The sequence below is a fragment of the Blastococcus sp. VKM Ac-2987 genome (assembly GCF_026967805.1).
Lineage (GTDB): Bacteria > Actinomycetota > Actinomycetes > Mycobacteriales > Geodermatophilaceae > Blastococcus.
In genome coordinates this window covers 999,046-1,111,508 of sequence record NZ_JAPVBG010000002.1, presented here as the reverse complement: position 1 = coordinate 1,111,508, position 112,463 = coordinate 999,046, and the positions used below count along the sequence as shown (strand labels likewise).

Below are 112,463 nucleotides of genomic sequence, written 5' to 3'. Positions count from 1 at the left end.
CGCGCAGCACCGCGCTGCCGACGGTGCCGCAGCCGAGCAGCGCCACCTTGAGGGGTCGGTTCACGAGGTCGCTCCCGCGGGGTGCTCGGGCGCCGGCTGGTCGATGGCCGGCGAGGGGGCGGGGCGGTCGGCGAGGACCGCGTCGAGGGCGAACACGTCGGACAGTGTCTGACGTCGCACGATCTCGGTGGCGGCGCCGTCCCGGACGGCCACCACCGGCGGCTTGAGCAGGTAGTTGTAGTTGCTCGCCATCGACCAGCAGTACGCCCCGGTGGCGGCGACGGCGAGCAGGTCCCCGGGCACGACGTCGGAGGGCAGCCACAGGTCGCGCACCAGGATGTCGCCGCTCTCGCAGTGCTTGCCCACCACCCGGCACAGCGCCGGCGGGGCGTCGGAGGTGCGGTTGGCGAGCACGCAGGTGTAGGCGGCGTCGTAGAGCGAGGTGCGGATGTTGTCGCTCATCCCGCCGTCGACGGAGACGTAGTTGCGCACCAGCGGGGTGCCCGGTGCACCGCTGGCCCCCAGCCGCACCGGCTTGATGGTGCCGATCTCGTACAGCGTCACCGTGCCCGGCCCCGCGATGGCCCGGCCCGGCTCCACGGCCAGGCGCGGCACCGGCAGCCCGAGCTCGGCGCACTCCGCGGCGACGACGCTGCGCAGCCGGTCCGCGACGTCGGCCGGGCTGACGGGGTCGTCGTCGGGGATGTAGGCGATGCCGAAGCCACCGCCGAGGTTCAGCTCGCCGAGCACCTCGCCGGTGGCGTCGCGGACGGCGCCGAGCAGGCCCACGACGCGGTGCGCGGCGGCCTCGAAGCCGGCGGTGTCGAAGATCTGCGAGCCGATGTGGCTGTGCAGGCCGGCCAGGTGCAGGGCGGGCTCGGCCACGACCCGCCGAGCGGCCTCCAGCGCGTCGCCGGTGGCGAGCGAGAAGCCGAACTTCTGGTCCTCGTGCGCAGTGGCGATGAACTCGTGGGTGTGCGCCTCGATGCCGACGGTGCTGCGGATGAGCACGGCCACCGGGTCCCCGCCCGAGGCGACCCGGGCGGCGGCGAGCGGGACCAGCCGGTCGATCTCGTCGAAGGAGTCGAGCACCACGTGCCCGATCCGGGAGTCGACGGCCAGCTGCAGCTCCACCAGCGACTTGTTGTTGCCGTGCAGCGCGATCCGCCCGGCGGGGAACCCGGCGGCCAGCGCGACGGCGAGCTCGTTGCCGCTGCAGGCGTCCAGGTGCAGCCCGTCCTCGGCGATCCAGCGGGCCACCTGGCCGCAGAGGAACGCCTTGGAGGCGTAGTGCACGTCGGCGTCGGCGAAGGCCGTCGCGAAGTCGGCGGCGCGGCCGCGGAAGTCCGCCTCGTCGAGCACGAACAGGGGTGTGCCGTGCTCGCGGGCCAGGTCGGTGACGGCGCGGCCGGCCAGGTGCAGCTCGCCGTCGACCCGCTCGGCCGAGCGCGGCCAGACCTGGGGGTCGAGGACGCCCAGCTCGGCCGGCGGGGCGCCGGCGGCCGAGGGCGGTGAGATGTTGCCGTGCAGCGGCCCCGCGGGGTGCGCCCTCACAACTGCTCCCCGGCCGCTCGCGCGGACACCCGGCCGGTCCCCGGGCCTGCGGGACGGGCGGTCACATCCGCTCCGGCGCGCTCACACCGAGCACGGCCAGGCCGTTGCGCAGCACCACCGCGGTCGCGGCGCACAGCCACAGCCGGGCGGTGGTCAGCGCGGTGGCCTCCTCGTCGCCGCGGGGCAGGACGCGGCACGAGTCGTAGAAGCGGTGGTACGTGCCGGCCAGCTCCTCGAGGTAGCGGGCCACCCGGTGCGGCGCGCGCAGCTCGGCGGCGGCGGTGAGGACGCGCGGGAACTCCCCGAGGGCGCGCAGCAGGTCGTTCTCCCGGTCGTGCGCCAGCAGGGCGACGTCGACGTCGCCGGCCGCACCGAGGGCGAGCCCGAGGTCGGTGGCGTTGCGCAGCACCGAGGAGATGCGCGCGTGCGCGTACTGGACGTAGAAGACCGGGTTGTCGTTGCTCTGCCGACTCCACAGGTCGATGTCGATGTCGATCTGCTGGTCGACCGAGGCGCGGGCGAGCGCGTACCGGGCGGCGTCGGCGCCGATGGCCTCGACGAGGTCCTCGAGGTTGACCACGGTGCCCGCCCGCTTGCTCATCCGGACCGGCTCGCCGTCGCGCAGCAGGTTCACCAGCTGGCCCAGCAGGATCTCGAGGTGGACGGCGGGGTCGTCCCCGGCCGCGGCCGCCAGCGCCTTGTACCGGCCGACGTACCCCGAGTGGTCCGCGCCGAGCATGATCACGACCTTGTCGAAGCCTCGCTCGCGCTTGTCCAGGTAGTAGGCGCAGTCGGCGGCGAAGTAGGTCGGCTCGCCGTCGGCCTTCACCAGGACGCGGTCCTTATCGTCGCCGAAGGTCGTCGTCCGCAGCCACACCGCGCCGTCGGAGTCGTAGACGTGGCCCTGCTCGCGCAGCCGGGCCACCGCCTTCTCCAGGGCACCGGCCCGGTGCAGCGACGTCTCGGAGAACCAGACGTCGAAGTGGACGCCGAACGCCTCCATCGTGGCGCGGATCTCGGCCACCATGAGCTCCACGCCCCGGGCGCGGAAGACCGCCAGCTGCTCGGCCTCCGGACGGTCGAGGACCCTGGGCTCCGCTGCGACGACCTGCGCGGCGATGTCGCCGATGTAGCTGCCCGCGTAGCCGTCCTCGGGCACCGCCCGGCCGTTCGCCGCGGCGAGCAGGCTCCGGGCGAAGCGGTCGATCTGTGCCCCGGCGTCGTTCAGGTAGTACTCGCGGGTCACCGCCGCGCCGCTGGCCTGGATGAGCCGGGCGATGGCGTCGCCCACGGCCGCCCACCGCGTGCCCCCGATGTGCACCGGACCGGTCGGGTTGGCCGAGACGAACTCCAGGTTGAGCCGCTGGCCGGCCAGGGTGGCGGTGCGGCCGTAGGCCTCCCCCGCCGTCACCGCGTCGACGGCGATCCTGCCCAGCGCGCCCTGGGCCAGGGTGATGTTGAGGAAGCCCGGGCCGGCGACGTCGACGGTGGCGATGCCGCCGTGCCCGCGCAGCTCCGCGGCCAGCAGCTCGGCCACCTCGCGCGGCTGCCGGCCGGCCGGCTTCGCCAGGCGCAGGGCGACGTTCGTCGCGTAGTCGCCGTGCTCGGGGTTCTTCGGCCGCTCGACGACGACGGCGGCGGGCGCCTCGACGGGCAGCGCGCCTCGCTCGACGACCGCGCCCACGGCGGTACGAACGACGTCCTGCAGCTGCTCCGGTGTCACCGGGCGAGCGTACTGATGCCCCACCGGGGCACTGCGGCTCCACCCACCGGGGCCGGTCCGCCTCCTCCGGCGGGCCCCGCCGCACCGCCCGGCTCACAGCCCGCGCACAGGTCGCCGACCTAGACTCGCGCCCGGCAGAGGGCCGCCCGGGCCCGGCCGCAGCGGCGCGCACGCGCCCCGTACCGAGGAGAGGCCTTGGCCAAGGACCGCACGCCCGACAAGAGCCGAGCCACCGGCGGTGGGGCCACCCGGTCCGGCGGGCGCGGCGCGGGTGGGCGTACCCGGCCACCCACGCAGGTGGTGGCCCAGCAGCGGCCCTGGGGCCTGATCGCCGCCGCCGTGGCCGTCGTGGTGTTCGCCGCGGCCGTCATCACCTACGCCGTGGTGCAGGTGAACGAGGCCGACGCCCTGCGGGTCGACTCCATCGACGAGATCGCCGGCGCGGAGGTCTTCGAGTACGAGGGCGGGCTGCACGACGACAACGCCATCGAGTACGAGCAGTCCCCGCCGGTGGGCGGGCCGCACGCCAACCTCTGGGCCGACTGCACGGGCACGGTCTACGACGTCGACATCCGGCACGAGAACGCGGTGCACAGCCTCGAGCACGGCGCGGTCTGGATCACCTACGACCCGGCCGAGGTGGCCGACGACGAGATCGCCACCCTCGCCGAGCTGGTCGACGGCGAGTCCTACCGGATGATGTCGCCCTACGAGGGCCTGGACTCCCCGATCAGCCTGCAGTCCTGGGGCCACCAGCTGAAGGTCGACAGCGCCGACGACGTGCGCATCAAGCAGTTCGCCGACCTGATGACCGCCAAGGCCGGTGAGTTCCCCGAGCCGGGCGCCACCTGCGAGAGCCCGACCTTCCTCGCCGACCCGCTGCTCGCCGAGGGCGCGTCCGCGCCCTGACGCCGCGCCGCCGTCCCCTCTCCCACGACCGCACCGCGGAGGCAGCTCACGTGACCCGCTCCACCGGTTCACCGCGCGGCAGCGCGCTGCGCACCGCCCTGCTCGCCGTCATCGCCGTCGCGCTGGTGGCGCTCGGCGGCGGGCTGGCCGTCGCCCTCGGCGTCGGCCGCGACGGCACGCCGACGCCGACGGCCGGCTCGGTGGACGCGGGCTTCGCCAGGGACATGTCCCGCCACCACCTGCAGGGCGTGGAGATGGCCAACCTCGTCGCCGAGCGCAGCGACGACCCGGAGGTCGAGCAGCTGGCCTTCGACATCTCCGCCACCCAGACCAACCAGGCCGGGCGCATGCAGGGCTGGCTGGCGCTCTGGGGCGTGCCGCTGACCGGCGGCGACACGATGGCCTGGATGGGCGAGGACGCGCACAGCGGGCACGACATGGACATGGGCGGCACGGGCGCGCTCATGCCGGGCATGGCCACCGAGGACGAGCTGGCCGAGCTACGGGGCCTGTCGGGCACCGCGTTCGACGTCGAGTTCCTCCGGCTGATGATCCGGCACCACCAGGGCGGCTTCGACATGGCCCGCTACGCCGCCGAGAACGCCGAGGTGGGAGCCGTGCAGGACCTCGCCCGGTCGATCGAGCAGTCCCAGGGCGTGGAGACGACGACGATGACCCGGATGCTCACCGCCCGGGGCGGGACGCCGCTGCCCGAGCCGTGATCGGCGGCCCGGGAGCCGCTTCCCGCGCCCGCGTGGTGGGCTGGTAACTTCTCTCCTGCCCCACCACCGAGCCCCCGTAGCTCAGGGGATAGAGCACCGCCCTCCGGAGGCGGGTGCGCAGGTTCGAATCCTGCCGGGGGCACCCACACGCCGGCTCCCGGTCCCCCGCAGGGACCGGCCGCCGGCCGCCCGTCCGGGCGATCGACCGCGCGGTTGACCGTGCCCCGAGTTCTGGCACCCTTCCTCCCACGGCCCGCAGACGGCCGGTGGCCGAGCTGTCCGCCGGCTCGGCGGACCAGGACGCAGGAGGTCGGATGAGCACGTCACCGGGGCGCGCCACCGCGCAGGAGCACGCGGAGAGCCGACGCGGCGGGTTCAGCTCGCGGCGCGTGTTCATCCTGGCCGCGATCGGGTCGGCGGTCGGGCTCGGCAACATCTGGCGGTTCCCCTACGTCGCCTACGAGAACGGCGGCGGCGCCTTCCTGCTGCCCTACCTGGTCGCGCTGCTGACCGCCGGCATCCCCTTCCTGCTGCTCGACTACGCCCTCGGCCACCGCCACCGCGGCTCCGCGCCGCTGTCCTTCGCCCGGCTGCGCCGCGGCACCGAGGGGCTCGGCTGGTGGCAGGTGGGCATCTGCTTCGTCATCGCCGTCTACTACGCCGCGGTCATCGCGTGGGCGCTGCGCTACACCTTCTTCTCGCTCGACCTGGCCTGGGGCGCCGACCCCGAGGCCTTCTTCTTCGGCGAGTTCCTCCAGGCCGGGGACGTCGCGGTCACCGCCGACGTGGTGCCCGGGGTGCTCCTCCCCCTCGCGCTGGTCTGGCTGGCCGTCCTCGTGATCATGGCGCTCGGCGTCCAGCGCGGGATCGGGGTGACCTCGCTGGTCTTCATCCCGGTGCTGGTGCTCGCCTTCGCCGCCCTCGTCGTGCAGGCGCTGCTGCTGCCCGGCGCAGGGGCGGGCCTGGACGCGCTGTTCGCGCCGGACTGGTCGGCGCTCGCCTCGGCCTCGGTCTGGGGTGCGGCGTTCGGCCAGATCTTCTTCTCGCTGTCGGTCGGCTTCGGCATCATGATCACGTACGCCTCGTACGTCCGACGTCGCGAGGACATGGTCGGCTCCGGTCTCGTGGTCGGGTTCTCCAACTCCGGATTCGAGCTGCTCGCCGGCATCGGGGTGTTCGCCGCCCTGGGCTTCATGGCCCAGGCCAACGGGGTCGCGGTCGGCGAGGTCGCCGACGGTGGGATCGGCCTGGCCTTCATCGCCTTCCCGGCGATCATCAGCGAGGCCCCGGCCGGCGCCCTCATCGGCGTCCTGTTCTTCGGGTCGCTCGTCGTCGCCGGCATCACCTCGCTGATCAGCGTGATCGAGGTCGTGATCTCCGCGGTCCGCGACAAGCTCGACACCGGCCGGCTCACCGCGACCCTCGCGGTCGGCGTCCCCGCCGCGGTGCTGAGCCTGGTGCTCTTCAGCACGACGAGCGGCATCTACGTGCTCGACGTCGTCGACCACTTCGTCAACCAGTACGGCATCCTCGTCGTGGCGCTGGTCAGCATGCTGGTCGTCGCCTGGGTGGTCCGGGCCCTGCCCGTCCTCGGCGAGCACCTCAACGTCCACGGCCGCCCCCGGGTCGGCACCGGCTGGCGCCTGCTGACCAGCGTCGTCGCCCCGGCGGGCCTGGCCGTGGTGCTCGTGCTGGCGCTGCAGGCCGACCTCACCGCGCCCTACGGGGACTACCCGGCCTGGCTCCTGCTGTCCCTGGGCTGGCTGCTGGTCGTGGTGCTGCCGCTCCTCGGCTTCGTCCTCGCCCGGCTGCCGTGGCGTGCCGGTACCCACCTGGACGGACCGCCACCCGGCTCCGATCCGGCGCCGCCGCTGCAGGCGCCACCCCCGACGGCCCCGACCACCCGGGACCGCACGGCGACCGGGCAGGACGAGGGAGGACCCCGATGAGCACGGCGGCGATCGTGATGATGGTGGTGGCGATGGTCGTGATCTGGGGCGGCCTGGCCCTGGCCGTCGCCAGCCTGCTGCGCCACGGCGCCGTCGAGGACCGCACCGAGGACGTGCGCCGGGACCTCTGACCCGGCGCCGCCCCCGGGGCGGTGCTCCCCCTCGCGGCGGGCTGCACTACGGTCCGCGCCCATGGAGACCAGCGGCATCCGCACGGCACCGGTGGGCGATCTCGAGATCGCCTACGAGACCTTCGGCGACGCGGGGAACCCGCCCGTCCTGCTCGTCATGGGGCTGGCCACGCAGATGATCGGCTGGCCCGACGAGTTCTGCAGCGGGCTCGCCGACCGCGGGCACTTCGTCGTCCGCTTCGACAACCGCGACATCGGGCTCTCCACCCACGTCCACGACCGCGGCGCCCCCGACGTCATGGCGATCCTCGGTGGTGACCGCTCGTCGGTCGCGTACGGGCTGCCCGACCTGGCCGAGGACACCGTCGGCCTGCTCGACGCCCTGGGGCTGGACAGCGTCCACGTGGTCGGCGCCTCCATGGGCGGGATGATCGCGCAGCTGGTCGCCCTCGCCCACCCGGAGCGGGTGCGCAGCCTCACCTCGATCATGTCCACCACGGGCGCCCCGGGCGTCGGTGCGCCGAACGAGGCCGCGATGGGTGTGCTGCTCGCGGCCCCGGCGGGCGACCGGGACGGGGCCGTCCAGCGCGTCGTCGACACCTACCGGGTGATCGGCTCCCCCGGCTTCGAGTTCGACGAGGCGGCCGTCCGCGACCGGGCCGGGCTCTCCTTCGACCGCGCGTACGACCCCGCCGGGGTGGCCCGCCAGCTCGCGGCGATCATGACCACCCACGACCGCACCGCCGACCTGGGGGCGGTCGCCGTCCCCACCCTGGTGATCCACGGCGCGCAGGACAGCCTGGTGGACGTGAGCGGCGGCCGGGCCACCGCCGCGGCGATCCCCGGGGCGGAGCTGCTGGTCGTCGACGGCATGGGCCACGACCTGCCCCGCGAGGTCTGGCCGCAGCTCAACGACCGGATCAGCGCGCTGATCGAGGGCGTCGAGCGCTCAGCGTGACCGCCGCCCCGGCGCCCCTTCCCCGGGGGCGCCGGCGCTCGTAGCGTCCGCTGCCGTGCACTGGCTCACCATCGAGGTCCTCGACGGCGGCACGCCCGCCGCGGAGTGGCTGCGCGCCTGGCACGACCTGGTCGTCGAGACGGCGGTGACCGCGGGCGCCCGCTTCTGGGACGAGCACGAGCACCGGTGGGGCGTCGTCTGCGAGTTCGTGTTCGACGAGGAGAGCCGGCGGGACGCCTTCCGCGACTCCCCCGCCGTCCGCGCGGCGCTCGACGCCGCCCCCGACCCGGTCAGCGGCGTGCTCGTGTACCCGCACCGCGGCGGCGGCAGCGGCTGCCGCCAGCCACGTCGTCCGCGGCCGCTGAGCGGCGGTGGCGCGGCGGCGCTGCCGGAGCCGGACCCGGACGCCGGCCTGGTGCGGCCGTGCACCGCCCGCACCGACCGCGCCGCCGCCGGGCCGCCGTTCAGCTGGTGAGCATCCCGCCCTCGACCGGGATGGTGGTGCCGGTGACGTACCCGCCGGCGTCGCTGACCAGGAAGACCAGGGCCGCGGCGAGCTCCTCGGGCTCGCCCTTGCGCCCGACGAGCACCCGGGACAGCTGCGACTCCAGGTAGCCCTCGGGGTACTGGTCGGTCATCTCCGAGGTGAAGAAGCCCGGCGCCAGGGCGTTGACCCGGATGCCCTTGCGGCCGGTCCACTGCTGGGCCAGGTCGCGGGTCAGCCCGATGAGCCCGGCCTTGCTGGCGGCGTAGGCCGCCTGCGGCAGGCCGGCGGTGGTCAGGCCCAGGATGCTCGAGATGTTGACGATCGAGCTGCCCGGCTGCATCACCCGACCGCACGCCTGGGCCATCCAGTAGCAGCCGTTGAGGTTGACGTCGATGACCTGCCGGAACTGCTCGGGGGTCTCCCGCGTCGCGGGCATGGCGGTGCCCACCCCGGCGTTGTTCACCAGGACGTCGACCTTGCCGAACTCGGCCATGGCGGCGTCGACGAGCGCCTGGCAGTCCTCCGGCCGGGAGACGTCGGTGGCCACGCTGATGGCGCGCCGGCCGGCCGCCTCCACCGCGCGCTGGGTGTCGGCCAGCCGGTCGGCCCGGCGGGCACCGAGGACGACGTCGCAGCCGGCCTCCGCCAGCGTCCGGGCGAAGACCGCACCCAGCCCGGAGGACGCACCGGTCACGATGGCGACGCGGTCGTCGAGGCGGAACAGGTCGAGGATCGTGCGGTCGGGCATGAGCGGGGGTCTCCCTCGGACGACGGCGGGCGGTCGTCGTCACCGTATCCGTCCTGTGCGGTAGATCACCGGGTGAGCCGGGTAGGGGCCTGTTCGTCCACCCACCGGGCACAGGGGAGAACCGACCGTGACCAACCTCGCGCAGAACCTGCTCGACTCCGCCGCCGGCGGAGCCGACCGGCCCGCCTTGCGGATGGACGACGCCGGGCTGACCTACGGCGAGTTCCGCGCCGCCGCCCTCCGCGTGGCCGCCTCGCTGCAGGAGCGCGGGGTGCAACCCGGTGACCGGGTCGGCCTCGTGCTGCCGAACGTGCTCGCCTTCCCCGTCGTCTTCTACGGGGCCCTGCTCGCCGGCGCCGCCGTCGTGCCGATGAACCCGCTGCTCAAGGCGCGCGAGGTGCAGTACTTCCTCGAGGACTCCGGCGCGCGGCTGGTCGTCACCCTGGAGACCACCGCCGCGCCGGTGCGCGAGGCGGCCGACGTCGTCGGCGCCGAGGCCGTCGTGGTGGGGCCCGCCTCCCCGGCCGAGCTGATGGCCGACCAGCCGCTGGACGGGGCGGTGGAGCGGTCCGACGACGACCTCGCGGTCATCCTCTACACCTCGGGCACGACCGGGCAGCCGAAGGGCGCGGAGCTCACCCACGCCAACCTGGGCCGCAACGCGCTGACCACCGCGGAGACCCTCGCGGAGAACACCCCCGACGACGTCATCATGGGCTGCCTGCCCCTGTTCCACGTCTTCGGTCTCACCTGCGGGCTCAACACCGCGGTGCTGCGGGGCTCGCTGCTCACGCTCATCCCGCGCTTCGACGGCGCCAAGGCGCTCCAGGTGATCGCCCGCGACCGGGTCACGATCTTCGAGGGCGTCCCGACGATGTTCGCGGCGATGCTGCACTCCCCCGACGCCGGGCAGCACGACGTCTCCAGCCTGCGGCTGTGCGTCTCCGGCGGCTCCGCCATGCCGGTGGAGATCATGCGTGCGTTCGAGGAGCAGTTCGGCTGCATCGTGCTCGAGGGGTACGGCCTGAGCGAGACCTCGCCGGTCGCCTCCTTCAACCACCCGCACGCCGAGCGCAAGCCCGGCTCGATCGGGACCCCGATCCGCGGCGTGGAGATGCGCCTGGTCGACGACGACGGCAACGAGGTCGCCGCCGGCGAGGTCGGCGAGATCGCCATCCGCGGCGAGAACGTGATGCGCGGCTACTGGGCGCGGCCCGAGGAGACGGAGAAGTCCATCCCGGACGGCTGGTTCCGCACCGGCGACCTCGCCCGCACCGACGACGACGGCTACTTCTTCATCGTCGACCGGAAGAAGGAGATGATCATCCGCGGCGGCTACAACGTCTACCCGCGGGAGATCGAGGAGGCGCTCTACGAGCACCCGGCGGTGGCCGAGGTCGCCGTGGTCGGCATCTCCCACCCGGAGCTGGGCGAGGAGGTCGCCGCAGCGGTCGCGCTGAAGCCCGGGGCGAGCGCCGAGGCCGACGAGCTGCGCGAGTTCGTCAAGGCCCGGGTGGCCGCCTACAAGTACCCGCGGCACCTCTGGCTGGTGGACACCCTGCCCAAGGGGCCGACCGGCAAGATCCTGCGCCGCGCCGTGGAGGTTCCGCAGGAGGTGGGCACCCGATGAGCCAGCCACCGGCCCCCCGCACGCCCCCGCCGTCGCCGCCGCTGTGGCGGCAGGCCTTCGACGCCGCCGAACGCGCCGTCGCCCCCCGAGCCGAGGACGTGGTGCGCAGCGAGTACTTCGCATTGGCCACCGCGCTGCTGCGCCGCGCGCAGAACGTCGCCGGCGGATCGGTGCAGGGCCTCAGCGCCCGCGCCTGGCACCTGCTGAACCTGCCCGCCGGCAGCGACATCAGCCGGCTGCGCGCGCAGATCGGCTCGCTCGACCGCGAGGTCCGGCGGCTGACCATCCAGCTGGAGCAGGAGCGGCGACGCAGCTCCCCGTCCCGCCCCGGTGCTCCCCGACCGACGAACGCCCAGACCACGGAGGACAGCGATGCCGACGGTGCCCAGCCCCCAGACGGTGCTCGACCGCGTCCGGCGCGACGTCGAGCGCAACACCCTCCGCGCACGTAACGGGATCAAGCTCGTCGCCGGCGTCGACCGGCCCGGCGTCGGGCAGACCCCCAAGGACGTCGTCTGGCAGCGGGGTCGCACCCAGCTGTGGCACTACCGCAACGACCCCGACACCCACGGGGGCGTGCGCTACGGCCCACCCCTGCTGATCGTCTTCAGCCTGGTGAGCAAGAGCTACATCCTCGACCTGACACCGGGCAACAGCTTCGTGGAGCAACTGCTGAAGGCCGGCTTCGACGTGTACATGCTCGACTGGGGCGAGCCCGACGAGCGCGACGCCGGGAACGGGCTGGAGGACTACGCCGACGACTACATCCCCGCCGGCATCGACCGCGTCCTCGATCTCTCCGGCGCCGACGAGGTCAACCTGTTCGGCTACTGCTTCGGCGGGGACCTCGCCCTGCTCTACGCCGCGCACCACCCCGACGCGCCGCTGCGCAGCCTCACCGTGCTGGCGACGCCGGTCGACTTCCGGCACATGGGCCCGCTCGCCGACATCTTCGCAGTCGGCGGGATGGACGTCGGCTCCGTCCTCGACGCGGACGGCAACGTGCCACCCTCGGTCGTCGTCCAGGGGTTCCGAGCGCTGACCCCGACCGCGGAGGTGACCCGGTACGTCACCCTGTGGGAGCGGCTCTGGAACGACGACTACGTCGCCTCCTACCAGGCCATGACCGGGTGGTCGGACGACCACGTCCCCTTCCCCGGCGCCGCCGCGCGGCAGACGGCCGAGATGCTGGTGCGGAACAACGGCATGGTGAACGACCGGCTCTCCGTGGGCGGGGACCCGGTGCACCTGTCCGACATCCAGGTGCCCTTCCTGACCGTGCGGGCCAACCGCGACCACATCGTGCCGCCGGAAGCGACCGCGGCCCTGATCGACCTGGTCGGGTCCCCCGACAAGCACGAGCTCTGCCTGGACGCCGGCCACATGGGGCTGGTCGTCGGGCGCACCGCGGCGAAGACCACGGTGCCCACGATCATCGACTTCGTCCGGCGGCGCAGCGACCCGCTGGATGCCGACGACACGCTGCAGGAGGCCTGACGTGACGGTGGTGGAACTGGGACCCGAGCGCTGCGATGCGCTGCTGCGGTTCTTCGGCGACCTGCCCGAGGGGGATCTGACCTTCATCAAGGAGGAGGTCACCGATCCGGACACCGTCCGCTCGTGGGCGACCGGCGAAGCCGCCGGCGGCCGCTGGGTGGCGGTCGACACCGGGGGGGACGGCACGGACGAGGTGACCGGCTACGTCGCCGTCCGGCCGCTCCCCGGCTGGTCGGACCACGTCGGCGAGGTCCGCCTGGTCGTCGCGCCGTCCCGCCGCGGCACCGGACTAGGCCGCGCACTGGCGCGGCAGGCCCTGGTCGGCGCCGTCTCCTCGGGGCTGTCGAAGCTCGTCGTCGAGGTGGTCGCCGAGCAGGGGTCGGCGCTGGCGCTCTTCAGCGACCTCGGCTTCAGCGGCGAGGCCCTGCTCCGCGACCACATCCGCGACCGCAACGGCGAGCTGCGCGACCTGATGGTGCTGGCGCACCACGTCTCCGACACGTGGGCGGGCATGGACACCGTCGGCATCGCCGACGAGCTGGGGGCGCCGGCCGGCTGAGCGACCCGGCGCGGCCCGCGCCCTCGGCTCACCGCTCGGTGACTCGCCCGCCGTCGACCTCGAGCCGCCGGTCGGTGGCCACCACCTCGAGCATCCGGCGGTCGTGGGTGACCAGCAGGAGGGTGCCGGAGTAGCCGGCCAGGGCCTGCTCCAGCTGCTCGATGGCCGGCAGGTCCAGGTGGTTGGTCGGCTCGTCGAGGACCAGCACGTTGATCCCGCGGGCCTGGAGCAGCGCCAGCGCCGCGCGGGTGCGCTCCCCCGGCGACAGGGTGAGGGCCGGGCGCAGCACGTGCTCGGCGGTGAGCCCGAACTTGGCCAGCAGCGTGCGCACCTCCGCCGTCGGCCGGTCGGGCACCTCGGCGCCGAACGCGTCGAGCAGCTGCTCGGTGCCGAGGAACCGCCCACGGGCCTGGTCGATCTCGCCGATCCGCACCGACGGGCCGAGCGAGGCAGCGCCCTCGTCGAGCGGCACCCGGCCGAGCAGCGCGGCGAGCAGGGTCGACTTGCCGGAACCGTTGGCGCCGGTGATCGCCACCCGGTCACCCCAGTCCACCTGCAGGTCGACCGGGCCGAGGGTGAAGCCGCCCCGGCGGACGACGGCGCCCCGCAGCGTCGCCACCACGGCACCGGCGCGCGGCGCGGCGGCGATCTCCATCCGGAGCTCCCACTCCTTGCGGGGCTCGTCCACCACGTCCAGCCGCTCGATCATCCGCTCGGTCTGCTTCGCCTTCGCCGCCTGCTTCTCCGCCGAGGCGCGGTTGTGGGCCTTGATGAACTTGTCGGGGTCCTTCTGCTTCTTGACCGCGTCGCGCACCCCCTTGGCCATCCAGTTCCGCTGCATCCGGGCGCGCGCCTCCAGCCCCGCCTTGGTGTCGGCGAACTCCTCGTACTCCTCGCGCGCGTGCCGGCGGGCCACCTCGCGCTCCACCAGGTACGCCTCGTAGCCGCCGTCGTGCACCCGCACCAGCTGCTGGGCGAGGTCGAGCTCGACGATCCGGGTGGCGGTGCGGGACAGGAACTCGCGGTCGTGGCTGACCACGACGACGCCGGCCCGGGCGCCGGCCACGAACCGCTCCAGCTGGTCCAGCCCCGCGAGGTCGAGGTCGTTGGTCGGCTCGTCGAGCAGCAGGACGTCGTAGCGCGAGAGCAGCAGCGCGGCCAGCCCCACGCGAGCGGCCTGCCCACCGGAGAGCCCGGTCATCAGCGCGTCCAGCGCCACACCGGGCGCGACCTGTGCGACCACCTCCGCCGCCCGCTCGTCCAGGTCGGCACCCCCGAGGGCGAGCCACCGCTCGAGCGCGTCGCCGTAGCCGTCGTCGGCCCCCGCTTCCCCGGCGGTCAGCGCCTCCGTGGCCGCGTCCAGCGCCGCCTGGGCGGCCGCGACCCCGGTGCGCCGGGCGAGCGCGGCGAGGACCGTCTCCCCCTCCCGCCGCTCGTGCTCCTGCGGGAGGTAGCCGAGGGTGGCCGTCGGCGGGCTGAGGGCGATGCTGCCGGCCTCGGCGGGGAGGTCCCCGGCCAGCGTGCGCAGCAGCGTCGACTTGCCCGCCCCGTTCACCCCCACCAGGCCGACGACATCGCCCGGGGCGACGACGAGATCCAGGTCGGAGAACAGCACGCGGGCGCCGTGACCGGCCGCCAGTCCGCGGGCGACGAGGGTGGCGCTCACCCCTACAGCCTGCCAAGCCTCCCCGGCCGACCGACAGCGGATTCCGCCGCGGCGCGCCGGGGCGGGCCGATTCAGCCCTCCGCGACGTCCTCGTCGACGTCGAAGGCGTCCTCGTCGTAGCCGCTGTCGGCGTCCTGCCCCGGTCCGGAGCTCCGGCGGACCAGCCACGGCTGCAGGTTCTCGTAGCCGCGCACCGACACCCGGCGCAGCGGCCGGACGCGGTAGCCGGGCAGCCCGCGGAGCCGGTCGGCCAGCTCGCCGTCGACCAGCAGCGCGCCCGGGCGGGCCAGCGAGGTGAGCCGGCTGGCCAGGTTCACGACCGGCGAGTAGACGTCGCCGAGGCGGGTGAGCACCGCGCCGTAGGCCGCTCCCACCCGCAGCTGCGGCCGGTCGGCGGCGTCCCAGGCGTGCGGGAGGTCGAGCCCGATCTCCGCTGCCCCGGTGGCCGACGCGGCGGTGAACAGCACGCCGTCCCCCACCGTCTTCACCACCCGGCCGGAGTGCCGGGCGATCACCTCGGCAGCGATGCTCTCGAAGTCCTCGACCATCGCGCCCAGCTCGCGGCCGCCCATGCCGCGGCTCCGCGAGGTGTAGCCCACCAGGTCGGCGAACCCGACCGCGAGCTCGCGCCGGTCACCGGGGCCGGTGGCGGCGAGCAGCCGGTCGACGTTCGCCGCCAGGTGCCGGCGCCAGACGTAGTCCTGCACCTCGCGCAGCCGGGGCAGCAGCGCCTGGGCCGCGGCGACCGCCCGCTCCGTGGTGACCGACGGCCCCTCGTCCTCCGGCGCACCGCGGAGCAGGGCGTCGGCGAGCATGTCGGTCTGCCAGTCGGCCAGCCGGGACAGCGACTGACCCATCGCCCGCGCGATGGAGGCCTCGCTGTCGGGGCCCACGAACCCGGAGTCGATGAGCGTGGAGAGGACGCCGAGGGCGGCGATGTCGGCGTCGGCGAAGGCGGGGTCGTCGTCGGCTGCGTCGGGGAAGCCGAGCGATCGCCAGAGCCGCTGCGTCCGCTCCGGCGGCATGCCGGCCAGCCGGCCCACCTGCAGCCGGGTGTAGCGGCGGGGGCCGCCGAGCAGCAGCCGCTCCAGCGCCTCGCCGGGGCCGGGGGCCGTCTCGTCGCCGCCGTGGTCCATGCCGGTCGCGGACCTCAGCCGGTGGTGCGGACGACGTCGAGCACGCCGGACCCCGACCCGTCGGTTCCGACGAGGGCCGTGGACCGGGCGCTCGCGGGCTCGCTCACGGGGCGCACTCTATGGGACCGCGGCCGGCCGTGTGCCCGGGGTCACGCGCCCGGGCGGCCGCCCGGCCGGCGCTCCGGCGGCGGTTCTGCCGGGTTGCCGGGGAGTGACGCCGTGGTGGCCACCGGACGACACCCGGCGCGGGGCTCCCGCGGGAAGGCGCGCGTGCGCTTGGATGGTCCGGTCACCGGCACGGACGACGGGAGAGGGCCATTTCCACCGGCACCACCGCGCGGGTCGACCCGGTACGGGTCGAGATCAGCGGTCTCAGCAAGTCCTTCCGGAACGTCCGGGCCGTCACCGACCTGGGCTTCACCGTCGAGCCGGGGACGGTCACCGGCTTCCTCGGCCCCAACGGGGCGGGCAAGACCACCACCCTGCGCATGGTGCTGGGCCTGATGAAGCCCGACGCCGGCACCGCCACCTTCAACGGCACGCCGTACGCGTCGCTGCCGCAGCCCCTGCGCACCGTCGGTGCCGTGCTGGAGACGGCGTTCCACCCCGCCCGCAGCGGCCGCAACCACCTCCGCGTGTACTGCCGTGCCGCCGGGCTGCCCCTGCAGCGGGCCGACGAGGTGCTCGTGCAGGTCGGGCTCGCCGACGCCGGACGACGGCGCGCGGGCGGCTACTCGCTGGGCATGCGCCAGCGGCTCGGGCTCGCGACGGCGCTGCTCGGCGACCCCTCCGTGCTCGTGCTCGACGAGCCGGCCAACGGGCTGGACCCCGAGGGCATCCAGTGGCTGCGCGGTTTCCTCCGCCACCTCGCCCACGACCAGGGCCGGACGGTGCTGGTGTCCAGCCACCTGCTGTCCGAGGTCGAGCAGACCGTCGACCGCGTCGTCATCGTGGGCGCCGGGCACCTGGTGCGCGAGGGGTCGATGGCGCAGCTGCGCGCCGGGGCCGACGGCGCCGGGACGGTGCTCGTGCGCAGCCCGCAGGCCGACCGGCTGGCGGAGGCGCTCCGGGCCGACGGCACGGGGGTCACCCGGGACGGCGACGCGCTCACCGTCACCGGACGGACGACCGCCGAGATCGGCAGCCGGGCCTTCGCCGCGGGCGTGGAGGTGCACGAGCTGCGGTCGCGCACCAGCGGCCTCGAGGAGATCTACTTCCAGCTCACCGCCGGCCGGGAGCAGTTCAGCGCCCCGTCCGCCGACGTGCCGTCCCCGGAGGCCACGCGATGACGCACCTGATCCGCGCGGAGTGGACCAAGCTCTTCACCACGAGGGTCTGGCTCGGCCTGCTGCTCGGCGCCTGCGTCATGGTGATCGGGTTCGCCGTCCTGCTCACCGCGTTCGCCGGCAACCCCGAGTCGGGCATCCCGGCCGTGGGCACCCCGGTCTACGAAGAGCTGGCGATGGCCAACGCGGTGAACGTCAACGTGCTGTTCCTCATCCTGGGCATCATCGGGATGACCCAGGAGTACCGGCACCGGACCGCCACCCCCACCTTCCTGACCGCGCCGCGGCGCGGCCGGGTCGTGATCGCCAAGCTGGTCGCCTACGCGCTGGCCGCGACGCTGTTCGCGCTGGTCGTGCTGGCGGTCAACTACGCGGCGGTCGCCGTGCACGCCGGGGTGCGCGGTGCCGCCCCCGCGCTCGACGCCGACAACCTCGGGACGCTGGGCAGCTCGGGGCTGGCCCTGGTCATCTACGCGGTGATCGGCGTCGGTCTCGGCGCGCTGCTGCGCAACCAGGTCGGCGCCATCGTCGGTGGCCTGGTCTACCTGTTCGTGATCGAGCCGATCATCCGCTCGATCCCCGCCACCTCCGGCGCCTACAAGTGGATGCCGGGAGGAGCGCTCGAAGCGCTCACCGCCACGTTCCAGGGCCCCGACCTGCTGGACGCGTGGCAGGGAGGTGTCCTGCTGCTCGGATACGGTCTGGTGGCCGCCGTGCTCGGCACCTTCCTGGCCGTGCGCCGCGACATCGTCTGAGGCGCCGGCGGGTACCGCAGGACCCTCGCCCCACCAGACCACGTGCCGGGGCGGGCCCGAACGGAGAACGGAGAACGCGTGACGACTCGCATGACCGTCCAGCGGCTGGGCCGCCTGATCGTCGACGGGGACGAGGACGGTGTCCGCTCGGCCGTCTCCGAAGCACCGCGCCTGCTCGCCGGCGCCGTCGAGCGGGCCGGCGAGGGCGGCTGGACCCCGCTGCACCTCGCGGTGGCCTGCGACCGGGTCGGCGTCGTCCGCGCCCTGGTCGACGCCGGTGCCGACCTCACCGCCCGCACCGAGCAGCACCGCACACCGCTGCACGTGGCGCTGGAGCAGGCCCCCGACCTCGTGCCGGTGCTGGTCGAGCTGGGCGCGGTCGTCGACGCGCCCAGCGCGGCCTACCTCGACGACGTCGACCGGCTGACCGCCGAGCTCGACGGCGGGGCGGCCCTCACCGACCCGACCACCGGGGTGGACCTGCTCGCGTGGGCCGCCTTCGGCGGGGCGGCCGCCGCCGCCCGGCTGCTGCTCGCCCGTGGGGCCGACGCCGACGGCGGGGCGCTGCACGCCGCGACCGCGGGCGGCAGCGCGGAGCTCGTCCGGCTGCTGCTGGACGCGGGCGCCGCCGTCGACCGCCGCGATCCCGACACCGGGCGCACCCCGCTGCACGTCGCGGTGGCGGCCGGCGCGACCGGCGACGCACCGGAGATCGTGCGTGCGCTGCTGGACGCGGGGGCCGACGTGGACGCCACCACCCACGACGGTGCGAGCGCCCTCGACATCAGCCGCGTGGCCGCTGCCCGGCACCGGCGGGCCGACGAGGACCAGGCCAGCGGCAACGACGCCCTGGTCGAGCTGCTCCTCGCCCACGGCGCGAGCCACTGACCACCACACCGGACGGGCACGCGGTTCCCGCTCCACGCCGGGTCAGCGGCCCGGCACGGGCGTAGACTCGATACCCGGTCCAGCGACGCCCCTCAGCCGCAGCCCCCAGACGAAGAAGGCACTCGACCCCGTGTCAAGCGTGAACTCATCCCGCCCGTCGTCCACCTCGTCCCCGGTCGCCGGTTTCGGCACCAACGAGTGGCTGGTCGAGGAGATGTACCAGCAGTTCCTCGCCGACCCGTCCAGCGTCGATCAGGCGTGGCACGAGTTCTTCGCCGACTACCGGCCGGGTACGCCCGCCGGTGGCGACCGGGAGCCGGCGTCGGGCGGCGACGGAGCCCCCGAGAAGGCCGACGCGGAGCAGCCCGCCCCCGAGCAGGCAGCTCCGAAGCAGGCCGCTCCCAAGCAGGCCGCTCCCAAGCAGGCCGACGCGGAGCAGGCGCCCGCCGCCCCGAAGAAGCCCGACGTCCAGAGCCCGGCCGCCGGGTCCCAGCCGACGGGGAGCTCGCCCGTGCAGAAGACCAGCCAGCCCGCCGCCGAGAGCGCCCCCGCCGCCAAGGCCGCGCCCAAGCTCCCGGTCGCCGGCGGCGCGCAGTCCCCGCTGCGCGGCGCGGCCGCGGCGGTGGTCAAGAACATGAACGCGTCGCTCACCGTGCCGACGGCGACCAGCGTGCGCGCGGTGCCGGCGAAGCTGCTGGCCGACAACCGCATCGTCATCAACAACCACCTCAAGCGCGCCCGCGGCGGGAAGATCTCCTTCACCCACCTGATCGGCTACGCGCTGGTCCGGGCGCTCGACGCGTTCCCGAACATGAACAGCGCCTTCGCCGAGGTCGACGGCAAGCCGGTGCACGTCCAGCCCGAGCACGTGAACTTCGGCCTGGCCATCGACCTGCCCAAGCCCGACGGTTCGCGGTCGCTGGTGGTCGCCTCGATCAAGGCCGCCGAGGAGATGGACTTCGCCCAGTTCTGGGCCGCCTACGAGGACATCATCCGCCGGGCGCGGAACAACAAGCTGACGATGGAGGACTTCTCCGGCACCACGATCAGCCTGACCAACCCCGGCACGATCGGCACCAACCACTCGGTGCCCCGGCTGACCGCCGGTCAGGGCGCCATCATCGGCGTGGGTGCCATGGAGTACCCGGCCGAGTTCCAGGGGATGAGCCCCGATGTGCTCACCGAGATGGGCGTCTCGAAGATCATCACGCTCACCTCGACCTACGACCACCGGATCATCCAGGGCGCCGAGTCCGGCGACTTCCTGCGCACGCTGCACTCGCTCCTGCTGGGCGAGGACGGCTTCTACGACGACGTCTTCCGCTCGCTCCGGATCCCCTACGAGCCGGTGCGCTGGATGGCGGACGCGCGGGTCACCCGCGAGGGGCAGATCGACAAGCAGGCCCGGGTCATCGAGGTCATCGAGGCCTACCGGCGCAACGGCCACCTGATGGCCGACACCGACCCGCTCGAGTTCAAGGTCCGCACCCACCCCGACCTGGACATCCTCCAGCACGGCCTGACCCTGTGGGACCTCGACCGGGCGTTCCCGGTCGGCGGGTTCGCCGGTGAGCGCCTCATGGCGCTGCGGGACATCCTCGGCGTGCTGCGCAACTCCTACTGCCGCACGGTCGGCGTGGAGTACATGCACATCACCGATCCCGAGGAGCGCGAGTGGCTCCAGCAGCGGATCGAGGTCAAGCACGAGCAGCCCGACCGCGAGAAGCAGAAGCACGTCCTCGGCCGGCTCAACGCCGCCGAGGCGTTCGAGACGTTCCTGCAGACGAAGTACGTCGGGCAGAAGCGGTTCAGCCTGGAGGGCGGGGAGTCGGTCATCCCGATCCTCGACGAGGTGCTCATCGCCGGCACCGACCACGGGCTCGACGAGGTCGCGATCGGCATGGCCCACCGCGGCCGGCTCAACATCCTGGCCAACGTCCTCGGCAAGAGCTACGCCAAGATCTTCGGCGAGTTCGAGGGCAACATCGACCCGGGCACGGTCCAGGGCTCCGGCGACGTGAAGTACCACCTCGGAGCCACCGGGACGTTCCGCAACCCGTTCCACACCGACGCCGAGATCGCCGTCTCCCTGGCCAGCAACCCGAGCCACCTGGAGACGGTGAACCCCGTCCTCGAGGGCATCGTCCGCGCCAAGCAGGACATGATCGACAAGGGCGAGCAGGGCTTCACGGTCCTCCCCGTCCTGCTGCACGGCGACTCCGCCTTCGCCGGCCAGGGCGTCGTCCAGGAGACGCTGAACCTCTCCCAGCTGCGGGGCTACCGCACCGGCGGCACCGTGCACGTGGTCATCAACAACCAGGTCGGGTTCACCACCAGCCCCGGCTCGGCGCGCTCGACCCTCTACTCGACCGACGTCGCGCGGATGGTCAACGCCCCGATCTTCCACGTGAACGGCGACGACCCGGAGGCCTGCGTGCGGGTCGCCCGGCTCGCCGTCGAGTACCGGCAGCAGTTCAGGAAGGACGTCGTCATCGACCTCGTCTGCTACCGCCGTCGCGGGCACAACGAGGGCGACGACCCGTCGATGACCCAGCCCCAGATGTACGACATCATCGACCGCAAGCGCTCCGTCCGGAAGCTGTACACCGAGGCGCTGGTCGGCCGCGGCGACATCACGCTCGAGGAGGCCGAGGAGGCCCTCAAGGACTACCGCGGCCAGCTGGAGCGCGCCTTCGCCGAGACCCACGACGCGCAGGACTCCTCCAAGCCCGCGCCGGTGATGGACCCGGACACGGCGCAGTCCACCGTGCAGACGGCGACCACGCAGGAGGTCCTCAAGGCCATCGGCGACGCGCACGTCTCCTTCCCGCCGGACTTCACCCCGCACCCCAAGCTGCAGAAGATGCTGGAGAAGCGGGCCGCGATGGTCAGCGAGGGCGGCGTCGACTGGGCCATGGGCGAGCTGCTGGCCTTCGGGTCGCTGCTCATGGAGGGCGTGCCGGTCCGCCTGGCCGGCCAGGACTCCCGCCGCGGCACCTTCGTGCAGCGCCACTCGGTGCTCATCGACCGGGAGAACGGCTCGGAGTACACGCCGCTGGCCAGCCTGACCGAGGACCAGGCGAAGTTCTTCGTCTACGACTCGCTGCTGTCCGAGTACGCCGCGCTGGGCTTCGAGTACGGCTACTCGGTGGCCAACCCCAAGGCCCTGGTGCTGTGGGAGGCCCAGTTCGGTGACTTCGTCGACGGCGCCCAGATGGTCATCGACGAGTTCATCAGCTCCGGCGAGGCGAAGTGGGGTCAGCGCTCCGGCGTCGTCCTGCTGCTGCCGCACGGCATGGAGGGGCAGGGCCCCGACCACTCCAGCGGCCGGATCGAGCGGTTCCTGCAGCTGTCGGCGGAGAACAACATGACCGTCGCCAACTGCACGACCCCCGGCAACTACTTCCACCTGCTCCGCCGCCAGGCGCTCTCCGACGTGCACCGGCCGCTGGTCGTCTTCACGCCGAAGTCGCTGCTGCGGGCGAAGGCGGCGGTCAGCCCGGTCGCCGACTTCACCGAGCAGAACTTCCGCCCGGTGCTGCCCGACACCGGGGTCGGCGGCGAGCCGCTGGACGCCGGCGCCGTGAAGCGCGTCCTGCTCTGCAGCGGCAAGGTCGCCTACGACCTGATGGCGCAGCGGGAGTCCGAGGGCACCGCCGACATCGCCATCGTGCGGGTCGAGCAGCTGTACCCGCTGCCGGCCGAGCAGATCCGCGCCGAGCTCGAGCGGTACGCCAACGCCACCGACGTGGTGTGGGTGCAGGAGGAGCCGGCGAACATGGGCGCCTGGCAGTTCATGGCGGTCAACCTGCCCGAGGAGCTGCCGGAGGGCCGGAAGCTGCGGCGGGTCAGCCGTCGCGCCTCGGCCAGCCCGGCCGTCGGCTCGGCGAAGGTGCACGAGGTCGAGCAGCGCAAGCTGGTCGCCGAGGCCTTCGGGGACTGACCCGACCGCCCGTCCCGTCCACGTCGCCCGGTCCCCGATCACCTCGGGGACCGGGCGTCGTAGGTTCTGCGGCATGTACTTCACCGACCGGGGCCTGGAAGAGCTCGTCGAACGGCGGGGCGGGGAGCAGGTCACCCTCGCCTGGCTGGCCGACCAGATGCAGGCGTTCGTCGACCAGCACCCCGACTTCGAGGTGCCCGTCGAGCGGCTGGCCACCTGGCTGGCCCGCGGCGGCACGGACGACGACGAGCTCGACGACTGACCGGTCCGGCGTGCCCGCACCCACCGGAGGCGACCTGCCGCTGTCGCGGGTGCGCGTCCGGGCCGACGTCACCGATCCCGGCGCCTGGTTCTGGGGGCTGCCGGGCGTCGCGCAGCTGCGCGCGGCCGGGATGGAGCTCGCCCCGGTGACGGTGGTCGTCGGGGAGAACGGCAGTGGCAAGTCCACGCTCGTCGAGGCGGTCGCGCACGCCTGGAGCGCCTCGCTGACCGCCGCGGTGAAGCACTGGGGCCCGCTGCCCTCCGCCGAGGACGCCGACCTGTGGCGGGACCTGGAGCTCGCCGGCGAACGACCCCGGCCGCAGGGCGGCGTCTGGCTGCGCGGCGAGGCCATGCACGATGTCTTCACCGGCATCGACAGCGCCGCCTCCGAGCTGCGCGCGTTCGACGGCGTCCCGCTCAACGCTCGCTCCCACGGCGAGGGCTTTCTCGCACTGCTGGAGTCGCGGACCACGGAGCGCGGGCTGTGGGTGCTCGACGAGCCGGAGTCGGCGCTGTCGTTCCGGTCGTCGCTGCGGCTGATGGCGCTGCTGCACGGCGTCGCCGCGACGGGGTCGCAGGTCCTGCTGGCCACCCACTCCCCCGTGCTCGCCGCGCTCCCGGGGGCCCGCGTCTACGAGCTGGACGGGGCGGGCTTCACCGCGCGCCCGTGGGCCGAGCTGGACCTGGTGCAGGACTGGCAGAGCTTCTTCGACGCGCCCGAGCGGTTGCTGCGCCACCTGCTCGACGGCTGAACGACGAGGACACGCCGCGCCGCCTGCCCGGGCGGGCCAGGGCGCGGCGGCACGCTGGGCTCATGCTCGGTCACTCTCATGCGCTCTCCGGCCTCGCCGCAGGTGCAGCGACCCTGCCGTGGGCCCCGGTGCAGGGAGCGGTCGGCCAGGCGGCCTGGGTGGCCGCCGTCGGCGGGTTCGCGATGCTCCCCGACCTCGACCACCGCAACTCCACCGTGTCGGACATGTGGGGCCCGGTCACCGACGTGCCCGCGGGCGCGATCGGGGCGCTGTCCGGCGGGCACCGCTGGGGCACCCACGACGCGGTCCTCGCCCCGCTCGCCTTCGGGGCCCTGGCCGTGGCGGCCGCGACCGCGTTCTGGTCCAGCCTGCTGCTGCTCGCCCTGGCCATCGGGCTCGCGCTGCGCGCCCTCCACTTCGTCATCCCGGGCCGCACCGAGACGACGATCCTGGGCAACCTGGTGCTCTCGTGGGGCGGCGCCTGGCTGCTGCTGGACCACGCCACCACCCCGTCGTGGCTGCCCTGGGCGGTGGCCGCGGGCGTGCTGACCCACATCGCCGGCGACGCGATCACCACCGCGGGGGTGCCGGTGCCGCTGCTCTGGCTGGTCAGGCGCAAGCGGCTGGCCCTCTCGCCGATCCGCACCGGGGCCACCGTGGAGAAGGCGGCGCTGGTGCCGCTGTTCGTCGTCGCCACCGTCGTGTTCGCCTACACCAACACGGAGCTGCACTCGGCCGTCGACCCGCTGGTGGACCGGCTGCTCAGCTCGGGCTGAGCCGGCCCGCCGTCACGGGCGGGGATCGGTCCGCGTCCAGCCGCGGTCGTCCCGGCGGGCGCCCTGGGCCGCCCGGCAGCGGCGGCAGACCTCCTGCACCTCCTCGGCGTGCCGGCCGGACTCCGGCTGGACGTCGGGCCAGCCGACGTGCGGGAAACGGGTCAGCCGGGAGCGGTGCAGCGACAGCCCGCAGGCGGTCTCGTTGCGCCCGCGCTCCCACGCGTGCACCTCCCCGGCGGGGTACCGGACCCCGTCGTCGGGGTCGACCCACTGACCCGTGGCGGCGACCGCCGCCCTGCTGGCTCCCATGCGCCGCTGGGTACCGCGATGCGGCGTCGGGACAAACCGGTCGCCTCGACCGGCCGGGCACCGCAGACTCGATCCGTGGAGAGACTGTCGGACAAGCTGCTGAACTGGGCGAGCATCCTCGACGACGCGACCCTGGCCCAGGCCGAGCGCACCGCCTCCCTCGACATCGTGGACCCGCACGTGGCCCTCATGCCCGACGCACACCTGGGCAAGGGCGCCACCGTCGGTTCCGTGCTGCCGACCCGGGCCGCCATCATCCCGGCGGCGGTCGGCGTCGACATCGGCTGCGGGATGATCGCCGTCCGCACACCGTGGCCGGTGGACGAGGTGCGAGCGCGGGGCCCGCTGGCGCCGCTGCGCGGCGACATCGAGCGGGCGGTGCCCCTGTCGGCCGGCCGGTACAACAAGAAGCTCACCGAGTCGGCCCGGCGCCGGGTCGCCGAGCTGGAGGCGACGGCCGACGAGCTCGGCGACCGGGTGCTGCACTCGGTGACGACGACGGCGCCGAACTGGGCGATGCAGCTGGGCAGCCTCGGCTCGGGGAACCACTTCATCGAGGTGACCGCCGACGAGCAGGACCGCGTCTGGCTGTTCCTGCACTCCGGCAGCCGCGGCGTGGGCAACCGGATCGCCCAGAAGCACATCGCGATCGCGCAGGACCGGGCCCGCCGGGACAGCCTCGACCTGCCCGACCGCGACCTCGCCTGGCTCGACGAGGGCACCCCGGAGTTCGACCGGTACATCGCCGAGCTGCGGTGGGCGCAGCACTTCGCGCTGCTCAACCGCGAGGAGATGATGGACCGGGTCGCCGGCTGCCTGGCCCGGCACCTGCGCGCCGACGAGACGCCGGAGCTCGAGCGCGTCAACTGCCACCACAACTTCACCCAGCACGAGGAGCACTTCGGCGAGCAGCTGTGGGTGTCCCGGAAGGGCGCCATCCAGGCGAAGGAGGGGCAGGCCGGGCTGATCCCCGGCTCGATGGGGACGGCGAGCTACGTGGTCAGCGGGCTCGGCAACCCGGAGTCGCTGGAGTCGTCGCCGCACGGCGCGGGGCGGGTGTTCTCGCGCACGAAGGCCCGCAGGACGTTCACCCGCGCCCAGCTGGAGGAGTCCATGACGGGCATCGAGTGGCGGCACAGCGACGCCTTCCTCGACGAGATCCCCGCGGCCTACAAGGACGTCGACCAGGTGATGGCCGACGCCGCCGACCTCGTGGAGATCCGGCACACGCTGCGCCAGCTGGTCAACGTGAAGGGCGACTGACCCGCTACGGTTCCGATCTCGTGACCGCCGTCTCATCGAGCGCCCGGCTGACCCGGGGCACCCACCTGGGCTACGCCCTGGGCTCGATCGGGACGGCGGCGTTCGGGACGGTGCCCGGGCTGCTGCTCCTGTACTACCTGACCGACGTCCTCGGCGTCGCCGCCGGGATCGCCGGCCTGGTGGTGTTCCTCCCCAAGGCGTGGGACGTCTGGCTCAACCCGTGGATCGGCAGCCGGTCGGACCGCACCGCGAGCCGCTGGGGCCCCCGCCGGCCCTGGATGCTCGCGGGCGGCCTGACCCTCCCGCCGCTGTTCGTGCTGGTGTTCGCCGGGCCGTCCGCGCCCCCGGCGCTCGCGGCGGCATGGGTTGCGGCCGCCTTCCTGCTGGCCGCCACCGCCTACGGCTGCTTCCAGGTGCCCTACGTCGCCCAGCCGGCGGAGATCACCGACGATCCGGACGAGCGGTCGACGCTCATGTCGTGGCGGGTCGCCGCGCTGGCGCTGGGCATCCTGCTGGCGGGGGCCGGCGCACCGGCCGTCGTCGACCTCGCCGGCGGCGGGCGCGGCGGCTACCTGGCCATGGCGGTGTTCGTGGCCGTGCTCCTGGCGGTCGGGATGCTGGGCGCCGTCGCCGGCACCCGGCGGGCGCCGACCCTGACGCGGGCGCGCAGCGAGGGCCGGCTGGGCGCCACCCTGGCGCTCGCCTGGCGGTCCCGCCCGTTCCGGGTGCTGCTCACCGGCTTCGTCGTCCAGGCCCTGGGCATCGGCGTGATGCTCGCCGGGGTGCCGTACTTCTCCGAGCAGGTGCTCGGCGACCCGGCGGCCGGGACGCTGCTGTTCGCCGCGCTCGTGGGGCCGGCGATCCTCGTCATGCCCGTCTGGCTGCGGGTCGGCCGCCGGCTGGGCAAGCGGAGGGGGCTGCTCCTGGCCTCGGCGCTGTTCGGCGCCGGCGCCGCGGTGCTCGCGGTGGTCCCCGAGGGCGGCACCGCCGTGGCGCTGCCGCTCGTGGTCCTCGTCGGGGTGGGCTACGCCGGCATGCAGATGTTCCCGCTGGCGATGCTGCCCGACGTGATCGCCGCCGACGAGGCCGCGTCGGGCGACCGCCGGGCCGGGGTGTTCACCGGCGTCTGGACGGCGGCGGAGACCCTCGGCCTGGCCGTCGGGCCGGGCCTGCTCGGCGCCCTGCTGGCCCTGGCCGGCTACGTCTCCACGACCGGCGACGAGGTCGTCGTCCAGTCCGGCGCGGCCGTGCTCGCGGTGCGCCTCGGGTTCACCGTCGTCCCGGCCCTCGTCGTGCTGGCCAGCATCCCCGTGCTCGCCCGGTACCGGCTCGCTCCCACACCCGCCCAGGAGGTCCCCGCGTGAACCCGCAGGACGTGCTCGCCGAACTGACCGCGCTGCAGGCCGGCGACGTGCCCACCCACGGCGGTGCGACGATGGCCTACGTCTACGACTCGGGGCGCCCGGACGTCGACGAGCTCGCCGCCGCCGCCCAGGTGGCGTTCCAGTGGACGAACGCGCTGGACCCGACCGCGTTCCCCAGCGTTGCCCGGATCGAGAACGACCTCGTCGGCGCCGCCCTGGGCCTGCTCGGCGGCGGGCCGGACGCCGTCGGGACGCTCACCAGCGGTGGCACCGAGAGCTGCCAGCTCGCCGTCCTCGCCGCCCGCGAGCACTGGCGGGCGGCCGGCGGCACCGGGCGGCCGGTGCTGCTGCTGCCGGTGACCGCGCACCCGGCCTTCCGCAAGGCGGCGCACCTGTTCGACGTCGAGGTGCGGGACGTGCCGGTCGACCCGGTCACCTGCCGGGCCGATCCCGCGGCGGTGGTGCGGCTGCTGGACGAGCGGACGGTACTGGTGGTGGTCAGCGCGCCGTCCTACCCCCACGGCGTGCTCGACCCGGTGGGCGAGATCGCCGGCCTGGCGGCCGCGGCCGGCGTGCCGTGCCACGTCGACGCCTGCATCGGTGGCTGGGTGCTGCCCTTCCTCGACGACGTCCCCGAGCCGTTCGACCTCTCGGTCCCGGGCGTCACCTCGCTGTCGGTGGACCTGCACAAGTACGGCTACGCGCCGAAGGGCGTCTCGGTGCTGCTCACCGCCACCCCGGAGCTGCGGCACGCGCACTGGTTCAGCACCGCCGGGTGGCCGGGCTACCCGGTGGTCAACCCGACGCTGGCCGGGACCCGCCCGGCCGGCGCCATGGCCGCCGCGTGGGCGGTGCACCGGTGGCTGGGCACCGAGGGCTACCGCGAGCTCGCCGGGCGGGCCCGGGACGCCACCGTGCGGCTCGCGGAGGGGATCGCCGGGATCGACGGGCTGCGGGTCGTCGGCCGCCCGGTGGCGACTCTCGTCGCGGTCGCGCAGGACGGGCCGGACGCCGTCGACGTGCTGAACCTCGCCGACGAGATGACCGCCCGGGGCTGGCTGATCCAGCCGCAGCCGCCGTTCGCCCAGGACCGCGGGGACCTGCCCGCCACGGTGCACCTGACCGTCACGGCCGCGACCGCCGGCCGGGTGGACGCGCTGCTGGCCGATCTCCGCGACGCCGCCCGGGCGGCCGCCGCGCTCCCCCGCCCGGTCCCCGACGCGGAGCTGGTCGCCGCGGCCGCCACCATCGACCCGTCGGCGCTGACCGTCGCCGAGGTCGAGGCGCTGCTGGAGCTCGCCGGGGTCTCCGGCAGATCGCTCCCCGCGCGCATGGCGCCGGTGCACGCGCTGGTCGCCGCGCTGCCCCGGCCCGTCGCCGAACGACTGCTCGCCGGAGTCCTCGGCCGGGTCTACCGGCCCACCGTCGCGGCGGCGCCGGTCAGCGGGTGACGCCCTCCCGGCGGGCGCAGGCCCCCACCGCCTCGGCGACCGCGGTCGCGACCCGGCGGTCCAGCGGGCTGGGGACGATGTAGTCGGCCCGCAGGTCGCTCCCGACGACGTCGGCGATCGCGGTGGCGGCCGCGATCTTCATCTCCTCGGTGATGCCGGTGGCCCCGGCGTCTATGGCGCCGCGGAAGACGCCCGGGAAGGCGAGCACGTTGTTGATCTGGTTGGGCAGGTCGCTGCGCCCGGTGGCGACGACGGCGGCGTACCTCGCCGCCATCTGCGGGTCGACCTCGGGGATCGGGTTGGCCAGCGAGAAGACGATGCAGTTCGGGGCCATCGACGCGATCGCCGCCTCGGGCACCGAGCCGCCGGAGACACCGAGGTAGACGTCGGCCCCCTCGAGCGCCGAGACCATGGAGCCGGCGAAGCCGGACCGGTTGGTGTTCTCGACCAGCCACCGCTTCGTGCCGGTCAGCCCCTCCCGGCCGGCGTGCAGGACCCCCCGGGAGTCGGCGACGGCGATGTCGCGGACGCCGGCCTCGAGCAGGATCTTGGTGCAGGCCACCCCGGCCGCGCCCGCGCCGCTGACCACGACCCGCAGGTCGCCCAGCTCGCGGCCGACCACCTTCGCGGCGTTGCGCAGCGCGGCGAGCACGACGATCGCCGTCCCGTGCTGGTCGTCGTGCATGACCGGGATGTCCAGCCGCTCGCGCAGCCGGGCCTCGATCTCGAAGCAGCGCGGGGCGCTGATGTCCTCGAGGTTGATGCCGCCGAAGGACGGGGCGATCGCGGCGACGGTGTCGACGATCTCGTCGACGTCGGTCGTGGACAGCACGATCGGCACCGAGGAGAGGCCGGCGAACTCGCTGAACAGGCAGGCCTTGCCCTCCATGACCGGCAGCGCGGCGGCGGGCCCGATGTCGCCGAGCCCCAGCACGGCCGTGCCGTCGGAGACGACGGCCACGACGCGGGGCGCCCAGGTGAACCGGCGGGCGAGCTCGGGCTCGGCGGCGATGGCGCTCGACACCCGCGCGACGCCGGGGGTGTAGGTGAGCGCGAGGTCGGCGATGGAGGTGATCGAGCGGTTGGGGGCCACGGAGAGCTTGCCGCCCTCGTGCACCGCGAACGCCGGGTCGGCCGCGAAGCGGTCGGTGCTGACGGGGCCCTCGGGCGCCGGATTTCCGCTCATGGGCACAGGAGCGTAATCCCGGGCGCGGAGTCCCGGGCGCGGACCGCGTTGTCGCTACGGTGCCGTCGTGGAGATCCGCGAGCTCGCCGTGCCCGACAGCTACGTGCTCGACCTGGTGCCGCACGGCGACACGCGTGGCCGTTTCACCGAGTGGTACCGGGCCGACGTGCTGTCCCAGGCAGTGGGACACCCGCTCCCCCTCGCCCAGGGCAACCACAGCGTCTCCTCGCGGGGCGCCCTCCGCGGGGTCCACTTCGCGCTCGTGCCCCCCGGCCAGGCCAAGTACGTCTACTGCCCGGCGGGGCGGGTGCTCGACGTCGTCGTCGACGTGCGGGTCGACTCCCCCACGTTCGGTGTGCACGACACGGTGCTGCTCGACAGCGAGCAGCCGCGCGCGGTCTACCTCGCCGAGGGGCTCGGCCACGCCTTCGTCGCGCTGGCGGACCGCAGCTCGGTCACCTACCTGGTCTCCTCGGGCTACGACCCCGGGCGGGAGTTCGGCGTCTCGCCCCTGGACCCCGACCTGGCCCTGCCCTGGCCGTCGGACGTCGAGCTCGAGCTGTCGGCCAAGGACCGCGGTGCGCCCACCCTGGCCGAGGCCCGCGACCAGGGGCTGCTGCCGACCATGGCCGAGTGCGCCGCGCGGTACGCCCAGCTACGCCAGGTCTGACGGCAGGTCCGGCGGCGGGGCGTCCGGGAGCCGGCCGGGGCGCGGCCAGAGCCGGCCGACCACCCGGCCCACGACGACGGCGACGCCGAAGGAGCGGCTGTCGTCGGTGGCGAGGGCGTTGTCGCCCTCCACCCAGTGCCCGCCCTCGACGGCGCGGCGCACCCGCTTGACCACCAGCAGCTCCGGCCGCGCCGGGAAGCGGGCCAGCACGACGTCGCCGGGCCGGACCTGGCCGCCCGGGCGCAGCCGACGGGCGAGCAGCCGCTGCCCGGACCGCACGGTCGGGGCCATCGAGGGCCCGGTGACCCGCACCAGCGTCCACGCGGCCGGCAGCGGCTGCACCGCGCCGTCCCCGCGCTCTCCCGCGCTGTCGTCGTCGATCACCGCGAGTAGGGTCGCAGAGGACACAACCCCACGACATCCGGAGGCACTTCCATGCGTCTCACCCGCATGTTCTCCGCCGTGGAGGCCACGGCTCACTGCGACCTCCCCTGCGGCGTCTACGACCCGGCCCAGGCCCGCATCGAGGCGGAGTCGGTCAAGGCCATCCAGGAGAAGTACCAGGGCAACGAGGACCCGGTCTTCCGCACCCGCGCCATCCTGATCAAGGAGCAGCGGGCGGAGCTCGTCAAGCACCACCTGTGGGTGCTGTGGACCGACTACTTCAAGCCCCCGCACTTCGAGAAGTACCCGCAGCTGCACGAGCTGTTCAACAAGGCCACCAAGCAGGCCGGCGCCGCCGGCGGCAAGGGCAGCATGGACCCCGCCGAGGGCCAGAAGCTGCTCGACTACATCGCCGAGATCGACAAGATCTTCTGGGAGACCAAGGCAGCTGCCTGACCGAGGTCCCACCCCGTCGCTGCCGGGCCGCCCCCAGGGGCGGCCCGGCATCGGCATCTCCTGCGCTGCCCGCCCCCGGGCGCGCCCGCGCCTAGGGTCTGCCCATGACTGCTTCGGAGGACTTCGTGATCGACGTCGGGGACCTCCTGCAGAAGGTGGAGGACGCACCGCCGATCGAGGCGGTGGAGGCCGTGGCCGATGCCCTCGGGGCCATGGTCGAGGCCCGCAGCGTCACCCTGCTGATCGCCGACTTCACCGGCCGGGCCGTCGTGCGCCTCACCTCCGCCGCGCTGGTCGAGGGAGCCCGGGCGCAGGGGGCCGAGCAGGCCGAGACGATCCCGCTGGCCGGCACCGTCTACGAGCAGGTCCTGCGGACGCAGGAGGCCGACGTCCGGGACGTCGACGACGGGGCGGTGGTGGTCGTCCCGGTCACCGACCGGGGTGACGCGATCGGCGTCATCGAGCTCGACCTGTCGCGGCGCCCCTCCGCCAGGGAGCTCGCGGACGTCCGGACCGCGGCGCACGCCCTGGCCTACGTCGTCATCGCGGCGCGCCGGCACACCGACGTGTTCGAGTGGGGCCAGCGCTCGACCGAGTTCGCGCTGGCTGCGGAGATCCAGCGCCGGCTGCTGCCGGCGACCTACACGTGCGAGGCCGGTCAGTTCACCCTCGCCGGCTGGCTGGAGCCGGCCAGCTCGGTGGGCGGGGACACCTTCGACTACACGCTGGACCGCGACTGCCTCCAGCTCTCGATCACCGACGCGGTCGGCCACCAGGTGGCCGCAGCGCTCATCGCCACCCTGCTGGTCGGCGCCCTGCGCAACGGGCGGCGCCGCGGCATGGATCTGGCCGAACAGGCCGCCTACGCCAACGACGCCCTGCTGGAGAACGCCGACCTCGGTCAGTTCGTCACCGGCCAGCTGGTGCGGGTGGACCTGCGCGACGGCACCGCGTCGGTGGTCAACGCGGGGCACGTGCTGCCGCTGCGGCTGCGCGACGGGAAGGTGGAGGAGATCGAGCTGCGGGTCGACCCGCCCTTCGGCGTCGTGCCCGGCAAGTCCTTCGACGTGCAGCCGTTCCCGCTCGAGCCCGGCGACCGGATCGTGCTCCTGACCGACGGCATGCAGGAGCGCAACGCGGTCAACCTCGACGTGGCCCGGGCCCTCGCCGACACCGCCGACCTGCACCCCCGGGAGGTCGTGCACGCCCTCGGCCGGGCGGTGCTCGACGAGACCGGGGCCGACCTCCGCGACGACGCCACGATGATCTGCCTCGACTGGTACGGCGGGCCCCCGCGGGCGCGCGCCACCGAAGAGGGAGCCGACCCGGAGATCGCCTCCGGACCGGCCTGACCCGGCCGACCTCCGGACCCACCCGGGACGGGGCCGGTACGGTCTGCAGACGATGCGCATCGACCCGGCCGGGTGGCCCTTCATCACCGGACCGCTGGCCCCTGCCGCCCTGCTCGCCGCCGGAGGCCGGGCCACCGGCCGACGCTGGCCACGCCTGGCCGCGTGGCCCTTCCTCGGGCTCTCGGCCTACATGGCGCTGTTCTTTCGCGACCCCGACCGTCGCTGCGACAGCACCCCCGCCGCGGCCGACGAGGTCCTCTCCCCGGCCGACGGGGTGGTGATGGTCGCCGGCGAGCCGCAGGAGGGCGTCGCCCCCGACGGCGAGTGGCAGCAGATCAGCGTCTTCCTCTCGGTGGTCGACGTGCACGTGAACCGCTCCCCGTACCGCGGCGAGGTCGTGGAGAGCTCCTACCGCAAGGGCAGCTTCCTGGCTGCCTACCGCAGAGAATCGGCGCACCGGAACGAGCGCAGCGAGATCTGGCTGCGCGACGGGGACCGCACCGTCGTCTTCCGGCAGATCGTCGGCGTGCTGGCCCGCCGGATCGTCACCCGCACCGGACCGGGGCAGCACCTGGCCACCGGCGAGCGGATGGGCCTGATGAAGTTCGGCTCGCGCATGGACGTGTTCGTGCCGCCCGAGTGCGAGATCACCGTGACGAAGGGGCAGCGCGTGCGGGGCGGCGAGTCCGTCATCGCCCGCTGGCCTGCGACCCGCTGAGGGGCAGCCGTGCCCAGTTCCGCATCCGGCCACCGGACCCCGCAGACCCGTCGCACGGCCACCGTCGAGTTCGTGCGCGGCTCGGTGCGGGGCAGCCGGCGGCGCGCGCTCGCCACCCTGCCCAGCCTGTTCACGCTGGCCAACATGTTCTGCGGGTTCCTCGCCATCCTGGTGTCGATCCGGGGTCAGTACACCCTGGCCGCGGTGCTGATCGGGCTGTCGGTGCTGTTCGACATCGTCGACGGCGCCGTCGCCCGGCTGGTCGGGGCCGTGACGCCCTTCGGCCTGCAGTTCGACTCGCTGGCCGACCTCGTCTCCTTCGGGCTGGCGCCGGCGCTGCTGGCCTTCACGCTGTTCTCCGAGGGGCGGGACGAGTGGGACCCGTCGGGCTGGGTGGTCTGCTTCCTGTGGGTGGCCTGCGCCGCGATCCGCCTGGCCCGCTTCAACACCACCATCGACCCGACGGCGGACAAGCGGTACTTCATCGGCATGCCCAGCCCCGGTGCCGCCGGCGTCGTGCTGGCCTCGGTGTTCGCCTTCGGCGACGACATGCAGGGCCGCGACCGCCTCTGGGTGCTGCTGGTCGTGGCGGTCCCGGCGGTGCTGATGGTGACCAACATCCGGTTCCGGTCGTTCCGTTCGCTGGTCAGCCCGAAGAGCGGCCGGCCGTACGGGCTGGTGGCCGCCGCCGTGCTGCTGGTCGTCGGCCTGGCGCTGTGGCCCGTGGTGACCGGCTGCGTGCTCGCCTACGGCTACCTGCTGGCACCGGTGCTCGTCCCGGTGCTCTCCCCGCTGGAGAGGCTGGTGCCGGCACGGCTCAAGGAGGTCCTGTCATGAGCGGACAGGGACGTGAGCATCGCAGGGAGCGCCAGCGACCGAGGGGCGGAGCGTCCCGCGGCAGCGAATCGGAGCCGTCGTGAGCGTGCGGCCGATCCGCCCGGACGACGTCCCCGCGGTGGTCGGGCTGGTGCGCGAGCTGGCGGACTACGAGCAGGCGCTGGACGAGGTCCGGCTCACCGAGGAGCAGCTCACCGCCTGCCTGTTCGGGAACTCCCCCGCCCTGCACGGCCACGTCGCCGAGGTCGGGGGCCGCGTCGTGGGCATGGCGCTGTGGTTCCTCAACTTCTCGACCTGGCGCGGCACCCACGGCGTCCACCTCGAGGACCTCTACGTCCAGCCGCAGCACCGCGGCACCGGCCTCGGCCGGGAGCTGCTCCGCACGCTCGCGCAGGTCTGCACCGACCGCGGCTACTCGCGGCTGGAGTGGTCGGTGCTGGACTGGAACACCCCGTCGATCGACTTCTACCGGGCCGCCGGCGCCGTGCCCATGGACGGGTGGACCGTGTTCCGACTCACCGACGACGCGCTCGCGTCCTTCGCCGCCGCCCGCCGCGGCTGACCGACCAGCGCTAGCGTTCGACCCGTGACCACCGAGCGCGGACCGATCGAGTGCTGGCTGACCGACATGGACGGCGTCCTCGTCCACGAGGGCCAGGCCCTCCCGGGGGCGAAGGACTTCCTCGACCGCCTGGTCGAGCGGCGACGCCGGTTCCTCGTCCTGACCAACAACTCCATCTTCACGCCGCGCGACCTCGCGGCCCGGCTCAGCCGCACCGGGCTGCTCGTGCCCGAGGCGGCGATCTGGACCTCCGCCCTGGCGACGGCGGACTTCCTCACCACCCAGCTGCCCGGTGGCTCGGCCTACGTCATCGGCGAGGCCGGGCTGACCACGGCGCTCTACGAGGCGGGCTACACCCTCACCGACACCGATCCCGACTACGTCGTGCTGGGCGAGACGCGCACCTACTCGTTCGAGGCCATCACGCGGGCGATCCGGCTGGTGGGCGACGGCGCCCGCTTCATCGCCACCAACCCGGACGTCACCGGCCCCTCCCCCGAGGGCCCGCTGCCGGCCACCGGCTCGGTGGCCGCGATGATCACCGCCGCCACCGGCGCCAAGCCCTACTTCGTCGGCAAGCCCAACCCGATGATGTTCCGCAGCGCCATGAACCGGATCGAGGCGCACTCGGAGTCCACGATGATGGTCGGCGACCGCATGGACACCGACGTCGTCGCCGGCATCGAGGCCGGCCTGGAGACCGTGCTGGTGCTGTCCGGGTCGACGGCGGCCGCCGACGTCGCCCGCTTCCCCTTCCGGCCCAGCCGGGTGTGCGACTCCATCGCCGACGTCATCGACCTCATCTGACCGAGGCAAAGGAAGCTATGCCTACGGATGTGGCGCCTTTCCCGTATGCATAGCTTCCTATGCCCGGGAGAGGCCGTGGCCGATCAGCGGTCGAGGTAGGCCAGGCGGGACTCGGGGGTGGCCAGCAGGTAGAGCACGGTGACCACCAGCGCCAGGACCGGCAGGCCGAGCAGCGGCTGCTGGGCCGGGAAGGCGAGGGTGAAGCCGGTCAGCCCGAGGAACAGCTGCAGCGCGATCACCGGGCCGCGGGCCCAGCCGGCCACCCGCCACAGCCCGCGCGCGGCGGCCCCGAGGACGCCGGCGGCCAGCGCGGCCAGCACCACCTCGGCCAGGGCCCGGGGCACGCTGTCGGGCTCGCCGGTCAGCGTGAGGAACAGCAGCACCAGCGCGCCGAGGCCCAACAGCGACGCCTCGAGCCCGACCGCCAGCGCTGCCCGGCGCAGGGACGGGGGCGCCTCGGGGTGCGCCGTCGCGGGGCGGGCGGCCGGCTGCGCCGCCGTAGGGCCGAACAGCCGGTCGGCCAGGCGACGGGGCGGCTGGGCGGGCGTGCCGCGGTCCTCGGTCACGACGGCGAGACTACGCGGCGCACCGCGGCACCCGGGCCGTCGACCGGCGCCGTCCGGCGGCTCCGTCCGTCCGGGCCCGCACCCTGGATAGCCTGGCGGGATGCGCGCGCTCGTGGTCGTCAACCCGGCGGCGACCACCACCACCGCGAAGATGCGGAACGTGCTGGTGGGCGCCCTCGCCAGCGAGCTCAAGGTCGACGTCGCCGAGACCGGCCACCGCGGCCACGGGCTCGAGCTGGCCGCCCAGGCGGTCGCCGAGGGGATCGACGTGGTCGTCGCCCTCGGGGGCGACGGCACGGTGAACGAGGTGGTCAACGGCCTGCTGACCGACGGGCCCGGAGCGGGCGTGCCCACCCTGGCGGTCGTCCCGGGTGGCTCGACCAACGTGTTCTCCCGGGCGCTGGGCCGCTCCCGCGACCCGGTGGAGGCGACCGCGGAGATCCTGGCTTCGCTACGGGCGGGCCGCACCCGATCGGTGTCGCTGGGCACCGCGTGCGCCACCGGGACCAGCACCGCGGCGGTGACCGGGGTGGCGCCGGTGGCGGCCGAGGCGGTCGCCCGCGCCGACGCCGCCGCCGAGGAGCCCGCGTGGACCGATCCCCGCTGGTTCGTCTTCGCCGCCGGCTTCGGCTTCGACGCGGAGGTCATCGCCCGGGTGGAGGCACGCCGCGCCCGGGGCCGCCGGTCGACCGGCGCGCTCTACGTCCGGGAGGCCACCACCGCCTTCCTCTTCGGCCGGGACCGCCGGCGCCCGGCCCTGACCCTGCGGGTGCCCGGGGAGGCGCCCCTCGAGGAGCTCTTCCTCTGCCTGGTGTCCAACGTCAGTCCCTGGACCTACCTGGGGGCCAGGCCGGTGAACCCCACCCCCGAGGCGTCCTTCGAGACCGGGCTCGACGTCTTCGCCCTCGGCCGCACGGGCACCACCCGCATGCTGCGCGCCCTGCGGCAGACGATGCGGCCCGAGCCGGACCTGCGCGGGCGCGGGCTGCACCGGTGGCACGACCTCGAGGAGCTCACGATCACGGCCGTGCGCCCCCAGGGCTGGCAGGTCGACGGCGACCACCTGGGCACCGCCACGGGGGTGCGGATCCGGAACGTCCCCGACGCGCTGCGCGTCATCGCCTGACGCACCTCCCGGGGGCTTCCCGGCAGGACCGGACGCTCCTCCGGGTGGCGGGCCTAGCACGACCGTGGTGAGGTTGCTCACGCGGGGGTCAGCGCTGACCGCGTTTCCCTTGACAGGCGTCCGGCACGTGAAAACATCGCTGCTGGAACGCAACCTGCCGGTAACAATCGCAGGCAGTCGCTGCCGCCATGGCGCTGGGTAACCGGTGTCGGCCCGGCGATGGCAGACCGAGCTATGCGACTGACGCACCCGACCGTAGACGACATCGAGGAGTACAACGCCATGGACTGGCGCCACCGCGCGCTCTGCCGGGACGAGGATCCGGAGCTGTTCTTCCCGATCGGGACGACAGGTCCGGCCGTGGTCCAGATCGAGCAGGCCAAGGCCGTGTGCCAGCGCTGCCCGGTGGTCTCGTCGTGCCTGGACTGGGCCCTCCGCTCGGGCCAGGACTCCGGCGTCTGGGGTGGGCTCTCCGAGGACGAGCGGCGCGCGCTGAAGCGGCGTCAGGCTCGCACCCGGGTCCACACCGCCTGAGCAGGAGCACCACGACGGCTGCCGGCTCCCCCGGCGGCCCACCGCACACGCACCGACCGCCACGAGGCCGGTCCGGGTCCTCCCGGACCGGCCTCGGCGCGTCCGGGGGCCGAGCTCAGCGCCGTGGCCAGCCGTCCCCCGGCAGGTGCAGCACCACCTCGGTCCCGGCCCGCCCCTCCGGCACCCCCATCGTCAGGCTGCCGCCGAGCTCGCTGGTCACCAGGGTCCGCACGATCTGCAGGCCCAGCCCGTCGCTCGTCGCCGGGTCGAACCCCGGCGGCAGGCCCTGGCCGTCGTCCCGGACCCGGACGACCAGGTCCTCGCCGTCCCGCTCGGCGACCAGCTCGATGACGCCGGGCTCACCCTCGCGGAACGCGTGCTCCGCGGCGTTGTGCAGCAGCTCGGTCACCGCCAGGACCAGCGGGGTCGCGGCCACCGCCGGCAGCTCGCCGAAGGAGCCGGTCCGGCGGGTCCGGGCCGCCGGCCCCACCGACGTCAGGTCGCCCAGCATCGGCAGCACCTGGTCCAGGACGTCGTCCACGTCGACGACGTCCTCCCGGCTGCCGGCCAGCGTCTCGTGGACGACGGCGATCGAGGCCACCCGCCGCACCGACTCCTCGAGCGCCGCTCGGGCCGCCGGTTCGGTCATCCGGCGGGCCTGCAGGCGCAGCAGCGCGGCCACTGTCTGCAGGTTGTTCTTCACCCGGTGGTGGATCTCCCGGATGGTCGCGTCCTTGGTGAGCAGCGCCCGGTCCCGCCGCCGGACGTCGGTCACGTCGCGCACCAGGACGAGCGCACCGGGGGCGGCGCCGGGCGCCTGCAGGGGCAGGGCGCGCAGCAGCAGGGTCGCGCTGGCCGCCTCGACGTCCATCGGATCGGGATAGCGCCCCGCGACCGCCGCCGTGATGCCCGCCGCAGCCGCCTCCCCCGCCACCCGGTCGGTCACCACCCGGCAGGTCACGTCCGCGAGCGTCGCCCCCGCGAGGTCGCCGGCGACCCCGATCCGCCGGTAGGCCGACAGCGCGTTGGGGCTGGCGTAGCTGACCCGCCCGGCCCCGTCCAGGCGCGCCAGCCCGTCACCCACCCGCGGGCTCATCTCCGCGTCCGCGAGCGTCCCCGGCGGGAAGGTGCCGGCCGAGATCATGAGGCAGAGGTCGGCGGCGATGTCGAGGTAGGTCAGCTCCAGGGTCGACGGCGACCGGGTGACGGCGAGATTGGTGTCCTTGGCCAGGACGGCGATGCCCACGCCCTCGTGCCGGACCGGGATCACCTCGCGGCGGCGTGGCGTGTGCCCCGTCCAGTCCGGCTCCCCGTCGGTGACGGGCCGGCCGTCGCGCAGGGCCACGGCGAACGGCCGGGCCTCCTCCGGGCCGACCTCGGCGCCGACCATGTCCTCCGGCCGGCTGGTCGGTGCCGTGAGCGGCCGCACCTGCGCCACGCACCACCAGGAGCCCGAGGGCAGCGGCACCCACAGCGTCAGATCGGCGAACGCGAGGTCGGCCAGCAGCTGCCAGTCGGCCACCAGGCGCCGGGCGTGGTCGATCTGCGCGGGGCTGGACGCCGTCCCGCGGGTGAGGCGCTCGGAGAGGCTGCTCATGGTGCGCCGAGCCTAGGACCCGGTCCCTCCTACGCTTCGACCGTGGTGTCCCTCCCCGCCCTGACCATCGACCGCGCCGGCCCCGGCGACCACGACCGCATCGCCCGGCTCACCGTCGACGTCTACGTGGGTGGGGGCCTCGCCTCCGCCGGGTACGCCGCCGAGCTGGCCGACGTCGCCGGCCGGGCACGCCTGGCCGGGCTGCTCGTGGCCCGCGACGGGACCGGCGGGATCGTCGGCAGCGTCGCCTTCGTGCCGGGGGCGGGTTCGGCGAGGTCCTGGAGTCGGCCGAGGAGGCCGGCTTCCGCATGCTCGTGGTGGATCCGGCGGCGCAGGGTCGCGGCGTCGGCGCGGCGCTGGTGTCGGCATGCCTGGAGCGCGCCCGGCGGGCGGGCAAGCGGCGCGTGGTCATCTCCACCGGCACCCGCATGACGGCGGCGCACCGGCTGTACGAGCGGCTGGGCTTCACCCGGCTGCCCGAGCGGGACTGGAGCCCCGTGCCGGGGATCGACCTGCTCGTCTACACCCGCGACGTCTGAGCGGCGCCGGTCCACCCCGGCCGAGGCGGGAGGGGCTCAGGAGACGGCGTCGGAGACGACGGCGATCAGGTCGCCCTCCTGGAGGACCTCGCCCTCCACCACGTGCAGCTCCCGCACCGTCCCCGCGCGCTCGGTGAGCACCGGGATCTCCATCTTCATCGACTCGAGGATGACCAGCGTGTCACCGGCGGACACCTGCACCCCCGGCGCGACCAGCACCTTCCAGACGCTGGAGACCATCTCCGCGTGGATCTCCTCGACCGTCACCGGCACCTCCCGCGATCACCGTCCGTGAGACCTCATCCAAGCACGCGAGCAGCACTTCAGGTCTGCGGGAGCGACCGCCCCTCGGCGAGTCGGCCCACCACGGCGCAGACCTCGGAGCCGTCGTGCGGCACGCCGGTCGCGGGCAGCCCGGTCAGCGCCAGGCGGGCGGCGTCGGCGGCCGTCGCGACATCGGGCCCCCCGGCGCTCACCGTGGCGAGCAGCGCGTCGTACCAGCCGTCGAGCCGGTCGCCCGGGTCGTACCCGGACACCGCCACCAGGTCGATGCCAGCCTCGGCCCCCGGCCGGCGTCCGGAGCCGGGCAGCCGGCCGCTGATCCGGCCCGCGGTGCCCGGGGGCAGCGTGGCCCGCAGCTGGACGACCACCGCGGCTCGGGCGTCCGCACGGGCCGCCGGACCCGTCCCGGAGGCCCGCGGCCCGACGGCGCTGCGGAGGGCCAGCTCGACGGCGTCCACGCCGTGCGACCGCTCCAGCACCGCCATGTCGAGGGAGAACCCGGCCGCCACCTCGGCCAGCTCGCCGTCCGGGGAGATGCCCACGGTCACCAGGCCGCGCCAGCCGATGTCGGCCAGCCGGTGCGCCGCCGGCGGCAGGTCCCCGGGCGCGGCCGGCGTCCAGGACACCCGGGCGATGCCGGCCGCGCGGTCGCGGGCCACCGGCGTGGTGAAGCGCAGCCCCTCGGCGGTCACCCAGGCCAGGAAGCCCCGCTCGCTGGCCGGCTCGACGCCGTCGCCGCCCAGCCGCTCCAGCACCTCGGGGGCCGGGCCCGCCCAGCGCAGTCCCGCGGCGATGACCGCGCTCGCCAGTCGCGCGTTCCCGGCCAGCGCGGGCGGCACGGGCAGCACCGTGTCGGCCCCGCTGCGCCGGGCCGCCTCCACGATCCGGTCGACCGCGAGGTAGGACTCCACGGCCGGGGCGGGGCCCAGCAGGACCGCGTCGTCGGCCAGGCGGACGTGCCGCGCGGAGCGCTCGGTCTCGCTGTGCACGGCGACGGCCTTGAGACCGAGCCGCTGGCACGCGCTCACCGTGGCGCAGCCCGCCGGGCCACGTCCCGCGACCAGCACGGTCTCGATCCCCAGCTGCGGCACTGCTGCTCCTCCTGCGTCGCCCGGGTCGGCGCACCGCCGGGTGCCTCCGTGAGAGGCTTGTCAGGTCAGCTTGGCGGGTCCGTCGGCGTCGTGCACCCTACGTGGGCCGCGCCGGGGCCCCGCGGGATCCACGGGCCGAGGGGCCCACCGGGAAGTGTGAGAGGAGGGCAGCGATGTCCAAGCGTGGACGCAAGCGTCGCTCCCGCAAGGGGAACAAGGCCAACCACGGCAAGCGGCCCAACGCGTGACGGCAGGCCCCTCCGCGCGCGGTGGGGTCACGCACGAGAGGCCCAGAACCCGTCGGGTTCTGGGCCTCTGGCGTTCCGGGCCTACGCGGTGGGGCGCTCCCCCGACCGCTCGATCGTCAGCCGCTCGACGCTGACCTGCGTGCCGTCCTCCTCGAAGGAGACGCTGGTCAGCTGCATCTTGATGCGCTCGCGGAGACCCGACGGCGGCTTGTCGCCCCCGCAGCGCCGGCGCACCAGCGCCTTGAACTCCTGCTCGATGCCGAACTCGCGCAAGCAGGAGGAGCAGTCCTCGAGGTGCTCGGCGATGAGCGCGCGCCGCTCGTCCCCGGTCTCGTGGTCGAGGAACTCGAAGACGTGCGACAGGACGTCGTCGCAGGAGTGGATCTCGATCGGCTCGCCGGCCGGGTCGACGTCGTCGCTCATCAGTGGGTCGCCCCCTCACCGGCTCCGGCGCGGACGAAGCCGCGCTCGCGGGCGTAGTCGGCCAGCAGCTTCTGCAGCCCCCGGCGTCCGCGGTGCAGCCGGGACATCACCGTGCCGATGGGCGTGCCCATGATCTCGGCGATCTCCTTGTAGGCGAAGCCCTCGACGTCGGCCAGGTAGACCGCGAGCCGGAAGTCCTCCGGCAGCTGCTGCAGGGCGTCCTTGATGTCGGAGTCCGGCAGGTGGTCCAGCGCCTCGATCTCGGCCGACCGCAGGCCCGAGGAGCTGTGCTCCTCGGCCGCGTACAGCTGCCAGTCCTGCACCTGCTCGGTGGGGTACTGCTGCGGCTGCCGCTGCTTCTTGCGGTAGCTGTTGATGTAGGTGTTGGTCAGGATCCGGTACAGCCAGGCCTTGAGGTTGGTGCCCTCGGCGAACTGGTGGAACGCGGAGTAGGCCTTCACGAAGGTCTCCTGCACCAGGTCCTCGGCGTCGGCGGGGTTGCGGGTCATCCGCAGGGCCGCCGGGTAGAGCTGGTCCAGGAAGGGGAGCGCGTCGCGCTCGAACCGGGCGTCCCGCTCGGCGCGGGTCTCGGCGAGCTCGGTGCGGCTGCCGCCCTCGCGCGCCTCAGGCACCTCCACCGGGGCCGCCTCGGGCAGCTGACCGGCGTTGTCGACCGCGGGATCCTCAGGCACCGACCGTCCTCTCTGCGGCCCCCGGACGCGGGGCGCCACGTCGTTCGATCCTAGCCGCGCGGCGTCCGGACGGCCCGGGGGACGTCGGTGCGCGGCCCGTGTGCGGGCGGTCGAGACGGTGCTGCTCACGGCCGGTGCAACGGCACCGGCGCCCGCGGCCATTCCCGGTCGGGCGGTGATCGCTAGGCTGCGGCGCCGTGGCGGCAACCCCGGCGGTGCGGGTCCTGGAGCAGGCGGGGGTGGCGCACACGCTGCACCCCTACGAGCCCGAGCACGCCGCCGACCAGGGGCACGGGGAGGCCGCCGTCGCCGCGCTGGGGGCCGATCCCGGCCAGGTGTTCAAGACCCTGGTGACCCGCGTGGACGGCCGGCTCACCGTCGCGGTGGTGCCGGTCAGCGGGACGCTCGACCTCAAGGCGCTGGCCACGGCCGCCGGTGGCCGCAAGGCGGCGATGGCCGAGCCCGCCGACGCCGAGCGCGCGACCGGCTACGTCCTCGGCGGGATCAGCCCGCTCGGCCAGCGGAAGGCCCTGCCGACCGTGGTCGACGCCTCGGCCCTGGAGTTCCCCACCGTGCTGGTGAGCGCCGGGAAGCGCGGGCTGCAGCTGGAGCTGCCGCCCGGTGAGCTGGTGCGGCTCACCCGGGCCCGGACGGCACCGATCGGCCGCTGAGCTCAGGGCGCCCCGTACGGGGTCAGCAGCTGGTCGACCGGCGCGAAGTCGTCGGTCAGCACGCCGGCGCCGCCGACGAACCGGTCCAGCTCGTCGCCCTCGGCCACCCGCCACTCCAGGTCCCGGTCGGCCATCGCGGTGGCGATCTCCGCGGCCGGGAGGGGCTGCTGCGACGCGACGGCGACCAGGTTCCCGCCGTCCTCCCCCGCCAGCACGGGGCCGCGGGCGAGCAGCAGCACATGGCCGAACACCGACCGCATCGTGGCCAGCTCGGCGCGGACGAAGGACAGCGGCGGATGGTCGATGAGGTTCACCGCGTACACGCCGTCGTCGGCGAGCGCGCGGTCGACCAGCTCCAGCGCCTCGCGGGTGGTCAGCTGCCACGGCACCGAGAGCCCGCCGAAGGCGTCGCCGACGACGAGGTCGCGCTCCCCCACCGGCTCCTCGGCCAGCCCGACCCGGCCGTCGGCCACCCGCACCCGCAGGTCCGGGGAGGTCTCCAGACCCAGCTGCTCGCGGTCCATGCTCACCACGCCGGGGTCGACCTCCACCACCCGGCTCTCCGTACCCGGGCGCACCTCCGCGAGGTAGCGCGGCACGGTGAGACCACCGCCTCCGAGGTGCAGCGCGGAGATCGGCTCCGCGGCGGGGAAGACCGCGTCGGTCACCGCCGCGATCGCCCGCACGTACTGGAACTCCAGGTGGGTGGGGTCGACGAGGTCGACGTAGGAGTGCCGGAGGGTGTCGAGCAGCAGCACCCGGCCGGACTCCCGCTCGGGGTCGGCCACCACGCGCGCGCAGTGGTAGGCCGTCTCCTCCTCGCACGGGGTGGGTGCGACGGCGGCCAGCCCGCCGCCGACGACCGCCAGCACGAGCAGCCCGGCGGGCACCGGACGGGCACCGGGCCCCCGCCGGAGCAGCACGGCCACCGCCAGGCCGGTGAGGATTGTGGCCGCGCCGGTGGCGACCAGGATGACGCTGCTGGGCAGGACCGCCACCAGCACGAAGCCGGTGGCGAAGGTCGCCGCGATGCCGCCGATCGTGCCGATGCCGGAGAGCCGGCCGACCACCGCGCCGGTCTCGTCGAGGCTGGCCAGCTGGAGCTTCACCACCATCGGCGGCACCGCTGACAGCAGCGCCGCCGGCACCACGACGGCCACGGCCGCCAGCAGGAGCACGCCGCCGGCGTCGGCGCCGGTGAGCAGCGCCCCGGTGAACCGGACCAGCGGCAGCACGGCGACGACCAGCGCGCCCCCGGCGACGAGCAGCGGGGCCAGCAGCCGGCGGGGGTCGGTGCGGTCGGCGGTCGCGCCGCCGACCCACGCGCCGAGGGCGATGGCGGCCAGCGCGAAGCCGATCACCGCGGTGCTGGTCTGCACGGTGACGCCGACGTAGGGCGCGATCAGCCGGAGCCCGACGATCTCCAGCACCAGCACCGCGCCGGAGCTCAGGAAGGTCAGCCCCGCGGCGATCCAGGGCGGCAGCGCGCCGCTCGGAGGCGGCGCCGTCGGGGGTGCGGCCGCGGCCGGTGCCTCGTCCGGTGCCACGTCAGAAGAGCGCGGGCTGGTCGGCGGGGGACGCGACGGAGTCCGCCCGGGCGAGCAGCTCGGGCCCGTTGTTCCGCACGTTGCCCACCGCGGCCCCGACCGGCCGCAGCTCCAGGCCGGCGACCACCTCCGGCGGCGTCGGCTCCGCCAGCTCCGCGACGTCCTCGCGGGACGGGTCGAGCCACCCGGCCCAGCGGTCGCGCGGCAGCACCAGGGGCATCCGGTCGTGGATCTCCGCCAGGGCGCCGGTAGCCGGCGCGGTGACGACGGTGCAGGTGTAGAGCCGGTCCTCGCCGCTCCCCCAGACCTCCCACAGGCCGGCCAGGGCGAGCACCGACCCGTCCTCCGGGGTGACGTAGTAGGGCTGCTTGGCCGGCGAGTCCAGCCGCTTCGCCCACTCGTACCAGCCGTCGGCCGGTACCAGGCAGCGCCGCGACCTTGCAGCGGCGCGGAAGGCGGGCTTCTCGGTCAGCGACTCCACCCGGGCGTTGAGCAGCCGGTTGCCGACGGACGCGTCCTTCGCCCAGGACGGGACGAGCCCCCACCGGACGGCCCGCACCTCCCGGTGGCCGCCACCCGTGGGACGGCCCTCGGCGTCCCGCTCCTTGGCGTGCCGCACGACGTAGACGTCCTTGGTCGGGGCGACGTTGTAGTCGGCGGGCAGCGCCGGCTGCCCCTCGGCCGGCACCGCCTCGAACTCGACCGCGAGGTCGTCGGGGCTGCGGCTGGCGGCGTAGCGACCGCACACGGGCGCCTCCTCCGGGACGGTTCGGGCTGACGGTCCGAACTCTAGGTGGCGCCGACGACACCGGGTGGCGCGTGCGTGCACCGGGCCACCAGGGGTAGGCCCCTGGTGGGAACAGCCGACGAGAGACGAGGATCACCGCGTGACCGCTACGCAGAACCCACCGACCGATCACCCCAAGACGGCCAGCGACAGCGCCGACCGGCGCTACGCCACGGTCAACCCCTTCACCGGGGAGACGGAGAAGGAGTTCCCCTTCACCGAGACCTCCGAGATCGACGGGATCGTCGGGCGGGCGCACTCCGCGTACCAGGAGTGGCGCAACCGCCCGGTCGAGGACCGCGCCGCCGTCGTCCGGCGCGCCGCCGAGCTCATGGACGAGCGCCGGGACGACCTGGCGAAGCTCATCACCACCGAGATGGGCAAGCGCAAGGAGGAGGCCACCGGCGAGCTCTTCCTCTGCTCGATGATCCTGAAGTACTACGCCGACAACGGCCCCGGTTTCCTGGAGCCCACGTCCATCACCCCGCTGATGGGCAAGGGCGAGGCGGTCGTGGAGACCCAGCCGATCGGCGCCCTGCTGGCCATCGAGCCGTGGAACTACCCCTTCTACCAGGTGGTCCGCGTGGTCGGCCCCAACCTGGTGCTGGGCAACACCGTCATCCTGAAGCACTCCGAGATCACCCCGCAGTGCGCGGTCGCGATCGAGCAGCTCTTCGCCGACGCGGGTGCGCCCGAGGGCGTCTTCACCAACACCTTCCTGCGGATCTCCGACGTCGAGCAGGTCATCGCCGACCCCCGCATCCAGGGAGTCACCCTGACCGGCAGCGAGCGGGCCGGCAGCGCGGTCGCCGCCCTGGCCGGGAAGCACCTCAAGAAGTCGGTGCTCGAGCTCGGCGGCAGCGACCCGTTCATCGTGCTCGACGCCGAGGACATGGCGGCCACCGTCAAGGCCGCGACCATGGGCCGGATGCAGAACACCGGCCAGGCCTGCACCGCCTCCAAGCGGCTGATCGTCACCGAGGAGCTCTACGAGCCCTTCGTCGAGGGCCTCAAGCAGGCCTTCTCGACGTTCGCCCCGGGCGACCCGGCCGACGCCTCGACGTCGCTGGCCCCGCTGTCGTCGGAGAAGGCCGCCCAGGACCTGCACGCGCAGATCCAGGACGCGATCGACAAGGGCGCCACCGTCGTCGCCGGCGGGAAGCGCCCCGACCACCCGGGCGCGTTCGTCGAGGCCACCGTCCTCACCGACGTCACCCCGGAGATGCGGGCCTTCCGCGAGGAGCTGTTCGGCCCGGCGGCCGTCGTCTACAAGGTGAAGGACGCCGACGAGGCGGTCGCGCTGGCCAACGACAGCGCCTTCGGCCTCGGCGCCACCGTCATGAGCAGCGACCTCGACCGCGCGCGGTCGGTGGCCGACCGGCTCGAGGCTGGCATGGTGTGGATCAACCAGCCCACCGGCTCCTCCCCCGAGCTGCCCTTCGGCGGCGTGAAGCGCTCCGGCTACGGCCGCGAGCTCTCCGAGCTGGCCATGTTCGAGTTCGCCAACCGGCGGCTGATGCGCACGGTGCCGGTGAAGAAGGCCGAGAAGCCGCAGGCCGGCTGATCGGGTGCGCGGGTGGTGCGGTGCGGGCGACCGGGCAGACTGGTGAGGTGAGCGAGCTTGCGAGCTCACCCGAAGGCTGAGCACAGCGCTGTCACGTGACCGACGAGCGCCAGCGAGGAGGTCACGTGACAGACGTCTGGTCCGCGCCGCACCACCCGGCTCCCGTCGAGGCCGTCGTCACCCTGCCCGGGTCGAAGTCGCTGACCGCCCGGGCACTGGTGCTGGCGGCCCTGGCCGACGGGCCGAGCCGGCTGGTGCGCCCCCTGCGGGCGCGCGACACCGACCTCATGGCTGCCGGGCTGCGCGCCCTCGGCGTCCGCGTCGAGGACGACGGCCCCGACCTGCGGGTCTCCCCCGGCCCGCTCCGCGGCCCGGCCACGGTCGACGCCGGCCTGGCCGGGACCGTGCTGCGCTTCCTGCCGCCGGTGGCCGCGCTCGCCGACGGCGAGGTGACCGTCGACGGCGATCCCCGCCTGCGCGAACGTCCCAACGCCGGGCTGATCGCCGCCCTGCGCGCCCTCGGGGTCGAGGTCGACGACGGCGGCCGCGGGCGGGCGCCGTTCACCGTGCGCGGCACCGGCCGGGTGCGCGGCGGGGCGGTGACGGTCGATGCGAGCGAGTCCTCGCAGATCGTCTCCGGGCTGCTGCTGGCCGCCGCCCGCTTCGACGAGGGCGTCGAGCTGGTCCTGACCGGCGGGGTGCCGTCGATGCCGCACGTCGACATGACGGTCACGACCCTGCGCGAGCACGGCGTGGACGTCGTCGCGACCGACCGGGGGTGGCGGGTCTCCCCCGGCCCGATCGCCCCGCTCGACCGCGTGGTGGAGCCCGACCTCTCCAACGCGGCGCCCTTCCTCGCGGCGGCGCTGGTCACCGGTGGCCGGGTGACGGTGCGGGACTGGCCGGACGCCACCACCCAGCCCGGTGCGCAGCTGGACCGGCTGCTGCCGGAGATGGGCGCGGCCGTCTCGCGCACCCCCGACGGCGGCCTGCAGGTCACCGGCACCGGCGCGATCGGTCCCCTGGTCGCCGACCTCGGCGAGGTCGGCGAGCTCACGCCGGTCCTGGCCGCGCTGTGCGCGCTCGCCGACGGCCCCTCCCGGCTGACCGGGATCGCCCACCTCCGCGGTCACGAGACCGACCGGCTGCAGGCCCTCGACGAGGTGCTCACCGCCGTCGGCGCCCGGGTGCGCCAGCTGCCCGACGGGCTGGAGATCGAGCCCGGCCCCCGGCGGCCGGCGCTGCTGGACTCCTACGCCGACCACCGCATGGTCATGGCCGCTGCGGTCCTCGGGCTGGCGGTCGACGGCGTGCGCGTCGCCGACCCCGGCGCGGTCACCAAGACGCTGCCCGACTTCCGGGAGCGCTGGGCCGGGATGCTGGACGCGCATTCGACGCCGGGGCTGGCATCGCCCCTGGCTGGGCGCACCGCCCGCGTGCGGGGGACGGCGACCGAGGAGCGGGACGAGGGCGGCGCCGGGCGAGGGAGGACGCGCTGAGCGGCAACCAGCGCGGGGCCCGGCGGATGGACGAGGACGACGTCCGGGTCCGGCCGAGCCGCCGCGGCTCCCGCCCCCGGACCCGCACCCGCCCCACCCACGCCGACGCCGTCCCCGGACTGGTGATCGCCGTCGACCGCGGGCGGATGACCGTCCGGGTCGAGGGGCCCGGCGGCGAGGCCGTCGACGTGACCGCCATGCGCGCGCGGGAGCTCGGGCGGCACGGCGTCGTCGTCGGCGACCGGGTGCGGGTGGTGGGCGACACCAGCGGGCGCACGGACACCCTCGCCCGGATCGTGGTCATCGAGGAGCGGGCGACGTCGCTGCGCCGCACCGCCGACGACACCGACCCCACCGAGCGGGTCGTCGTGGCCAACGCCGACCTGCTCGTCGTCGTCACCTCGGTCACCGACCCCGAGCCCGCGTACGGCTTCCTCGACCGCTGCCTGGTCGCCGCCTACGCCGGCGGCCTCGAGCCGCTGCTGTGCCTCACCAAGACCGACCTCGCGTCGGCGAAGCAGCTGCTGGACCGCTACGCCGGGCTGAGCCTGGACGCGGTGCCGATGTCCCGGGAGCTCCCGCTGGAGGACCTCGTCGGCCGGCTCCGCGACCGGATGAGCGTCTTCGTCGGCCAGTCCGGCGTCGGGAAGTCCACGCTGGTCAACCGGCTGGTGCCCGACGCGCTCCGGGCGACCGGTGACGTCAGCAAGATCGGCAAGGGCCGGCACACCTCGTCGTCGGCCGTGCTGTTCGACCTGCCCGGCGGCGGCACCGTCATCGACACCCCCGGCATCCGGTCGTTCGGCCTGGCCCACGTCACCGCGGACGACGTCCTCTCCGCCTTCGAGGACATCGCCGAGGCCGCCACCGACTGCCCGCCCGGGTGCGGGCACACCGCCGAGGACCCCGACTGCGCGCTCGACGCCTGGGCCGCGGCCGGCCCGCCGCGCCGGCAGGAGCAGCTGACCGCCCTGCGGGTCCTGCTCGGCGCGGTCGGCCAGGTCGGCCCCGGCTACTGAACGCCCGGCCGCGCCGGGTACGGGCTCCAGCCGCGGCGGCGGAGGCGCTCCCGGCGGGGCTCGACGAACAGGTCGTCGGCCATCGGCCCGTCCACCGCCTCGATCCGCAGGTCGTGACCCCGTCCCGCGACCTCTCCCCCGATCGCCTCGGTCAGCACGCAGACGCCCGTCTGCACGTCCAGCCGCACCCGGAAGGCGTCGGGGTAGGTCGCGAGGACGTGCTGCGGGTGGTCGCGGTACTCGTCCAGGTCCACGTCGCGCGAGCGGAGCAACGGACAGCAGCCACAGCGCGGCTCGTAGGCGTCCGTCGGCAGGACGACCGCCTCCCACGCCGGACGTCCACCGTGCTCGACCTCCGCCATGGAGTCCACCTCGAGTGCGGCCACCAGCACCTCGGTGTCCGGATCGCGGCCGTCGGCGAGCTCCGCCGGGTCGAGCATCGCCACCCAGTGGTAGTCCTGGTGCATCGGGTCGTCGAGGGAGTGGTCCCACGCCTCGCGCCGCTCCGCCACCAGCCCGTCCGGCCGCAGCCGGGGCTGCGGCTCCGCGTCCCGCGCCGGCTCCCGGACCACCTGCAGCAGCGCCCCGTCGACCGTCTCGACGCGCAGCGCGTCCGGACGACGCAGCCACGCCCGGACGGCACCGGGCTTCCACGGGTCCTGCGGCCATCTGACGGAGAACCGCAGCGTCGTCCACCGCCACGGCGAGGAGCGCGCGAGGGCGGCGAAGGCATCGGCCGACGGGGTGAGCACCCGGCCAGTCTGCGTCGCCGGCGGGCCGCTGACGAGCGACTTGTCGACACCACCACCTGTCGGCCCGTCGTGCTGTCGACCGCCCGGGACACCGCAGGCCGACGACCGGCGGGCCCGCGGCCTCAGACCTCCACGTAGCCGCCGCTGCGCCAGTACACGCCGGCGTCCCGGCTGAGCAGACCCTCGTCGACCAGGTAGCGGCGCAGCGCCGCTACGTCGGGGTGCCAGACGGCGAGCAGCGCGTTGACCTCGCGCTCCGGGTAGCGCACCCCGGGCTCGAAGACCCGCACCAGGTGGTCGAGGACCACCAGCCGCTTGCCGCGCTGGGCGGGGATCGAGACCAGCCGGCCGTCCCGGACGAAGGCGGACAGGACGGCATCGGCCGCCGGGTCGTCCGACAGCGGCTCCGGAGCCGGCGCCGCCTCCGCTGCCGCACGGGCGGCCGCGCCGAACCGTTCGGTGTGCAGCGACAGGGCGTGGCCGTCGCGGCCGACCAGCCCCGCCCGGGCCAGGCGCCGGGCCGCGAGCGCGACCTCCTTGAGCCCCAGCCCGGCGGTCTCGGCGACCTCCTCGATCGTGCCGGCACCGAGCGCGAGGGCCGCGACCACCTTCAGCCGTACCGGGTCTGCGAGCAGCCCCGCGATCGTCGCCGCGTCCACGCCCCGACGGTAATCGGTGCATCGGCGGCGGACGCCCGGGTACGGAGCCGGGCATGGTGAGCCCCATCGACATCCAGAAGGCCCTGTCCGGCATCGACTACCCGGCCGGCAAGGACGACATCGTCAGGCACGCCGAGTCGCACGGCGGCGACAAGGAGGTCGTCGACGCCCTGAAGAAGATCGAGGACCGCGAGTACGAGGGCCCGAGCGGGGTCAGTTCCGCCGTCTTCGACTGACCGCCCGCTAGGTTGGGTGCCCATGACGTCGGGTCGGGGCTACTCAGAGGACATGCGGCTGGCACACGTGCTGGCCGACCAGGCCGACTCGATCAGCATGGAGCGCTTCAAGGCGCAGGACCTGACGGTCGAGACCAAGCCGGACCTGACCCCGGTCACCGACGCCGACCGGGCGGTCGAGGAGATGCTGCGCATCACGCTGAGCCGGGCCCGCACCCGGGACGCCGTGCTGGGCGAGGAGTTCGGCACGACCGGCCACGGGTCCCGCCGCTGGGTGCTCGACCCGATCGACGGCACGAAGAACTTCGTCCGCGGCGTGCCGGTGTGGGCCACGCTCATCGCCCTGTTCGACGGCGACGAGCCGGTGGTCGGCCTCGTCTCGGCACCGGCGCTGAACCGGCGCTGGTGGGCGGCCAAGGACGTCGGTGCGTGGACCGGTCGCCGGCTCGAGTCGGCGACCCGCTGCCGCGTGTCCGAGGTCGCGCAGCTCGGTGACGCCAGCCTCAGCTACTCCAGCCTGTCGGGCTGGGAGGAGCGGGGCGGGCTCGACGGGTTCCTCGGCCTCACCCGCTCGGTGTGGCGCACCCGCGCCTACGGCGACTTCTGGAGCTACGTGCTCCTGGCCGAGGGCGCGGTGGACATCGCCTGCGAGCCCGAGGTCTCGATCTGGGACCTCGCCGCCCTGGACGTGATCGTGCGGGAAGCCGGCGGCCGGTTCACCGACGTCACCGGCGCCCCCGGGCCGGCCGGGGGCAGCGCCCTGGCCACCAACGGCAAGCTGCACGACGCCGCCCTCGAGCGGCTGCGGACCGGAGGCCGGCCCGCCCCCGCCTGAGGTCGGGGTCAGGTCCGCTCGGGGCTGTCCCCGTACGCGTAGGAGCTGTCGGTGTACCGGCCGCCCACGGCCACGCCGGGAGGGGCGATCCGGTCCAGCCGGGCCAGCTCCTCCGCGGTCAGCTCCACGGCCGCCGCCCCGGCGTTCTCCTCCAGGTAGCTGCGCCGCTTGGTGCCCGGGATCGGGACGACGTCGTCGCCCTGGGCGAGGACCCACGCGAGCGCCAGCTGCCCGGGCGGCACGCCCTTGCCGACGGCGAGGTCGCGGACGGCGTCGACGAGCCGGAGGTTGGCCGCGAACGCCTCCCCGGTGAAGCGCGGGTGGCCGCGGCGCCAGTCGTCGTCGCCGAAGTCGGCCGGGCTGGTGATCGCCCCGGTCAGGAAGCCACGGCCGAGCGGGCTGAACGGCACGATGCCGATGCCGTGCTCCCGGGCGACGGCGAGGACGGTGTCGCCCCCATCCCCGGCCACCTCGATGTCCCTGGTCCACAGCGACCACTCGCTCTGCAGGGCGGCGATCGGGTGCACCGCCACGGCCCGGCGGATCGAGGCGGCGCTGGCCTCCGAGAGCCCCAGGTGGCGCACCTTGCCCTGGGCGACCAGCTCCGCCATGGCGCCGACGGTGTCCTCGATCGGTACCCGGGGATCGACCCGGTGCTGGTAGTACAGGTCGATGGTCTCGACGCCCAGCCGGCGCAGGCTCGCCTCGGCGCAGGCGCGCACGTTCTCCGGCCGGCCGTCGATCGTCATGCCCCCGTCCGCGGTGCGGGCGAGGGAGAACTTGGTGGCCAGCTGGACCTCGTCCCGGCGGCCGGCGATCGCCTGGCCGACGAGCTCCTCGTTGTGCCCGCTGCCGTAGACGTCGGAGGTGTCGAGGAACGTGATGCCCAGGTCCAGCGCCCGGTGGACGGTGGCGAGGGACTCCGACCGGTCGGCCGGCCCGTACATCTGGCTCATGCCCATGCAGCCGAGCCCGAGGGCGGAGACCACCAGCCCCTCGCGGCCGAGCGTGCGGGTACCGACGGGCGCGGGGAGCGAGGCAGCCATGCCCCGCATCCTCGTCCGCCTCCCCTCGGGCCCGCCACCGCCGGTTTCCGCAGGTGACCGCGGGGTAGCCGCTCGGGGGCACCGACCGAACCGGAGGACCCGATGAGCTCGAGCCGCAACCGTCCCGGCCTGCGCCGCACCGCCCGCGTCCTGGGGCTGGCCAGCACCGGCCTCGGGGTCGCCATGCTCCGGGACCCGAGGGGCGTCGCCCGGCTCGCCGGCGTCGACGACTCGGCGACCGCGCTGTCGGTGATCCCGCTGGTCGGCGCACGCGAGCTGGTGCACGCCCTGCCGCTGCTGGCCGGGCGCCCCGGCTGGGCCTGGACCCGGGTGGCCGGTGACGCCGTCGACCTCTCCGCCATGGGCCTCGCCCTCTCCTCCCGGGGCGGGGAACGCGGGCGCCGGCTGCGCAACGCCACCGCCGCCGTCGCGGGCCTGGCCGCCCTGGACCTGCTCACCGCCGTGCGGTCCCGCCGCGCCGGCAGCCGCGGGCCCGCCCGGGACCTGCTGCCCTCCTCGGCCCCCTGGAAGGGCGCCGTCGACGTCTCGTCGGCGACCACCGTGGGCAAGGACCCGCAGGAGGTCTACGACCACTGGCGCGACTTCTCCCGGCTGCCCGAGTTCATGGCCCACGTGCGCGAGGTGCGCACCCGCGACGGCGGCACCCGCTCGCACTGGGTCGCCGAGGCCCCGGGCCGGCGGACCGTCGAGTGGGACGCCGAGGTGGTCGAGGACTCCCCCGGCGAGCGCATCCGGTGGCGGTCGCTGCCCGGCGCCGGCATCGAGAACGCGGGCTCCGTGGAGTTCCGCCCGGCGCCCGGGAACCGGGGCACCGAGGTGCGGGTGCGGCTGGCCTACGCCCAGCCCGGTGGCCGCCTCGGCAAGGTCGTCGCCGGCATGTTCGGCGAGTCGCCGGAGCAGCAGGTGCGCGACGACCTGACCCGCTTCAAGCAGGTGCTCGAGACCGGGCAGGTCGTCCGCTCCGAGGCCACCCCCGAGGGCCTGCGGGCCGGCCGGCTGGCCGCCCAGCGACCCGCGGCTGCCCGCTCCTGATCCACCCCGTCTCCGGAAGGACACCCCCGTGCGCGCCACCCAGTGGATGGGCAAGAAGCACATCGAGGTCAACGAGGTCCCCGACCCGCAGATCCTGAACGACCGCGACGCCATCGTGAAGGTCACCTCGACCGCGATCTGCGGCTCCGACCTGCACCTCTACGACGGCTTCATCCCGACGATGCGCTCCGGCGACATCCTCGGCCACGAGTTCATGGGCGAGGTGGTCGAGGTCGGTCGCGGCGTGGGCAACCTGCGCGTCGGCGACCGGGTCGTCGTCCCCTTCCCGATCGCCTGCGGCAGCTGCAACTCCTGCCGCCAGGGGCTGTTCTCCGTCTGCGAGAACTCCAACCCGAACGCCCGCATCGCCGAGAAGGTCATGGGCCACTCCCCCTGCGGGATCTTCGGCTACTCGCACATGATGGGCGGCTACCCCGGCGGTCAGGCCGAGTACGCCCGGGTGCCGTTCGCCGACGTCGGCCCGCTCGTGGTCGACGACGACCTCACCGACGAGCAGCTGCTCTTCCTCACCGACGTCTTCCCGACCGGCTACATGGGCGCCGACAACTGCGACATCTCCCCCGGTGACGTGGTCGCCGTCTGGGGCGCCGGCGCGGTCGGGCAGTTCGCCGTCGCCAGCGCCAAGCTGCTCGGCGCCGAGCGGGTCGTCGCCATCGACCGGTTCGACTACCGGCTGGACAAGGCGCGCGAGGCCGGGGCCACCGACGTCCTGAACTACGAGGACGTCGACGTCCTCGACGCCCTGCAGGAGCTGACCGCCGGGCGCGGACCCGACGCCGCCATCGACTGCGTCGGCATGGAGGCCCACCACCCGAGCACCGCCATCCACGCCTACGACCGGGCCAAGCAGGCCGCCATGCTGGAGACCGAGCGGCCGCACGCCCTGCGCGAGGCGATCCTCGCGGTGAAGAACGGCGGCACCGTCTCGATCGTCGGCGTCTACGGCGGGCTGATGGACAAGTTCCCGATCGGCTCGCTGATGAACCGGTCGCTGACGGTGAAGACCGGCCAGGCCCACGTCCAGCGGTACCTGAAGCCGCTGTACGAGCGGATCCGCAACGGCGAGATCGACCCCAGCTTCGTCGTCTCGCACACGCTGCCGCTGGAGCAGGCCCCGCAGGCCTACCGGATGTTCCGCGACAAGGAGGACCGCAGCAACAAGGTCGTCCTCAAGCCCTGAGCCCACGCGCAGCCACGGCCGAGGAGGACACCCCCCGTGCAGTACGCCGAGTCCGTCGTCGACCTGGTCGGCGACACCCCGCTGGTGAAGCTCTCGTCGGTGACCCGCCACCTGGGCCCCGACGCACCGCTGGTGCTGGCCAAGGTCGAGTACCTCAACCCCGGCGGGTCGGTGAAGGACCGGATCGCCGTCCGCATGGTCGACGCCGCGGAGGCCAGCGGTGAGCTGGAGCCGGGCGGCACGATCGTCGAGCCGACCAGCGGCAACACCGGCATCGGCCTGGCGCTGGTCGCCCAGCAGCGCGGCTACCGGTGCATCTTCGTCTGCCCGGACAAGGTCGGGCAGGAGAAGGTCAACGTGCTCAAGGCCTACGGCGCCGAGGTGGTCGTCTGCCCCACGGCGGTCGACCCGGCGGACCCGCGGTCCTACTACTCCGTGTCCGACCGGCTCAGCCGCGAGACGCCCGGCGCGTGGAAGCCCGACCAGTACTCGAACCCGAACAACCCGCGCTCGCACTACGAGACGACCGGGCCGGAGATCTGGGCGCAGACCGAGGGCCGGATCACCCACTTCGTCACCGGCGCCGGCACCGGCGGGACGATCAGCGGCGTCGGCCGCTACCTCAAGGAGGCCTCCGGCGGCCGGGTGCAGGTCATCGGCGCCGACCCCGAGGGCTCGGTGTACTCCGGCGGTACCGGCCGCCCCTACCTGGTCGAGGGCGTGGGCGAGGACTTCTGGCCCACCACCTACGACCGGGACGTCGCCGACGAGATCGTCGCCGTCTCCGACGGCGACTCCTTCGCCATGACCCGCCGGCTGGCCCGTGAGGAAGGGCTGCTGGTCGGGGGCTCCTGCGGCATGGCGGTGGTGGCGGCGCTGCGCGTGGCCGAGCGCCTGTCGAAGGACGACGTCCTCGTGGTGCTGCTGCCCGACGGCGGCCGCGGCTACCTGAACAAGATCTTCAACGATGCGTGGATGGCCGACTACGGCTTCCTCGAGGCGTCCGGCGGCGAGACCGTCGGCGAGCTGCTGCACGCCAAGTCCGGCGCGACGCCGACGCTGGTGCACGCCCACCCGAACGAGACCGTGCGGGAGGCGATCGACATCCTGCGCGAGTACGGCGTCAGCCAGCTGCCGGTCGTCCGGGCCGAGCCACCCGTCACCGCCGGCGAGGTCGTCGGCTCGGTCGACGAGAAGACGCTGCTCGACGCGCTCTTCGCCGGCCGCGCCACGCTCGCCGACCGGGTGGAGAAGCACATGTCGCCGCCGCTGCCGATCGTCGGCTCCGGCGAGGCGGTCAGCGCGGCGGTGGCCCAGCTGGGCGCGGCCGACGCGCTCCTCGTGCACGTCGACGGCAAGCCCGCGGGCGTGGTCACCCGGCAGGACGTGCTGGGCCACCTGACGGGGGTGACCCGGTGACCGGCTTCAACACCCGCGCCATCCACGCCGGGCAGGAGCCCGACCCGGCCACGGGCGCGGTCATCCCCCCGCTGCACCTGACCACCACCTACAAACAGGACGGCGTCGGCGGGCTGCGCGGTGGCTACGAGTACAGCCGCAGCGGCAACCCGACCCGCGACGCGCTGCACGAGGCGCTGGCCGCGCTGGAGGAGGGCACGACGGCGCTCGCGTTCGCTTCCGGGCTCGCCGCGGAGGACACCCTCTTGCGCACCGCCTGCCGGTCCGGCGACCACATCGTGCTGGGCGGGGACGCCTACGGCGGGACGTTCCGGCTGATCTCCCGCGTGCTGTCGGAGTGGGGCCTGGAGCACACGCCGGTCGACCTCGACGACGCCGATGCCCTGCGCGCCGCGATCCGCCCCACGACGCGGGTCGTCTGGTGCGAGACGCCCAGCAACCCCCTGCTCAACATCACCGACATCGAGCGCACGGCGGCCGTCGCCCACGAGGCCGGTGCGCTGCTCGTCGTCGACAACACCTTCGCCTCGCCCTACCTGCAGCGGCCGCTCACCCTGGGCGCGGACGTCGTCGTGCACTCGACGACGAAGTACCTGGGTGGGCACTCCGACGTCGTGGGGGGCGCCCTCGTCACGCGGGACGCCACCCTCGGCGAGCAGCTGGCGTACAACCACAATGCGATGGGCGCGGTCGCGGGGCCGTTCGACTCCTGGCTCGTGCTGCGCAGCCTCAAGACGCTCGGTATCCGGGTGGACCGGCACTGCGCCAACGCGGCGCGGATCGCGGAGTTCCTGGTCGGCCGTTCCGACGTCGCTTCCGTGCTCTACCCGGGGCTGGCCGACCACCCGGGCCACGAGACGGCGGCCCGGCAGATGTCGGGGTTCGGCGGCATGATCTCGTTCCGGCTCCGGGACGGCGAGGACGCGGCGCTGGCGGTCTGCGAGCGGACCCGGTTGTTCACGCTGGCCGAGTCGCTCGGCGGCGTCGAGTCGCTGATCGAGCACCCGCACCGGATGACCCACGCCAGCGCCGCCGGCTCCCCGCTGGAGGTGCCGGCGGACCTGGTGCGGCTGTCGGTCGGCATCGAGGACGTCGACGACCTCCTGGCCGACCTCGAGCAGGCCCTCGGCTGACCCTCAGGCGCCGGGGACGGTGGGCCCGACGATGAACAGCGGGCGGAAGTGCTCGACCACGGGGAACGGCTCGTAGAAGGAGTGCAGCAGGCGCCGCCACTCCTGGTACCCCGGCGAGCCGCGGAAGCCCTCGGTGTGGTCCTCGAGGCTGTTCCACTCGACGAGCAGGAGGAAGACGTTCTCCCGCTCCACGCACCGGGACAGCAGCAGCCGCCGGAAGCCCGGCGACGCGGAGATGATCGGGGAAGCGGACCGGAACGCCGCCTCGAACTCGGCCTCGCGGCCAGGTGCCACGGACAGCTCCGCGTGCTCGAGGATCACGCCCTGCACCGTACGGCCCGCCGGTGGGCTGCCGCGGCGGCTCCTAGCGCGGCGCGGTGAGGATGCGCGGGCCGTCCGCGGTCACCGCGACCGTGTGCTCGACGTGCGCGGCGCGGCTGCCGTCGGCGCTGCGCAGGGTCCAGCCGTCGGCGTCCACCGTGTAGTCGTCGGAACCGCCGGCGAGGAACCAGGGCTCGATCGCGATGACCAGCCCCGCGCGCAGCGGCACGCCGCGCCCGGCCCGGCCCTCGTTGGGGACCGACGGCGCCTCGTGCATGGTGCGCCCCACCCCGTGGCCGCCCTGGTCGGTGTTGATGCCGCACCCGCCGGCCCGGCCGACCGCACCGATCGCCGCGGAGATGTCACCCACGCGGTTGCCGACGACGGCCGCCGCGATGCCCGCCGCCAGCGCCCGCTCGGTGGTCGCCACGAGGGCGAGGTCCTCGGGCCGCGGCGTGCCCACCGGGAAGGTGATCGCCGCGTCGCCGACCCACCCGTCGAGCACCGCGCCCGCGTCCACGCTCAGCAGGTCGCCGTCCTCGAGGACCTCGGGCGTCGGGATGCCGTGCAGCGCGACGTCGTTGACCGACAGACACACCACGCCGGGGAACGGCGGGGTGGTGGCGAGGGGCGCGTAGCCGAGGAACGGCGAGGTCGCGCCGGCGTCGGCCAGCACGTCGCGGGCCACCGCGTCGAGCTGGGTGAGCCGGACGCCCGGGGCCGCGACGGCCCGGACGGCGGCGTGCATCTGGGCCACCACGGCACCTGCGGCCCGCATCGCATCGATCTCACCGGGGGTGCGCAGTTCGATCACGTCGTCGTCCTTCCGGTATTGGTATCCCGGTATTAGTATCACGGTCATGGTGCGCCCCCCGCTGACCCCCGCCGAGCGCGACCGCGGCCGCCGGCTGGGCGCGCTGCTCCGCTCCGCCCGCGGCGACCGCAGCCCGGCGGAGGTCTCGGTGGCGTCCGGGGTGAGCCTGGAGGTGCTGCGCAAGATCGAGTCCGGCCGGGTGCCGACGCCGACGTTCTTCACCGTCGCCGCCCTCGCCCGCGCCCTGGACCTGCCCCTCGACGAGCTGGCCGGCGCGCTGGACGGGACCGGCACCGCGCTGTCCGCCTGACCCGCTCCGGGTGGACACGCCTGCGCAGCGACCGCTCAGCGGCCGAGCTGCCGGGTGAACCACTCGCGCGCGAGGTCGTTGCCGGCCGCGCCGCGCTCCCGGGCCCGCGTGACCGCGCCGGCGAGCTCGCCGCCGAGGCAGCGCGCCAGGGCGGCGTCCAGCGCCTCCGACGTCACCTCGTCCGCGGAGAGGACCAGCGGCCACTCCAGGGCCTGCGCCTGGGAGGTGACCTTCGCCCCGCCCTCGACGGCGTCGCAGGCGATCACCGGGCGGCCGTGCTTGAGCCCGAGGACCATCCCGTGCAGCCGCATGCTGACGACGACGTCGCACCGGCGCAGGAGGGCCTCGACCTGCGCCGGGCGACGGGGATGCGGCTTGTCGAACAGGTCGGTGTCGATCGGGAACCAGGGCAGGGCCCGCGCGGCCAGCCACTCCTCGATCACGCCGCGGACCCGGTCGGCCCGGCTGCGGTCGCCGTACTCGCCCTGCACGGGCGCGAAGGCCACGGCCAGGACCGGGGCCTCGGGTACCGGCCCCTCGATCGCCGGATCCGGCCGGCTGACGCCGGGGGCGTCCCGCTCCCACAGGGCGTCGAACATCGTCCGGGCGACGTCGTCGACGACGGAGACGTTGACCGCCCAGCGCTGCGCGCCGGCGAACGCGGTGGTCAGCTCCCGCAGCGGGGCGAGATCGCCGACCGGCCCGGTCGTGAAGACCAGGTGCGTGTAGTCGGCGGGATCGGCGTCGCGCCAGTGCACGCCCCGCTCCAGGTAGGGCGCCCACGCGACGTCGTGGTCGATGCCCAGGTCGGTGAGCCAGCCGGCCACGGCGTCGGCCCCCAGCTCGTCGCCGACGGTGGCGATCACCTCGTCGAAGCTGAACCACCCGGCCACGAGAACGCGCATGGCCTCCACCTTCGCAGCCGGGTCGGCGGGCGGCCCGCCCGGGGAACGAGATCACCGTCTCACCGGTTGACGGCGGTAGCCGCCCGCGAACCAGGAGGAACCCAGCCGTGAGCACACCCGACGACCGTGACCTGACCGCGCTCGAGGCCGAGCGCGCCCGCATCCGGGATGCCCACCTGCGCCCCGCCGGGCAACGGCCGGCGTCGACCGCCCGAGGGCTGCACCACACCGCCCTGATCAGCAGCGACGTCGAGCGGACGGTGCGCTTCTACCAGGACGTGCTCGGTTTCCCGCTGACCGAGCTGATCGAGAACCGCGACTATCCCGGGTCCTCGCACTTCTTCTTCGACATCGGCAACGGCAACCTGCTGGCCTTCTTCGACTTCCCCGGTCTGGACGTCGGCCCCTACGCCGAGGTGCTCGGCGGGCTGCACCACATGGCGATCAGCGTCGACCCGCAGCGGTGGGAGCAGCTGGTGCAGCGGCTCGCCGAGGCCGGCGTCGGGCACGAGGTGCACAGCGGCGTCTCGGTCTACTTCCGCGACCCCGACGGCGCCCGCATCGAGCTCATCGCCGACCCGCTCGGCGAGATGTACGGCTCGAAGGTCCTGTGAGAGGGCCGGTGGGGCGGCTCGGCCACCCCACCGGCCACGGGCTCAGCGGTCGGTGTCGGCGACGAGGTCCGCGTAGTCGGGGTGGCGGTCGATCCAGCCGGCCACGAACGAGCAGCGCGGCACGACGGAGCCGCCGCGCGACCGCACCTCGTCGAGGGCGGCACGCACGAGCGTGCTGCCGAGACCGGACTGGCCGGCGTCGGGGTCGACCTCGGTGTGGGTGAACACCAGGGTCTCGCCGCGACGCTCGTAGGCGGCCACCCCCAGCACGCGGTCGCCGTCGCGGATCTCGAAGCGGTCGGACTCGGGGACGTCGGTGACGGTGTTCTCCATGACAGCGGTCAACCGGCCGCGGGGGCCGGCTGTTCCGCGACGAGCTGGAGCGCCTGCGTCGGGCACTGCCGCACCGCCTCCTCGGCGTCGCGCACGTCGCCGCCCTCCGGGTGGGGGCGCAGCACGATCACCGTGCCCTCGTCCCCCACCTCGAACAGGTCGGGTGCCAGCGCCTCGCAGGCCCCGGCCCCCACGCACCGCTCGAGGTCGGCCTCCAGCCGGCTCACCGGGCGTCCGTCAGCCGGGCCGGGAGCCGCTTGAGCCCGTTGACGAAGGACGACCGCAGCCGGGCCGGCGGGCCGGTGACCTCCAGGTCGGGCAACTGCTCGAACACCTTGGCGAAGGTCACCGCCAGCTCCCGGCGGGCCAGGTGCGCGCCCAGGCAGAAGTGCGGCCCCTTCGACCCGAAGCCGACGTGCGGGTTGGGGTCGCGCGCCAGGTCGAACCGGTGCGGCTCGGCGAACACCTCCGGGTCGCGGTTGGCGGCGGCGTAGAAGAGCAGGAACTTGTCGCCCTCGGCGAACCGGTAGCCGTTCACCTCGCCGTCCCGGGTGGCGGTGCGACGCATCCAGGTGACCGGGCTGGTCCACCGGACGATCTCCTCGACCGCCGTCCGGGTGAGGCTTGGGTCGGCCATCCACCGGGCCCGCTGGTCGGGGTGCTCCTGCAGTGCCAGCAGCCCCTGCGAGATGGCGTTGCGGGTGGTCTCGTTGCCGGCCACCAGCAGCAAGATGAAGAACGACGCGATCTCCTGGTGGCTGAGCCGCTCGCCGTCGACGTCGGTGGTCACCAGCGCCGTGGTGAGGTCGTCGGTGGGCTCCCGCACCCGCTCGGCGGCGAGCCGCTCCATGAGCGCGGCCAGCTCGATCCCGGCCATGAGCACGCCGGTGAGCGGGTCCTCCTCGTTCTCCACGAGCTCCGGGTCGCCGCCGGCGAGGATCACGTTGGACTTGGCCAGCACCATGGCCCGGTCCTCCTCCGGTACGCCCATCATGTCGCAGATGACCCGCAGCGGGATCGGCGCGGCGAGGTCGGCGACGACGTCGAACGTGCCGTCCCCCTCGGCCGCCTTCCGGCGCACCCCGGCGAGGACGTCGTCGACGATCCCGGCCACCGAGTCCACGACCCGCTCGAGCATCCGCGGGGTGAAGGTCTTCGCCACGATCCGGCGGATCTTGGCGTGCCGCGGATCGTCCATGCTGATCAGCGAGCCGTAGAACTCGTTGAGGTCGGCCGGGATGTCCTGGATGGAGACCGCGCCCTCGCCGGAGCAGAAGACGGCCGGCCGGCAGCTGATCGCCTCCAGGTCGGCGTAGCGGGTCACGGCGTGGTACCCCGGGCCGACCTGCAGGTTCGGGATCTCCGGCTCGGCGAAGAAGGCGAACGGGCGCTCCCGGCGCAGCCGGTCGAAGACAGCGTGCCGCTCGGCCGGAGGGCGCTCCCAGAAGTCCCGGTCGGACAGGTCGATGCCGAGATCGGCGGCGCCCACCTTGCGCGACGGCGGAACGGTCCCTGGCACGGCGTCGACGGACACGAGCGGTCCTCCCTGAGCGGCGATCGTGCTCCGCACGTTAGAAAGAATCACGGTGACACACAACACACCGCGGCCGGGCCGCGCGGGCAGATGCACGAAGGCCCGGTCACATCCGTGACCGGGCCTTCGTCGTGGTAGCGGGGACAGGATTCGAACCTGCGACCTCTGGGTTATGAGCCCAGCGAGCTACCGAGCTGCTCCACCCCGCGTCGGTAGATCCCACTGTACACCCTCGTCGGGGGGCGCGTCCGCCGGCCCCGTGGTCGGGCGACCACGGGGCCGTTCGGCGCTAGGACGGGTGCGACCTGCGGGCCGGCACGGCGGCCGTCACCCCGTCGGGAGCGGCCCCGTCCGCCGTCGGAGCGACGATGGGGGCCGGTTCGCCACCCCTCTCCCGCCGCGGGACCCGCGGTTCCTGCCCGAGCGCCTTGACCAGCGAGACCAGCACCAGCAGCAGCACGATCGCGAATGGGAAGGCGGCGATGATGGAGGCCGTCTGCACCCCACCCAGTCCACCGCTGACCAGCAGCGCAGCGGCGGAGGCCGAGATCACCAGGCCCCAGATCACGCTCACGACCCGCGCCGGGTCCTGCCCGCCGCGGCTGCTGAGCGACCCGAGCACGAAGGTGGCGGAGTCGGCACTGGTCACGAAGAAGGTGACGATGAGGATCATCGCCCCGATCCCGGCCACCAGCCCCCCGGGCAACGTGTCGAGCAGCCCGAACAGCTGCGACTCGGTCGGTTGGCCGGCCAGCTCGGCGCCGTCCTGCTCGGCCAGGATCCCGGCGCCCCCGAAGACCGAGAACCACAGGCCGCTGACCAGCGTCGGCACCGCCAGCACGCCGACGACGAACTCGCGGACGGTGCGGCCGCGGGAGATGCGCGCGATGAAGGTCGCCACGAACGGCGACCAGGAGATCCACCACGCCCAGTAGAAGATCGTCCAGCTGTTGATCCACTCCGACCGCTGGGGATCGAACGGGCCGGTCTGCAGGCTCATCGTGGGGAGCTCGGCGAGGTAGCTGCCGAGGGTCGTGGTGAAGGCGCCCACCAGCCGCCCGGAGGACGCGGTGAGGAGGACGAAGGCGAACAGCGCCACGGCGAGGACGACGTTCGCGCTCGACAGCCACTTGATCCCGCGGTTGATCCCGGAGAGGGCGGAGATCAGGAACAGGACGGTGACCACCGCGATGATGGCGAGCTGCACGCCGGAACCGATCGCGATCCCGTCGGCGAGCGACGCGAGCCCGCCGTTGATCTGCGCGGCTCCCAGGCCGAGCGAGGTCGCGACGCCGAAGACGGTGGCGACCACGGCGATCGTGTCCACCGCAGCGCCCAGCGGACCGTCGACACGGTCGCCGAGGAGCGGTCGCAGCGCACCGCTGATGGTGGCCTTCCAGCCACGGCGGAACCGCGCGTAGGCCAGCGCCAGGGCCAGCACGGCGTAGATGCCCCAGGGGTGCAGGCCCCAGTGGAAGAACGAGTACCGCAGCGCGTCGCGGGCTGCCTCCGTGGTCCCCGGCTCCGCGGTCGGCGGGGTGAGGAAGTGCGACACCGGCTCGGCGACGCCCCAGAACACCAGGCCGATGCCCATCCCGGCGCTGAAGAGCATCGCGAACCAGGCGCGGGTGCTGTACTCGGGCCGGTCGTCGTCGGCACCCAGCCGCACCCGCCCCCACGGCGAGACCGCCACGGCGATCACCGCGACCAGCACGATCGTCGCCGTCAGCAGGTAGAACCAGCCGAACCGGTCGACGACGAAGGTCCGCGCCGAGCCGGTCGCGGAGTCGAGGGCCTCCGGCCACACCGCTCCCCACACCACGACGGGGAGCACGATGGCCAGCGAGGCCCAGAAGACGGCGGATGTTCTTCGCACGAGCGGGGGGGTCCTTCGGTAGGGGATGGCGGGCGGGCGGTCACCTCGCTCCGCAGCAGCGGTGGCGACGACCTCCCAGACTCCAGGAGCATGCGGCATCCCGCACCTCCCGGCGCGTGAGAAGGCCCACGCTCGTCCCGCCCCGGCCACGGCGACCGCCTCGATCGTCGCCGGCGTGGGCCGCTCCGTGCCGGCCGGCGGCCGCCACGTGCTCCGCGTCGCGCCGGCGGCGCGGGTGTGGCGCCGGGCGGTCGGCACGGGCCCGTGTGAACAGAGGGACACCGGTCGCCACACCGGCCGCGGACACGGTGCGCGCCTTCGGCGCCCGTGCCACCGACCCACCTAGAGTCCGGCTCGTGGCGGGGGACGGAACGGCGGGCCGGTTCGTCGGCGACCCGCAGCCGGTCGAGATCCACCACCGCGGGATCTGGTACTCCGGCGAACTGCTCGGCTGGCGGCACACCCCCGAGGGTCGCGTCTGCGCTCGCGTCCGGTGCACGATCGACGGGCTGCGGCACTCGACGTGGAAGGACCTCGCCGAGCTGCGCCTGCCCGACCCGGCGCACCCGCCGCGGCGCGAACCCTTCCCTGCGGCGCTCGCCCGCCCGATGGAGGCCCGGGCCCCGCTGGCGGAGGCGGACCGCACCCGCCCGCACACGCTGCTGGCCGCGCTGACCAGCCGCCCGCGGCCGCCCGCGCACGCGGTGACGCCCCCCGCCGCGGAGCGGCCCACCCCACCGGCGGGGCGGACGCACCCGGCCGGGGCACCCGCGCGGCCGCGCCCGACGCCGTACCGGCGGACTCCCCGGCAAGCCGACGACGCCCGTACCGCCGACGAGCGGCTCAGCACGGTCTGAGCGATCCCCGAGGGCGGGACCCGGTCCAAGCGGGTGGGCGCAGCGCTCCGACCAGGACCTTCCCACTCGACCGGCCGGGTTCCGCGCGCAGCCGGCGCTGGACCCGGTCGCACCCGTCTCGCTAGGTTCCGCTGATGGAGCTCCCCGCAGGTCTGTCCGCCCGCACGGTCGAGACCGAGCGGCTGTCCGTCCACGTGTACGAGAGCGGTCCCTCCGACGGCGTCCCGGTGGTGCTGCTGCACGGCAACCTGTCGACCGGCCGCTTCTACGACGAGCTGATGCTCGCGGCGCCCGGCCGGTACCGCCTGATCGCGCCGGACATGCGCGGTTTCGGGCGCACCGAACGGGTGCCGCTGGACGCCACGCGTGGCCTGCGGGACTGGGCGGACGACACGGAAGCGCTGCTGCGGGCCCTGGGCATCACCCGGCCCGTGCACGTGGCCGGCTGGTCGACCGGCGGCGCCGCGGTCGCCACGCTCGCCCAGCAGCGACCGGTGGCGAGCCTGACGCTCATCGACCCCGTCGCCCCGCACGGCTTCGGGGGCGTCCGGGACGACGGCACGCCCTGCTTCCCGGACTTCGCAGGCAGCGGCGGGGGGACGGGCAACCCCGACTTCACCGCACGGCTGGCATCCGGCGACCGGTCGCAGGAGTCACCGACGTCACCGCTCAACGTGCTGCGCTCGTCCTACTGGCCGCCGGACTTCACCATGCCCCCGGAGCGCGAGTCCGTGCTGCTCGACGAGGTGCTGATGTCCGAGACCGGTGACGACGGCTACCCCGGCGACGCCGAGCCGTCCGAGAACTGGCCCGGTGTCGCGCCGGGGACGCGCGGCATCCTGAACGCGCTGTCGCCCAAGTTCTGCGACTGGTCCGGCCTGCTCGACGTCGAGCCCAAGCCGCCGCTCCTGTGGGTGCACGGCGAGCGTGACGTGGTCATCGCGGACGGCTCGCCGTGGGAGATGGGAGCGCTCGGCCAGGCCGGCCAGGTCCCGGGGTGGCCGGGCGCGGACGTCTTCCCACCGCAGCAGATGGTCGCGCAGATCGGTGCCCTGGTGGACGCCTACCGCAGCGCCGGCGGCTCCGTCCGCAGGCTCACCTTGCCCGGGTCCGGGCACGCGCCCTTCCTCGACGCGGGCGCCGGCCGCTTCGCCGAGACCCTGTACGACTTCCTCGACCGGGCCGAGGACGCCGGCACCTGAAGGCCCGGCGTGCCCCGGTCGGGCGCACGGGGCGACGACGAGGCCCTCGACGTGACCCCGGGGGCCTCGCCCGTGCTGGGCGCACGGACGACGAAGGCCCGGCCCCCTGGGGGGCCGGGCCTTCGTGGTGGTAGCGGGGACAGGATTCGAACCTGCGACCTCTGGGTTATGAGCCCAGCGAGCTACCGAGCTGCTCCACCCCGCGTCGTGACACCACAGTAGCAGGGCGGTGGAGCCGGTGGGCAGGCAACCCACCGGCTCCACCGCGCCTCACTCGGCGGCCGCTGCCTGCTGGGCCGCCTGGTAGGCGTCGACGGCCGCCTGGAGATCCTCCAGGGCCTGCCCCTGACCGGCGAAGTCGCCGTCCCGCTGGGCCGTGGCCAGGGCATCCAGGGCGGCGTTGATGTTCTCGACCGCGCCGGCCATCTCGGGGGTCCCCGTGGTCCCCGTGGTCCCGCCGTCGACGGGTGCCTCGTCGGTGGGCTCCGCAGGGGCCTCGTCCTCGGCACCCGGCACGACCTCCGGGGTGGCGTCCTCGTCGACGGTGTCGGCGATGTCGTCGCTGTCGGTGGCCAGCTCCCCCGCCCCCGCGCCGAAGACCTGGTCGAGGGCCTCGGAGAGCGTGTCGGCGTAGCCGATCCGGTCCCCGAAGTTGACCAGCACCTTCTGCAGCAGCGGGAAGCCGCCCTCGCCCGACGACCGGACGTACAGAGGTTCGACGTAGAGCAGCCCCTCGTCCCCGATGGGCAGGGTGAGCAGGTTGCCGAACACCGCCTCGGAGCTGTCGCTGTCGAACAGGGTGAGGTCGGGCCGGACCAGGTTGTTCGTCTCGAAGGCGTTCTGCACCTGACCCGGTCCGCGGAACGGCGTGTTCCCCGGCAGTTGCAGGATCTGGATCTGCCCGTAGGTCTCCGGCGCGCTGGATGCCGAGATGAACGCCGACAGGTTCTGCCGCTCGAACGCGTTCATCGGACTGGTCAGCTGGAAGCTGGCCGCGTCATCACCCGGGCGCTGGGCCAGGATGTAGTACGGCGGCTGGTCCTGGGTGGTGGCCTGCGTCGGGTCGTCCGGGATCTGCCAGCGGTCGTTCTGGTTGTAGAAGGCGACCGGGTCGTCGACGTGGTAGCGGGTGAGGATCTCCCGCTGCACCTTGAACAGGTCCTCCGGGTAGCGCACGTGGCTCTCCAGCTCCGGCGGCATCGACTCCCGGGGCTCGACGACCCCCGGGAACGCCTTCATGTACGTCTGGAGGACCGGGTCGGACTCGTCCCACTCGAAGAGCCGCACGGTGCCGTCGTAGGCGTCCACCGTGGCCTTCACCGAGTTGCGGATGTAGTTGAACGTCTCGTTCGGCAGCGCGGTCGTCCCGGTACCGGTGAGCGCGTCGGTCGTGGCCTCGCCCAGCTCCATCTGCTCGGAGTAGGGGTAGGAGTCCGAGGTCGTGTAGCCGTCGAGGATCCAGACGATCCGCCCGTCGATCACCGCCGGATAGGGGTCGCCGTCGACCTCGAGGAACGGTGCGGCCTTCTCCACCCGGTCCCGCGGGTTGCGGACGTGCAGGACCTTGGACTCCTCGTTGACCGCTTCGGAGAGCAGGAAGTTCCGCTCGCGGTAGTAGACGGCGAAGGTCAGCTGCCGGAAGAAGCTCCCGACCGAGATGCCGCCCGCACCGTCGTAGGTGTTGTTGATCTCCCCCTCGTCCGAGCCGCCCTCCGGCTGGTCGAACTCCCGCGGGGTCGCCCCCTCGGGTGCGCCGACCACCGAGTAGTCCTCCATCAGCTCGCCGTAGTAGACGCGGCTCTGCTCCACCGGGATGTTCCCGGTCGTGGGCAGGTTCCCGGTGGTGAAGTTGGGCTCGCCACCCTCCCGGCCGGCGGTCACCTGGTTGGCCGGAGCGGCCACGAAGCCGTTGCCGTGCGTGTAGACCGTGTGCCGGTTGATCCAGCTGTCCTGGTTCTCGCTCAGGCCGTCGCTGTTCAGCTCGCGGACTGCGACCACGTAGTCCTGGGTCTGGCCGTCGATCGTGTACCGGTCGATGTCGAGCTTCTCGGGGAACCCGTAGACGTTGCGGATCTGCTGGCGCGCGGTGAACGTGTCCGAGAGGACGTTCGGGTCCAGCAGGCGGGCGTTCGGGATGGTCTCGGTGTCGTTGCGCAACTCGGACAGGACGGCGCCGACGTCCGGGTCACCCGCGGTGTCCTGCGCGTAGTCGACGTAGTCGATGTCCGAGAGGCCGTAGGCGTCCCGGGTCGAGGCGATGGCCCGCTCGATGTAGTCGGCCTCGCGCTGGTTGGCGCTGGGGCTGACGACGAACTGCTGCACGATCGCCGGGTAGGCCACGCCGATGACCAGGCTGGACACCAGGAGCAGCACCAGCGCCGCGGCCGGCAGCAGGAAGTTGCGGACGACGATGTTGGCGAAGAAGGCCACGGCGCAGACGGCGGCGACGAACACCAGGATCGTCTTGGGCACCAGCAGCGCGTTGACGTCGGTGTAGCTGGCGCCGGTGAACACGCCACCGCGATCGGAGTACAGCAGGCCGTACCGGTCCAGCCAGTACGCGACCGCCTTGAGCGCCAGGAAGACGCCGAGCAGCACCGACAGCTGCACCCGCGCGGCCGGCGTCAGCTTCTGACCCGGGGTCTGCAGCCGGAGCCCGCCGAAGACGTAGTGGGTGAGCAGCGAACCGATCAGCGACAGGATGACGATCGCGAAGCCGAAGCCGAGCAGCAGCCGGTAGAAGGGGTAGTCGAAGACGAAGAACGAGATGTCGATCCCGAACTGGGGGTCGGTCCGCCCGAAGTCCGTGCTGTTGCGGAACGACAGCCAGGTGTCCCAGTTGCTCTGCGCGGTGAAGCCCGCGAAGAGGCCGAGCACGACGGCGATGCCGGTGAGCACCAGGCCGCGGCGCGGCTCCAGCGACTGCCGGTAGCGCTCCAGGTTCTGCTGCTCCAGCGACATGGGGCGGAACGTGGGGCGGAACCGGTAGGCCAGGTACATGGCCAGCGCGGTGAAGCCACCGGTCGCCACCGCGGCGATGACGAACAGCAGTGCTCGCGCCTGGAGCTCGGTCCAGAAGACCTCCGTGAACCCGGTCTCCTCGAACCACAGGAAGTCGACGTAGACGTTGGTGAGCGTCCCGACGACGCTGAACAGCACCAGCAGGACGGCGACGGCACCGATGACCAGCTTCGCGCGCCGCGACAAGGTGGGTACCGGCACGGGGGGCCGCATGGCCACGAGCGGGCTCCTTCGATCTACAGGCGTGGCCACGGGGCCACGGGACGACCGACCGCGGAGGTCGGGTGGTGCGCTGCCGGGGCGAGCCCCGGCCTCCAGGACAACGCACCGGACGGCACGGGGTTCCCGGCGCCGACGGTAGCCCCGGTCAGGCCGGCGCGGACGGGGTCAGCAGCTCTCCGGGGTCCGGCCGGCGCGGGCGTCGGCGAGGGCCTCCAGCGCGTCGTCGAGCGTGGCGACCTTCGCCAGCGGGACGCCGGCGTCGGGGGCGGCGACCGCCTCCGCGCAGTTGTCGGCCGGGACGAGGAAGAGCTCGGCACCGATCTCCCGGGCGGAGACGATCTTGAGCGGGATACCGCCGATCGGCCCGACGTTGCCCTCGAGGTCGATCGTGCCGGTGCCGGCGATGACCGCACCGCCGGTGAGGTCCTCCTCCCCCACCAGGTCGAGGATCCCGAGGGTGAGCATGAGGCCGGCCGAGGGCCCGCCCACGTCGGCCACCTGGATGTCGACGTCGAACGGCGCCGCCGGCTGGTCGAGCACGGAGATCCCGAGCAGCGATCCGTCGCGCCCCTCCGCGGCCTGGGTGGTGACCGTGGTCGTGCCCGGCTCGCCGAGCCGGGTGTAGGTCACCGGGACGTCGGTCCCGGCCGGGATGCCGGTCAGGACGTCGGCCAGCACGGCGGAGTCCGGGACCGGCCGGCCGTCGACCGACTCCAGCGCGTCGCCCTCCTCCAGGCGCCCCTCCGACTGCGACCCCTCGGGCACCTCGCGCACGACCACCTTCTGCGGGTAGCCGAGCTCGGCGAGCGCCACGCTCTCCGCGGCCTGCTCCGAGGTGACGAACGCCTGCCGGTTGACCTCCCGGGTCTCCTCCTCGCTGCGGTCGGGCGGGTACACCGTCTCCTCGGGGACGACGCTCACCTCGTCGTCGAACCAGCCGCGCACGGCCTGCACGAGGCTGAGCCCGCCGCGGCTGACGCCCACGGTGGTGAGGTTCAGGTTGCCCTCGACGTCGTTGCGCTCCCTGCCCTGCACCTCGATGATCGGCTCGCCCTCGATGTCGCCGAGGGTGTTGAAGGTCGGCCCGGGCACCTGCGCGACGTAGGGCACCGGCACGCTCGTGCCCAGGACGCCGAACAGCAGCAGCAGCACGGCGCCCACGCTGAGGACGGCGCTCCGACGGGTCACGAGGCGCGAGCCTATGTCGCCGACCTGGGTGGTGCCGCACCGCCGAGCTGTCCGCTGCCGGCGCAGCGCCGGGGCCCCCGACCGAAGATCACGCGTCTACCGTGGACCCATGAGTGACGTGCCGTTCGGCTTCGGCCCTCCCGACCGTGACCCCGAGCGCCGCGAGCCCGGCCGCGGCGACCAGGGCGGCGACCCCTTCGGTCTCGGCGCCCTGTTCGGCGGCATGGCCGGCGGCGGTTCGCCCGAGGACGTGCTCGGCAAGATGCCGCTGTTCGCCGAGCTGCAGAAACTCATGAACTGGTCGGGCGGCCCGGTCAACTGGGACCTCGCCCGCCAGGGCGCCATCAGCCAGCTCGCCGCCGGGCACCAGCCGTCCTCGGAGCAGGAGCGGTCCGCGGCCGCCGAGTCCCTCCGGCTGGCCGATCTGTGGCTGGACCAGGTGACCGAGCTGCCCTCCGGCATCGAGCGGACCGCCGCGTGGTCCCGGGTCGAGTGGGTGGAGCAGACCCAGCCGGCGTGGGGCGCGCTGATCGACCCGCTCGCCGAGCGTGTGGTGGCGGCCATGACCAGCGCCCTCCCCCAGGAGGCGGCGATGTCCTTCGGGCCGATCGCCGGGATCATGGGCCGCATGGGCGGCATGATGTTCGGCGCCCAGGTGGGTCAGGCGCTGGGCAAGCTGGCCGAGGAGGTGCTGACCAGCACCGACGTCGGCCTGCCGCTGGCTCCCGCCGGCACCGGGGTGCTCGTGCCCCAGAACCTCGCCTCGTTCGCCGAGGGGCTCGACCGCCCCGCCGACGAGGTGCGGCTGTTCGTCGCGCTGCGCGAGGCCGCCTCCCAGCGGCTGTTCGCCCACGTGCCCTGGCTGCGCCAGCAGCTGCAGGACGCCGTCCACGCCTACGCCCGCGGCATCACCATCGACCGCGAGGCGATCGAGCGGGGCATCAACGAGGCCATGGCCGGTGGCATGGGCGCCGGGCTGGACCCCAGCGACCCCGAGAGCATCCAGCGCCTGCTCGGCAGCGGCGTCCTCGAGCCCGAGGAGACCCCCGAGCAGCAGATGGCGCTGCGCCGGCTGGAGACGCTGCTGGCCCTCGTCGAGGGCTGGGTGGACGCCGTCGTGGCGGCGGCCGCCGCCGACCGGCTGCCCGGGTACCCCGCCCTCGCCGAGACGATGCGCCGCCGCCGGGCCTCCGGTGGGCCCGCCGAGCAGACCTTCGCCACGCTGGTCGGGCTGCAGCTGCGCCCCCGCCGGCTGCGCGACGCCGCCACCGTGTGGGGCGCCATGGGGCAGCAGCACGGCAGCGCCGACCGGGACCGGCTGTGGTCGCACCCCGACCTGCTGCCGACGTCGGACGACCTCGACGAGCCGCTGGACTTCGTCGCCCGCCAGGGCCTCGACGACGAGCTCGCCGCGCTGACCGCCGACGACGCGGACCGCCCGGCACCGGAGGGATCCGCTGCCGGGAAGAAGTCGGCGGAGGAGAAGTCCGCCGGGGAGGAGTCGGCCGGGGAGCCGCCCGCCGACGACGAGCCCGGCGACGGGCCCGGCGAGGACCAGCGCGGCTAGTCGACCAGGTCGGGGTCCGCGCCCTCGCCGGCCGCACCGGCGGTGCTGGCCAGCTCGACGCCCTCCAGGAACCCGCGGGCCCGCTCGGCCCGCGGGTACTGGGCGACCAGGGCCCAGAAGCGCTCGTCGTGCCCCGGTTCGAGCAGGTGCACCAGCTCGTGCACCAGCACGTAGTCGACGACGTACTCGGGCATCGACCGCAGCCTGCTGGACAGGCGGATCGTCCGGTCGGCCGGCGTGCAGGAGCCCCAGCGGCGGTGCTGGTTGTCCACCCAGCGCACGCTGGCCGGTTCGGCGAGGCCGTCGAGGTGCGCGGAGGACAGCGCCCGCGCCCGGGCCAGGAGCTCGGTGTCGCCGCCGAGGGACCGCTTGCGGCGCTCCTCGCGGGTGCGCAGCTTGGCGACCATCTGGGCGACCCAGCGCTGCTCCTCGGCGGGGCTGAAGGCCGCCGGGATGAGCACCACGGTGCGGCCCATCTCGCGGTAGGCGGTGACCGTGCGGCGACGGCGCGTGCTCCGGCGGACCTCGACGACGTCGTCCTCCGCCGGCTCGGGGACGGCGGTCGGATCGGGAGTCGTTCGGGGCACGGGGGAACCGTAGGACACCGCCCCGGCGTGGCGCCTGTGCGGAGACACCCGCTCGGGTGCAGGTCGCACGGACGGTGGACACGGCGGCGGCTCCGGCCGGTGACGAGGGCGGCCGCCCGTCCGCCGTCCACACCCGGTCGAGGGCATCCGCCCAGTTCGCGGCCACGATCCCGACCACGGCGCGTGCGCCGTCCCCGGTCCGTCCCCGGGTTCCGCACAACGACACGCCTGGTCGTCCCCATGGCGTCCACAGGCTTGTCCACAGCTGTGGGGAACGCGTCACCGCGCGCACCCGGGTCCCGCCGTCCGGGCGTCCGCCGCAGGGCATCGCGCGGGGCCCGCGCGGGTAGCGTTCCCGCGCAACGGCGCCCGGCGTGCGAGCCGGGGCGCCCCGAGGCGAGGAGATCCCGTGGCGGAGAGCTACAACGGCTACTGCGTGAAGTGCAAGGAGAAGCGCGACTTCGACGGCGAGGTCAAGGTCAGCGAGTCGGGCCGCCGCATGGCGCAGGGCACCTGCCCCGTGTGCGGCACCAAGATGAACCGGATCCTCGGCAAGGCCTGATCAGGCTTCCCTCCCGCCCCGCACGCCGGGGGCCGGGCAGGACGACGAACGGCGGCGTCCCCCCGCGGGTCGCCGCCGTTCCTCGTCCTGTGGACGGCCGCCCCGCCACCCCAGCCCGGCTGCCACCCTGCCGGGGTGAGCGACAACGCCCATCCCCTCCTCCCGGCGGCCACCCCGCTGCTCCTCGGCGACGGCGGGAGCGTGCAGGTCGGTGGCGTCGACTCCACCGACGGGCTGCTCCTCGGGCCGGCCCCCGGCCTGGCCCCGCTGCTCCGCGGTCTGGACGGCCGCCGATCGCAGCGGGCCGTGCGGGCCGACGCGGTCCGCGAGGGCCTGGACCCCGGTCTGGTGGACGCGGCGCTGGACGCCCTGCGCGCGGGCGGACTGCTGACCGACCTGGACGCGGCCGACCTGCTCGCCGTCGGCGCCGGGCCGGCCGCGGCCGCACGCGCCGCGGTGGAGCTGCCCGCGGCGGCTGCCGTCCCCCGCTCCGCGCCCTGGCGGGCCCGCCGGCTGGCCACCGTGGTGGTCGAGGGGGCGACCCGGGCCGGGACCCCCCTCGCGGCGATCCTGGCCGCGAGCGGCGTCGGCCGGGTCGTCGTCCGCGACACCGGCGTGGTCACCGCCGCGGACGCGGTGGTCGGCGGGCTGAACGCCGCCGACGAGGGCCGGCCCCGTGCGGTGGCGGCGGCCGATGCCGTCCGCCGGGTGAGCCCCCTCACCGACCTCGGGCCGCTGCCGGCCGGCCTGCAGCCCGACCTGACCGTGCTGACCCGGCCGTGGGCGGCGTCGGACCCGCTGGTCCGGGCCGTCGCCGGCGTCCACCTCGTCGCCACCGTCCGGGGCGAGACGGGGGTGGTCGGGCCGCTGGTCGTGCCCGGCGCCACCAGCTGCCTGCACTGCGGGGACCTGCACCGCCGGGACGCCGATGCGCGCTGGCCCCGGCTGGCCGCCCAGCTGACGGCGACCGAGCCCCCGCCCAGCGGCGCCACCCTCACCTGCCTGCTCACCGCCCTCCTCGCGGCCGGCCAGGTGCTGGCCGTCCTCGACGGGTCCGGCGCGCCGGTCACGCTCGGTGCCACCGTCGAGCTGCGACCACCCGATCTGCTCCCCCGCCTGCGCCGATGGCCGCCGCACCCGTCCTGCGACTGCGGCGCGGCCGGGGGCGCGGAGGCCCCCGGCGGGGAGGGCCTCGGGGCTCTCCCCGGCACGACCCCGGTGGATGAGGCAACAATGGGCCGCTGAGCGAGCTCACGGGCTCACCGGACACGACACGGCACCGCCTCGGGCGGGCGCCGGCGAGGAGGACGCGTGAGCGACGAGCGACCGGTGATGCCGCGGGGGTCGGTCGGACGGACCGCACGGCTGGCGTCCCTCCCCCTGGGCGCGGCCGGGCGGGCCACGCTGGGCCTGGGCAGGCGCCTGTCGGGGCAGTCGGCGGACACGGTGAACGCCGAGCTCCAGCAGCGCACCGCCGAGCAGCTCTTCGCGGTGCTGGGGCAGCTCAAGGGCGGCGCCATGAAGCTCGGCCAGACGCTGTCGGTGTTCGAGGCCGCGGTGCCCGAGGAGATGGCGGCGCCCTACCGGGAGGCGCTCACCAAGCTGCAGGAGGCGGCGCCACCGATGCCGGTGCGGACCGTGCACGGGGTGCTCGCCCAGCAGCTCGGCGGCACGTGGCGGCAGCGTTTCGCCGAGTTCGACGACGCCCCGGCCGCGGCGGCCAGCATCGGGCAGGTGCACCGGGCCACCTGGCGGGACGGTCGCGACGTCGCGGTGAAGATCCAGTACCCGGGTGCGGCCACGGCGCTCATCAGCGACCTCAACCAGCTCGCCCGGTTCGCGCGGCTGTTCGCCACCGTCCTCCCCGGGCTGGACGTCAAGCCGCTCATCGCCGAGCTCAAGGCCCGCGCGATCGAGGAGCTGGACTACGGGCTGGAGGCCGACGCCCAGCGTGGGTTCGCCGCGGCCTACGCCGACGACGACCAGTTCGCCGTGCCCCGGGTGGTGGCCAGTGCGCCCAAGGTCGTCGTCTCCGAGTGGATCGAGGGCACCCCGCTGTCCCGGATCATCAGCACGGGGACCCGGGAGCAGCGCGACCACGCCGGCCGTTTGCTGGCCACGCTGCACTTCTCCGCGCCGCAGCGCGCCGGGCTGCTGCACGCCGATCCGCACCCGGGCAACTTCCGCCTCCTGCCGGACGGGCGGCTGGGGGTCATCGACTTCGGCGCGATCGCCCGGCTCCCCGACGGCCATCCCGAGCCGATCGGGCGGCTGCTGCGCTGGGCGCTGGACGGGCGCGCGGCCGAGGTGCTGGCCGACCTGCGCACCGAGGGGTTCGTGCGACCCGGGGTGGACGTCGACCCCGACGCGGTGCTGGACTACCTGCGCCCGCTGCTGGACCCGATCGCCGGGCACCACTTCCACTTCACCCGTGCGTGGATGCAGGAGCAGGCGATGCGGATCGGCGATCCGCGGACCGACGCCAACCGGCTGGGCCGGCAGCTCAACCTGCCCCCGGCCTACCTGCTCATCCACCGGGTCTCGATGGGCTCCATCGGCGTGCTCTGCCAGCTCGACGCGGCGGCCGACTGGCGCGCCGTCCTGGAGGAGTGGCTCCCCGGCTTCACCGGGTGACGTCCGGTCGGGCACCCGAGGGGTACCCGACCGGAGGTCAGCCGGAGGCGGTGCGGTCCGGAGGACCGCGATCGGCTCAGTAGACGGAGGCGCTGGCGCGCGCGGCCCGGCGGACCGCCCGCTCGGCGCGACGGGCGGCCCGTCGTGCCAGGTAGAGACGACGGGCGCGGCTGGCGGCCATCGCCTCGGCCTGCAGCTCGTGCATGCGGCTGCGAGCCATCTCGTGTTCGAGCATGTACATGGCGGTTTCCTTCGCTGACGGGGTCGGCGGCCGGGCCGCCGGGATGCTTGACGTGGTGGTGGGGGTGGGCGCCGCCGGGCTCATGCGGCGACCACCTTGCGGGGGCGGCCACGGGGCCGCTTCCGGGCGATGACCGCCCCCCGCTCGAAGATCTCGCCGCCCCAGACGCCCCACGGCTCGGCGCGCGAGAGCGCACCGGCCAGGCACGACTCCCGGACCGGGCAGTCCCCGCAGAAGCTCTTGGCGAGCTCCAGCTGGGCCGGGGTCTCGGCGAACCACAGCTCGGAGTCCTCCACCCGGCAGGGCAGGGGACGCCGGACCGGCGCGGGCGGCACCGGTGGACGCGGGCGCCGCGGGCGGGCGCTGGTCGGCGACGTGGCGCCGTCGGTCCAGGGGAGCCCGGGCCGGCGGTGGGACGTCGGGCGGTCGATCGTCTGCTGCACTGCCGCTCCTCCTCGTATTCGTTCGGTACGGCCGGCGGGGTCCGCCGACCGAAGTCGGGACGGGGTGCCGCGGAGCAACGAAAAAGGCCGCGGATCCCGGGGTCGGGTTCCGCGGCCTCGAAGAGGACCGGCGAGCGGCTAGCTCAGCGGTCTCCCGGGGGGACGGATCCCGAGGGTGGTGCTGTCGTGCTGGGGCAGGTACGTGGGCGCGAGGAAGCGCTCGACGATGCGCAGCGACTTCGGGCGCCGGACGGCGACCGGGGCGACGCGGGACGAGCCCGTGCCGGCGGTCGAACCGATCAGGCCGGTGGCCACGGCGCCGCCCGTGCAGGCGGCGACGGGCAGACCGGTGCCGTGGATCGGGGCGACGGGACCGGACATGATCGGGCCGCCCTCGCGCACGTCGACGCCCCTCCGGCCGAGGAGGTCGGAGGCAGCGGCGGTCCAGGTGATGCTGGTCATCGAAGCTCCTCCTCCTTCCTGGGTCCGCGTCCGGCCGGTCGGCCGGGCGCGCGACGGGGCGCATCTCGTGTGCGACGGGACACTATGACTCCGCCGGAATGCGGGTCAATCGAATTAACCGCGAATTCTCCGGACGGAGTTCCCGCCGGTCTCGGAACCGCCTGCCGTCGCCCTCGGCGACGGCGTCCTCACCGGTTCAGCCGGTGACGGCGGCCAACACGTCCTCGCCGTAGAGCTCCAGCTTCCGGGCGCCGATGCCGGGCAGCCCGGACAGCTCGCGCAGGCTGGCGGGCCGGGTCTCGGCGATGGCCTGCAGCGTGGCGTCGGTGAAGACCACGTAGGCGGGCACCGACGCCGACTGGGCGGCCTGGCTGCGCCAGGCGCGCAGCCGCTCGAACAGCTCGCCGGCCTCGCCCTCGAGCACCACCTTGGGGCGCTTGGCGGGGCGGCGGGCCGGTGGGGCGGTGGGCCCGGAGTCCGGCGCCAGCCCGTCGAGGAACCGGCTGCGCGGCCGGGAGCGCCGGCCGCCCGGGTTGCGGGCCAGCGACCAGGAGAGGGTCAGCTGCTCGCGGGCGCGGGTCACGGCCACGTACAGCAGCCGCCGCTCCTCCTCCACCGCGACCGGCCGGCTCAGCGACTGGGCGATCGGCAGCACGCCGTCGACCAGCCCGACGACGAAGACGACGTCCCACTCCAGGCCCTTGGCGGCGTGCATCGAGGCGAGGGTGACGCCCTGGACGGTCGGTGCGTGCTGCGCATCGGCCCGCCCGGCGAGGTGGGTGACGAAGCCGGCCAGGTCCAGGGAGGGGTTCTCGGCGACCAGGTCGACGGCGAGGTCGACGAGCGCGGCCAGCGACTGCCAGCGGTCCCGCGCCGCTCCGCCGGCCGGCGGGCGGTGCTCCACCCAGCCCGTGGAGGCCAGCACGTCGCGGACGGCGGGCACGAGCATGCCCGGGTCGTTGCCGCCGGCCGCCGCCCCGCGCAGCAGCAGCACCGCCTCCCGGACCTCGGGCCGCTCGAAGAACCGCTCCCCGCCCTTGAGCACGTACGGCACCCCGGCGTCGGCCAGCGCGGACTCGTACACCTGCGACTGGGCGTTGATCCGGAACAGCACGGCGATCTCGGCGGCGGGCGTGCCGTCGTCGATCAGGGCCTTGCAGCGGGCGGCGACCGCGGCCGCCTCGGCCGGCTCGTCGGGGTGCTCGACGAAGGTCGGTTCGGGGCCCTGCGGCCGCTGGCCGAGCAGGCGGAGCCCGGGGAGGCCCTTGCGCGGGGGCGCCTGGCCGATCAGCCGGTTGGCCAGCCCGACGACCTGCGGCGTCGAGCGGTAGTCCCGCTCGAGCTTCACCACCGCCGCGTCGGCGTAGCGGTCGGCGAACCCGAGCAGGTAGTCGGGGTCGGCGCCGGTGAAGGAGTAGATGGTCTGGTTCGGGTCGCCCACCACGCAGATCTCGGCGCGGCCGCCCAGCCAGGCGTCGAGCAGCCGCTGCTGCAGCGGGTTGACGTCCTGGTACTCGTCGACGACGAAGTGCCGGTACTGCGCGCGCACCTGCCGGGCGACGTCCGGGTGCTCCTCGATGGCGTAGGCCGTGACCAGCAGCAGGTCCTCGAAGTCCAGGGCCCCGTCGCGCTGCTTGGCCGACTCGTAGCTGGCGTAGACGGCCGCGACCGCGGCGGGCTCGAACGGGGCCTCACGCCCGGCCGCCTTCGCGCGGGCCGGGTAGTCCTCAGGCGTGGCGAGGGTGGTCTTCGCCCACTCGATCTCGCTGGCGAGGTCGCGCAGGCTGGTCCGGTCGGTGGTCAGCCGGTTGCGCGTGGCGGCGGAGGCGACCACCCGCAGCTTGTTCTCGATCAGCCCGGGCATCGGGCCGCCGAGCACCCGGGGCGCGAAGTAGCGCAGCTGGCGCATCGCCGCCGCGTGGAAGGTGCGGGCCTGGACCCCGCCCACGTCGAGCGCGGCCAGGCGGCCGCGCAGCTCGCCGGCCGCCCGGGCGGTGAAGGTGACCGCCAGGACCTGCTCGGGGACGTAGGTGCCGGTGTGCACGCCGTAGGCGATCCGGTGGGTGATCGTGCGGGTCTTCCCGGTGCCGGCACCGGCGAGGATGCAGACCGGCCCCGACACCTCCTGCGCCGCCGTGCGCTGCTCGTCGTCGAGACCGTCGAGCACGGTCCCCGCGTCCGCATGCGCCATCTCCGGCGTCCCTCCGCGTTCCTCGCCCACTCGTCCCCCGGGGCGCCGTCGGCGCCCCGGACGATCCTCCCAGCCGGCACCGACGACGGCGGGAAGCATCCCCAGGAGCAACTCGTTGGCATGCACACACACGCCACCCCGTCCCGGGGCTGGACCCGCCAGGCACGAACAGGGAGACTCCCCGCGATGACCACGACCCCCGGCACCGCCGTCACCATGTACACCACCACGTGGTGCGGGTACTGCGTGCGCCTCAAGAAGCTGATGCAGCGCGAGGGCATCCAGTTCGCGGAGGTCGACATCGAGACCGATCCGCAGGCCGCGGACCTGGTCATGCAGGCCAACGGGGGGAACCGCACCGTCCCGACGCTGGTCTTTCCCGACGGCAGCGCGCTGACCAACCCGAGCATCGACGCGGTCAAGGCCCAGCTCGCACGGCTCCCGGAGGCGTGAGTTCCCGTGGTCCCCGGCCCCCGGCCCTCCGACGACCTCGACGGCCCCGCATCCCCCGATGCGGTGCCGGTTCGTCCGGAGGGTCCCGGGTGCCCGCTGGGTGACGACCGGCCGCGGATCGCCCTGACCCGGGTCACCCGCGGCTGGGTCGTCGTCCCGCTCCCGGCCGGCGTGGTCGCCGGCGACCCGGTGGACGGTCTCGTCGAGGGCATGACCCTGGCCGACCTGGTGGCCGACGAGCTGGGCGCGCCGCCGGAGCCCGACCGCACGGCGCGGCGCTCGGCGCGCGGCCCGGCGGGTGCGCCCGCCGACACCGACCCGGTGGACGCGCGGATCGCCGCCCTGGAGCGCACCGTCGCCCAGCTCGAGCACGCGCTGGCCTCCCGCGTGTCCACCGAGCGCGCCATCGGCGTCCTGGCCGAGCGGCAGGGGTGCAGCCTCCGGGCGGCGTTCGAGGGGTTGCGCCGGGCGGCGCGGACGCAGGGACGCCCCGTGGTCGACCTCGCCCGCGAGGTGCTGGAGGGCCTGGTGCCCGACGCCGCCGCGCCGCCCGCCCCCATCACCTCGCCCCCGGCTCCGGCGCCCGCGCCAGTCCTGCGACCGGTCCCGGTGCCCACCGGCGCCGTCGCCACCGCGGACGGCCGGTCCTGACCCGGCCGCAGCCGCTCTCCCCCGACGCCCTCGCCGACCGCCTGGCCGACCTGCTGGCGGGCGTGCCCGCCGAGCCCGGTGCCGCCGCGCTGCGCGTCGCCGTCGACGGGCCGGAACTGGCCGGGCCCGAGGCCCTCGCCGCCGCGATCGCCGATCGCCTGCCCGCGCTGGGCCGCGGCGCTGTCGTCGTACCCGCCACCGGCTTCTACCGGCCGGCGTCGCTGCGGCTCGAGCACGGCCGCACCGACCCCGACGCCCGCTACACCGACTGGCTGGACGTCGGCGCGCTGAACCGCGAGGTCCTCGCCCCGGTCGGGCCCGGCGGGTCGGGCGAGTACCTGCCGGTGCTCTGGGACCTGGAGCGGGACCGTGCCGCCCGGTTGCCGCGGCGGCCGGTGCCGGCCGGGGCCGTGCTGCTGGTGGCCGGTGCGCTCCTGCAGGGGGTCGGTCTGGCCCTGGACGTCGTCGTGCACCTCCGGGTCGGCCCCGCCGCACGGCGGCGGCGCACCCCGCCGGAGGAGGCGTGGGCGCTACCTGCCTACGACCGCTACGACGACGAGGTGGACCCGGCGGCGCTGGCCGACGCCGTCGTGCTGGCCGACCACGCCGACCGGCCGGCGCTGGTGCTCGGCGGCCGCCTCAGCTGAGCTCGCCCTGGACCCACCGGTCGAGGATGTGCCGGGCGATGGAGATCGACGGCGGCACCGCGAGCTGCCCGTCGGGCGTCCGCAGCTCCTCCCGGGTGAACCAGCGCGCCTCCTCGATCTCGGTGGGGTCGACGCGGATCTCCTGGCTGCCGTCGACGCGGGCGACGAAGCCGAGCATCAGCGACTGCGGGAACGGCCACGGCTGGCTGGCGACGTAGCGCACGTCGGTGATCCGCAGCCCGACCTCCTCCTCGACCTCACGGGCGACGGCGGCCTCGGCCGACTCCCCCGGCTCGACGAACCCGGCCAGGATGGAGAACCGCCCGGGTGGCCAGACCGCCTGCCGGCCGAGGACGACGCGGTCGGCCCCGTCGTGGACGAGCATGATCACGGCGGGGTCGACGCGCGGGAAGAACTCCACGCCGGTCGTCGGGTCGCGCTGCGTCCAGCCGGCCCGCTCCACGGTCGTCGCCGCGCCGGTGAGCGGGCTGAACCGGTGCCGCTCGTGCCACTCCAGGATGCCGATGGCCTCGACGAGCAGGCCGGCCTCCAGGTCGCCGAGCTCGGTGCCGAGGTCGCGCAACCCGGCCCAGAGGTCCACCGGGCGGCCGTTCACGGTCAGGGACCGCTCCCCGCGGACGGCGGCGTACGGCACGCCGCCGTCCTCGCCGAGGTAGACCGCGCCGGCGGGCAGCGCCGGTCGTTCGTCCCACACCAGGACCGGGCCGGTGGGCCCTTCCTGCACCGGCACCGTGCGCTGGGCGTCGACGGTGAGCACCCGCACCGGACGGCCACCGGTCGGGTCGGGCAGCAACCGGGACAGGTGCGCCCGGTCGTGACCGACGCGGGACAGCACCGGCCGGCCGTCGTTCGCGCGGGACCCGGCGGTCATGCCTGCTCGCCGCTCCCCGTCACGGTGACCGGCGCCAGCGCGCCGAGCTCGGCGGCCACCCGGCCGGCGTCACCGACGACGACGGCGGTCAGCGCCTCGGGCGCCAGGTAGCGGGCGGCCGCCGCCTGCACCTCGTCCACCGTGACGTCGGTGAGATCGCGCTGGTGGGTGGTCAGCCAGTCGGCCGGCAGCCCCACGCCCAGCAGCGCCGAGAGGGTGCTGGCCAGGCCGGCGTGGGTGGACGTGGACAACGCCATGCTCCCCAGGATGTAGCGCCGGGCGGCGTCGAGCTCCGCCTCGGTCACCGGGGTCAGCGCCATCCGGCCGAGCTCGTAGAGGGTCTCCAGCAACGCCGGCCCGGTGACCTCGGTGGCGACGTCGGCCTCCACCAGGAACGACGACGAGGCGCGCTGGTGCTCGATGCCGCTGCGCGGGCTGTAGCTGTACCCGCGGCGTTCGCGGATGTTCTCCACCAGCCGGGAGGAGAAGTAGCCGCCGTGCACCATGGCCGCCAGCCGGGCCGCCGGCAGGTCCGGATCGGTGCGGCTGGGCGCCGGTCCGCCGAGGCGGAGGTTCGACTGGACCGCACCGGGCCGGTCGACCAGCTGGATGCCGTCCACGCGCTGCTCGGCGACCGGCGGCGTCTCGACCGCCTTGCCGCTGCCGCCCCAGCCCTCGAGGGCGGCGGCCACGGTGTCGGCCGCCTGACGCGGGTCCAGGTCCCCGACGAGCACCAGGATGCTGCCGGCCGGCAGCACCCGCTCCCGGTGCAGCCGGCGCAGCGCCGGGGCGCGCACCGCGGCGACCAGCTCGGCGTCGGGCAACTGGATGGCGTACGGGTGCGTGCCGTACCGGCGGGCGGCCAGCGCGGTGCGCGCGATCGTGCCCGGCTGCGTGCGGGCGATCGCGATCCGCTCGGCCAGCCGGTCGCGCTCGCCGTCGACCTGGCCGGCCGGGTAGGCCGCGCCGGTCAGCAGCTCGGCGAGCAGCTCCAGCACCGGGCCCAGGCCGCCGGGCAGCAGCGTCGTCCCGAAGACCAGCCGGTCGGCGTCGGTGCTCACCGAGAGCTCGGCGCCGTGGGTCTGCAGCAGCTGGGCGATGTCGGTCTGGTCGTGCTGCGCGGTGCCCAGCAGCACCGCACCGGACAGCACGGCGCCCCGGGCGGCGTGCACGCCGGCGTTGCGGGCACCGGCCGCGGCGAAGGGCACCCGCAGCCGCAGCTCGACCAGCGGGACACCGGGCCGGGGCACCATGACCACGCGCAGCCCGTTGGCCAGCATGGTCTCCTCCGCGACCGGCGTCGGGTGCGGCCGGGGCTCGCCCAGCGGCGGGATCAGCGAGGGTTCCAGGATCGTGGTCATCGGGCGCCCCCCGCCGGTCGCAGCTCGAGCACCGCGGCGGTGCCCGGGTCCAGGCCGCGGGCCGCCACCTGCACGGCCTGCGGCGTCACTGCGGCGAGCCGGGCGGCCAGCTCGCCGGCCAGCTCCGCGCGCCCGTGGACCAGCTCGGCCGCGGCGAACGCCAGCGTGCGGCCCAGGACCGAGTCGGCCTGCTGGAGCAGCTGCGCCTCGATGCGGGCCTGCACCCGGCGCAGCTCGGTCTCGTCGACGCCGTCCTCGGCGATGCGGCCGATCTCCTCGTGCACCGCGGCCATCACCCGATCGGCCGGGACCGCGGCCGGGTGGTGCACCTGGGTGGTGAGCAGCGTCGCGTCGCGCACGTCGAAGGGATCGCCGAACAGGCCCACGTAGCTGCTCTGCGCGATGGCGATCCGGTCGTCGTGGATCAGCCGGCGCTCCAGCCGGGAGGCGTCGCCCTCGCTGAGCACCTCGGCGAGCAGCACGCTGCCCAGGTAGGTGTCGAAGTCGCCGACCGGGTCGGGCACGCGCCAGCCGAGGGCCAGGGCGGGCGCGGTGGCCAGCGGGTCCTCGACGACCGCCGAGCGGACCGCGGTGGGCGAGGGCTCCCCGGTGTAGGGCAGCGGCGGGACGTCGCGGCCGGCGATCGGGCCGAACCAGCGGCGCACCAGCCGCTCGGTCCCGGCGACGTCGAGGTCGCCACCGATGCACAGCACGGCGTTGCCCGGGGCGTAGTACCGGGAGAAGAAGTCGGTGGCGTCGTCGACCGTGGAGGACTCCAGGTCGACGAAGGAGCCGTAGCCGTCGTGGGTGTTGGCGAAGCTCTCGAACGCCACCTGCGGCAGTTGCAGCCAGGGGAAGGCGCCGTAGGGCCGGTTCAGCACGTTGACCCGGATCTCCTCCTTCACCACGTCGATCTGGTTGCGGAGGTTCTCCTCGGTGATCGCCGGGGCGGCCATCCGGTCGGCCTCGAGGAAGAGCGCGCGCTCCAGGGCCTCGCTGGGGAGCGCCTGGAAGTAGTTCGTGTAGTCCTGGTGGGTCGAGCCGTTGAAGGTGCCACCCGCGGCCTGCACCAGCCGGGCGTGCTCCATCTTCGCGACGTTGGCCGAGCCTTGGAACATCATGTGCTCGAAGAGGTGGGCGAAGCCGGTGCGCCCCTCCGGTTCGTTGCGCATCCCGACGTCGTAGTAGACGCTCACCGCCACCACGGGCACGCTGCGGTCGGGGGCGAGGACCACCCGCAGGCCGTTGTCCAGCGTGAATCGTTCGATCGGGTGCCGCAGGGTCAGTTCGGTCCCGGCTGCAGTCACGGACCGACCCTACGACGGCCTCGCCCTCCGGGTGACACCGCGGCCGACCGCCGTCCCCACCCCTGGTGAGGGGCGGAGCGCGGAGGAGGGACGCGGATCTCGCCCAGCGCGCCAGGGGACGGCACCTGGCCGCGGTGGCGTCCCAGCTCGGGACGGCACAGGCAGGATCACGCCGAGTGGGGCCCGGAGGGTCCCGCGCAGGCGTGATGGACACGCTCAGCTCGCCTGGGGGACGGCACCTGGGAGCGGTGCAGTCCGGAGGCTGCGATGTCACAGCACGTCGACGGCGTCGACGACCCGGTCGATGACGCCGTACAGCTCGGCGTGGGTGTTCGGGATGGAGACGTAGAGCAGGGCGGGCGCCGGGCGTCCGACGTCGATCAGCAGCAGCGCGGCCCGCTCGCCGGAGGCGTCGAACCCCTCGACGTCCCAGGTCAGCGCGAACTCGTAGAGGTGGGCGGCGTGGCCGTCGACGGTGCGCGGCTCGTTCCGCAGCACCTCCCGCTCGTTGGGGCCGGGGTAGTAGTTGCGCCGGACGCTGTCGGCCACCACCTCGGTCGTCGCCGCCAGGCTCGCCGGCCCGGAGTAGCCGAACGCGTCGAACAGCGGTCCTGACGAGCACTGCGAGATGAAGGTCGTGCCGTCGGGGGTGAGCTCCTGGGTGACGAAGTACTGACCCGCCGTCTCGGTCGTCTCGACCTGGTCCCACAGCGCCCACTCGCTCCACCCCTCGCCCAGGTAGGGGTAGGAGATGCCGGCGGCCTGGTCGAAGATCCGCACGGTGCCCGGCGGGAACGCCGGCCCGGCGGCCGGCGGCACGGAGCCCAGGTCCTGCGCGGTGGTGGTGCCGGTCCCCCGGCCGCCGTCCGGGCGCACCACCAGGACGGTGACGACGACGGCCACGACGAGCGCCAGCACCGAACCGGCCGCCATCAGCGGGCGGAGCCACGGGCGTTCCTCGCCGGGCGCCGCGGGCGCGGCCGGTAGCGGCGTCTCCGGGCGGGCGGGAGCGCGGTGCACGGCGACGCCGGGGCCGGCGGGCATCATGACGTCGGACCAGCCCGTGCCGTCCCACCACCGGACCGTGTCCGGGACACCGCTCGGGTCGGGGTACCACCCCGGCGCGGCGTCCTGCCCCACTCCGGTCACGCGGTCAGCCTAGGGCGTTCCCCGTCCCCGTCACCGGAACCGGTGGCCACCCGAGGAGGTCGCCGTGCACCCGGGACCAGCGCCGCCGGACCACGCGGTCGTCCAGCGGCTGCGCGGGGCCGGGTGCGTGTTCGCCGAGGAGGAGGCCGTGCTGCTCGTGGCCGCGGCCCGCGACCCCCGGGAGCTCTCCCGGCTGGTCGACCGGCGGGTGGCCGGGACGCCGCTGGAGCAGCTGGTGGGCTGGGCGGAGTTCTGCGGCCTGCGGATCGCGGTGGCGCCCGGGGTCTTCGTGCCCCGCCGGCGGACCGGGCTGGTGGTCCGCGAGGCGGTCGCGCTCGCCCGCCCCGGCGCCGTCGTCGTCGACCTGTGCTGCGGCACCGGCGCGGTGGGGGCGGCGGTGGCCGCCGCCGTCCCGGGGATCGACCTGCACGCCGCCGACGTCGACCCCGCGGCGGTGCGCTGCGCCCGGCGGAACCTGCCCGGCGTGCCGGTGCACGAGGGCGACCTGTTCGCCGCGCTCCCCGGGGAGCTGGCGGGGCGGGTCGCCGTCCTCACCGCGAACGTGCCGTACGTGCCCACCGCCGTGATCCCGCTGATGCCGCCGGAGGCGCGCGACCACGAGCCGCGGATCGCCCTCGACGGCGGTGCGGACGGCCTGGCGCTCGTCCGCCGCGTGGTCGCCGACGCCCCTGCGTGGCTGGCCGGCGGCGGCGCGGTGCTGTTCGAGTGCGGCGAGGGCCAGACCGGGACCGCGGTCGACGTCGTCACCACCGCCGGGCTGGCCGTCCGGGTGGTCACCGACGACGACCTGGGGGCGACCGTCGTCGTCGGCCGCCGTCCGTAGCGGCCGCGCCAGGGCCCCGGCGGGCGGGTCCGGTGGCGATGTGCGTCGAGGGCGGGTTCCCCGCTGGAAACGCGCCGTCGCCGCACACTGCCCGGTCGGCTCGCCCGAGCGGGACGTCGGCCGGCCACGACCACTAGCGCAGTCGCGCGGCCGCCAGCTCGCGCCACAGGTGTGCGGCGGCCTCGGCGCCGCGGTGGAGCATCGGCAGCAGCACCCGCTCGTTGGGCGAGTGGATGCGGTCGGTGGGCAGGCCTGCGCCGAGGAACAGCAGCGGGGCCCCCAGCGCCTCGACCAGGTCGGCCTCCGGGCCGCTGCCGCCCTCCCGGGTGAACAGCACGTCCTCCGGCGCGGTGTCGAAGGCCTGGCCGATGGCCGACAGCAGCGCGCCCATCGCCGGGGAGTCCAGGTCGCTGGCGCAGGGCGAGACGCCGCCGGGCGGGGTGTGCACCTCGGCCTCGATGCCGGCCGGGACGTGGGCCGCCACCCAGTCGCGCAGCATCGGCCCGACGTCCTCCGGACGCTGGTCGGAGACCAGCCGGAAGGTGATCTTGGCGTGCGCCTCGGCCGGGATGATCGTCTTGTGGCCGGGCCCGGTGTAGCCGCCCCACATGCCGTTGACCTCGGCGGTGGGCCGGGCGCCGGTGCGCTCGAGCGTGCTGTAGCCGGCCTCGCCGAACGTCGCCCGGGAGGCGGCCGGGCCGGCGAGCCAGGCATGCTCGTCGAAGGGCACCCGGCTCATCAGCTCCCGCTCGCGGTCGGTCAGCGGCCGCACCTTGTCGTAGAACCCGGGCAGGGTGACCCGCCCCTGGTCGTCGTGCAGCTCCGCCACCAGCTCGGCGAGGGCGTGCAGCGGGTTGGGGACGGCACCGCCGAACGAGCCGGAGTGCAGGTCGACCGCCGGCCCGCGCAGGGTGATCTCGGCGTCGGCCAGGCCACGCATGGCGGTGACCGCGCTGGGCACGTCGGGCGCGGCCATGCCCGTGTCGCTCACGACGACGACGTCGCAGGCCAGCCGGTCGCGCCGCTCCTGCAGCAGGGCGGCGAAGTGCGGGGAGCCGGACTCCTCCTCGCCCTCGACCAGCAGCTTGACGGTGACTGCGGGGGTGTCCCGGCCGGTGGCGGCGAGGTGGGCGCGGATGCCGAGCAGGTGGAAGGCGACGTTGCCCTTGTCGTCGATCGCGCCGCGGGCGTGCAGCTCCGGGCCGTCCGGGCCCTCCACCCGGGTCGGCTCGAACGGCGGGTGCTCCCACAGCTCCAGCGGATCGACCGGCTGGACGTCGTGGTGGCCGTAGACCAGCGCGACGGGGGCGCCGGCGTCGGCCGACGGCCACTCGGCGAAGACCGCGGGCGCGCCGGGGGTCGGCCAGATCTCGACGGTCGGGAAGCCGACGCGGCGAAGTGCGTCGGCGAGCCACGTGGCGCTGGCGGCGACGTCGCGGGCGTGCGCGGGGTCGGCGGAGATCGACGGGATGCGCAACCAGGCGTCGAGATCGGCGTGCAGCTCGTCGAGGTGGTCGAGGACGAAGTCGCGTTCGGCGCTGGTCACGGTCCCCGACGGTAGTGCCGGGCCGGGACGGGTCGTTCGCCGTGTCCGGCCGCCGCGCGGCGTTCCGGGCTGGTGAGCCAGCGGAACACGCCCCGCTCGACCCCCTCGGCGGCCGCGACCGCGAGCAGCTGCACGCCGCCCCAGAGAGCGAGCAGCGACCACTCCTGGCCGGCCAGCGGCGCCTGCATGTCCCCCAGCTCGTGCAGGACGACGGCGAGCAGCAGCGAGGAGAGCAGGGCCAGCGCCACGAGGGCGTGCATCGCGGCGATCCAGACGTTCGGGCGGGAGCGGGTCATCGTCGACTGCCGGCGCAGCCGCCGGTAGCAGACGATCCCGTAGCCGAGCCCGAGGACCGCGCTCACCGCGAACAGGTCCCACGCCTGCCAGGACGGGGCGACCCCGCCCCCCGTCGCGGTCGAGTCGAGGATCAGGGCCGGGGCGACGACGACGCCGACCGCGGCCGCCCCGTAGCCGGCGGCCGCGCCCTCTCGGACGGCGCGGGCCGCCCGCACCCGCGTGCTCACCGGCCCTCGCGGGCCCGCAGGGTGAACCGGTCGACCACGCCGCCGTCAGGGCGGATGCACCGGGCGGTCAGCCGGTCGCCGTCGACCTCGACGTGCAGGTACTGCAGCACCGACGCGGCCGCCGCGGTGATCCGGGTCGGGCGCACCGGGGTGAGCTTCGCCCCGCCGCCGCTGACCACGTAGGTGATCCCGTTCAGCGGCACGGTGCGTTCGTAGTTGTGGTCGTGGCCGGTCAGCACCAGGTCGACGGCGTGCCGCTCCAGGACCGGGACGAGCGCCTCCTCGGCTCCCGGCGTCGCCCCGTGGCGGCCCGAGGAGTACGGCGGGTGGTGCAGGCAGACGACCTTCCACTGACTCGCCGAGGTGGTGAGGGCGTCGTCGAGCCAGTCGAGCTGGGCCGAGGCGTCGTCGCCGAACAGGCCCGGCATGCTGGAGTCGAGGTAGAAGAAGTCCACCGGACCGTGGGTGGACCGGTAGTAGCGCGCCGGCGTGCCCAGCAGGCGCAGCTCGGTCTCGATCTCCTCCAGCCGGGCGTCGCTGAAGTAGACCTCGCCGTCGTGGTTGCCGATGGCCAGCTCGACGTCCACCCCGGCCTGGATCAGCGGGCCGTAGGGGCGGAGGAAGACGTCCTCGAACCGGTCCTCGATCTTGCCGTAGTAGCAGATGTCACCGAGGTGGGTGATCAGCCCGTACGGGTTCTCCTCGTAGCCCTGCGCCATCCGTGCGGCCACGGCGACCGCCTGCCTGCCGCCGGTGCCGGTGTCGCCGACGGCGGCGAAGGTCAGCCGGTCGGGCGTCGTCGTCCAGGCCTGCCGGGGCAGGACGAGCTCGGGCGTGCGGCCGGGGACGAGGTCCTCCCGGCTGAGCAGCGGCCAGACCTGGTCGGCGAGGACCCCACCGGTGAGGGCCGCCCCGCCCACGCCGGCAGCCGCGGCGAGGAACTGTCGTCGGGTCAACGGCATGTGGAGTCCAACGCGGCGACGCCGCCGGGACGTTCCCGGAGGGCGCGGTCTCCGCGCGGGACCGTTAGCGTCCGGGGCATGCCCGGACAGCTGCTGCGGACCGATGTCGGCGACCTGACCTTCGACGTGCGCGTGGACGGCCCCGAGGACGGCCGGCCGGTGCTGCTGCTGCACGGCTTCCCGCAGACGTCCGCGTCCTGGGCTGCGGTGACGCCGCTGCTGACGCAGGCCGGGCTGCGCACCTACGCGCCGGACCAGCTGGGCTACTCCCCCGGCGCGCGGCCCGCCGAGGTGGAGGCCTACGCCATGCAGAACCTGGCGCAGGTGACGGCGGACCTGATGACGGCGCTCGACATCCCGGTGGCCGACGTCGTCGGGCACGACTGGGGCGCGAACGTGGCGTGGACCGTCGCCGCCTGGCACAGCGACCGGGTGCGGTCGCTGACGGCGGTGTCGGTGCCGCACCCGGCCGCCTACACCGCGGCCTTCCGCATCGACCCGGAGCAGAAGGAGCGGTCGGCCTACATCCGGCTGTTCTGGCAGCCGGGCAAGGCCGAGGAGGTGCTGCTCGCCGACGACGGCCGGCGGCTGCGGCGGATGCTGCTGGGCGCCGAGGGCGAGACGGGGGTCTCCCCCGAGGCCGCCGACGAGTACGTGGCGGCGCTGTCCGCGCCGGGGGCGCTGACCGCGGCGCTCAACTGGTACCGCGCGATGAGCTCGGACATCCGCGTGGACAAGGTCGAGGTCCCGACCACCTACGTGTGGAGCGACGCCGACGTCGCGATCGGCCGCACCGCCGCCGAGGCGTGCGCGGAGTTCGTCAGCGGCGACTACCGCTTCGTCGAGCTGCCGGGCATCACGCACTGGATCCCGGAGCAGGCTCCCGAGCAGCTGGCCGCCGCGATCCTGGACCGCATCGCCTCGAGCTGACGCCGGGCCGGTCCGCTGCGGCGCGTCCGCTCAGCGCTGGTCGCGGCGCAGGGGGTGGTCCTCGGGGATCTCGACCAGCACGATCCGGACGCCGTCGGGGTCCTCGACCCACATCTCGACCAGTCCCCACGGCTCCAACCGGGGCGGCTGGGTGACCGTCACGCCGGCCGCCGCCAGACGACGGTGCTCGGCGGCGACGTCCCGGACCTGGAGCCACAGGGCCAGGCCCGCCGGGCGTTCCGCCGACCGGCCGGAGACCTCCAGCAGCCCGTTGCCCAGGAAGAACACCACTCCCTGGTGCTCCGCCGGGCCGAACTCGCGGTACACCGCCAGCCCCAGGACGTCGCGGTAGAACGACTGCGACCGCCGGGTGTCCGACGGTCGCAGCAGGATGCGGCTGCTCAGGACGTCCATGGCGACATCCTGGTCCAACCGACGGGGTGTCCGCTGCGTGCGGCGGTCCTGCGGGCAGGGGCCCTCGTCAGCGAGCGAGGAAGACGTCGTGCTCCGCGCACCCGGCTGGGACGGTCACCCCGGCGACGTCGAAGGGACCGGGCTCCACCTCCTGGGAGGAGTGCTCGAGGACGAAGCCACCTGCGACCTCCACCTCGTCACCGAGGCCGTAGGTGCCCAGGCCGGGGACGTCGATCGTCACCGGGTCCTCGTGGACCACCTCGGTGCCGGAGGGCCAGACGATCACGTAGCCGCCGGCCCCGAGGCAGCCACCGACGACCACCAGCCGGCCACCACCGAGCGCGTCCATGCCGGCCTCTGACTGCTCGGAGACGAGGACGGTCACCTCGCCTGCCGAGACCACCTCGCCGCCACCGCACGCGGTCAGGAGCGGCAGCGCGCTCGATGCGATGACGATCGCCACGGCGCGACGCCGCCACCGGTTCCCGCCTGCCCGTCCCGTCCGGGCAACCCCGTTCCCCCCGAGCACCTCGGTCAGGCCGTCCCGGTGACCAGGGCGAGCAGGCCGGCCTCGTCGAGCAGGTCGACGGGGCGGATCGTCTCCTTGGCCGCGACGTGGTGGAAGCCGGCGCTGACCCGCTCCACCGGCACCCCGGTGAGCCGTGACCAGCCCAGCCGGTAGGCGGCCAGCTGAACGCCGACCGCGGCCAGCTCCGCGCCGGACGGCGGGGGCCCGGTCTTCCAGTCGATGACCTCGTAGCCGCCGTCCTCCCGCCGGAAGACCGCGTCGATCCGGCCGCGCAGGGTCAACGGGCCCAGCGGTGTCTCGAACGGCACCTCGACCTCGACCGGCTGGCGGTCGGCCCACTCGCTGGCGAGGAAGGCGGCCCGCAGCTCCTCGAGCTGGTCGTCGGGTGCGGCCAGCTCGTCACCGGAGCCGGGGAGCTCGTCCAGGTCGACCAGGCGCGCGGCGCCGAACCGCTCCTCCAGCCAGGCGTGGAAGGCGGTTCCCCGGCGCGCCTGCGGGGCGGGCGCGGCGGGTATCGGGCGGCGCAGCCGGCGGGCCAGCTCGGCCGGGTCCCGCCGCAGCGTGACCAGCGCCGACACCGACAGGTGGGACGGCAGCGGCACCTCCACGGTCGGGCGGGCGGCGGCGGCGCGCTCGCGGAGCAGCAGGTCGGCGTCGCGGACCCACTGGTCGACCAGCTCGTCGGGCTCGCCGAGGCTGCGCTCGGGGTCCAGCGGGTGCGGCGCGGCGCCCTCGACCAGCTGGGCGGCGGCGGTCAGCGCGCGACGGCGCGGCACCGACAGCGGATCGACCGGCCACATCCCGACCGGCCACTCCTCCAGCGCCGGGTTGGTGGCGCCGTCCTCCGGTGCGGGTGCCCAGTGCACGACGGTGCCGGCACCGGCCTCGCAGGCCTCCTTGGCGGTGTGCAGCAGGGACGACGGCCCGCACGGCTTGATCCCCTCGCGCCACCAGCTCCCCGAGCACAGCAGCAGCCGCTTGGCCCGGGTGACGGCGACGTAGCCGAGCCGGATCTCCTCGTCGCGGCCGAAGTCCTTCCAGTCCTGGACGTACTCCTCCAGCGCGTCCCGGACCACTGCCTGGTCGCCGGACCCGGGGACGGGCAGCTCAAGGCGGGGCAGCTCCGCGCGGTCGGTGAGCCGCAGGTCGACCGGGACGGCGCCCGGGTCCTTGATCCACGAGTCGCTGGCGTTGCTGCGCGCGGGGAACTGGTCGACGGTCATCCCCGGCACGGCGACGACGTCCCACTCGAGCCCCTTCGCGGAGTGGCCGGTGAGCAGCTGCACCGCCTCGGCGTTGACGGCCACCTCGCCGGGCTCCAGCCCGCGCTCGCGCTCCTCTGCGTCGCGCAGGTAGCCCAGGAAGGCGGGCAGCGAGGGCAGCTCGGCCAGCTCGGTGAACTCCGCGGCGACGCCGTGCAAGGCGTCCAGGTGCGCCCGCGCACCGGCCGGGCTGATCCCCGGTGCGCTGGCGAGCTCGGTCTCCAGCCCGAGGGTGCGGGCCACCTCGTCGACCAGGTCGGGCAGCGAGTCGCCGATCCGCGTGCGCAGGTGGGCGAGCTCGCCGCCCAGCCGCCGCAGCCGCCGGTAGCCGGTCGGCGAGTACTGGGCGGCGTCGCCGAGGTCGTCCAGCGCCTCGACGATGCTGCCGCGCTCCTGCGGCGGCTCGACGGCGGCCGGGCTCCCGGCCGGCTGCCCGTCGTCGGCCGGGCGCGCGGGGCGGCGCGAGTGCACCAGCGTTCGGGCGCGGGCCTCGAGCGCGGCGAGGTCGCGCGGGCCGATCCGCCAGCGGGCGCCGGTGAGCAGCCGCCCCATCGCGTCCCCCGCGGTGGGGTCGACCAGCACGGTGAGGGTGGCGACGACGTCGGACACCTCGGGCACCTCGAGCAGCCCGCCCAGCCCCACCACCTCGACGGGCAGCCCCCGCTCGCGCAGCGCGGCGGCGATGCCCGGCAGCTGCTTGCGGGTGCGCACCAGCACCGCCATGGAGGGGTGCTGTCCGTCGGACCGTGGCGACAGGGCGAGGTCCCGGCCCTCCCAGCAGGCCGCGAACCGGTCGGCGAGCGCGGCCGTCTCGTCGGCCACGGTCTCGTACAGCCCGACGGTGACCGCGCCGCGGCCGGCGGTGGGTGCGGGAGCCAGGTCGGGCAGCGGCTGGGACGGCTCGGGGAGCATTCCCGAGACCGCGTTGGCGACGGCCAGCACCGCCTCGTCGTTGCGCCAGCTGGTGGCCAGCGTCAGCCGCTCGGCGCCGCGACCGGGACGGCCCGGGAAGGTGCGGGCGAACCGCTCGATCGTGCCGGCGGACGCGCCCCGCCAGCCGTAGATCGACTGCCGGGGGTCGCCGACGGCCAGCACGGGGTGGCCGGTGTCGCCGCCGAACAGCGCCTCGAGCATGCGCAGCTGGCCGACGCTGGTGTCCTGGTACTCGTCCAGCAGCACCACCTGCCAGCGCGCCCGCTCCCGGCGGCCGACCTCGGGCGAGGCGACGGCGATCCGCGCGGCGTAGGACACCTGGTCGGCGTAGTCGATGGAGCCCATCGCCCGCTTGCGGGCCTCGAACGCCTCGACCAGCGGCAGCAGCGCCACCCGGGCCCGCTGCCGGGCGAGCAGCTCGGTGACCGCGGCGTAGGGGCCCCGCTTCTTCGGGGCGTCGGGGTAGCCGGCGATCTGCGCCTCGAGCCGCGCCGTCCAGGTCCGCAGCGCGGCGGAGGTGACGTCGTGCTCGCCCATCTCACCGGCGAGGGCGAGCACGTCCTCCACCGTGGTGAGCAGCGTCAGCGGGACGTCGGACATGTCGCCGGTCCAGGCCGCGACGACCGTCGCCGCCTGACCCCAGCACATGGCCGGCCCGAGCACACCGGCGCCGGGCTCCACGCCGATCCGCAGCCCGTGCTCGGCCACCAGCGACGCGGCGTACCCGTGGTAGGTCGAGACCGTCGGCTGGGCGATGGCGAGGCGCTCGCGCAGCTCGTCCTCGGTGTCCGGGTGCCGGGCGAGGGCGCCCAGCCGGAGCCGGATCCGCTCGTTGAGCTCGCTGGCGGCCTTGCGGGTGAAGGTGAGGCCGAGGATCGCCTCGGGCTCCACGATCCGGTTGGCGACCAGGTAGGACACCCGGGCGGCCATCGTCTCGGTCTTGCCGGAGCCGGCGCCGGCGACCACCACCAGCGGCCGGTCGGTGGGCGCGCGGACGACGCCGGCCTGCTCGCCGGACGGCGCGTAGGAGAGCCCGCAGCGCTCGGCCACCTCCGCCGGGGTGAGCAGCCGGCGCGGCGCCTGCCGCGGTGCCGGCTCCTCCGGCAGGAGGTCGTCGAAGGACAGCTGGCCGTCGTCGCTCATCCGGTCACCTGCCGTCCGCGCTCCTGCAGCGGGCAGCTGCGCCGGGCCGGGCACCGCGCGCAGTGGGTGCCGGTGCGCACCTCGAAGGTGCCGGCCCCCATCCCGTCCCCGACCTCGGCCACCAGCCGGCCCGCCCAGGTCTCGTCCAGCGGCACGTCGGCGGGCAACGGCTCCTGGTGCTGCTCCTTGGCCTTCGCCCCGGTGCCGACCTGCAGCAGCGCGGCGCCGCCGGGCACCGTGCCGTGCTCGGCGAACCCGCCCGCGGCGACCGCCACCTGGTAGGCGGCCAGCTGGCCGTGCTCCTCGGTGTTCCTGGCCGCGGTCTTCCCCGTCTTGAGGTCGACGACCACCAGGCGCCCCTCGGCGTCCCGCTCCAGGCGGTCCACCTGACCGCGGATGCGCGCCCGGCCGACCACGACGTCGACGTCGCCCTCCGCCGTGAGCAGCTCCCGGTCGTTCGCGGCGTGCCAGCGGAGGAAGCGGTCGAGCATGTCCTGGGCCTGGACGCGCTGCCGCTGGTCGGCCCAGCCGGGACCGAGGTCGAGCTGGTCCAGCTCGGCGTCCAGCACCGCGCGCGCATCGACCGGCGGCAGCCCCTCGGCGACCTGCTGGGCGACCGCGTGCACCGCCGTCCCGACGGTGCGGGTGGCGTCGGGCGAGGCCTCGGCGCCGACCGCGCCGAGCACCCAGCGCAGCGGGCAGCGCTGGAAGGTCTCGATGGCCGAGGGCCGCACCCGCACCGGCTCCTCCTCGGGGATCAGCGGTGCGTCGTCCGACAGCGGCGCGAGCCCCCACCAGCGGGCTGGCGCGGCACCGGCCACGCCCTCGTCGGCCAGCCGGCGGAGCAGCGCCGCCGCCGCGGAGCGCCGGCCCGGGGGCGTCTGCGGATCGGTGACCGCCCGGCGCAGCTCGGCGACCAGCGCCGGCAGGGTGAGCGCCCGGGGCAGCTCGGTGAGCGGGCGGCCGTCGGCGGGGGGCGGCTCGACCAGGTCCAGGAACCGGGAGGCGGTGGCGCCCGCGTCCGCGCCGTCCAGCGCGCCCTCGATCGCGGTGACGACGAGCCGCAGCCGGGCGCGGGTGGTGGCCACGTAGAACAGCCGGCGCTCTTCGGCCAGCGCCAGCGTGCGGCGGTCGGTGCCGGCGGCGTCGACACCTGCGGCCTTCTCGACCAGCACCTCCGCACCGAGCAGCGAGGCCCGCTCCCGCAGGTCGGGCCAGACGCCCTCCTGCACGCCGGAGACGCAGACCACGTCCCACTCCAGGCCCTTGGCGGCGTGCGCGGTGAGCAACCGGACGGTCTCGCCGGCGGCCGCCCGCGCCGCGCCGGTGTCGCCCGGCAGCTCCTGTGCCGACAGGTGGGCGACGAAGGCCCGGACGTCGGCCGACGGCAGCCGGTCGACGAAGCCGGCGGCGGCGTCGAACAGGGCGACGACGGCGTCCAGGTCGCGGTCGGCCACGGCTCCCGTCGGCCCGCCGGCGGCGCTGGCCCGCGCCCAGCGACCCGCCAGCCCGCTGCGCTGCCACATCGCCCACAGCACGTCCTCGGCGGTGCCGTCGTGCGCGAGCGCCAGCCGGCCGGCGGCCATGACCGCGGCCACCCGGGCGGCCGACCGGGCCAGGTGCTCGGGCAGCGCCTCGAGCAGCGCCTCGTCGCTGAGGGCGTCGGCCAGCGGCGTCCCCCGCTCGGCGGCGTCGATGCCCCGCCTGGCCTGGGCCACCCGCACCGCGCGGCGCAGCCGCCGGAGGTCCAGCACCGTCGCGCCGCCCAGCGGGGAGGCCAGCAGCGCCTCGGCGCCCGGCTCGTCGAGCCCCGTGGGCTCGCCGTCGGGACGCGGCAGCAGCGCCGACAGCGCGTGCAGGAAGGGGGCGACCGCGGGCTGCGCGGCCAGCGGCAGGTCGTCGGTGGAGACGGTGACCGGCACGCCGGCGGACGCCAGCGCCCGGCGGAACGGACCGAGCACCCCGGCGGTGCGGACGACCACGGCCATCTGCGACCACGGCACGCCGTCGAGCAGGTGCGCCCGGCGCAGGACGTCGGCGACGTAGGCGGCCTCGACCGCGGCGGACCCGAAGACGTGCACCTCCGCCGCGCCCGGGGGCGTCGACTCCCCCGCCGTCAGCCGGCGGTGCTCCCACGGGCCGGGCAGCCCCTCGGCCACCGTCCGGCTGATCCGCAGCAGCTCCTCCCCCGACCGCCGGCAGACGCCCAGCGAGAGCCGGCCGGCCGCGCGGCCGTCGGTGTGCCGGAAGCGGTCGGGGAACTCCACGATCCCGCGGGGCTCGGCACCGCGGAAGGCGTAGATGGACTGGTCCGGGTCGCCGACCGCGACCAGGTTGCCGCCGCCACCGGCCAGCAGCGCCAGCAGCTCGACCTGCGCCGGGTCGGTGTCCTGGTACTCGTCGACGAACAGCCAGCTGGCCCGCTCGCGCTCCTGGCGCAGCAGCTCCGGGTCCCCGCTCAGCTCCAGGATGGCCTGGCGGACCAGCTCCGCCGGGTCGTAACCGGAGGCGTCGCCGCGGGAGGCGACCCAGAAGTCGCTGACGTTCTCGTACTGCTGCTGGAACGCGGCGGCGTGCACCCAGTGCTCGCGGCCGGTCTCCCGGCCCCAGGCGGCCAGGCGCGCGGGGCCCACACCCCGCTCGGTCGCGCGCATGAGCAGCTCGCGCAGCTCCGCCCGGAAGCCCTCCGTACCCAGCGCCGGCGCGAGCTCGTCGGGCCAGCGGACGGTGCCCACGCCCTCGGCGTCGCCGCGCAGCAGCTCGGCCACGACCGCGTCCTGCTCCGCGGAGGTGAGCAGGCGCGGCGGCGGGTCGCCCCGCAGCACGGCGGCGCGGCGCAGCACGCCGTAGGCGTAGGAGTGGAAGGTGCGGGCCAGCGGCTCGCGGATGGTGCGCGCGACCCGCGCGGTGATCCGGGTGCGCAGCTCGGCCGCGGCCTTGCGGCTGAAGGTGAGGACGAGGATCTGCTCGGGATCGACCCCGGCGTCGATGCGGCGGGCGACGGCCTCGACGATCGTGGTCGTCTTGCCGGTACCGGGGCCGGCGAGCACGAGCAGCGGCCCGCCGGGGTGGTCGACGACCGCCTGCTGGGTCGGGTCGAGCCGCGGCGCCGACGTGCGCAGCGGCTCCCCCGGGAGCAGCCGGTAGACCGGACCTCTCTCACCCCCGTGCTGTGCCACCCCCCGATGGAAGCACGGGGGTACGACGGTCCGGGGACGGGGCGGAACGGGTGGGGAGGGAGACCGCCCGGTCAGCCGAACGAGTCGAGCAGGGCCGCCTCGAGCATGAGATCGGTCGCGGTGGTCAGCCAGCCGGCGACCAGGAGCAGCGGCCACGCCTGCTCGTGGTCCAGCGACGCGGTTCCAGCGACCAGCCCGGCCTGGGCGACCGCCCGGCACGCCATCGTGTTCATGCACCCCGGATCGGCACGGACCACCGGGAACTGAAGGTGGCGCGGCGAACTGGTCCGCACGAGGTTGCCGGACACGTACCGGCAACGCGATCGGTCGGCGCGTGACATCCGGGAGCCCGCGGACCAGCGGCCCCGGGGAGCCGGCCGGGACCGGAGCCGCTCCTACCGGCCCCGCACGCGGCCTCAGCCTCCCCCGACGAGCCCCCACGGCCGGGCGGCGACGTCGTCGGCCTCGGCGCGTTCCAGCGCCCCCATGGCGACGAGCCGGCCGAGGACGTGCGACTGCCGCGCCGCAGCCCGCTCCGGGTGGACGAACGGGTCGTAGCCGCTCGGCGCCTGGACCAGCCCGACGAGCACCGTCGCCTGCGCCCAGTCCAGCTCGTCGGGTGCCCGGCCGAAGTACCCCTCGGCCGCGGCGCGCACGCCGTGGAACCCGTGCCCGAAGTAGACGGCGTCCAGGTACATCCGCAGGATCTCCTCGTCGCTCCACGCGCGGTCGACCTTGACCGCCAGCACCACCGCCCGGACCTTGGCGGGCACGTCGGTGGCGCCGTCCTCGTAGACGACCCGCGCCAGCTGCTGGTGGATCGTCGACCCGCCCTGGTCCCGGCCGGTCACCAGTTCCAGCGGTGCGCGCAGGGCGCCCCGCCAGTCGATGCCGGGGTGCGCGTGGAAGCGGCTGTCCTCGGTGGCGAGCAGCGCGGCGGCGATCCTCGGCGGCACCTCGGCCGCCAGCGGCGTCCCGCCGTGCTCGGCCAGCCGCTCGGCCACCCGCTGCTCGGCGTCCCCCACGCCCGGCGTCGCCGCCCAGCCGACGGCGAACCCCGCGGTCAGGACGACGACCAGGGCGGCCAGCGCACGGCCGCCGCGCCGGAGCCACCGCGCCGCCCTCGACCGGGCGGGGCGGGCGGACGTCGCGGACGGGTGCACGGCACTTCCGGGGCTCGACAGCAGCACCCGGTCAGTCCACACCGGACGGCCCGCCGGCCACATCGTCCCGACGGGCCGTTCCGCCACGCCCGTCATCATCCCGGGGGCCTACGCGCCGGGATGATGCCGGGCGGATCAGTCGGGCCAGCCGACCGCAGCCAGGTCCACCTTGCCGTTGCGGGACGGCACCCCCTCGCCGGCCAGCAGCTCCAGCTGGCGGGCGCGCACCGGCTCCGCGGCCGAGCCGTCGGCGCGCAGCACCCGGTACCAGGGCACCGCCGCCCCGCCGGAGCTCAGCGCCCGCGCCACCCGGCGCGGCCCGATGCCGACCAGCCGGCCGATGGCGCCGTAGGTGCTCACCCGCCCCCGCGGGATCCGCTCCACCGCGTCGAAGACGGCCTCGTCGACGTCGACAGCGTCCTGGGCCACCTGACGATCATCGCAAGCGATGCTCCTCGACCGGACATTCGCAGCGGCGAGATGTCCGGCTGCCGGCCATCGCTACCGGCAGGGCCTCAGAAGTCCTTGCGGCCGAACCGGGCCAGCAACCGGGTCTGCGGCGACGCGGCCGCGGAGACGTCCAGCGGCGGGTCGAACAGCCCGGGCACGCCGTCCTCCGGGAGCCGCTCGGCGTAGACCAGGGCGGCGGTCACCAGCTCGCCGTCCAGCTCGGTGTCGCCGTCGGTGGCGCGGGCCAGGTCCCACGCGTGCACGGTGAGGTCGGTGGTCATCTCGACGATGTACTCGGCGCTGGGCGTCGGGCCCCGCGACAGGTGCACGGTGCGGATCAGGCCCTCGTCCTCGGCGAACGCCGACAGCGCGCCGTCGGCCGCGGACTCCCAGCCGAGCAGCGGGTCGTCGCCCAGCAGGTCGGGAGTGCTGTCGGGGAAGCGGCCGTCGACGAGGTCGACGGGCTCGCCGGCCAGCAGCGGGGGCACCCACAGCGCCTCGCCCACCAGGTGCGCGACGAGGTCGGCGACCGTCCACCCGGGCAGCGCCTCGTCCTCCCACTGGTCCGGCGCGACGGCGTCGACCCGGTCGGTGAACTGGTTCTGGGCGCGCTGGAAGAGCTCCAGGAGCTCGACGGGCGAGAAGTCGGCCATGCGGCCAGTGAACATGCCGAGGGCCCGGCCCGCCTCTCCTGGAAGAAGCGGACCGGGCCCCGGTGAGGTGCTGGAACGGCCCCCTCGCAGGGCCCCGGCCCGAGCGGAGCGAGGGTCGGGGGGCGAGGGGATCCTGCGTCAGTACGTGGGCAGCGCCTTGTCGATGCGGGTGGCCCACGCCGTCACGCCGCCCTGGACGTGCACCGCGTCCTTGAAGCCGGCGTTCTTGATCGCCGCCAGCGCCTCGGCCGACCGCACACCGGTCTTGCAGTGCAGCACGATCGGCCTGTCCTGCGGCAGCTGGGCCAGCGCCCGGCCGGAGAGGATCTCGTCCTTGGGGATGAGCTTCGCGCCGGGGATCGAGACGATCTCGTACTCGTTGGGCTCGCGGACGTCGATCAGCTCGAAGTCCTTGCCGGCGTCCATCATGTCCTTGAGCTCGTCGACGGTGATCGTCGAGCCCGCGGCCGCCAGCTGGGCCTCCTCGGAGACCACGCCGCAGAACGCCTCGTAGTCGATGAGGCCGGTGATCGGCTCACCCTCGGGGTCCTTGCGCACCTTGATCGTGCGGAAGGTCATCTCCAGGGCGTCGTAGACCATGAGCCGGCCGAGCAGCGTCTCGCCGATGCCCGTGATCAGCTTGACCGCCTCGGTCGCCTGGATGGCGCCGACGGTCGCGCAGAGCACGCCGAGCACGCCGCCCTCGGCGCACGAGGGCACCATTCCGGGCGGCGGGGGCACCGGGTAGAGGTCGCGGTAGTTGGGGCCGTGCTCGTTCCAGAAGACCGAGACCTGACCGTCGAAGCGGTAGATCGAGCCCCAGACGTAGGGCTTGTCCAGCAGCACGCACGCGTCGTTCACTAGGTACCGCGTGGCGAAGTTGTCCGTGCCGTCGACGATGAGGTCGTACTCGCGGAAGATGTCGAGCACGTTCTCGCTGTCCAGCCGCGTCTCGTGCAGCCGGACGTCGATCAGCGGGTTGATCTCCTTGATGGAGTCCCGCGCGCTCTCGGCCTTCGACCGGCCGACGTCGGACTGCCCGTGGATGATCTGGCGCTGCAGGTTGGACTCGTCGACGGTGTCGAACTCGACGATGCCCAGGGTCCCGACACCGGCCGCGGCCAGGTACATCAGCACCGGCGAGCCGAGGCCGCCGGCGCCGACGGCGAGCACCTTGGCGTTCTTCAGACGCTTCTGCCCGTCCATCCCGACGTCGGGGATGATCAGGTGGCGGCTGTACCGGCGGACCTCGTCGATGGACAGGTCGGCCGCGGGCTCCACCAGGGGTGGCAGGGTCACGCTTGCTCCTCTTGGTCGCGGACAGCGGCCCGCAACGGGGCCGGCGTTCGGTGGGCACAACAGCGTGCCGGCCCCGCGTAATCCCGGCCCCGCGTAATCCCGGCGCCCGCGTCCGGTGCCCGGCGTCAGGGGACGGGCCCGGCGTCAGGGGACGGGCCCGGCGTCAGGGGACGGGCCCGGCGTCAGGGGAAGGGCCAGGCGTTCTTGACGCAGGCGTCCAGGGTGAGCGTCTGCTGCTGCATGACCGGGGCGAGCTGACCGGGGCCGGGGCACTTCTCGTGCCCGTTGCCGAACACGTGGCCGACCTCGTGGTTGACCACGTACTGCCGGTAGGTCGCCAGGTCCCCGCCGTAGTGCGGGACGGCCGTGGCCCAGCGGGCGAGGTTGATGACCGCGCGGTCCCCGTACCGGCAGGACGTGTAGCCACCCGTGCCGACGCCCGGACAGTACCGCTCCATGCTGCCCGGGCTGACCAGGCTGACCCGGAAGTCGAAGTCGGCACCGGGCCCCACCCGCTGCAGGGACCGCCGGCCGTCGTTGCCCCAGGACCGCGGGTCGGCCAGCGTCGTGGTGACGTCCTGGGCGAAGGCCGCGCCGTCCACCCCGATGCCGTCCTCCACCTCGACGACGAAGCGCTGCAGCGGGCCCGTGCCGTAGACCTCGGAGCCGCCGTCGACGACGGTGAGGCTGCCCGCCCCCTGCTCCACGTACTGCTCCGCGGTGAGCGGTGCGGGGATCCCGGTCGGGCCGGCGTCGCCCTCCGCGGGGACCGCGGGCTCGACCGACGGTGCGACCGGCTGCGCGGCGGGCGGTGCGGTGACCGGCGCCGTCGTCGCGGGCGCCTGCCCGGCGGCGGGGGTCGCCGGGGCCGAGCCGGGTGGGTTGAGCGCCAGGTCGACCAGGACGGCGATCGTGGCGAGGGCGAGGACGGGGATGGCGTAGGCACGCCAGCCGTGGCGTCGCACGAACCGGGTCAGCCGGCGCCCGGACCGGACGCTGCCGCGAGCAGGGCGCACCGGGCGGGGCTCCGCGTGCGCGACCAGCGGCCCTCGACGCGACGCGGGCCGACCGTCGGTCAGCCGTCCGCCCACCGGCCGTCCTCCTGCTCCGTCGCTCCGCCCCGGTGGGGTCAGCGTCTCACGCTGCGTCGCGTGTCGGCGACAACCGAGGGTCCCGCCGCGTCCCGGTCGGCGGGTCGGGCCTCGACCATCCCGAGCACCGCACGCGCCGTCGGCTCGGGCGCCTCGAGCATCGCGACGTGCCCGACGCCGTCGAGCACGAGGACGCGGCCGTCCGGCACGGTCGCGGCCAGCCGGGGCGCCAGCGCCGGGTCGACCAGCCGGTCCCGGCCACCCCAGACGACCAGGACGGGCATCCGCAGCCCGCGGGCGGTCCGCCAGGCGTTGGCCGGGCCGAGGCGCAGGTAGGAGGTGATCAGCCCGCGCATGCTCCGGGCCAGCGCCCGGTCGGCCCAGGGCTGCCCCGCCCGCTCGTGCATCTCCTGCAGGGCCTGCTCGATGCGTTCGCGCGGCACCGCGGCGGGGTTCCCGAAGCACGTCCGCACCATCGACCGGACGCTCTCCTCCGGCGGGACGGCGGCCAGCCGGCGCTCCGCCAGCGTCGGCACCCCGGGCACCAGGAGGAGCAGCAGCACCCGGCTGAAGGCGGGCGGCACGCGGTACACCGGCATGGCCGGGGACACCAGCGTCAGCGTCGCCACCAGGTCGGGGCGCGAGGCCGCGACCAGGAGGCTGACCAACCCACCGAGGGAATTGCCGACCAGGTGCACGGGGCGGCCGGCGCCCTCCCCCGGCTCGGCGACGACGTGCTCCAGCACGTCGACGACGGCGCGCACGTGGCTGCGGACGGAGTACCGCCCGCGCGCCAGGGGCCGCGACCGCCCGAAGCCGGGGAGATCGACCGCCCAGCCGTCGAGGCGGACCGCCAGCAGCGCGGCCAGATCGGTCCAGTTGGTGGAGGCGCCGCCGAGGCCGTGGACGTAGAGCGCGCGCTCCCTCGGCGCCGTCGCGAGCCGGTCGCCGTCGGCGTCGCCGCGGTCGACCGGACCGGTCCAGGGGGTGCGCCGGACGAACACCGCTCCGCCCCGGACGGGGACCTCCGCCCCGGGCCAGGGCGGGATCACGGCAGCCGTCGTCGGCAGCGGGGTGGCGGACAGCTCGGCGTCGGACATCACCCGCGAAGGTAACGCTGCGTGCGGCCCGTCCTCCCGGCCGGGAACCCGCCGGTAGCATGCCCCCTGCCATGCAGCCCTCATCTCCCGCCGCGGTCAACCGGCGCACCTCCCGACTGCCGCGCGGGGCCCGCCGCCTGCAGCTGCTGCGCGCCGCCCAGGACGTCTTCGTCGCCCAGGGCTTCCACGCCGCGGCGATGGACGACATCGCCGTCCGGGCGGGGGTCAGCAAGCCGGTGCTCTACCAGCACTTCCCGGGCAAGCGCGAGCTGTACCTGGCCCTGCTCGAGGAGCACGTCTCGTCGCTGGCCGAGCGGGTCCGCCAGGCGATGGGCGGCACCGCCGACAACCGGGCCCGCGTGAACGCCGCCGTCGGGGCGTACTTCGACTTCATCGACGCCGACGGCGAGGCGTTCCGGCTGGTCTTCGAGTCCGACCTGCGCAACGACGAGGACGTCCGGGCCATCGTCGACCGGGGCTCCCGCGTCTGCGCGGAGGCGATCGCCGAGGTGATCGCGGCCGACACCGGCGTCGACCCCGAGCGCGCCCTGCTGCTCGCCTCCGGGCTGACCGGGCTCTCCGAGAGGAGCGCGCGCTGGTGGCTGCCCAGCAAGGGCACGGTCTCCCGCGACGAGGCGGTCGCCCTGATGTCCGCGCTGGCCTGGCGTGGCATCTCCGGCTTCCCCCGCGTGGACGGCGACCAGCCGCCGGCCTGAGCGGCGTTCGCTGACGGCGCACCCGCTCGACCGCTCCCGGCACCGGCGCCTGGACTAGCGTTGAAGCCAGTCGCGAACCGAGGAGGCATCGCCCACGTGGAAGTCAAGATCGGCGTCCAGCACTCGCCCAAGGAGCTGGTCATCGACAGCCCCAAGACCCCTGACGAGATCGCAACCGAGGTGGCCAAGGCCATGTCGGGCTCGACCAAGGACGGCCTGCTCACCCTGGTCGACGAGCGGGGCCGCCAGGTCCTCGTCCCCGTCGACCGGATCGCCTACGTGGAGATCGCGCAGGCCGACCAGCGGCGCGTCGGGTTCATCGCCGGCACCGGTAGCTGATTTCAGGACCCAGCACCACGGAGGGGCGTTCCCGCACTGCGCGGGAGCGCCCCTCCGTGCGTGGTCGTGCCGAGTGGGCCCCGGAGGGGTCCGCGCAGGCACGACGGACGCGCTCCACACGACGAGGGACGGCACCTGGCCGCGGTGTCGGCCGGAGGCCGACAGCGTCATCGCGTCACGGGTTCAGACCCAGGGCCCTCATCCGCGCGGTGTGGGCGTCGGTGATCCGCTCGATGAGCCGGCCGATGCCCGACAGGTCACCGGTACCGGAGACGATGAGGTCGGCCAGCCGGTCGTGCTCGGCGATGACCGCCTGCGAGCGCGTCATGGCCTCGCCGACGAGCCGGCGGCCCCACAGCGCCAGCCGGCCGGCGACCGCGCGGTCGGCGGCGATCGCGGCGCGCACCTCCCGGACGGCGAAGTCGGCGTGCCCGGTGTCGTCCAGCACCTCGAGCACGAGGCCGCGGTCGGGCTCGGGGAGGAAGCCGGCGATCTCCCGGTAGAAGTCGGTCGCCAGGCCGTCCCCCACGTAGGCCTTGACCAGCCCCTCGAGCCAGGTGCTCGGCCGGGTGCTCTCGTGGAAGGTGTCCAGCGCCGACACGAACGGCGCCATGGCCGCGGCCGGGTCGACGCCCAGCTCGGTGAGCCGGGCGCTCAGCTGCGCGTAGTGGCCGATCTCGGCGGCGGCCATGCGGGCCAGCGCGGCCCGGCCGGTGAGGGTCGGCGCCATCCGGGCGTCCTCGGCGAGCCGGTCGAAGGCGGTCAGCTCGGCGTAGGCGAGCACGCCCAGGAGGTCGGCGACGGCCGCGTTCTCGACCGGTGGCACGGCAACTCCTGGGGGCTCGACGGCAGGGGCCCGCGCGCCCCGGACGGGTGATCCGTCCGGCAGCGGGGAGCGCGGCGCCGAGAGGCTAACCGCTGGCCGCGCTAGCATGGAATCGGCGAGCCTTCGGGCACGCTCGTGTATCTGTGCGCTGACGACCGCTGGACGACGCCCCCCGGGGCCGTCTCCCGGACGTGTTCACGCCCGGTCTTGCTGGCCGCGTCGGCGCTGGAACTCATCCCGCGACATCCGACCGCGGACGGGCACGAGGCGGCACCGCCGCCGCCGGAGCCGGTCCCCCAGCCGACCAGAGGCGAGAGCACTGACCTCCACCGACACGAACACCCCCGACACCACGTCCGACGCCACCGCGCCCGCCGCCGCGCTCGACCGCGCCGAGACCGGCGCCCCGGCCCCGGAGGAGCTCGAGCAGGCCGTCGAGGAGCTCGGCGGCGCACCCGTGGCGCCCGACAGCCCGCTGTTCAGCGACTTCGACGTCCACCCGGACATCGTCGCGGCGCTGGCCGAGGTGGGCATCCACCGCACCTTCGCCATCCAGGAGCTCACGCTCCCCCTCGCGCTGGCCGGCAACGACCTCATCGGCCAGGCGCGCACCGGCACCGGCAAGACCCTCGGCTTCGGCGTCCCGATGCTGCAGCGCGTCGTCCCCGCGGGCGAGGGCGGCGACGGCGTGCCGCAGGCGCTCGTCGTCGTCCCCACCCGGGAACTCTGCGTGCAGGTCTCCCGCGACCTGGGCGCCGCCGGCGCCAGGCGCGGCATCCGGGTGCAGGCCATCTACGGCGGTCGCGCCTTCGAGCCGCAGATCGAGTCGCTGCGCAACGGCGTCGAGATCGTCGTCGGCACGCCCGGCCGGCTGCTGGACCTCGCCCAGCGCGGCGACCTGATCCTGGGCAAGGTCAAGGTCCTCGTCCTGGACGAGGCCGACGAGATGCTCGACCTCGGCTTCCTCCCCGACATCGAGCGGATCCTCGCGATGGTCCCGGTGAAGCGGCAGACGATGCTCTTCTCGGCCACGATGCCCGGCCCGATCGTGACGCTGTCCCGATCGTTCATGACCCAGCCGACGCACATCCGCGCCCACGGCAACGACGAGGGCTCGACGGTCCCGCAGACCACCCAGTTCATCTACCGGGCGCACAACCTCGACAAGCCGGAGCTGCTCTCCCGCGTGCTGCAGTCCCGCGACCGCGGCCTGGTGATGGTCTTCTGCCGCACCAAGCGGACCGCGCAGAAGGTCTCCGACGAGCTGGTCGACCGCGGCTTCGCCGCCGCCGCCGTGCACGGCGACCTCGGGCAGGGCGCCCGCGAGCAGGCGCTGCGCGCCTTCCGGAGCGGCAAGGTCGACGTGCTGGTCGCCACCGACGTCGCCGCCCGCGGCATCGACGTCACCGGCGTCAGCCACGTCGTCAACTACCAGTGCCCCGAGGACGAGAAGACCTACGTGCACCGCATCGGCCGCACCGGCCGCGCGGGCAGCACCGGGGTCGCGGTCACGCTGGTCGACTGGGACGACATCCCCCGCTGGCAGCTGATCAACAAGGCGCTCGACCTGGGCTTCGACGACCCGCCGGAGACCTACTCGACCTCGCCGTGGGTCTACACCGACCTGGACGTCCCCGAGACGGCCAAGGGCCGGCTGCCCCGCTCCCAGCGCACCCGCGAGGGCCTCGAGGCCGAGACCGTCGAGGACCTCGGCGAGACCGGCAAGCGGAACCGCCCGGCCGGCCGCGGCGACGACTCGCGCGGGCCGGGAGGCCGGACCGCCGAGGACGACAAGCCGGCCGGCGGGGGCAAGAGCCGTCCCCGCCGTCGCACCCGCAGCAGCGGTGGCTCCGACGAGGCGGCCGTGGGCACCGACTCCTCCGCGGCGTCCGCGTCCGGCGGCGAGGCCCCGGCCGAGGGCGGCAGCGGCAAGCCGCGCCGCCGTCGTCGCCGTCGCGGCGGTGCCGGTCGCAGCGGCTCCGACGCCGGCGGCGGTACCCCCGGCCCGGACGCCGGCGCCGCGCCCACCGAGTAGTCCCGGTGGCCGTCGTGTCGCGTCCGCCCCTGCGGGTCTGGGTCTGGACGGCGGCCACCGTCGCGCTGGCCGTCGTCGCCGTCCTGCTGTGGCGGAACTCCGACGCGGCCGCCACCGACAGCACCACCGCACTCCCACCGGTCGGCGCCCCCGCGGGGACGCCGGCCGGCGCCGTCTCCGAGGCCTGGGCGGTCCCCGGCGACCCACGGGCCGCCGACGTCGTCGAGGGCGGCCGCGTACTGGCCGGCTCGGACCACGGCGTCCGCGCGCTCGAACCGGCCACCGGGCAGGAGGTCTGGCGCTACACCCGGGCCAATGCCTGGCTGTGCGGCCTCACCACCACCGACGACGTGGTGGTGGCGGTCTTCCGGACCGAGGACCGCTGCGACGAGGCGGTCGCCCTCGACGCCGCCACCGGGGTGCGCGCCTGGACCCGCAACGTGAACTTTCGGGCCGACATGTCGCTCTCCTCGACCGATCGCATCGTGCTCGCCCACGCCCCCACCGGGATCGTGACCCTCGACCCGACGGGGAACAACATCCGCTGGCGGTACGCCCCGCCGTCGGGGTGCGAGCTGCTGGGCTCCGCCGCAGGGGACGCCGGCGTCGCGGTGCTGGAGCGGTGCGCGGAGTCCGCGGCCCTGCGGCTCCGGCTGCTGGACGGGTTCGACGGGGACGAGCACTGGACCCGCGACCTCCCGCTGCCCGGGGGCGCGGACGCGGAGCTGCTCGGCGCCGACCAGCTCGTGGGCGTGCGGGTGGGCGACCGGGTCGAGCTCCTCTCCGGTCCCGACGGCACGCTGCTGACCACGCTGGCGGCGGGTCCCGACGGCGCGGCCCGGCAGTCGGCGACGGACGGCGCCGTGCTGGTCTCCGCCGGCGGCACCCTCACCGCCGTCGACCCGGTCTCGGGGCGGCGCCTGTGGGAGGCGCCCGCCACCGGCCTGCCCGGCGAACCGGTCCCGGACGGCGACCGGTCGCGGCTCACCGTCCCGGGCGACGACGGCTTCGTGCACCGCGACGCGGCGACGGGCGAGCAGCTGGACCGGTCGCTCGTCCCCGGGCTACCGGCCGGTGGCACGGCGACCGCCGTCGGCGGCACCGTGCTGCTCCGCCTGCCCGACGGCATCCGCGCCTACCGCTGAGGTCCCCCGTCGCGGCACGGCGCCGGTGATCGGGGTTCACTGGGGACCATGGTCCTGCCCGGCGGCCCCGATGCCGACTCCGTGCCCTTCGCCATCGCCCCCGACGACCTCCGCCAGCTGGCCCGGCACGACGCCGCCTCCCGCACCTTCCCGGGCGGGGCCGGGCCGCTGGCCGCCCTCGACACCGGTGGGACCGAGGTCCGCGGCACGGTGCTGCTGGTGGCCGGCTACACGGGCAGCAAGGAGGACTTCGCCCCGCTGCTGCGCCCGCTGGCCGAGGCCGGCTACCGCGTCGTCGCCCTCGACCAGCGGGGCCAGTACGAGTCCCCGGGCCCCGACGACCCGGCCGCCTACACGGTGGAGGTCCTGGGCGGCGACGTGATCGCGGTCGCGCGCGTGCTCCGGGCGGAGTCCGGGGAGCCGCTGCACCTCGTCGGCCACAGCTTCGGCGGGCTGGTGACGCGGGCCGCGGTGCTCGCCGAGCCCGGCCTGTTCACCACGTTCACGCTGCTGGGCTCGGGGCCGTCCCGGCTCACCGGGCGGCGCGCGGAGCTGCTCGACCACCTCGGGCCGCTGCTGGACGCCGGGGGCGTCCCGCTGGTGCACCAGACCCTCGAGCAGGTGGCGATGACCGATCCCACGGCGCAGGCCGTGCCCGCGCCGACCCGGGAGTTCTACGCCCGCCGCTTCCTGCGGAACTCCGACGCCGGCCTGCGCGGCATGGCCGACGCCATGCTGACCGAGCCCGACCGGGTTGCCGAGCTGAAGGCGACCGGCATGCCCGTGCTGGTGGCGCACGGCGAGGCCGACGACGCCTGGCTGCCGCACGTGCAGGCCGACATGGCGGAGCGGCTGGGCGCCCGGCACGAGGTCATCAACAGCTCCATCCACTCCCCCGCGGTCGAGAACCCACCGCGCACGCTCGAGGTGCTGTGCGACTTCTGGGCGAGCGCCCAGGTGCGGTCGTGAGCCGGCTGGCGCCGCTGCCCTCGCCCGACGACTGGACCGAGGAGCAGGATCGGCTGGGCTTCTTCGGTCCGGGCAGCGTCACCTGGCGGATCCACAGCGATCCCGCCTACCACCTCGGCGCGATGCGATCGCTGATGGTCCAGGCGCTGCACCCCGTGGCCATGGACGGCGTGGCGCGCAACTCCGAGGGGTTCAAGAACGACTGGTGGATGCGGATGACCCGCACCGGCCAGTACATGGAGACCGCCGTCTACGGCACGCGGACCGAGGCCCGCCGCATGGCCGCGCGCGTCCGGGGTTACCACCGGAAGCTGTCGGGGGTCGAGGAGACGACCGGCCGGGCGTACCGGGTCGACGACCCGGACCTGCTGCTCTGGGTGCACAACTGCGCGGTCGAATCCATCCTGTCGACGGCGCGCCGGGCGGGCGTGGCGCTCTCGGACGAGGAGGCCGACCGGTACGTGCACGAGCAGGTGGCCTTCGCGCACCTCGTCGGCGTGCCGCTGGAGACGGTGCCGCGGTCGGTGGCCGAGCTGGACGCGTACTTCGACGCCATCCGCCCCTCGCTGGCCTCCACCCCGGCGGCCGTGCGGGGCATCCGCGACCTGTTCCTCCCGCCGATGCCCGGCTGGCTGCAGGTGCTGACGCCGGCCCGGCCGGTGTGGGGCAGCCTGGCGGGGCTCTGCTTCGCGCTGCTGCCCGCCTGGGCCCGGCGGATGTACTCCCTGCCGGGGCTGGCGCTGACCGACGCCGCGGCGACCGCCGGGCTCAGGGCGTTCCGGGCCGCCTTCCTGGCGCTGCCGGAACGCGCGTACCGGTCACCGATCGTGCGGGCCGGTTACGCCCGGGTGGCCGAGGCGTCGGCCGCCTGAGAGCCGGCCCCGGTCCCTCACGTGCCGTCGTCGTCCTCGGGGAGGAAGCTCCACGGCTCCCGGGCCGGCCCGGCGGCCTGGCCCGCCGGGCAGCTCGGCCGGAAGTCGCACCAGCCGCACTGCCGTCCGGGCACGGGAGGGAAGGCGGTGTCGACCTCCGCCCCGCCGCCCAGCGCCCCGGTGGCGGCGGTGATGTCCTCGGCGATGTCCTCGGCCCGCCGCACGTGGTTGGCCAGCGAGCGGTCGGTGTGCTCGAACGCCGCCACCGTGCCGCTGGGCAGGTGGTGCAGCTCCACCCGGCTGCACGGCCGCCGGAGGGTGCGCCGCACCCCGAGCACGTAGGCGGCCAGGGCCGGTGATCCGCGCGCCTCGTCGTCGGTGGACGGGACGCGCCCGGTCTTGTAGTCGACGACCACCAGCTCGTCGCCCCGCTGGTCGATCCGGTCGACCCGCCCGGAGAGCGCCAGCCGCTCGGTGGTCGCCGCGACGGTGCGCTCGTTGCCCACCGGCTCGTCGGCGGGGTCGAGCCCGGCGACGTACTCGGTGAGCCAGCCGGCGGCCCGCGCCCGCCACCGCTGCGCCTGGTCGGCGTCGCGGAACCCGGTGGGCGACCAGGCGCCGTGGAGCAGCTGGCGGGCGGCGGCCGCGGTGCGCCGCGGCACCGGGAGGTCCCACCACGACCGCAGCGCCGCGTGCACCGCCGAGCCGACGGTGTTGTGCGCCCACGGCGGCCCCTTGGGCGGCTGCGGCCGGTCGACGTAGGCGAACCGGTAGCGGCGCGGGCAGTCGGCGAAGGTGGCCAGCTTGCTCGGCGTGGCCGGGAACAGCCGCCGCGGCATGCCCGGCATCTCGAGCTGGTCGCTCACCGCCGCACCCCGCCGTCCACGACCGCCACGGTAGCCGGGGCTCCCGACGGTTCCCGGCTCAGTCGCGCAGCGGCGCGGTGCCCGTGCCGGCCGCCAGCAGCCGCTCGAACTGCTCCGGGTC

At 74.8% G+C, this 112,463-nt stretch carries 115 protein-coding genes and 3 tRNA genes (2 of these 118 only partly in view); 61 read left to right on the top strand and 57 right to left on the bottom strand.

Going from position 1 to position 112,463, the window contains the following annotated elements:
* The 3 genes from O2W17_RS14330 to argS all read right to left on the bottom strand — a co-directional run.
* Nucleotides 1–64, bottom strand: partial view of a homoserine dehydrogenase gene (locus tag O2W17_RS14330; RefSeq protein WP_269193091.1) — the beginning only. It extends 1,229 nt beyond the left edge of the window; 64 of the gene's 1,293 nt are visible here — the first part of the coding sequence; the start codon lies at nt 62–64; its stop codon lies beyond the left edge, outside the window.
* The gene (gene lysA, locus O2W17_RS14325; RefSeq protein ID WP_269193090.1) at nt 61–1,554 is read right to left on the bottom strand and encodes a diaminopimelate decarboxylase; all 1,494 of its coding nucleotides are present in this window, start codon (nt 1,552–1,554) and stop codon (nt 61–63) included. The genes O2W17_RS14330 and lysA overlap by 4 nt, the downstream gene beginning before the upstream one ends.
* 61 nt (nt 1,555–1,615) lie before the next feature.
* Nucleotides 1,616–3,277: an arginine--tRNA ligase gene (gene argS / locus O2W17_RS14320; protein WP_269193089.1), complete on the bottom strand. Its 1,662-nt coding sequence runs from the start codon at nt 3,275–3,277 to the stop codon at nt 1,616–1,618.
* Between the two features lie 195 nt (nt 3,278–3,472).
* On the opposite strand from argS, the gene O2W17_RS14315 reads away from it, so the two are divergent.
* The 7 genes from O2W17_RS14315 (at nt 3,473) to O2W17_RS14285 (ending at nt 8,421) form a co-directional block, all read left to right on the top strand.
* On the top strand, nt 3,473–4,186 hold the full coding sequence (locus O2W17_RS14315) for a DUF3105 domain-containing protein (RefSeq protein WP_269193088.1): 714 nt from the start codon (nt 3,473–3,475) through the stop codon (nt 4,184–4,186).
* 50 nt (nt 4,187–4,236) lie between these two features.
* Nucleotides 4,237–4,908, top strand: a complete 672-nt coding sequence (locus O2W17_RS14310; protein ID WP_269193087.1) for a DUF305 domain-containing protein — start codon at nt 4,237–4,239, stop codon at nt 4,906–4,908.
* A 70-nt stretch (nt 4,909–4,978) separates the two neighbouring features.
* A tRNA-Arg gene (locus O2W17_RS14305) sits at nt 4,979–5,050 on the top strand.
* A 172-nt stretch (nt 5,051–5,222) separates the two neighbouring features.
* Complete coding sequence (locus O2W17_RS14300; protein WP_269193086.1) at nt 5,223–6,857, top strand: sodium-dependent transporter; 1,635 nt, start codon at nt 5,223–5,225, stop codon at nt 6,855–6,857.
* A complete protein-coding gene (locus O2W17_RS14295; RefSeq protein ID WP_269193085.1) occupies nt 6,854–6,988 on the top strand; it encodes a methionine/alanine import family NSS transporter small subunit in 135 nt (44 codons plus the stop codon). The genes O2W17_RS14300 and O2W17_RS14295 overlap by 4 nt, the downstream gene beginning before the upstream one ends.
* Before the next feature lie 61 nt (nt 6,989–7,049).
* Entirely contained in the window at nt 7,050–7,946 is an 897-nt protein-coding gene (locus O2W17_RS14290; RefSeq protein WP_269193084.1) for an alpha/beta fold hydrolase, read from the top strand.
* Between the two features lie 55 nt (nt 7,947–8,001).
* A complete protein-coding gene (locus O2W17_RS14285; protein ID WP_269193083.1) occupies nt 8,002–8,421 on the top strand; it encodes a hypothetical protein in 420 nt (139 codons plus the stop codon).
* On the opposite strand, the gene O2W17_RS14280 is transcribed toward O2W17_RS14285, so the two are convergent.
* Nucleotides 8,411–9,181, bottom strand: a complete 771-nt coding sequence (locus O2W17_RS14280; RefSeq protein ID WP_269193082.1) for an SDR family NAD(P)-dependent oxidoreductase — start codon at nt 9,179–9,181, stop codon at nt 8,411–8,413. The genes O2W17_RS14285 and O2W17_RS14280 overlap by 11 nt on opposite strands.
* Nucleotides 9,182–9,308: 127 nt before the next feature.
* Between O2W17_RS14280 and O2W17_RS14275 the strand changes: the two genes are divergently transcribed.
* From O2W17_RS14275 to O2W17_RS14260, 4 genes are read left to right on the top strand one after another with little or no spacing between them, the layout of a single operon-like run.
* Nucleotides 9,309–10,811 (top strand): long-chain-fatty-acid--CoA ligase, encoded by a 1,503-nt coding sequence (locus O2W17_RS14275; protein ID WP_269193081.1) that lies wholly within the window; start codon nt 9,309–9,311, stop codon nt 10,809–10,811.
* On the top strand, nt 10,808–11,263 hold the full coding sequence (locus O2W17_RS14270; protein ID WP_269193080.1) for a hypothetical protein: 456 nt from the start codon (nt 10,808–10,810) through the stop codon (nt 11,261–11,263). Before O2W17_RS14275 ends, O2W17_RS14270 begins: the two co-directional genes overlap by 4 nt.
* Nucleotides 11,184–12,308, top strand: coding sequence for an alpha/beta fold hydrolase (locus tag O2W17_RS14265; protein WP_269193079.1), 1,125 nt, complete (start codon nt 11,184–11,186; stop codon nt 12,306–12,308). The genes O2W17_RS14270 and O2W17_RS14265 overlap by 80 nt, the downstream gene beginning before the upstream one ends.
* Nucleotide 12,309: 1 nt before the next feature.
* Complete coding sequence (locus O2W17_RS14260) at nt 12,310–12,867, top strand: GNAT family N-acetyltransferase (protein WP_269193078.1); 558 nt, start codon at nt 12,310–12,312, stop codon at nt 12,865–12,867.
* A gap of 28 nt (nt 12,868–12,895) precedes the next feature.
* Here the strand turns inward: O2W17_RS14260 and O2W17_RS14255 are convergent, their stop codons facing one another.
* Nucleotides 12,896–14,533, bottom strand: coding sequence for an ABC-F family ATP-binding cassette domain-containing protein (locus O2W17_RS14255; RefSeq protein ID WP_269193077.1), 1,638 nt, complete (start codon nt 14,531–14,533; stop codon nt 12,896–12,898).
* Nucleotides 14,534–14,604: 71 nt separating this feature from the next.
* A complete protein-coding gene (locus tag O2W17_RS14250) occupies nt 14,605–15,669 on the bottom strand; it encodes an adenylate/guanylate cyclase domain-containing protein (RefSeq protein ID WP_269193076.1) in 1,065 nt (354 codons plus the stop codon).
* Between the two features lie 317 nt (nt 15,670–15,986).
* On the opposite strand from O2W17_RS14250, the gene O2W17_RS14245 reads away from it, so the two are divergent.
* From O2W17_RS14245 to O2W17_RS14215, 7 genes are all read left to right on the top strand, one after another.
* The gene (locus O2W17_RS14245) at nt 15,987–16,958 is read left to right on the top strand and encodes an ABC transporter ATP-binding protein (RefSeq protein WP_331254311.1); all 972 of its coding nucleotides are present in this window, start codon (nt 15,987–15,989) and stop codon (nt 16,956–16,958) included.
* Nucleotides 16,955–17,710, top strand: a complete 756-nt coding sequence (locus O2W17_RS14240) for an ABC transporter permease (protein WP_269193075.1) — start codon at nt 16,955–16,957, stop codon at nt 17,708–17,710. The genes O2W17_RS14245 and O2W17_RS14240 overlap by 4 nt, the downstream gene beginning before the upstream one ends.
* A gap of 78 nt (nt 17,711–17,788) precedes the next feature.
* Nucleotides 17,789–18,598 (top strand): ankyrin repeat domain-containing protein, encoded by an 810-nt coding sequence (locus O2W17_RS14235; RefSeq protein ID WP_269193074.1) that lies wholly within the window; start codon nt 17,789–17,791, stop codon nt 18,596–18,598.
* A 139-nt stretch (nt 18,599–18,737) separates the two neighbouring features.
* Nucleotides 18,738–22,541, top strand: a complete 3,804-nt coding sequence (locus tag O2W17_RS14230) for a multifunctional oxoglutarate decarboxylase/oxoglutarate dehydrogenase thiamine pyrophosphate-binding subunit/dihydrolipoyllysine-residue succinyltransferase subunit (RefSeq protein ID WP_269193073.1) — start codon at nt 18,738–18,740, stop codon at nt 22,539–22,541.
* Nucleotides 22,542–22,614: 73 nt separating this feature from the next.
* The gene (locus tag O2W17_RS14225) at nt 22,615–22,803 is read left to right on the top strand and encodes a DUF6104 family protein (RefSeq protein ID WP_269193072.1); all 189 of its coding nucleotides are present in this window, start codon (nt 22,615–22,617) and stop codon (nt 22,801–22,803) included.
* 10 nt (nt 22,804–22,813) lie between these two features.
* Nucleotides 22,814–23,554, top strand: a complete 741-nt coding sequence (locus O2W17_RS14220; RefSeq protein WP_269193071.1) for an AAA family ATPase — start codon at nt 22,814–22,816, stop codon at nt 23,552–23,554.
* A 62-nt stretch (nt 23,555–23,616) separates the two neighbouring features.
* Nucleotides 23,617–24,330 carry a metal-dependent hydrolase gene (locus O2W17_RS14215; RefSeq protein ID WP_269193070.1) on the top strand — a complete coding sequence of 238 codons (714 nt, stop codon included), beginning with the start codon at nt 23,617–23,619 and terminating at the stop codon, nt 24,328–24,330.
* Between the two features lie 12 nt (nt 24,331–24,342).
* Here O2W17_RS14215 and O2W17_RS14210 read toward each other — a convergent pair whose 3' ends face one another.
* Nucleotides 24,343–24,639 carry a hypothetical protein gene (locus O2W17_RS14210; protein ID WP_269193069.1) on the bottom strand — a complete coding sequence of 99 codons (297 nt, stop codon included), beginning with the start codon at nt 24,637–24,639 and terminating at the stop codon, nt 24,343–24,345.
* A 75-nt stretch (nt 24,640–24,714) separates the two neighbouring features.
* Between O2W17_RS14210 and O2W17_RS14205 the strand changes: the two genes are divergently transcribed.
* Genes O2W17_RS14205 through O2W17_RS14195 form a run of 3 tightly spaced genes read left to right on the top strand, consistent with a single transcriptional unit; the run spans nt 24,715 to nt 28,717 of the window.
* Nucleotides 24,715–25,902 (top strand): RtcB family protein, encoded by a 1,188-nt coding sequence (locus O2W17_RS14205; RefSeq protein ID WP_269193068.1) that lies wholly within the window; start codon nt 24,715–24,717, stop codon nt 25,900–25,902.
* Between the two features lie 20 nt (nt 25,903–25,922).
* Nucleotides 25,923–27,266, top strand: coding sequence for an MFS transporter (locus O2W17_RS14200; protein WP_269193067.1), 1,344 nt, complete (start codon nt 25,923–25,925; stop codon nt 27,264–27,266).
* Nucleotides 27,263–28,717 (top strand): pyridoxal phosphate-dependent decarboxylase family protein, encoded by a 1,455-nt coding sequence (locus O2W17_RS14195; protein ID WP_269193066.1) that lies wholly within the window; start codon nt 27,263–27,265, stop codon nt 28,715–28,717. The genes O2W17_RS14200 and O2W17_RS14195 overlap by 4 nt, the downstream gene beginning before the upstream one ends.
* Here O2W17_RS14195 and O2W17_RS14190 read toward each other — a convergent pair.
* Nucleotides 28,707–29,903, bottom strand: coding sequence for an NAD(P)-dependent malic enzyme (locus O2W17_RS14190; RefSeq protein WP_269193065.1), 1,197 nt, complete (start codon nt 29,901–29,903; stop codon nt 28,707–28,709). The genes O2W17_RS14195 and O2W17_RS14190 overlap by 11 nt on opposite strands.
* Nucleotides 29,904–29,970: 67 nt before the next feature.
* On the opposite strand from O2W17_RS14190, the gene O2W17_RS14185 reads away from it, so the two are divergent.
* Nucleotides 29,971–30,573 carry a dTDP-4-dehydrorhamnose 3,5-epimerase family protein gene (locus O2W17_RS14185; protein ID WP_269193064.1) on the top strand — a complete coding sequence of 201 codons (603 nt, stop codon included), beginning with the start codon at nt 29,971–29,973 and terminating at the stop codon, nt 30,571–30,573.
* Here O2W17_RS14185 and O2W17_RS14180 read toward each other — a convergent pair.
* Nucleotides 30,559–30,957, bottom strand: a complete 399-nt coding sequence (locus tag O2W17_RS14180; protein WP_269193063.1) for a S26 family signal peptidase — start codon at nt 30,955–30,957, stop codon at nt 30,559–30,561. The two genes, O2W17_RS14185 and O2W17_RS14180, sit on opposite strands and share 15 nt — an antisense overlap.
* A 51-nt stretch (nt 30,958–31,008) precedes the next feature.
* On the opposite strand from O2W17_RS14180, the gene sodN reads away from it, so the two are divergent.
* From sodN to O2W17_RS14150, 6 genes are all read left to right on the top strand, one after another.
* Nucleotides 31,009–31,413: a superoxide dismutase, Ni gene (gene sodN / locus O2W17_RS14175; RefSeq protein ID WP_241038246.1), complete on the top strand. Its 405-nt coding sequence runs from the start codon at nt 31,009–31,011 to the stop codon at nt 31,411–31,413.
* 104 nt (nt 31,414–31,517) lie between these two features.
* On the top strand, nt 31,518–32,765 hold the full coding sequence (locus O2W17_RS14170; protein WP_269193062.1) for a PP2C family protein-serine/threonine phosphatase: 1,248 nt from the start codon (nt 31,518–31,520) through the stop codon (nt 32,763–32,765).
* 52 nt (nt 32,766–32,817) lie between these two features.
* Nucleotides 32,818–33,483 (top strand): phosphatidylserine decarboxylase, encoded by a 666-nt coding sequence (locus tag O2W17_RS14165; protein WP_269193061.1) that lies wholly within the window; start codon nt 32,818–32,820, stop codon nt 33,481–33,483.
* A 9-nt stretch (nt 33,484–33,492) separates the two neighbouring features.
* Nucleotides 33,493–34,320 carry a CDP-diacylglycerol--serine O-phosphatidyltransferase gene (gene pssA, locus O2W17_RS14160; RefSeq protein ID WP_269193060.1) on the top strand — a complete coding sequence of 276 codons (828 nt, stop codon included), beginning with the start codon at nt 33,493–33,495 and terminating at the stop codon, nt 34,318–34,320.
* A gap of 79 nt (nt 34,321–34,399) precedes the next feature.
* Nucleotides 34,400–34,882 (top strand): GNAT family N-acetyltransferase, encoded by a 483-nt coding sequence (locus tag O2W17_RS14155; protein WP_269193059.1) that lies wholly within the window; start codon nt 34,400–34,402, stop codon nt 34,880–34,882.
* Between the two features lie 24 nt (nt 34,883–34,906).
* The gene (locus O2W17_RS14150) at nt 34,907–35,689 is read left to right on the top strand and encodes an HAD-IIA family hydrolase (RefSeq protein ID WP_269193058.1); all 783 of its coding nucleotides are present in this window, start codon (nt 34,907–34,909) and stop codon (nt 35,687–35,689) included.
* An 83-nt stretch (nt 35,690–35,772) separates the two neighbouring features.
* On the opposite strand, the gene O2W17_RS14145 is transcribed toward O2W17_RS14150, so the two are convergent.
* On the bottom strand, nt 35,773–36,255 hold the full coding sequence (locus O2W17_RS14145) for a hypothetical protein (protein ID WP_269193057.1): 483 nt from the start codon (nt 36,253–36,255) through the stop codon (nt 35,773–35,775).
* A gap of 100 nt (nt 36,256–36,355) precedes the next feature.
* On the opposite strand from O2W17_RS14145, the gene O2W17_RS14140 reads away from it, so the two are divergent.
* Both O2W17_RS14140 and O2W17_RS14135 read left to right on the top strand, forming a co-directional pair.
* On the top strand, nt 36,356–37,381 hold the full coding sequence (locus O2W17_RS14140; RefSeq protein ID WP_269193056.1) for a diacylglycerol/lipid kinase family protein: 1,026 nt from the start codon (nt 36,356–36,358) through the stop codon (nt 37,379–37,381).
* Nucleotides 37,382–37,615: 234 nt separating this feature from the next.
* The gene (locus tag O2W17_RS14135; protein WP_442864579.1) at nt 37,616–37,915 is read left to right on the top strand and encodes a WhiB family transcriptional regulator; all 300 of its coding nucleotides are present in this window, start codon (nt 37,616–37,618) and stop codon (nt 37,913–37,915) included.
* A 115-nt stretch (nt 37,916–38,030) separates the two neighbouring features.
* Here the strand turns inward: O2W17_RS14135 and O2W17_RS14130 are convergent, their stop codons facing one another.
* On the bottom strand, nt 38,031–39,512 hold the full coding sequence (locus tag O2W17_RS14130; RefSeq protein ID WP_269193055.1) for a sensor histidine kinase: 1,482 nt from the start codon (nt 39,510–39,512) through the stop codon (nt 38,031–38,033).
* 308 nt (nt 39,513–39,820) lie between these two features.
* Here O2W17_RS14130 and O2W17_RS14125 point away from each other — a divergent pair, with 308 nt between their 5' ends.
* Nucleotides 39,821–40,051, top strand: coding sequence for a GNAT family N-acetyltransferase (locus O2W17_RS14125; RefSeq protein ID WP_269193054.1), 231 nt, complete (start codon nt 39,821–39,823; stop codon nt 40,049–40,051).
* A 36-nt stretch (nt 40,052–40,087) separates the two neighbouring features.
* On the opposite strand, the gene O2W17_RS14120 is transcribed toward O2W17_RS14125, so the two are convergent.
* Together O2W17_RS14120 and O2W17_RS14115 are read right to left on the bottom strand one after the other, a co-directional pair.
* Nucleotides 40,088–40,318 (bottom strand): biotin/lipoyl-binding carrier protein, encoded by a 231-nt coding sequence (locus O2W17_RS14120; protein ID WP_269193053.1) that lies wholly within the window; start codon nt 40,316–40,318, stop codon nt 40,088–40,090.
* A 56-nt stretch (nt 40,319–40,374) separates the two neighbouring features.
* Entirely contained in the window at nt 40,375–41,424 is a 1,050-nt protein-coding gene (locus tag O2W17_RS14115) for a biotin carboxylase N-terminal domain-containing protein (RefSeq protein WP_269193052.1), read from the bottom strand.
* A 173-nt stretch (nt 41,425–41,597) separates the two neighbouring features.
* Here O2W17_RS14115 and O2W17_RS22300 point away from each other — a divergent pair, with 173 nt between their 5' ends.
* Nucleotides 41,598–41,672 (top strand): 50S ribosomal protein bL37, encoded by a 75-nt coding sequence (locus O2W17_RS22300; protein ID WP_014377707.1) that lies wholly within the window; start codon nt 41,598–41,600, stop codon nt 41,670–41,672.
* Nucleotides 41,673–41,753: 81 nt separating this feature from the next.
* On the opposite strand, the gene rsrA is transcribed toward O2W17_RS22300, so the two are convergent.
* Complete coding sequence (gene rsrA / locus O2W17_RS14110) at nt 41,754–42,095, bottom strand: mycothiol system anti-sigma-R factor (RefSeq protein ID WP_269193051.1); 342 nt, start codon at nt 42,093–42,095, stop codon at nt 41,754–41,756.
* Nucleotides 42,095–42,787 (bottom strand): sigma-70 family RNA polymerase sigma factor, encoded by a 693-nt coding sequence (locus O2W17_RS14105; protein ID WP_269193050.1) that lies wholly within the window; start codon nt 42,785–42,787, stop codon nt 42,095–42,097. Before O2W17_RS14105 ends, rsrA begins: the two co-directional genes overlap by 1 nt.
* A gap of 197 nt (nt 42,788–42,984) precedes the next feature.
* Between O2W17_RS14105 and ybaK the strand changes: the two genes are divergently transcribed.
* Entirely contained in the window at nt 42,985–43,458 is a 474-nt protein-coding gene (gene ybaK, locus O2W17_RS14100) for a Cys-tRNA(Pro) deacylase (RefSeq protein WP_269193049.1), read from the top strand.
* A 2-nt stretch (nt 43,459–43,460) separates the two neighbouring features.
* On the opposite strand, the gene O2W17_RS14095 is transcribed toward ybaK, so the two are convergent.
* Nucleotides 43,461–45,005, bottom strand: a complete 1,545-nt coding sequence (locus O2W17_RS14095) for a fused MFS/spermidine synthase (protein WP_269193048.1) — start codon at nt 45,003–45,005, stop codon at nt 43,461–43,463.
* Nucleotide 45,006: 1 nt separating this feature from the next.
* Nucleotides 45,007–45,753: an SOS response-associated peptidase gene (locus O2W17_RS14090; RefSeq protein ID WP_269193047.1), complete on the bottom strand. Its 747-nt coding sequence runs from the start codon at nt 45,751–45,753 to the stop codon at nt 45,007–45,009.
* Between the two features lie 139 nt (nt 45,754–45,892).
* Here O2W17_RS14090 and O2W17_RS14085 point away from each other — a divergent pair, with 139 nt between their 5' ends.
* From O2W17_RS14085 to rsgA, 3 genes are all read left to right on the top strand, one after another.
* Nucleotides 45,893–47,356, top strand: coding sequence for an NAD-dependent succinate-semialdehyde dehydrogenase (locus O2W17_RS14085; protein WP_269193046.1), 1,464 nt, complete (start codon nt 45,893–45,895; stop codon nt 47,354–47,356).
* 125 nt (nt 47,357–47,481) lie between these two features.
* Nucleotides 47,482–48,855, top strand: a complete 1,374-nt coding sequence (aroA, locus tag O2W17_RS14080) for a 3-phosphoshikimate 1-carboxyvinyltransferase (protein WP_269193045.1) — start codon at nt 47,482–47,484, stop codon at nt 48,853–48,855.
* Nucleotides 48,856–48,881: 26 nt separating this feature from the next.
* Nucleotides 48,882–49,874 (top strand): ribosome small subunit-dependent GTPase A, encoded by a 993-nt coding sequence (rsgA, locus tag O2W17_RS14075; RefSeq protein WP_269193044.1) that lies wholly within the window; start codon nt 48,882–48,884, stop codon nt 49,872–49,874.
* Here the strand turns inward: rsgA and O2W17_RS14070 are convergent.
* Nucleotides 49,868–50,626: a hypothetical protein gene (locus O2W17_RS14070; protein ID WP_269193043.1), complete on the bottom strand. Its 759-nt coding sequence runs from the start codon at nt 50,624–50,626 to the stop codon at nt 49,868–49,870. The two genes, rsgA and O2W17_RS14070, sit on opposite strands and share 7 nt — an antisense overlap.
* Nucleotides 50,627–50,748: 122 nt before the next feature.
* Nucleotides 50,749–51,285 (bottom strand): DUF2087 domain-containing protein, encoded by a 537-nt coding sequence (locus tag O2W17_RS14065; protein WP_269193042.1) that lies wholly within the window; start codon nt 51,283–51,285, stop codon nt 50,749–50,751.
* 53 nt (nt 51,286–51,338) lie between these two features.
* Here O2W17_RS14065 and O2W17_RS14060 point away from each other — a divergent pair, with 53 nt between their 5' ends.
* Together O2W17_RS14060 and hisN are read left to right on the top strand one after the other, a co-directional pair.
* Nucleotides 51,339–51,521 (top strand): DUF2795 domain-containing protein, encoded by a 183-nt coding sequence (locus O2W17_RS14060; RefSeq protein ID WP_269193041.1) that lies wholly within the window; start codon nt 51,339–51,341, stop codon nt 51,519–51,521.
* Nucleotides 51,522–51,573: 52 nt separating this feature from the next.
* Entirely contained in the window at nt 51,574–52,356 is a 783-nt protein-coding gene (gene hisN, locus O2W17_RS14055; RefSeq protein WP_331254303.1) for a histidinol-phosphatase, read from the top strand.
* Nucleotides 52,357–52,364: 8 nt separating this feature from the next.
* Here hisN and O2W17_RS14050 read toward each other — a convergent pair whose 3' ends face one another.
* A complete protein-coding gene (locus O2W17_RS14050; protein ID WP_269193039.1) occupies nt 52,365–53,402 on the bottom strand; it encodes an aldo/keto reductase in 1,038 nt (345 codons plus the stop codon).
* Nucleotides 53,403–53,504: 102 nt separating this feature from the next.
* Here O2W17_RS14050 and O2W17_RS14045 point away from each other — a divergent pair, with 102 nt between their 5' ends.
* The 4 genes from O2W17_RS14045 to O2W17_RS14030 are packed head-to-tail and all read left to right on the top strand — an operon-like array spanning nt 53,505 to nt 58,208.
* Nucleotides 53,505–54,455: an SRPBCC family protein gene (locus O2W17_RS14045; RefSeq protein WP_269193038.1), complete on the top strand. Its 951-nt coding sequence runs from the start codon at nt 53,505–53,507 to the stop codon at nt 54,453–54,455.
* Between the two features lie 28 nt (nt 54,456–54,483).
* Nucleotides 54,484–55,656, top strand: coding sequence for a zinc-dependent alcohol dehydrogenase (locus tag O2W17_RS14040; RefSeq protein ID WP_269193037.1), 1,173 nt, complete (start codon nt 54,484–54,486; stop codon nt 55,654–55,656).
* Between the two features lie 36 nt (nt 55,657–55,692).
* A complete protein-coding gene (locus O2W17_RS14035; protein ID WP_269193036.1) occupies nt 55,693–57,075 on the top strand; it encodes a cystathionine beta-synthase in 1,383 nt (460 codons plus the stop codon).
* Nucleotides 57,072–58,208 carry a cystathionine gamma-synthase gene (locus O2W17_RS14030; RefSeq protein WP_269193035.1) on the top strand — a complete coding sequence of 379 codons (1,137 nt, stop codon included), beginning with the start codon at nt 57,072–57,074 and terminating at the stop codon, nt 58,206–58,208. Before O2W17_RS14035 ends, O2W17_RS14030 begins: the two co-directional genes overlap by 4 nt.
* 3 nt (nt 58,209–58,211) lie before the next feature.
* Here O2W17_RS14030 and O2W17_RS14025 read toward each other — a convergent pair whose 3' ends face one another.
* Both O2W17_RS14025 and map read right to left on the bottom strand, forming a co-directional pair.
* Nucleotides 58,212–58,529 (bottom strand): antibiotic biosynthesis monooxygenase family protein, encoded by a 318-nt coding sequence (locus tag O2W17_RS14025; RefSeq protein ID WP_269193034.1) that lies wholly within the window; start codon nt 58,527–58,529, stop codon nt 58,212–58,214.
* Nucleotides 58,530–58,572: 43 nt separating this feature from the next.
* Nucleotides 58,573–59,343, bottom strand: coding sequence for a type I methionyl aminopeptidase (map, locus tag O2W17_RS14020; protein ID WP_269193033.1), 771 nt, complete (start codon nt 59,341–59,343; stop codon nt 58,573–58,575).
* Between the two features lie 46 nt (nt 59,344–59,389).
* Here map and O2W17_RS14015 point away from each other — a divergent pair, with 46 nt between their 5' ends.
* Complete coding sequence (locus O2W17_RS14015; RefSeq protein WP_269193032.1) at nt 59,390–59,653, top strand: helix-turn-helix domain-containing protein; 264 nt, start codon at nt 59,390–59,392, stop codon at nt 59,651–59,653.
* Nucleotides 59,654–59,688: 35 nt separating this feature from the next.
* Here O2W17_RS14015 and O2W17_RS14010 read toward each other — a convergent pair whose 3' ends face one another.
* Nucleotides 59,689–60,558 carry a polysaccharide pyruvyl transferase family protein gene (locus O2W17_RS14010; protein WP_269193031.1) on the bottom strand — a complete coding sequence of 290 codons (870 nt, stop codon included), beginning with the start codon at nt 60,556–60,558 and terminating at the stop codon, nt 59,689–59,691.
* 107 nt (nt 60,559–60,665) lie between these two features.
* Between O2W17_RS14010 and O2W17_RS14005 the strand changes: the two genes are divergently transcribed.
* Nucleotides 60,666–61,172, top strand: coding sequence for a VOC family protein (locus O2W17_RS14005; protein WP_269193030.1), 507 nt, complete (start codon nt 60,666–60,668; stop codon nt 61,170–61,172).
* Nucleotides 61,173–61,214: 42 nt separating this feature from the next.
* Here the strand turns inward: O2W17_RS14005 and O2W17_RS14000 are convergent, their stop codons facing one another.
* The 5 genes from O2W17_RS14000 to O2W17_RS13980 all read right to left on the bottom strand — a co-directional run bounded on the left by O2W17_RS14000 (nt 61,215) and on the right by O2W17_RS13980 (nt 64,915).
* Nucleotides 61,215–61,505 carry a GNAT family N-acetyltransferase gene (locus O2W17_RS14000; RefSeq protein ID WP_269193029.1) on the bottom strand — a complete coding sequence of 97 codons (291 nt, stop codon included), beginning with the start codon at nt 61,503–61,505 and terminating at the stop codon, nt 61,215–61,217.
* A gap of 8 nt (nt 61,506–61,513) precedes the next feature.
* Nucleotides 61,514–61,732, bottom strand: coding sequence for a ferredoxin (locus tag O2W17_RS13995; protein ID WP_269193028.1), 219 nt, complete (start codon nt 61,730–61,732; stop codon nt 61,514–61,516).
* Nucleotides 61,729–63,039, bottom strand: coding sequence for a cytochrome P450 (locus tag O2W17_RS13990; RefSeq protein ID WP_269193027.1), 1,311 nt, complete (start codon nt 63,037–63,039; stop codon nt 61,729–61,731). The genes O2W17_RS13995 and O2W17_RS13990 overlap by 4 nt, the downstream gene beginning before the upstream one ends.
* Nucleotides 63,040–63,171: 132 nt before the next feature.
* Nucleotides 63,172–63,248 (bottom strand) — tRNA-Met (locus O2W17_RS13985).
* An 80-nt stretch (nt 63,249–63,328) separates the two neighbouring features.
* The gene (locus tag O2W17_RS13980) at nt 63,329–64,915 is read right to left on the bottom strand and encodes a BCCT family transporter (RefSeq protein WP_269193026.1); all 1,587 of its coding nucleotides are present in this window, start codon (nt 64,913–64,915) and stop codon (nt 63,329–63,331) included.
* 356 nt (nt 64,916–65,271) lie between these two features.
* Here O2W17_RS13980 and O2W17_RS13975 point away from each other — a divergent pair, with 356 nt between their 5' ends.
* Both O2W17_RS13975 and O2W17_RS13970 read left to right on the top strand, forming a co-directional pair.
* Nucleotides 65,272–65,772 carry a hypothetical protein gene (locus tag O2W17_RS13975; protein ID WP_269193025.1) on the top strand — a complete coding sequence of 167 codons (501 nt, stop codon included), beginning with the start codon at nt 65,272–65,274 and terminating at the stop codon, nt 65,770–65,772.
* A gap of 134 nt (nt 65,773–65,906) precedes the next feature.
* Entirely contained in the window at nt 65,907–66,974 is a 1,068-nt protein-coding gene (locus tag O2W17_RS13970; protein ID WP_269193024.1) for an alpha/beta fold hydrolase, read from the top strand.
* Nucleotides 66,975–67,102: 128 nt separating this feature from the next.
* Here the strand turns inward: O2W17_RS13970 and O2W17_RS13965 are convergent.
* The 3 genes from O2W17_RS13965 to O2W17_RS13955 form a co-directional block, all read right to left on the bottom strand.
* A tRNA-Met gene (locus tag O2W17_RS13965) sits at nt 67,103–67,179 on the bottom strand.
* Between the two features lie 65 nt (nt 67,180–67,244).
* Nucleotides 67,245–70,208: a UPF0182 family membrane protein gene (locus tag O2W17_RS13960; RefSeq protein WP_269193301.1), complete on the bottom strand. Its 2,964-nt coding sequence runs from the start codon at nt 70,206–70,208 to the stop codon at nt 67,245–67,247.
* A 174-nt stretch (nt 70,209–70,382) separates the two neighbouring features.
* Nucleotides 70,383–71,405 (bottom strand): YlbL family protein, encoded by a 1,023-nt coding sequence (locus tag O2W17_RS13955; protein ID WP_269193023.1) that lies wholly within the window; start codon nt 71,403–71,405, stop codon nt 70,383–70,385.
* A gap of 109 nt (nt 71,406–71,514) precedes the next feature.
* On the opposite strand from O2W17_RS13955, the gene O2W17_RS13950 reads away from it, so the two are divergent.
* Nucleotides 71,515–72,972 carry a zinc-dependent metalloprotease gene (locus O2W17_RS13950; protein WP_269193022.1) on the top strand — a complete coding sequence of 486 codons (1,458 nt, stop codon included), beginning with the start codon at nt 71,515–71,517 and terminating at the stop codon, nt 72,970–72,972.
* Here O2W17_RS13950 and O2W17_RS13945 read toward each other — a convergent pair.
* Complete coding sequence (locus O2W17_RS13945) at nt 72,969–73,559, bottom strand: M48 metallopeptidase family protein (RefSeq protein ID WP_269193021.1); 591 nt, start codon at nt 73,557–73,559, stop codon at nt 72,969–72,971. The genes O2W17_RS13950 and O2W17_RS13945 overlap by 4 nt on opposite strands.
* A 409-nt stretch (nt 73,560–73,968) precedes the next feature.
* Between O2W17_RS13945 and O2W17_RS13940 the strand changes: the two genes are divergently transcribed.
* The 3 genes from O2W17_RS13940 to O2W17_RS13930 all read left to right on the top strand — a co-directional run bounded on the left by O2W17_RS13940 (nt 73,969) and on the right by O2W17_RS13930 (nt 76,755).
* Nucleotides 73,969–74,121, top strand: a complete 153-nt coding sequence (locus O2W17_RS13940) for a DUF5679 domain-containing protein (RefSeq protein WP_012950213.1) — start codon at nt 73,969–73,971, stop codon at nt 74,119–74,121.
* A 135-nt stretch (nt 74,122–74,256) separates the two neighbouring features.
* Complete coding sequence (locus O2W17_RS13935) at nt 74,257–75,366, top strand: thiamine biosynthesis protein ThiF (RefSeq protein ID WP_269193020.1); 1,110 nt, start codon at nt 74,257–74,259, stop codon at nt 75,364–75,366.
* Between the two features lie 66 nt (nt 75,367–75,432).
* The gene (locus O2W17_RS13930; protein ID WP_269193019.1) at nt 75,433–76,755 is read left to right on the top strand and encodes an ABC1 kinase family protein; all 1,323 of its coding nucleotides are present in this window, start codon (nt 75,433–75,435) and stop codon (nt 76,753–76,755) included.
* 76 nt (nt 76,756–76,831) lie between these two features.
* Here the strand turns inward: O2W17_RS13930 and O2W17_RS13925 are convergent, their stop codons facing one another.
* From O2W17_RS13925 to O2W17_RS13910, 4 genes are all read right to left on the bottom strand, one after another.
* Nucleotides 76,832–76,996 carry a hypothetical protein gene (locus O2W17_RS13925; protein ID WP_269193018.1) on the bottom strand — a complete coding sequence of 55 codons (165 nt, stop codon included), beginning with the start codon at nt 76,994–76,996 and terminating at the stop codon, nt 76,832–76,834.
* 80 nt (nt 76,997–77,076) lie between these two features.
* Complete coding sequence (locus tag O2W17_RS13920) at nt 77,077–77,439, bottom strand: WhiB family transcriptional regulator (protein ID WP_269193017.1); 363 nt, start codon at nt 77,437–77,439, stop codon at nt 77,077–77,079.
* Nucleotides 77,440–77,577: 138 nt separating this feature from the next.
* Complete coding sequence (locus O2W17_RS13915) at nt 77,578–77,901, bottom strand: hypothetical protein (protein WP_269193016.1); 324 nt, start codon at nt 77,899–77,901, stop codon at nt 77,578–77,580.
* A gap of 196 nt (nt 77,902–78,097) precedes the next feature.
* Nucleotides 78,098–80,092 carry an ATP-dependent helicase gene (locus tag O2W17_RS13910; protein ID WP_269193015.1) on the bottom strand — a complete coding sequence of 665 codons (1,995 nt, stop codon included), beginning with the start codon at nt 80,090–80,092 and terminating at the stop codon, nt 78,098–78,100.
* A 186-nt stretch (nt 80,093–80,278) separates the two neighbouring features.
* Between O2W17_RS13910 and O2W17_RS13905 the strand changes: the two genes are divergently transcribed.
* The 3 genes from O2W17_RS13905 (at nt 80,279) to O2W17_RS13895 (ending at nt 81,843) form a co-directional block, all read left to right on the top strand.
* Nucleotides 80,279–80,545 carry a mycoredoxin gene (locus O2W17_RS13905; RefSeq protein ID WP_269193014.1) on the top strand — a complete coding sequence of 89 codons (267 nt, stop codon included), beginning with the start codon at nt 80,279–80,281 and terminating at the stop codon, nt 80,543–80,545.
* A gap of 6 nt (nt 80,546–80,551) precedes the next feature.
* Complete coding sequence (locus O2W17_RS13900) at nt 80,552–81,196, top strand: ANTAR domain-containing protein (protein ID WP_269193013.1); 645 nt, start codon at nt 80,552–80,554, stop codon at nt 81,194–81,196.
* 62 nt (nt 81,197–81,258) lie between these two features.
* Complete coding sequence (locus O2W17_RS13895) at nt 81,259–81,843, top strand: uridine kinase (protein WP_269193012.1); 585 nt, start codon at nt 81,259–81,261, stop codon at nt 81,841–81,843.
* Here the strand turns inward: O2W17_RS13895 and nudC are convergent.
* From nudC to O2W17_RS13875, 4 genes are all read right to left on the bottom strand, one after another.
* Nucleotides 81,836–82,735 carry an NAD(+) diphosphatase gene (nudC, locus tag O2W17_RS13890; RefSeq protein WP_269193011.1) on the bottom strand — a complete coding sequence of 300 codons (900 nt, stop codon included), beginning with the start codon at nt 82,733–82,735 and terminating at the stop codon, nt 81,836–81,838. The genes O2W17_RS13895 and nudC overlap by 8 nt on opposite strands.
* On the bottom strand, nt 82,732–84,096 hold the full coding sequence (locus O2W17_RS13885) for a M16 family metallopeptidase (RefSeq protein ID WP_269193010.1): 1,365 nt from the start codon (nt 84,094–84,096) through the stop codon (nt 82,732–82,734). The genes nudC and O2W17_RS13885 overlap by 4 nt, the downstream gene beginning before the upstream one ends.
* Entirely contained in the window at nt 84,093–85,403 is a 1,311-nt protein-coding gene (locus O2W17_RS13880) for a M16 family metallopeptidase (RefSeq protein WP_269193009.1), read from the bottom strand. Before O2W17_RS13880 ends, O2W17_RS13885 begins: the two co-directional genes overlap by 4 nt.
* Nucleotides 85,404–85,673: 270 nt before the next feature.
* Nucleotides 85,674–86,552 carry a DUF2510 domain-containing protein gene (locus O2W17_RS13875; protein ID WP_269193008.1) on the bottom strand — a complete coding sequence of 293 codons (879 nt, stop codon included), beginning with the start codon at nt 86,550–86,552 and terminating at the stop codon, nt 85,674–85,676.
* Between the two features lie 64 nt (nt 86,553–86,616).
* Here O2W17_RS13875 and O2W17_RS13870 point away from each other — a divergent pair, with 64 nt between their 5' ends.
* Nucleotides 86,617–87,396 (top strand): putative protein N(5)-glutamine methyltransferase, encoded by a 780-nt coding sequence (locus O2W17_RS13870; protein ID WP_269193007.1) that lies wholly within the window; start codon nt 86,617–86,619, stop codon nt 87,394–87,396.
* 133 nt (nt 87,397–87,529) lie between these two features.
* Here O2W17_RS13870 and O2W17_RS13865 read toward each other — a convergent pair whose 3' ends face one another.
* From O2W17_RS13865 to O2W17_RS13855, 3 genes are read right to left on the bottom strand one after another with little or no spacing between them, the layout of a single operon-like run.
* Nucleotides 87,530–88,942, bottom strand: a complete 1,413-nt coding sequence (locus tag O2W17_RS13865) for a dipeptidase (RefSeq protein ID WP_269193006.1) — start codon at nt 88,940–88,942, stop codon at nt 87,530–87,532.
* Nucleotides 88,939–89,466 (bottom strand): hypothetical protein, encoded by a 528-nt coding sequence (locus O2W17_RS13860; protein WP_269193005.1) that lies wholly within the window; start codon nt 89,464–89,466, stop codon nt 88,939–88,941. The genes O2W17_RS13865 and O2W17_RS13860 overlap by 4 nt, the downstream gene beginning before the upstream one ends.
* Complete coding sequence (locus O2W17_RS13855; RefSeq protein WP_269193004.1) at nt 89,463–90,428, bottom strand: metallophosphoesterase family protein; 966 nt, start codon at nt 90,426–90,428, stop codon at nt 89,463–89,465. The genes O2W17_RS13860 and O2W17_RS13855 overlap by 4 nt, the downstream gene beginning before the upstream one ends.
* A gap of 78 nt (nt 90,429–90,506) precedes the next feature.
* On the opposite strand from O2W17_RS13855, the gene O2W17_RS13850 reads away from it, so the two are divergent.
* Nucleotides 90,507–91,358: an alpha/beta fold hydrolase gene (locus tag O2W17_RS13850; protein WP_269193003.1), complete on the top strand. Its 852-nt coding sequence runs from the start codon at nt 90,507–90,509 to the stop codon at nt 91,356–91,358.
* Between the two features lie 30 nt (nt 91,359–91,388).
* On the opposite strand, the gene O2W17_RS13845 is transcribed toward O2W17_RS13850, so the two are convergent.
* The 11 genes from O2W17_RS13845 to O2W17_RS13795 form a co-directional block, all read right to left on the bottom strand.
* Nucleotides 91,389–91,772 carry a VOC family protein gene (locus O2W17_RS13845; RefSeq protein WP_269193002.1) on the bottom strand — a complete coding sequence of 128 codons (384 nt, stop codon included), beginning with the start codon at nt 91,770–91,772 and terminating at the stop codon, nt 91,389–91,391.
* A gap of 67 nt (nt 91,773–91,839) precedes the next feature.
* A complete protein-coding gene (locus O2W17_RS13840; protein ID WP_269193001.1) occupies nt 91,840–92,235 on the bottom strand; it encodes a hypothetical protein in 396 nt (131 codons plus the stop codon).
* Nucleotides 92,236–92,306: 71 nt separating this feature from the next.
* Nucleotides 92,307–95,639, bottom strand: coding sequence for an ATP-dependent helicase (locus O2W17_RS13835; protein WP_269193000.1), 3,333 nt, complete (start codon nt 95,637–95,639; stop codon nt 92,307–92,309).
* Nucleotides 95,636–98,818, bottom strand: a complete 3,183-nt coding sequence (locus O2W17_RS13830) for an ATP-dependent helicase (protein ID WP_269192999.1) — start codon at nt 98,816–98,818, stop codon at nt 95,636–95,638. The genes O2W17_RS13835 and O2W17_RS13830 overlap by 4 nt, the downstream gene beginning before the upstream one ends.
* A gap of 71 nt (nt 98,819–98,889) precedes the next feature.
* Nucleotides 98,890–99,051, bottom strand: a complete 162-nt coding sequence (locus O2W17_RS13825; RefSeq protein ID WP_269192998.1) for a hypothetical protein — start codon at nt 99,049–99,051, stop codon at nt 98,890–98,892.
* A gap of 183 nt (nt 99,052–99,234) precedes the next feature.
* A complete protein-coding gene (locus O2W17_RS13820; RefSeq protein ID WP_269192997.1) occupies nt 99,235–99,981 on the bottom strand; it encodes a biosynthetic peptidoglycan transglycosylase in 747 nt (248 codons plus the stop codon).
* 135 nt (nt 99,982–100,116) lie between these two features.
* On the bottom strand, nt 100,117–100,410 hold the full coding sequence (locus O2W17_RS13815) for an MGMT family protein (RefSeq protein WP_269192996.1): 294 nt from the start codon (nt 100,408–100,410) through the stop codon (nt 100,117–100,119).
* Nucleotides 100,411–100,496: 86 nt separating this feature from the next.
* Nucleotides 100,497–101,084: a TIGR03086 family metal-binding protein gene (locus tag O2W17_RS13810; RefSeq protein WP_269192995.1), complete on the bottom strand. Its 588-nt coding sequence runs from the start codon at nt 101,082–101,084 to the stop codon at nt 100,497–100,499.
* 138 nt (nt 101,085–101,222) lie between these two features.
* Nucleotides 101,223–102,383, bottom strand: coding sequence for an adenylyltransferase/sulfurtransferase MoeZ (gene moeZ / locus O2W17_RS13805; protein WP_269192994.1), 1,161 nt, complete (start codon nt 102,381–102,383; stop codon nt 101,223–101,225).
* A 182-nt stretch (nt 102,384–102,565) separates the two neighbouring features.
* The gene (locus O2W17_RS13800) at nt 102,566–103,399 is read right to left on the bottom strand and encodes a DUF3152 domain-containing protein (protein WP_269192993.1); all 834 of its coding nucleotides are present in this window, start codon (nt 103,397–103,399) and stop codon (nt 102,566–102,568) included.
* A gap of 113 nt (nt 103,400–103,512) precedes the next feature.
* Nucleotides 103,513–104,574, bottom strand: coding sequence for an alpha/beta fold hydrolase (locus tag O2W17_RS13795; protein ID WP_269192992.1), 1,062 nt, complete (start codon nt 104,572–104,574; stop codon nt 103,513–103,515).
* A gap of 71 nt (nt 104,575–104,645) precedes the next feature.
* Between O2W17_RS13795 and O2W17_RS13790 the strand changes: the two genes are divergently transcribed.
* Nucleotides 104,646–105,290, top strand: a complete 645-nt coding sequence (locus O2W17_RS13790) for a TetR/AcrR family transcriptional regulator (protein ID WP_269192991.1) — start codon at nt 104,646–104,648, stop codon at nt 105,288–105,290.
* 96 nt (nt 105,291–105,386) lie between these two features.
* Complete coding sequence (locus O2W17_RS13785) at nt 105,387–105,629, top strand: DUF3107 domain-containing protein (RefSeq protein ID WP_104528871.1); 243 nt, start codon at nt 105,387–105,389, stop codon at nt 105,627–105,629.
* A gap of 175 nt (nt 105,630–105,804) precedes the next feature.
* Here the strand turns inward: O2W17_RS13785 and O2W17_RS13780 are convergent, their stop codons facing one another.
* Entirely contained in the window at nt 105,805–106,455 is a 651-nt protein-coding gene (locus O2W17_RS13780; protein WP_269192990.1) for a ferritin-like fold-containing protein, read from the bottom strand.
* A 457-nt stretch (nt 106,456–106,912) separates the two neighbouring features.
* On the opposite strand from O2W17_RS13780, the gene O2W17_RS13775 reads away from it, so the two are divergent.
* Genes O2W17_RS13775 through O2W17_RS13760 form a run of 4 tightly spaced genes read left to right on the top strand, consistent with a single transcriptional unit; the run spans nt 106,913 to nt 111,476 of the window.
* Nucleotides 106,913–108,490, top strand: coding sequence for a DEAD/DEAH box helicase (locus O2W17_RS13775; RefSeq protein ID WP_269192989.1), 1,578 nt, complete (start codon nt 106,913–106,915; stop codon nt 108,488–108,490).
* Nucleotides 108,491–108,504: 14 nt separating this feature from the next.
* Nucleotides 108,505–109,635: an outer membrane protein assembly factor BamB family protein gene (locus O2W17_RS13770; protein ID WP_269192988.1), complete on the top strand. Its 1,131-nt coding sequence runs from the start codon at nt 108,505–108,507 to the stop codon at nt 109,633–109,635.
* Nucleotides 109,636–109,683: 48 nt separating this feature from the next.
* Nucleotides 109,684–110,604: an alpha/beta fold hydrolase gene (locus O2W17_RS13765; RefSeq protein ID WP_269192987.1), complete on the top strand. Its 921-nt coding sequence runs from the start codon at nt 109,684–109,686 to the stop codon at nt 110,602–110,604.
* Nucleotides 110,601–111,476, top strand: a complete 876-nt coding sequence (locus O2W17_RS13760) for an oxygenase MpaB family protein (protein ID WP_269192986.1) — start codon at nt 110,601–110,603, stop codon at nt 111,474–111,476. Before O2W17_RS13765 ends, O2W17_RS13760 begins: the two co-directional genes overlap by 4 nt.
* 17 nt (nt 111,477–111,493) lie before the next feature.
* Here O2W17_RS13760 and O2W17_RS13755 read toward each other — a convergent pair whose 3' ends face one another.
* Nucleotides 111,494–112,342, bottom strand: coding sequence for a RecB family exonuclease (locus O2W17_RS13755; protein ID WP_269192985.1), 849 nt, complete (start codon nt 112,340–112,342; stop codon nt 111,494–111,496).
* 58 nt (nt 112,343–112,400) lie between these two features.
* Nucleotides 112,401–112,463, bottom strand: partial view of a PHP domain-containing protein gene (locus O2W17_RS13750; RefSeq protein WP_269192984.1) — the end only. The gene runs 795 nt beyond the window's last position; only the last 63 of its 858 coding nucleotides appear in the window; its start codon lies beyond the right edge, outside the window; the stop codon is at nt 112,401–112,403.

Coding starts and splice junctions, on each gene's coding strand:
- rsgA (WP_269193044.1), top strand. CDS start 48,882: ATGGACGAGGACGACGTCCGGGTCCGGCCGAGCCGCCGCGGCTCCCGC.
- O2W17_RS13905 (WP_269193014.1), top strand. CDS start 80,279: ATGACCACGACCCCCGGCACCGCCGTCACCATGTACACCACCACGTGG.
- O2W17_RS13970 (WP_269193024.1), top strand. CDS start 65,907: ATGGAGCTCCCCGCAGGTCTGTCCGCCCGCACGGTCGAGACCGAGCGG.
- O2W17_RS14050 (WP_269193039.1), bottom strand. CDS start 53,402: ATGGCTGCCTCGCTCCCCGCGCCCGTCGGTACCCGCACGCTCGGCCGC.
- O2W17_RS14250 (WP_269193076.1), bottom strand. CDS start 15,669: ATGGACCACGGCGGCGACGAGACGGCCCCCGGCCCCGGCGAGGCGCTG.
- O2W17_RS14000 (WP_269193029.1), bottom strand. CDS start 61,505: ATGGAGAACACCGTCACCGACGTCCCCGAGTCCGACCGCTTCGAGATC.
- O2W17_RS14225 (WP_269193072.1), top strand. CDS start 22,615: ATGTACTTCACCGACCGGGGCCTGGAAGAGCTCGTCGAACGGCGGGGC.
- O2W17_RS14290 (WP_269193084.1), top strand. CDS start 7,050: ATGGAGACCAGCGGCATCCGCACGGCACCGGTGGGCGATCTCGAGATC.
- O2W17_RS13960 (WP_269193301.1), bottom strand. CDS start 70,208: ATGCGGCCCCCCGTGCCGGTACCCACCTTGTCGCGGCGCGCGAAGCTG.
- O2W17_RS13825 (WP_269192998.1), bottom strand. CDS start 99,051: ATGAACACGATGGCGTGCCGGGCGGTCGCCCAGGCCGGGCTGGTCGCT.
- O2W17_RS14010 (WP_269193031.1), bottom strand. CDS start 60,558: ATGCGCGTTCTCGTGGCCGGGTGGTTCAGCTTCGACGAGGTGATCGCC.
- O2W17_RS13850 (WP_269193003.1), top strand. CDS start 90,507: ATGCCCGGACAGCTGCTGCGGACCGATGTCGGCGACCTGACCTTCGAC.
- O2W17_RS14140 (WP_269193056.1), top strand. CDS start 36,356: ATGCGCGCGCTCGTGGTCGTCAACCCGGCGGCGACCACCACCACCGCG.
- O2W17_RS13915 (WP_269193016.1), bottom strand. CDS start 77,901: ATGACCAGCATCACCTGGACCGCCGCTGCCTCCGACCTCCTCGGCCGG.
- sodN (WP_241038246.1), top strand. CDS start 31,009: ATGCGTCTCACCCGCATGTTCTCCGCCGTGGAGGCCACGGCTCACTGC.
- O2W17_RS14045 (WP_269193038.1), top strand. CDS start 53,505: ATGAGCTCGAGCCGCAACCGTCCCGGCCTGCGCCGCACCGCCCGCGTC.
- O2W17_RS14215 (WP_269193070.1), top strand. CDS start 23,617: ATGCTCGGTCACTCTCATGCGCTCTCCGGCCTCGCCGCAGGTGCAGCG.
- O2W17_RS14190 (WP_269193065.1), bottom strand. CDS start 29,903: ATGAGCGGAAATCCGGCGCCCGAGGGCCCCGTCAGCACCGACCGCTTC.
- O2W17_RS13790 (WP_269192991.1), top strand. CDS start 104,646: ATGCAGCCCTCATCTCCCGCCGCGGTCAACCGGCGCACCTCCCGACTG.
- O2W17_RS13855 (WP_269193004.1), bottom strand. CDS start 90,428: ATGCCGTTGACCCGACGACAGTTCCTCGCCGCGGCTGCCGGCGTGGGC.
- O2W17_RS13835 (WP_269193000.1), bottom strand. CDS start 95,639: ATGAGCGACGACGGCCAGCTGTCCTTCGACGACCTCCTGCCGGAGGAG.
- O2W17_RS13950 (WP_269193022.1), top strand. CDS start 71,515: ATGAGTGACGTGCCGTTCGGCTTCGGCCCTCCCGACCGTGACCCCGAG.
- rsrA (WP_269193051.1), bottom strand. CDS start 42,095: ATGAGCGACGACGTCGACCCGGCCGGCGAGCCGATCGAGATCCACTCC.
- O2W17_RS14240 (WP_269193075.1), top strand. CDS start 16,955: ATGACGCACCTGATCCGCGCGGAGTGGACCAAGCTCTTCACCACGAGG.
- O2W17_RS14170 (WP_269193062.1), top strand. CDS start 31,518: ATGACTGCTTCGGAGGACTTCGTGATCGACGTCGGGGACCTCCTGCAG.
- O2W17_RS14210 (WP_269193069.1), bottom strand. CDS start 24,639: ATGGGAGCCAGCAGGGCGGCGGTCGCCGCCACGGGTCAGTGGGTCGAC.
- O2W17_RS14125 (WP_269193054.1), top strand. CDS start 39,821: ATGCTCGTGGTGGATCCGGCGGCGCAGGGTCGCGGCGTCGGCGCGGCG.
- O2W17_RS14295 (WP_269193085.1), top strand. CDS start 6,854: ATGAGCACGGCGGCGATCGTGATGATGGTGGTGGCGATGGTCGTGATC.
- O2W17_RS14280 (WP_269193082.1), bottom strand. CDS start 9,181: ATGCCCGACCGCACGATCCTCGACCTGTTCCGCCTCGACGACCGCGTC.
- O2W17_RS14300 (WP_269193086.1), top strand. CDS start 5,223: ATGAGCACGTCACCGGGGCGCGCCACCGCGCAGGAGCACGCGGAGAGC.
- O2W17_RS13845 (WP_269193002.1), bottom strand. CDS start 91,772: ATGGACGTCCTGAGCAGCCGCATCCTGCTGCGACCGTCGGACACCCGG.
- O2W17_RS14135 (WP_442864579.1), top strand. CDS start 37,616: ATGCGACTGACGCACCCGACCGTAGACGACATCGAGGAGTACAACGCC.
- O2W17_RS13910 (WP_269193015.1), bottom strand. CDS start 80,092: ATGGCGCATGCGGACGCGGGGACCGTGCTCGACGGTCTCGACGACGAG.
- O2W17_RS14165 (WP_269193061.1), top strand. CDS start 32,818: ATGCGCATCGACCCGGCCGGGTGGCCCTTCATCACCGGACCGCTGGCC.
- O2W17_RS13765 (WP_269192987.1), top strand. CDS start 109,684: ATGGTCCTGCCCGGCGGCCCCGATGCCGACTCCGTGCCCTTCGCCATC.
- O2W17_RS14130 (WP_269193055.1), bottom strand. CDS start 39,512: ATGAGCAGCCTCTCCGAGCGCCTCACCCGCGGGACGGCGTCCAGCCCC.
- O2W17_RS14015 (WP_269193032.1), top strand. CDS start 59,390: ATGGTGCGCCCCCCGCTGACCCCCGCCGAGCGCGACCGCGGCCGCCGG.
- O2W17_RS13810 (WP_269192995.1), bottom strand. CDS start 101,084: ATGGCCGACTTCTCGCCCGTCGAGCTCCTGGAGCTCTTCCAGCGCGCC.
- O2W17_RS13795 (WP_269192992.1), bottom strand. CDS start 104,574: ATGTCCGACGCCGAGCTGTCCGCCACCCCGCTGCCGACGACGGCTGCC.
- O2W17_RS14265 (WP_269193079.1), top strand. CDS start 11,184: ATGCCGACGGTGCCCAGCCCCCAGACGGTGCTCGACCGCGTCCGGCGC.
- nudC (WP_269193011.1), bottom strand. CDS start 82,735: ATGACCGCCGGGTCCCGCGCGAACGACGGCCGGCCGGTGCTGTCCCGC.
- hisN (WP_331254303.1), top strand. CDS start 51,574: ATGCGGCTGGCACACGTGCTGGCCGACCAGGCCGACTCGATCAGCATG.
- O2W17_RS13925 (WP_269193018.1), bottom strand. CDS start 76,996: ATGTACATGCTCGAACACGAGATGGCTCGCAGCCGCATGCACGAGCTG.
- O2W17_RS14060 (WP_269193041.1), top strand. CDS start 51,339: ATGGTGAGCCCCATCGACATCCAGAAGGCCCTGTCCGGCATCGACTAC.
- O2W17_RS14270 (WP_269193080.1), top strand. CDS start 10,808: ATGAGCCAGCCACCGGCCCCCCGCACGCCCCCGCCGTCGCCGCCGCTG.
- O2W17_RS13885 (WP_269193010.1), bottom strand. CDS start 84,096: ATGACCACGATCCTGGAACCCTCGCTGATCCCGCCGCTGGGCGAGCCC.